The following is a 110,156-nucleotide window of genomic DNA, read 5'->3' as shown; positions in this document are numbered from 1 at the left end:
CGAAAAAGAAACCGCCCACGAAGAAGACCGTGCCAACGTGGCCGCCGTGTTCGTCAACCGCCTCAACCAAGGCATGCGTCTACAAACCGACCCCACCGTGATTTACGGCATGGGCAGCGCCTACAACGGCCGCATCCGCCGCGCCGACCTCCAGCGCGACACCACCTACAACACCTACACCCGCGACGGTCTGCCCCCCACCCCCATCGCTCTGCCCGGCGAAGCCGCCCTCCAAGCTGCTGCCCACCCCAGCGGCGCCGACTACCTCTACTTCGTCTCCCGCATGGATAACACCGGCAAAAGCGAATTCAGCCGTACCTTAGACGAACACAATGCCAACGTCCGCCGCTATATTTTGAAAAGACCGTAACATGACCGCCCTGCTCGACCTCCTCCCCCTCATCGCCTTTTTCATCGCCTCCAAAAAATTCGGCCTCTTGGCCGGCGCAGCCGCCGTATTGGCCGCCACCCTGATCGTGTACGGCATCCACCTTATGCGGCAAAAATGGCGGCTCACCAAACAACAATGGGTGGTGCTCGTGCTCACCATCCTCTTCTGCGGCGCCACCATCCTCCTGCGCGACGACCTCTACCTGCGCTGGAAAACCCCCATCATCAATCTTAGCTTCGCCTTAGCCCTGGCCATAAGCGCCCTCATCGGCAAGCCACTGATGCAGCCCGTAGCCAAAGACGTATTCCGCTTCAGCCCGCAAGGCTGGCAGCGCCTCACCTACGCCTGGGCCGCCTTCTTCCTCCTGCTCGCCGCCCTGCACTACTGGTTCGGCCTCTACCACTACGACGCCTCCGAGCAGGCCAAAAACCTGTTTATCCACTTCAAAAGCTACGGCCAGCTCATCCTGATGGGCATCTTCCTCGCCGCCCAAGCCTTCGTATTGCGCAAACACCTGAAAACCGAAGCCCAAGCCCCCGCCGAAAGCGAGCCTCCCGAGCAGCCAAGCAAACCCTAAAACCAAAAGGCTGCCTGAAACCCCGCATATTTTTCAGGTAGCCTCTATCCAGCCAAAGGCTACCTGAAAAGCCAAGACACCCTGTCCGCCATTGGAAAACTCATGCCCCAATCCCTTCTCCGAAAAGTTGATACGCTAATTTTCCCTAGTTATGGATAAAATCGGCTTATACACTTACAGCATCTTCCTGTTTGGCTTACTGTTTTTCGTTACCCCTGTTGCTCTAAAAGAAAAACTGACTGTGGGGAGGTGGTTATTTTTGCACTTGGATGACCGGAGGCAAAAAACGGCGGAAAACTTTATCAGGTGCGGATTTGAGCGAAGCTGGTGCGAGAAAAAACTTGCACCAGCTTTTGCTTTAGTTTGATAAAAAATGCGTTATCTTTTGCACCAGAATAAGTGGGGATTAAACGCTTTTAAAGCAGAATTTAAGCAATTATGGTTTTATCAGGAGGCGGGCATTTAAAGAGCACGGCCAAGCCAAACCACTTTACCAATAATAGATACATTACTGCTGGCGGCATCCCCATTTTCCAGTGGTACCGTGAACGGCTGATATTCCTGATTGGCACTGGTGATCAGCAAAGAATCAGGCAGGCGTTGAACGCGTTTGACAAAAGTCTCGTTGCCGATACGCAAGGCATACAGACCATCAGAAGCCTCGGTTTGGCTGTGATCTACCAAGATGGCATCTTTATCATTTAGCACGCCGACCATGCTGTCGCCTTTAACCATGACCACCGTCAGCGTGGAAAAATCAGATGTAATGTAGCTCTCTAGCCAATCGCGGCGGAAGGCGAGGCAGGATTTTGGCCGGTCGTTATCCACCCAAGCGCCTTGCCCAGCAGATACAGATACATCATAGAACGGGATAAAGACAAATTCATCAATATCGACAGCATTCCCATTTACATCTAATGGCTGAGTGCTGCCTATCCGGCTTATGCGCCTAGCTTCTTGAAGGCTTTTTACTATCTGATCAGTCTTCTCCAACTGTTCTTGCAGTATTCGCTGCCCTTCCTGCTCTAATTCGTCAGAAATACTTTGCTCTCCTTCTAAATAGGGAGCACCTTGCCCTGTGGCCAGCCATAACAAGTTCACTTGAGAGGCGTCAGCGATTTTGATCAGGTTGGTGGTGCTGGGCTCTGCACCCTCTTTAACCCATTTTGTGGCCGTTGGGTAGGCTACATCCACTCTTCTTGCTAGTTCGGAGACGCTACCAAGCCTCTTCACAACTATCTCCATGCGCTTCGCAAACTCAACGTTAAAGTTTTCCATACGAAGACTAACCTCAACCTATAAACAGCTATAACGTTAATCTTAGAATATTTTATTCTTTAAATCATAAATTTATAACCAAACCTAAGAAAATCTCATAAATTTTAAGTTTAACGCTATAAATTCTACTTGCTAATTTTAAGTTTAACGCTATAATACCTACATCTAGTCAATTCCCCAACTGACAAAAAATAGGTATTTAAGATGAAAAAAAATACAGCTCAAAAAGTAACACCGGAGCTTTTGGATTGGCACCGTGCAGACATCATCGCTGCGTTGAAAAAACGGGGTTGGTCAATTCGCGCACTGGCAGCACAAGCCAACGTGCATCCAACCACCCTTTATGGCGCCTTAGTCAAACCTTATCCCAAAAGCGAACGGGTCATTGCTGATGCGCTGGGCATGAAGCCAGAACAAATTTGGCCACAACGGTATGCGGCACGAAATTTCCAGCCTGTATTGCGCCGTGCGTGTAATGCATAAATGTATTGTACGGATAACAGGCTAAAAAATCACGAATTTAAATTCTCGATTGATAAATTTTTACCATGAGAACCATCAGACGACAGGCGAAAGCCACCTCTCTAGACCATGCGATTGAGCTGGCCAAACGGCATGCTAAGGAACAGCACCGTCCATCTAAAGTGATGGCCGACCTGATGGGGGTGGAGCTTAAAACCTATTACCGCTGGCTGTTGGATAACACTTTGCCACTCAATCGGATAGCCCAGTTTGAGGCGCTGACCGGCAGCCGCTTTATCAGCGAGTATTTGAGTGTGCTGCATGGCGACCGGGTGGTGATTGAAATCCCGCGTGGCCGCAAGGGCAAGGTGGCGGATATGGCACAAGTACAGAGCCAAACAGCCGAGGCTTTGGCGCTGTTGGCTAAATGGCACGAAGACGGCAGCGGTGTAGACGAGACCATTGCAGCTTTAACCAATGTGTTGGCTTTACTGGCCTATCAGCGCGAGAACGTGAAAAAGGCTGGCAATCCGGAATTGGATTTTGGGGATGAAAGCCATGAGTGAATATTTAAGTGCGGCTGAATTAGCGCAGCTCAGCATCCCCTCTCTGCCTAAAACCCCTAAAGGTATCTCCGATAAAGCTAAGCGCGAATATTGGCCGAGCCGCAGACGTGCACAACGCGGTGGCGGCGTGGAATACCAAGTGGCCGGACTACCTGAAACCATCCAAGCCGCGGTACGGGAGCGGCAGGCGGCGCAGTTACTGGCTCAATCACAGCCGGCGATGCTGCCGAGCGTGGCTAAGGCCAAGCGGCCGGTGGCGGTGCGGCGGATGGAGCAGTTGGGTTTACCGATTGACGACTATGCGATGGGCTTGAACGACAAGCAGCGCGACTGCGCCCATGCGCGGATGGCTCTGGCGGCGGAGGTATTGCGGCTGCATGAGGTAACCGGCTTTGGGATTACGGATGCGGTGCAGTTTGTGGTGCGGCAGGTGGAAAGTGGGCAGTTATCGGAATCGCTGGCTTATTTGGTGCCGGTGGCCAATGCCCGCGCCAACAACCAACGCGGCATCAGTGTGCGCACCCTGAAAGGCTGGGTAGCGGCCTACCGTGCCGCCACTTCGCCCAACGAGCGGCTGGCTGCCTTGGCACCGCGCCCGACCAAAAAAGAGACACCGGTGGTGCAGATTGCCTGGCTGGCCGACTTTATGGCGCACCACTGCCGCCCGAGCGCCCCGAAGTTGGCGCACAGCTATCAGGAATTTGCCAAAGGCTGGCTGGTTACCCAACCGGCCTACGAACTGCCGAGCTTGGATACGGTGCGGCGGGTGTGGAAAAAGCTGCCGCAGATTATGCAGCAGCGCGGGCGGATGACCGGTGCGGCCTACAAATCGCTGCTGCCCTATATCCGGCGCGACTGGCAGGCTTTACGGCCAAATGATGTGTGGATCGGCGACGGCCACAGCTTTAAAGCCAAGGTGCAGCACCCCATCCACGGGCAACCGTTTAAGCCCGAGGTGACTGTGATTATCGACGGCTGCACACGCATGGTGGTGGGGTTTAGCTTTTCGCTCGCCGAGAGCTGTGTGGCGGTGGCAGATGCGCTGCGTATCGGCATCAAGCACAACGGCGTGCCGCTGATGTACTACTCCGACAACGGCGGCGGCCAAACCGGCAAAACCATTGACCATGAAATCACCGGCTTAACCGCACGGCTGGGCATCCACCACGAAACCGGCCTGCCGGGCAACCCGCAGGGGCGCGGCATCATCGAAAGATGGTGGCAAGACAACCTGATCCGGCTGGCGGCGCAATACGAAACCTTTACCGGCTCCAGCATGGATCGGAGCACGCAAAACCTGCTCTACCGCAAGATGGACAGCGCGTTTAACGCATGGCGGCAGGGCAAGGAATTGACACCCGAACAGCAGCGCTACAAGGCCAAGCTGCCGAGCTGGCAGCAATTTATGGCGGATGTGATGCAGTGTATTGCAGATTACAACAACCGGCCACACAGCGAGCTGCCGAAAAACGCCGAGGGCGTGCACTACACCCCGCTGCAATACCGCGACCTGCGGATGCAGCAGGAAAACCTCGCCCCCGACCTGCTGGCCGAAGCGGAGCTGGACGTGCTGTTTAGGCCGCAGGAAGTGCGCAAGGCGGCACGCGGACAGATTGAGCTGTTTGGCAATGTGTATTTTTCGACCGAATTGGCCGAGCTGCACGGCGAAGACGTGCGGGTGGCCTACGACTACGACGATGCCGAGTGGGTGTATGTGTACAAGATGGACGGCAGCTTTGTGTGCAAAGCCAAGGTGGACGGCAACAAACGCGCAGCTATGCCGATTACGGTGCGCGACCAGCTGGCGGAAAAACGTGCCAAAGGTCGCATCAAACGCGCCGAAAACACCATCCGGCTGGCGAAAGAAGAAACCCGCCCGGCCATCGAGCACCAGCCCGATTTTGGCCTGCTGGTTGGCAATGGGAACTACGAACCCGTGCCGGCGAAAAAACCTCAGATTTTTATGTTTGAAAGCGACCGCGACGAATGGGAGCGGCAGCAAGCGAAGTAAAACAGGCAGCCTGCGGCAACAGGCTACCTGAAACCCTGAAACCCCTATTTAAAAGGATTTTAAAGATGAGCATCAGACAGGATTTACAAGACTATATCAGCGATAACGGCCTCTCGCAATCGGCGGTGGCGCGTGCCGTGGGCGTCACCTCGCCCGTGGTGAACCAATACCTGCACGGCAAATACCCGGGCAATGTGCAGGAAATCGAACGCAAGATTGCCGCCTATCTGCAAAAGCAGCGCGAGCGCGAAGCCGAAAGAAAGCTGGAGGTGGACTATGTGCTCACGACTACGGCCAAGCGGGTGCGCGATGTGCTGCGGTTGGCACATGTGGAAGGCGAAGCAGTGGTGCTGTTCGGACAGGCCGGCTTGGGCAAAACCAGCTCGCTGCGCGAATACTGCAAACAGGCACCCGACGCGCTGATGATTGAGACCGATCCGACCTATACCGCCAAAGTGCTACTGCAAAAGCTGGCCGCCATGCTTGGCGCAGAGGGCAAAGGCAGCCTGAACGAGCTGATGGATTCGGTGGTAGGCCGATTGCGAGACAGTGGCCGCATTATCTTGGTGGATGAAGCGGAAAACCTGCCGCTGCGGGCGCTGGAATGCCTGCGCCGCGTGCACGACAAAACCGGCTGCGGCTTGGTGTTGGCCGGGATGCCTAGGCTGCTGGTCAACCTGCGCGGCAAAAACGGCGAATTGAAACAGCTCTACAGCCGCATGGCCTTTAAGTTGGATTTGGGCGAGAGCGTGCCGGATGAAGACTTGGCGCAGATTGTGGCCCAAGCGATGCCGGATATGGATGAGGAGGCCGCCGCCGAGCTGGTGCGCACCGCCGCAGGCAACGCCCGCCGGCTAGACAAGATGCTGCGCGGTGTGGTGCGGCTTGCCCGGATTAACCGGCAGGAACCCTCCGTGGAAATGGTACGGCAGTTTGCCGAGATGTTGATTCACTAAGCAAAGAGGAGATGAAAAATGTGTGAATTTTGGACATGGTTTAACCAAGCTAATTTCGGCAGCGTGATAGGCGCGGCGCTCACTTTGGCCTTTGCCATTGCGATTGTGGGTTTCGGGGTGGGCTGGGCTATTGAGCTTGTACTCCGCGGCATCAAAGACGGGAGGAAATAATGTGGCAAGACAGCTTAAAACCGGCACTGCGGCGCTGGATGGTGGGCACACTGATTGCGCTGGCTTATGCCGCCATGACCGGCAGCTGCACCCCGCAGCCGGCAGCAAACAGGGTGCTGGTACAGACCGAGCCGGCAACCGACCGCATGGCCGCCCTGCAACAGCAGGCCGACCACGAAGCAACGCAATGGGAAGTGGCCTACAGCCGCATGAGCGACCAAGAACGGATGAGCGGCATCGTGTATGAGCCCATCACCGACAGGCTACCTGAAACCGAAAGGGTAAAACCATGATTAGGCGACCGATTAGACGGGGCTACAACTTGAGCGATGAGGAATTTAAGTTGCAATTGATGGAACGTCGGATATTGCAGCGCAAGGCGCGTCAGGCAGAACAAGCCGAACAGGCAGCAGCAAAACGGAAAAGGTATGGCGGATAAAGGCTACCTGAAAATGACCGAACCAACCTGCTACCGCTGCCGCCACTGGAAAACCAGCGAGCCGGGGAAAGACGAAGAGCCTAGGCCGACGCCGATGTTGAGGTTTGGCTTTGCGCCCTGCGCCAAAGGCGAAATCAGCCGCTATTGGTCACGCAAGGCTGTGGCTTGCAAACACTATCAAGCCATCGGCGCAGCGGCGCAAAAAAGGCGTGATGAGATGATGAAGAAGTTAGGAGCTTAGAAATGACACGGCAATTTAAATTTGGCGATAAGGTCAGGTGTTTTCCCACGCCGACATCTGTTGGCGTAGTGCTATCAGCAGTGGACGAATACGACTATGTAAACGTGATGTTTGATGACGCCCTTGAAGTGGAAGACTTCCCTGTTTCCGGGTTGGAGCTTATCCCCAACTCCGATACTGCCCGGCTCGATTGGATGATTCTGCGCGATTACCCCAGCGACATGAGCACCGAAGACAAGGCATTTACCCTGCAAGCCGAGCGCGAAAACATCGACACCTTTATCCGGCTGGATGCCGAGCAGCAAGGAGCGGCAGCATGAAAACCCGTTGCCCGTGCTGCGGCGCGGAAAACTCCCTCGATGCGCTGATTGCCCACGAACAGGCGCGGCAAAGCTTGTGGACGTTGGCCAATATCGGCGGGGCGATGACGCTGGGGTTAGTGAAATATCTCGGCCTGTTTCGCCCGAACAAGTCCGCGCTCTCTCAAGCTCGCATGGCTTCGTTGATGGCCGAACTGCTGCCGGACATCCAAGCCGGGCAGATTTACCGTAACGGCCAGTCCTACCCCGCCCCAGTGGCTGCCTGGGCTTATGCGTTTAACGAGGTGCTGTCCGCCCGCGACAGCGGCCGCCTGAAAACCCCGCTCAAATCCCACGGCTACCTGTACGAGATTATCGCCGGTTGGGCGGGCAATGTGGCATCGGTGCCGGTATCCATCAACGACGGCACCGCCACCCCGGCCATTATCGGCGGCAGCCGGCCACGGGGAAGCAAAGTGGTGGATGCCGTACAACAACTGGAGGAAATGAAAAATGAGCAAGCCACTGCCCAAGTTTGTCAGCGATGAGCTGCTGACCGGGCTGCAAAAACTGATGATGCTGCGGCTGGAAGGTGCGCCGCCCGCCGACGGCATCAAATTGACGGCCAGCGTATGGGTGGAGGCCATCGCCTCAGTGAATATCAGTTGGGCCGAACAGTTGGACAAAGGGCGAATCACCGCGGGATTTACCCGGTTATTTGCCGAAATCGAACGCTGGCCGACACCCAAAATGCTGATTAGGTGTCTGCCGCCGAGGCCGGAGCCGCCGAAGTTGGAGCACAAACGGCAACTCACACCGGAAGAAAAAGCCCGGGGACGGGAAAACCTGAAAAAACTGTATCAAATAATCGCTGAAATCTTTGAAAGGAAAAAGCAATGGTAGCGAAAAAGAAAACCCGCATTAAACAGGCCGCGCTGACGGCCGCCGTGCAGAGCCGCGTGGAAGCCTCGGCGCAAATCCGCCGCATCGGCGACTTGGCACGCGAAGTAAAACGCTTGGAAGCCGAGATGGGCGACAAGCAGGCGGCCATCGAGCAGGAATACAACGAGCTGGCCGACCCGCTGCGCGCCGAACTGGCCGAGCTCACCGGCGGTGTGCAGGCCTACTGCGAAGCCAACCGCGAAGAGCTGACCGAAGGCTACAAAACCAAGACCGTGGATTTTGTAACCGGCATCGTGAAATGGCGTGCCGACCCGCCCAGCGTGCGCGTAACCGGTGTGGCGGCGGTGTTGGCCTACCTGAAGGAAAAGACTGCGCTGGCGCGCTTTGTGCGGCTGAAAGAGGAAATCAATAAGGAGGCCATCCTCAACGAGGCCGAGCTGTTTGCCGACGGGCAGGTGCCGGGTATCAAAATCATGAGCGGGGTGGAAAAAATCGTGATCGAACCCAGCGACCCGGAATTAGCGGGGGTGTGAGATGGCTGTAATGCTGAATGAAGGCAAGTCCTGCGCCGATAAAGCAGGCAGAGAAATCAACTGCACCCTGAAAATTGATGTGTCCGACACCATCAATACTTACGGCTACCGCGCGCTGGAGTTGGCACAGCACTACTGTGCCACGGCTGAAGCCTACCGCCGAGAAGGCCGCTGGTGGTTTGCCTGGGCGGCTATATGGTTTGCCATCAGTGCCGCAATTTGGTTTGCTATGTAGGAGCTTGAAAAAATGAAGAAATATCTTTTAGTAGAAATGCCCGATTTTTCGGTTTGGCGCGTGCCCACCCAAATTATCGCCGATACCCGAACAGATTATTACGCCGAGCGCTGCGGCGAAGACCGCGAGAAGGTTAAAGCCGAAACCGAACAGCTGTTTACCGCGCATGAATACGAAATCGAAGACTGGGCAGCCAACAACATGGATTGGGACGAAGTGAAAGCCCATGCAGTGCAGGTTAAAGCCGGAGAGGTGGATTACCAAGAAGGCTGGATAAACGGCAACAAATGTGTAACCGACGATGAGGAGCAAAAAGATGTGGTTTAAGCAATGCCAAGCCTACAGGCTACCTGAAACCCCGGATGCGGCCGTTTTAGCCGCCGCATTGGACGAACACCGCTTTGCACCGCCCTGCGGGCTGGATTGGTTTACCGACGGTTTTGCCGTGCCGCAGCCGTTTGGTGACGAGCTGGTATTTGCCGCAGACAAAACTCTCGGCATCTCCCTGAAGCGCGAAGAACGGGTGCTGCCTGGTGCGGTCATCAAAACCGTCTTGGACGAAAAAATCGCCAAAATCGAAGCAGAGGAAGCCCGTAAAGTCGGCCGCAAGGAAAGGCAGGAGCTGAAAGAGCAGATTATTGACGAGCTGCTGCCGCGGGCCTTTACCCGCGCCAGCCGCACTGATGCAGTCTTAGTTGGCGGCTACTTGCTGATTAACCAAACCGGCAACAAAGCCGAAAACCTGTTGAGCCATCTGCGTGAAGCATTGGGTGGGCTGCGGGCACTGCCCACCTTTACCCGCCGCTCCGCATCCGAACTGATGACCCAATGGCTGCTGCGCGGCGAGGCCGACGGGCAGTTTGAGCTGGACGACTACGTGGCTTTGGTGGGCGCGGGCGATATGGGCGCGGAAATACGCATCAAGCGCGAAGACGTGACTGCCGAAGAGGTGGTGCAGCATGTGAAATGCGGCAAGCGCGTAGTCGAGCTTGGTTTGGTGTGGCGCGAGCGCGTGGTGTTGGTGCTGACGCAGGATTTGACCCTGAAACGCATCCGCTACCTAGACCACCTACAGGAGGATGCCCAGAGCCACGGCGACAGCGGCTCTGATTTGGCCGCCGCCTCGCAAATCATCGCCGGAAATGCGCTGGCTATGATACTGGATGAGTTGGCCGAATTGTTGGGCGGTTGGCAGGAGTAAAGACATGGCAAAAGTAATTATTACCATCGAAGACGTGGGAAATATGCTGGACATCGGATGTACCAGTGACGTACCTATGGTACGAGGCATATCTCAAAAGAATACCCCGGCACAGAATTATGCCGCCATAGCGATGATGACCATCAATGCCAACGCTCGCCTACGTGGTGAGGAAGTGCAGGGTGTTCCAGAGCTTAAGCAGTAAGCAGGCTACCTGAAAAATCGAAACCCGAGCGGCACGGTTTGCCGCAGTTTAAAACAGTTCAATAGGAGTTTAAATCATGAATAAACCGGATTTAATTAAGGCTATCGCCGAACACGGCAAGATGAGCCGCGCCGAAGCCGAAATTGCGCTGCTGGCGGTGCAGTATACCATCCGCGAGGCTTTAGCCAACGGCCGACGGGTGCCGCTAAACGGCTTCGGCGTATTTGAGGTAACCGAGACGGCGGCGCGCACCGGCCGCAATCCGAAAACCGGCGAGCCGGTGCAGGTGGCGGCCAAACGCAAGGTACGGTTTAAGCCAAGCGCGCAGCTCAAAGAGCTGGTGAATCAGTGATGCTCAATCCATGCCGCTGCATAGCGGCGGCATGAGTGGATCATTACAAGAGGCTACCTGAAAAATGCAGGCCAATCTGAACAAACTGAAAGCCAAAATCCACATTGGCAAAGCGCAACTGGGCTTGGACGACGACACCTACCGCGCCCTGCTGCACCGTGAAACGGGCAAAAGCTCCTGCGCCAAGATGACCCTGCGCGAGCTGGAAGCAGTGCTCGCGGCCATGCAGCGGCAGGGTTTTGCCGCCAGCCGCCCGATGGGGCGCCGCCCCAGCCCGCGCCGCTCGGCCTCCAAGATGATCGGCAAGGTGGAAGCGCTGCTGCTGGATAACGGCCTGACTTGGGCTTATGCGCACGGGATGGCCAAACGGATGTTTGGCGTGGACCAAGTGCATTGGCTGCCGGATGATAAATTGCACAAACTGGTGGCGGCCTTGCAGATTTATGCCAACCGCCGGAAAGGGGAAAATAATGTCGTTTGAACACTACGATGAAACGGATTTTGATGCGGTGCGCCACCTGCTGCCGGACAGCGTAATGGAGATGGTGGGGCTGATTGGCGCCGAGCCGACGCTTGCGCTGCTGCGCGCCTACGGCGGCACCACCTTCCCGGTGTCCTGCAATGTGAAGCGTGCCGGGCAGGCTACGCACGCTGCCTTGGCGGAAGTGGTGGGCGAACAGGCGGCAGACAAGCTGTGCCGCGCCTTCGGCCAACGCCAGCGGCTGTGGCTGCCGAAATGCGAACGGGCAGTGCGAGAGCTGCTGCACCGTAAAATCCGCCGCCAGTTTGACGAGCTGGTGAGCCGCGATAACATGACCGCGTTTTGGGCGGTGCAGAATTTGGCGCAATGCCACCACCTTACCGACCGCACGGTGTGGGACATCCTCAAAAAGACCGACAATGCCCCGCCGCCGGAGAGCCGGCAAATCTCGCTGCTTTAACCGTGTGAGCCGCCTCAAGCATTTTCAGGTAGCCTGCCGTTGGACAATAACCCCAGTGTAACCACTGGGGTTTTTATCATGTTTATTACCATTACAGCCGGACATTCCAACACCGACCCGGGTGCCGTGAACGGCAGCGACCGCGAGGCGGACATCGCGCAGGATATGCGCAATATCGTGGCCTCTATCCTGCGCACCGATTACGGCTTGGAGGTTAAAACCGACGGCGAGGGCAAGGGCAATATGCCGTTGCGCGAGGCGGTGAAACTGATTAAGGGCAGCCGTTTGGCGGTGGAATTTCACACCAATGCCGCCGCAAAGAAAGAGGCGACGGGCATTGAGGCGCTCTCCATTCTGAAAAACAAGGCAGCCTGCCAGCGTATATGCGCGGCGGTGGCCGCTGCCAGTGGTTGGAAACTGCGCGGCGAGGGCGGCTACAAGCCCGACAACGCCGGGCAGCACAGCCGTTTGGCCTATGCGCAGGCGGGCGGCATTATCTTAGAGCCGTTTTTTATCAGCAACGATGCCGACCTTGCGCAGTGGAAGCAGACCAAATGGCGCATCTGCCGCGCGGTGGCCGAAGCGATTGCGGCGGAGGTGGCGGCATGAGCCTGAAGAAAACATTGGTGGCTTTGGCTTTGGGCAGCCTGCCAAAGCACACCCACCCGCACCTGCCGCCACGGCGCGATGTGTGGATGGATCAGCCGCTGCCGAACTGGAAGTGCAGCGGCGTGGCAGCGGCCAAACGGGCGGCCAAGCGGCGCAGAAAGGCGAAACGATGAATAAGTTTGGCACTTGGCTGGCCGGTAACTTTACCAACCCGGCTACAGGGCAGGCCAGCCACACCAAAATCTGGACCAATATCGCCTATGCGGTCATGACCTATAAGTTTGTGATGGCTCCTGAGCCCGTGGAGTGGATGTGGTGGGCTTATGGCGGCATTGTGGGCGGTTTTGCCTTGGTGCGGCGCGGCTTATCGGTTATCCCGCAGCTGGCGGCCATCAAACAGGAAACGGAGCGCGAAAATGATGTGGATGCCCCTACTGAGTAAGCTGCTGCCCGCAGGCAGCCTGTGGAAAAAGCTGCTGCCGCTGCTGCTGGCTCTGGCTGTGGCGGCCACCTGCTACCGCGCAGGCTACCTGAACCGCGACGGCAAAGCCAAAACCGAGATGGCCGCCGTGGCCGCCGCACACCAACAGGCACAGCTGGAGGCGGAACGCGCCTACAGCGCCAAACTGGCCGAAGTAGCGGCGGAGCGGCAGAAATGGGTTGATTTTGCCCAAAGCCAATCCGTGAAGCTGGCCGAAGCCAACCGCCGCCTAGACAGTCAAACCACCCATATCAAACAGGAGATACCCCATGCGATTGCACGCGACAACAGTGCTGGCGGCTGCCATAGCGGCCTTGGCGCTGACAGCTTGCGGCTCTACCGCCAAGCCTTCGGTTACAGCGTCGATTAAAATGGTGGAGCGGCCGACCTTGCCGCCCGCTCCGGCGGAACTGCTGGCGGATTACGAACGCCCCGCGCCGCCCGCTTCGGGTAGCCCGGAAGCCCTGCTCAACCATGCCGCCGAGTACGGATTGTGGTGCGGCAAGCGTGATGCTCAGGCATCCGGCTGGCAGCAGTGGTACCGCAACGGACAGGGGGCGCATCGTGAGTAAATACCGCGAACTGGTACAGCGCCGCTTGTCGGTATGTCATGCCGGCATGGAGATGCGGCTTGCCCGTGCCCGCGAGCAGGAGCCGTTTGTACTGGCAGTGGAGCGCAAATTGTCGGTAGGCGGATGGGACTACCGTATGGGCATGACTCTGAATTTCGGCGTGGTGTTTACCGTGCTGCCATGCCGCCTCCCGTTCAAAGAGCAGTATCAAGCCGTCAAGGCCGCCCTAGCCGAATGCGGCGACGTGGAGTTTGATGTGCAGGACAAGCGACCGTGCCTGCATGTGAGCAGCCGCACCGATGAGGGCATCGATTGCTGCGTGGTATTTGACGGAGACGATGATGGCCGCTGAATTTTTAACCATCGATTATGTGTTTCAGGGCGCCATCGGCATCGTGATGACAGTGCTGTGGCGCTACATCGGCAAGGTGGACGGCAAGTTTGATTCCGTGCAAGCCGAGAATCACGCTTTGCGCGAACGCCTGCACGAGGTGGAGAAAGTCTATCAAACCAAAGCCGAAGCCCGAGAATACAAGGGTGAAGTGCTGGAGTTGTTGCGGGAAATCAAGAGCGACCTCAAAGAGGTTAGCGATAAATTAAACGAAAAGGCCGACAAAAAATGAGTAAACCCTACCAAGACCCGGTTGTGGAAATGCTGCGCGAAATCAGCGCCAAGCAGGATGTAACCATTGCCAAACAGGAAGCGATGGACAAACGGCTGGCCGAAATACAGGCCGATTGCCAGCGCATCGCCCGTACTAATGGCGGCTTGGCCGGCGCGGTATCCGGCGCGGTGAGCGGCGGCGTGGTGGCCACCGGCATTGCCTTTATCCGCGCTAAATTCGGCTTTTAATTTGGATTGATTGACTATGGCTCACCCGAAAGAAACCCGCGACCGCCTGCGCCAGCTGTATGTATCCGGCAATCAAACGCTGGAGACGGCGGCGATGATGTGCGGCACCACGCAGGCCACCGCGCGGCGCTGGCGCGAACAGGCGCGCGAGCGCGGCGACGATTGGGACAAAATGCGTGCCGCCTACACGCTGGCCGGCGGTAGCATCGAGGAGCTGGGGCGGGCAACGATGGCCGGCTTCTTGCAACAATACAGCTCGACCATGGAACTGCTGCAACAGGACGGCGACCTAGGCCCGGCGGCAAAGGTCAAGCTGTTGGCCAGTTTGGCCGATGCCTATAACAAGACCGTGGCGGCTAATGCCAGAATCCTGCCGGAAACCAGCAAGCTGGCCACCGCGCTGGAAGTGGTGGAATTGCTGGTGCAGTTTGTATCGGAAAAACACCCCAAACAGCTGGGGGCACTGGCAGAGGTGCTGGAGCCGTTTGGGGCGGAGGTGGAGAAGAGGTTTGGTTAGAAAGGTAATGTACTAAATTTGCCATCTGGATGTTTACGGGCAGAGCCAATAGTGACTAGCAAATTTAGATGATCGGTTAATTTCTCAAGTGATACATCATAGCCAGCTTGAGCAAGCAATTCCTTTATTTCTGAAGGGGTGTATTCTGCTTCAGCCAAGATTTCGGAGAGTACGATACCAAGATTCATCATCATTTCCTGTTAATTTATGATTGATTGAATAAAGGTTACTACGGTAGCAGCAGGAATCTGTTCAATTGCCTTTTCTGCTAATTTTGCTAAAAAAGCATCTCCAAATTTGCCTGATATGGTTTTTATTAATTTGTTCTTATCTTCATTCGGAAGATTAGCCTGTTCGATTTTGTCAGCCAATAGTTGCTGTATGGTGTCGCTGTGTAGTTTGACTGTAATTACCCCAAGAGAGGCAGAGAGTCCTCCATCTGGCTCAAGATAATCAATACCTTTGGGTGTAATTTCGACTAGGGCATAAATAGGAACTGTAGAGTTTATGTCTTTCGAAGAAATTAGACTATGGTCATACAGATATTTGATGTTCTGAAGAAGTTTTTCAGTAGTCACATTAATAGATGCTTCATCTGGCCAAATTTCTTTTACTAGCTCAGGAATAGAAATTGGCTCGAGGTAGCTATTCTGCAAAATTAAAAGTATCTGTTTCTGTAAATCTTTATCCATCCAACTCATTATTGTACCTCCATGAAAAATAAAGAGTTTCTAAAATCCCTCTCTGCTATCGCCGACCAACTGCGGCGCACCATCGAGGCGGAAGTGGTAGGCTTTGAATCGACCCCGGCGGCCATCGCGGAGCGCCGGGCCAAAGTATTCGACCCGCTAAGTGGCTTCGAATACTTTGTTTATACCTACTTCCCGCATTATGTGCACACGGCGGACAAATCTCAACTGCACGAGTTTTTGTTTACGAGGCTACCTGAAATCCTGCGCGAGCCGAAGGGTGTGCCGGAAGCGACAGGCGCGCCGCGCGGCGAGGGTAAATCCACGCTGGTGACCCAGCTGTTTACCCTGTATTGCATCGTAACCGCGCAGAAGCATTACTGCGTAATCGTGATGGACAGTATCGACCAAGCCTACCCGATGCTCGAGGCGATTAAGGCCGAGCTGGCTTATAACCCGCGCTTACTGACCGACTTCCCGGAGGCGGCGGGCGCAGGGCGGGTGTGGCAGGCGGGTACGATTGTGACTGCCAACGACATCAAAGTGCAGGTGGCGGGCTCGGGTAAAAAACTGCGCGGCCTGCGACACGGCCCTTACCGCCCGGATTTAACTATCTTGGACGATATCGAGAACGACGAGCAGGTGCGCAGCCCGGAGCAGCGCAAAAAGCTCAACGACTGGCTGGACAAAACCATTCTGCCTTTGGGCGGCGTGGGCATGAAATACGATGTGATTTACATCGGCACCATCCTGCACTACGACAGCGTGCTGGCGCGCACTTTAAACAACCCGTTTTGGCACCGTAAAAAATTTCAGGCTATGATCCGCTGGCCGGACAATATGGCGCTGTGGGAGCAGTGGGAAGAGCTGTACCGCAACGAGGGCGAAGCAATGGCGTTGGCGTTTTACCGCGCCCACCGCGCGGAAATGGAAGCCGGCGCGGTTACCAGTTGGGCGGCGCGCGGGGTGCTGGAGCTGATGACCATCCGCGCCCGCGTGGGGCATGCGGCGTTTGATTCAGAGTACCAAAACGACCCGGTATCCGGCGATGCCGCGCCGTTTGCCAACAGCCTGCATTTTTGGGTGCAGCGCGATAGCGAGTGGCTGTTTTTCGGCGCCTGCGACCCGAGTTTGGGCAAGGCCGGTGCCAGCCGCGACCCGTCGGCGCTGCTGGTGGGCGGATTTAACAAGCGTACCGGTGTGCTGGATGTGGTGGAGGCGCAGATTAAAAAACGCCTGCCCGACCGCATCATTGAGGACATCATCGCCCTGCAACGGCAATACCATTGCCTGCTGTGGGGCATCGAGACGGTACAGTTCCAAGAGTTTTTAAAAACAGAGCTGGTGAAACGCGGCGCGGCGGCTGGCGTACCGATTCCGGCACGCGGCATCAAGCCGGTGGCGGATAAGCTGTTAAGGATTGAGAGCCTGCAACCGCATATGGCCAACGGCCTCATCCGCTTGCATGCCAGCCAAAGCACGCTGATCCAGCAGCTGCGGCATTTTCCGATGGCCGACCATGACGACGGCCCAGATGCGCTGCATATGCTGTGGATGCTGGCACAAAGCGGCTTCGGCGCGATTGACTACACCGCCGTGCCGCGCCACAACGACAGCAACGGGGTGCTGACTTTCGGCAGCGGTGCTTGGTAACAACCCGCTGAGGCGGCTCAAACGGTTTCAGACGGCCTTACATCTGACAATAGCGGCAAGATTAACTGCATCTTGCCGCTTAATTATGTCTATCAAATCCCGTTTTACCGCCGTTTTATCCGCTATTACAGGCAACACTGAGCCTGCGCCGAAAGCACCGCGCAAGGGCGAGCAGACCGCGCAGCTGGCTAAAGCCCGCGGCACCATCGGCGAGCATCCGAGCAAGGGGCTGACGCCACAAAAGCTGCACCAGATTTTAGAAGGGGCGGAAGATGGCGACATCACGGCGCAGTCGGAATTGTTTGCCGATATGGAGGAAAAAGACGGCCACATCTTTGCCGAGATGAGCAAGCGCAAACGCGCTTTGACCGGCTTGGATTGGCGGGTATCCGCTCCGAAAAATGCCGATGAGGCCGGGCGGCAGCTGGCGGAAGAGGTGGCGGGCTGGCTCTACGGCCTGCCAGACTTTGAGGCGCTGCTGTTTGACCTGTTGGATGCGCTCGGCCACGGCTTCGCCGCGGTGGAAATCAGCTGGCAGCAGGTGGACGGCTTATGGCTGCCGGCCAAGTTTACCCACCGCCCGCAGGGTTGGTTTACCCTGAAACACAACCAGCTCAAACTGCTGGGCGTGAACGGGCAGGAGCCGCAGGACTTGTGGCCGCTGGGCTGGATTGTGCACCGCCATCAGGCGCGCAGCGGCTTCTTGGCGCGCGGCGGGCTGATGCGCTCGCTGGCGTGGCCGTATCTGTTTAAAAATTATTCGGTGCGCGACTTGGCCGAGTTTTTGGAAATTTACGGCCTGCCGGTGCGGCTCGGGAAATACCCGGCCGGCGCATCGGACAAAGAAAAAACCACCCTGCTTAACGCGCTGGTGGGCATCGGCCACAATGCGGCCGGCATCATCCCGGAAACCATGATGCTGGAACTGTTGGACGCGGCCAGCGGCAGCGGCGACACCTTTATGAGCATGGTGGACTGGTGCGAGCGCACCCAATCCAAAATCATCTTGGGCGGCACGCTGACCACGCAGGCAGACGGCAAAACCAGCACCAACGCGCTGGGGCAAATCCACAACGAGGTGCGGCATGACTTGCTGGCATCTGATGCTAAGCAGCTGGCGGCCACGCTGACCCGGCAGCTGATTGCGCCGCTGCTGTATCTCAACAAGGGCATCACCGACCCGGCCAACATCCCCTATTTTGAGTTTGACACCCGCCAGCCGGAAGACATGAAGCTGTATGCCGAGGCGCTGCCCGAATTGGTGCAGCTCGGCATGAAAATCCCGCTGGAATGGGCGCACGAAAAGCTGGCCATCCCGCAGGCGGCCGACGACCAAGACATGCTGGCCATACGTGGTGCCCAGCCGGAACTACGGCAGGCGCAGGCCAGCCGCTACCGGCAGGTAGCCTTGTCGCGGCAGGGCGAAATCATCTATCCCGACCAGCTGGCGTTGGACGACGGTATTGCAGGCTACCTGAAAAATACTGATCTGCCCGCACTGCTTGAACCGCTGATTAAGCAACTCGGCCAAGCCATCGCCGAAGGCGGCAGCTACGAGGATGCGGCGGCACGCCTGCTGGCGGCCTACCCGCAATTGGACACCGCACAGCTGCAAGAGGCGCTGGGGCGCGTGCTGTTTGTGGCGGACTTGTGGGGGCAGATCGGTGGGCGCTAATCAAGTGGATTTGGCCTATGCCTTCGGCCTGCCGCCGGAGCGTGCCATCCGTTATTTTGAGACTTTGGGCTACACGGTGCCGACCGATTGGCCGCAACGGATGCAACAAGCAGCGGCCAAGGCACAGACCATCGCCGGCATCTACCGGCAGGATGTGGTAGCCGACATCCACCGCGCACTGGGCGAATCGGCGGCCAAGGGCACGCCGTTTGCCAAATTTAGGGATGCGGTGGAGCGGCAGCTGACGGCTAAGGGGCTGCATCTGGATCAGGCAGGCGATATGGTGGATGCCGCCACCGGCGAGCTGCTGGGCAAAGGCATCACGCCGCAGCGCTTGGAGGTGATTTACCGCACCAATATGCAAAATGCGTATATGGCCGGACGTTGGCAGGAGCTGCAAGACAACCGTGCCGCCATGCCTTATCTGCAATACACCGCCGTTATGGACAACCGCACCCGCCCGCTGCACCGTGAGCTGCACGGGCAGGTGTACCACATCGACGACCCATTTTGGGATACCTTTTACCCGCCCAACGGCTTTAACTGCCGCTGCGCGGTAACCGCCTACAGCGCGGCCGATTTGACCCGGCGCGGGCTGGAAGTGGCCGACAGCGAGGGGCGGCTGGAAGAGGTGTACCGCGTGGTGAACAAAGCGGGCGACACCGAATCGACCCGCGCCATCCGTTTGGCCGACGGCCGCTCCTTTATGGCCGACCGCGGCTTTGACGGCAACGTGGGTAAGCGGCACTTGGCGCAGCTGGGGCAGTTGCAGATGCAACGGGCGGTGGATTTGCCGCCGCGGTTGGCGAGTATGTCGGTGGGCGAGGCGCTGAAACAGCCGGCCTTTTTTAAGGCGTTGTCGGATGAGTTTATCAGGCGCTTTGATTTTTTGGCCGCCGGCGGCCACGGCAGCAACCGCATAATGCATGTGGGCGTATTGCACACCGAGCTGCTGGATGCGCTGGCCGCCCACAACATCATGCCTCAGTCGGCTGTTATCAGTATGGGGGATGCGGACATTACCCATGCCTTGCGCGACAGCAAGGCGGCAAGCGGTCGGGCTTTGGATGCAGCCATTATCCGGCGTGTACCGGAGCTGCTGCTGAAGCCGGACTCGGTGTATGTGCAAACCAATGCCAAAAATCCGACATTATGGTTTATTTATGAGACCGAGCAGGGCAAATTGGTATTGTTGGTGGATAAGCCGGAGAGAAAGAGCAAAGAGATGATGAATATTGTGCGAACCGGCGGCAGGATCACGAATTGGAAAGAAGCATTGAACCAGCATACACTGGTTTGGGGGAAAGCCCCGGCAGGAATGAAGTAAAACAGGCAGGGGCGTCGGGATTCGAACCCGCATAATATGGGGAAACCATAACCTTTACCAGTTGGAAACTACCCCTGCCTATTTGTGAATTACAGTATAGCTATGATCGAAATCGAAATCAAGACGTTAGAGTTGCAGCAAAACATCAGCCGCGCAGCGCAGGGCTTGGAGCAGCGCGGCAGCCTGATGCGCCTGATTGCCGGCAGGCTGCATCAGGCGGTGGATGAAAACTTTAACAGCCAAGGCCGCCCGGCTTGGGCGGGGCTGAAGCTAGGCAGCCAGCTCTCCCGTGCCGGGGCGCTGACCAAACGCGGGCAGGTATCGCAGGCGCGGTTTGACAAGCATGTGCGCAACCACAAGATCCTGCAAAACACCGGCCGCCTGCGCAACAGCATCACCGAGGCCAGCGACAACGATAGCGCGCGGGTAGGCACCAATGTGGCCTATGCCGCCATCCACAACTTCGGCGGGCAAACTGCCGCACACATGATTTATCCGCGCCACAAAAAGGCGCTGGCATGGGCAACGGGGGCGTATCCGGTAAAAAGCGTGAAGCACCCCGGCAGCCGCATTCCGGCACGCCCGTTTATGCAGCTCACACCGCAAGACGAGCACGAGCTGGTGGAGACGGTGAGCGACTATTTGGCCTCTGTCTGCGGCCTACCGAAAGGCAGTTAAACGACACCCCGCCCAAAATCGCGCCAAACGGCGTTTAAACGGCTTGGGTATAGTTTGGTATATCCCCGTGCCCGACCCCCGCTAAAAAACGCGCTTTATAGCCTCTTTATAGCTATCACACCGCAGCCGCCCCGTCGGCTGTTTCATCCGCGCCAAAACCAAGTGAGGCGCTTCAAAGATTTTTCCCCCAATTCCGGCTGCACAATGCGGCCATGAACAAACATACCCCTCCCCCGTTTTTACTGGCTGCCTGTTCCGTCCCGGTGGACGGTACGGCGCAGCGCATCCAGCTTATTCCCGCCGGCGAGTTTCGCGCCAACGACGGCCGCCCGGCTGATGCGCCGTTTTGGCGTTTGAGCCCGCAGCGTGCCGCCGTCTTGGTGGCCGAGCTCAATGCGCGGCCGGTGCGGCTGATGGTGGACTACGAGCATCAAACCCTGTTTACCGCGCAAAACGGACAGCCCAACCCGGCATCGGGCTGGCTCTCCGGTTTTGAATGGGTCGACGGCAAGGGGCTGTATGCCGAGGTGCAGTGGACGGCCGCGGCCAAGCAGCGAATTGCCGGCGGCGAATACCGCTATATCTCGCCGGTGTTCCAGTACACGCCTGCGGGCGACATCCTTAGCCTGTTGCCGCCAGCGCTCACCAACACTCCGGCACTTGACCAACTCGACCCGGTGGCCTTGGCTGCCGCCTCCCGATTACTTAACCCCCTCCAACCCTCTCAAAAGGAAGAAGCAATGAACGAAGCACAAAAGCTGATGCTGTCGCTGCTCGGGCTGCCTGAAACCGCCAGCGAGGTGGAGCAGCTGGCCGCGATGCAGCAAATCCAAAGCAGCACCGACGGCAAAAAGCTGGCCGAAGCCTTGGCCGCCGCCAAAGAGGCAGCCAAGCCGGAAAACAAACCGGCCGAGCCGAACCCGCCCGCCGCCCCTGCCGCACCGGCAGACCAGCCGGCCAATGACGAGACCGGCGCACCCAATACCGCTGCCGCCTCGCAACAGGTGCCGCTGTCGGCACTGCAAGGCTTGCAACGACAAGTGGCCGCCCTGAGCCAGCAGCTGGCTGCGCACGAGGCGGAAAAAACCGCACAACTGATTACCGCCGCCCTCTCCGACGGCCGACTGCTGCCGGCACAAAAAGCATGGGCGGAAGGCTTGGGCAAAACCAACCCGCAGGCACTGGCCGAATTTTTGGCCACGGCGCAGCCTTTGGCTGCCCTAAGTGCCACGCAGACCGGCGGCATCCCGCCTGCTGCCGCGGAAAAAGGCCTGACTGCCGACGAGGCAAAGGTGGCGGAGATGCTGGGCATCACTGCCGAAGACTATGCAAAACAGAAATAGGAGTAATCCCCGATGATTATCACCCCGGATTTGATTAAAGCCTTGTTTACCGGCTTTAAAAAGAACTATCAGGACGGCCTGCAAATGGCTAAGAGCCAATACCCGGAAATTGCCACCGTGGTGCCGTCTTCCACCGCCTCCAACACCTACGGCTGGCTCGGACAGGCGCCGGCATTGCGCGAATGGGTGGGAGACCGTGTGTTCAACGACATGAAGGCACACGCTTACGCGATTGCCAATAAGCATTTTGAGAGCTCCATCAAAGTCAGCCGCAACGATATTGAAGACGACAACATCGGCATTTATGCGCCGCTGGTAACCGAGCTGGGTCGTGCCGCTGCCGTGTTTGCCGACGAATTGGTGTTCGGCCTGTTGAAAAAAGGCAACACCACCCTGTGTTACGACGGCCAAAACTTTTTTGACACCGACCACCCGGTGTTTGAAAAAGTGGACGGCACCGGCAACAAAACCTTGGTTAAAAACCTGTTTACCGCCACCGGCGGCACGCAGGGCACGCCGTGGTATCTGCTGGATACCAGCCGCGCCATCAAACCGATGATCTTCCAGCAACGCAAGCCGATGAAGCTCAGTGCGATGACCAAAGACGATGACGAAGGCGTGTTTATGCGCAACGAGTACCGCTACGGCGTGGACGGCCGCTGCAATGCCGGCTTCGGCTTCTGGCAGATGGCCAGCATGAGCACCGAGGAGCTGACCCCGGACAACTTTGCCAAGGTATTTAACGCGATGGCTAGTCAAAAAGGCGACGGCGGCCGCCCGCTCGACATCCGCCCGACTGTGTTGCTGGTGCCCAGCACTATGGAAGATTTGGCCAATTCGATTGTCAAACCCGACAAATACGAAAACGGCAAATTCAACCCGCACCACAACAAGGTCAAAGTCGTGGCCAGCCCGTGGCTGTTGTAACCCCTTTTGCGGCGGCTTTAACCGGTTTAAAGCCGCCGTTTTGGAGCAGATAAATGGCAAAAAACAAACCCCAAGACGATGCAGCGCAAAAGCCGCTGCAAGATACGCCGGACAATCCGCCCGAGCAGCAAGAAGCGCAAGGCGGCCAAACCGAGCAGCAGCCGGAGGCGCAGGACAACCTGCCCGAAAACCAGCCGGAACAGCAGCAAGACCCCGACACCCCGCCTGAAGCCACGCAGCCTGAAACCGCGCCGGTTGAACAGCAGCCGGAACAGGATGCCGTTGTGCAGCCCACCGCCGATGCAGGCAGGCTACCTGAAAAACCAACCGAACCGCCTGCCGCCGATGCAGTGGCCGTGCGCTCACGCACCGAGCGCTTTTTCCGCTGCGGCTTGGAATTTGTGCGCCATGAATGGCGTACGGTACAGCGCAGCGAATTGAGCGATGCAGATTGGCAGCGCCTGTTGGCCGAGCCGCATCTTGAAATCCGCCCGGCCGATGCGCCGGACGATAACGGGGACGTGCCGCAATGATTAGCTATGCCACGCTCGACGAACTGTGCCTGCGCTACGGCGACAACACCGTGTTGCAGCTCACCGACTTAGAGCGACGCGGCCAAATCAATGCCGACATTGCGCAGCAGGCGCTATTGGACGCTACCGCCGAAATCGACGGCTACCTGAACCGTTATACGCGGCCGTTTCCGCAGATCCCGCGGTTATTGACGGTGTACTGCTGCGACATCGCCATCTACCGCTTGGCCACCGGTATGCGCCAAGGCAACGATGACATGGACACCCGCTACAAAAACGCCATCGACTACCTCAAGCAGGTGGCGCGCGGCACGGCCACCATCAGCGGGCTGCCTGAAAACGGCCAGCTCGGCACCGGCGACACCGTGATGTTTAACAAGCCGCAGCAAAAGGTATTCGGCCGTGATCGCCCTTATTGAGGCTGCCATCGTGCAGCGCCTGCGCCAAGGCTTGGGCAAGCTGGTTACCGGCGTGCACAGCTACGGCGGCGAGCTGGACGACGAGGGGCTGTATCAGGTGGTGCAGCAGTTGCCGGCCGCTTGGGTGACTTTTGCCGGCATCGACAAAACCGAAGCCGTGAAAACCAGCCGCACCAAGCACAAGGCCGAAGCCAAGTTTGTGGTGATGGTGGCCGCCCGCTCCCTACGGAGCGAGGAAGCCAGCCGCGCCGGCGGTATCGGCCACTGGGAAATTGGCAGCTACCAGCTGATTTACGCGGTGCGCCGCCTGCTGGCCAATCAGGATTTGGGTTTGGCCATCGACAAGCTGCAACCACGCGCGGTACGCACCCTGTTTAACGGCAGGATGGAGCGGCAGGAAGCCATGAGCGTGTATGCCTGCGAATTTGCCACCCATTGGATCGAGGAGGCGTTGGACAACGGCCGCTGGCCTGCGTACCGCCGCCCCCTGCGCCGGCAGCCCGCCATCCCCGCCGCACCGACCAAATCTTTGTGACCTATCAGGCGGCCACCAGCCCGCCATACCCCGAACTGAAAGGCGCGAACCTGCATGTGCACGCGCCGCCCGACAACCCCACCCCCGCCATCGAGGCGGAAGTTAAAACAGGAGAGACACCATGAGTATCTTGGTAAAAGCCGCCGCCGGCCTGAAAGTGCCGAAGGAAGGCGAGCCGCACCGCTATATCGACGAGCATCAGGCCGTCGCCGTGGAGGAGAGCGCCTACTATCTGCGCTGCCTCGAGTGCGGCGACTTGGTGCGCGAATCCGAGGCCGAATCCGAGCCTGATCCCAAACCCGCCAAAGGAGGCAAATAATGGCCAGCGCCAACATCAGTTTTGACAAAATCCCGGCATCTACGCGCAAACCCGGCGTGTACGCCGAATGGAACCTCAAACGCGCCATGCGCAACCTGCCCACCAATCGGCAGCGCGTGCTGTTGATTGCCCAGCACACCACCGACTTGGGCGCAGTATCCGCCCTGACGGATGTGTATTCCGCCGCCGAAGTGGCCGAGCGCTACGGTGCGGGCAGTCAGGCACATTTGATGGCCGATGCCGCCATTAAAGCCTATGCCAATGCCGCCCTGAGCATCATCACGCTGGCCGACAACAGCGCCGGCGTGGCCGCCGCAGGCAAAATCACCATTACCGGCAACGCCACCACGCAGGGTGTGCTGCGCGTGGGCATCGGCAATGCCGATGTGCTGATGGTGGCCGTGGCCGCCGGCGACAGCGCCGATACCGTCGGCAAAGCCGTCAAGGCTGCAATTGCCGCCCAGCCCGGCCTGCCCGTATCTGCCGCCGAAGCCGCCGGCGTGGTGACCATCACTGCGAAAAACAAAGGCACCGAGGGCAATGCCATCCGCCTGTTGGCGGCCTGTACCGCCGCCGGTATCAGCACCACGGTAACCGCGATGGCGGGCGGCGACGCCAACCCCGATATCCAGCCCGCACTCACCGCCGTGATTGCCGACGGCCACGACATCATCGCCTGTGGCATCAGCGACGAGGCCAACCTGCTCAAACTGCGCGCCCACCTTGAAAAAGTCGGCGCGCCCACAGAAAAACGCTGGGCGATTGGTGTGTACGGCCACAGCGGCACATTGGCCACCGCCACCACCTTGGCCGGCAAACTCAACAACGGCTTTATGCTCTGCGCTTGGTATCGCGGCACGCCCAGCCTGCCGTGCGAACTGGCGGCAGCTTTTGCCTCCGTGATGGCGAGTGAAGAAGATCCCGCCCGCCCGTTGAACACGCTGGCCTTGGAAGGCATCGGCCTGTGCGACAGCAAAGACAAAACCATGCGTACCGAGCAGGAAAACGCGCTCTACAACGGCGTGGCACCGGTGGAAACCAGCCCGGACGGCAGCCGGGCGCAGATTGTGCGGGCGATTACCACCTACACCAAAACCGCCAACGGCACCACCGACGAGAGCCTGCTGGACGTAACCACCGTGCGCACCCTGATTTACGTGAGCAAAGCCTGCATCCAGCGCGTGGCCTTGCGCTTCCCGCGCGAAAAACTCTCCGACAAGACCCCGGCGCGGGTGCGCAGCGAGCTTATCGACGTGCTGATGCGCTGCGAGGAGCTGGAGATTTTGGAGCAGGTGGAAGCCAACCTGCCCAACCTCATCGTGGAGAGGGACAAGCAAAACGTGAACATGCTGGACGTGCGCATCCCGTCCGACGTAGTGAACGGCCTGCACGTGGTCGGCATGGTGGTAGACCTCTATTTATAGGAGCATAAAACATGAGTACCGAATACATCGGCAGCGTAACCCTCTATCTCGACGCCGCGGAGGTGGAAATCACCAAAATCGACGTCAAAGACAGCACCGGCCGCAAGCCCGTGAAAACCATGAACCGCAGCCGCCGCACCAAAGGCTTCACCCGCGGCGTGGGCCAATACGACATCACCGCCACCGCCGTGATGCCTACCGACGGCACCGCCATCAACTGGGGCAGCATCGAGGACGCCAAAATCTCACTGGTGCCCGACGTGCCCGGCGCGAAACCCACCAGCTATCTCGGCTTTTGCGTGACCGAGGTGGGCGAAAGCTACACGGTGGACAACGAGATGGTGATCGACATCACCGGCTTTGCCATCCGCAAGGTGTTGGAGTAAAGGCTACCTGAAAATGGTAAAATCAAGCCCTGTCATGAATCGGCAGGGCTTTATTTATGGAGAAGGGAAAATGAGAAAACTATTGTACGGCGTGCTTATCGCCCTCGGGCTGGCTGCCTGCGGAAAGCAGGAGCAGCAGGCGCCGGCGGTGTCTGAACCGGCTTCGGAAGCACAGGTGCAAAGCAGCTATTGCCCGCCGCCGTTGGGCATGACGGCTGAAACTTTATTGGAAAACATAGATGCCGGGCTGAAAAGTACAGGCGCATCAGCACGGGTAATCAACAAAGAGATTGTCCAAAACGAATGTGGCCATGATGTAATGATGGTAACCGATTTTGGTGGGGTTATTATTAAGATTGACGATAACCAAAATGTCTTATCTTTGGCTGCTGGGTATGAAATGACCGGCAATACTGTGAAAGATGTTGCTCACGCTTTGCCGGCAATACAGGTGATGACCTCGCCGTATGGCCGTGCCAAATTAGGTGAGCTGGCCATTGGGCAAGATTTGCTGAAAGCACTGCCTGAAGTTTTGAATGCCGCCGCCAGACAACAAGGCGAAGCCACTCAAGATATTATTCGTGATGGCTACAAATACAGCATCACGGTAGAAAACCGGAATGTGGCTTTTGTAGTGAGGAAAGCAGAATAGCGACCCCTCTGAAACGTCTCAACTACTTCCCCCTAAGCCTTTAAACGACAATTAAACCTACTCTTTATCTTGGTTTAATCAACGTTTAAAGGCTTTTCTTATGTCTGATAAAAAACCCTCTAATTCCATTGGTGCCGACCTGCTCCCCGCTGCCGTTACCGATTACAACCTTGTGGTGGCCGATGACCGCAAAACAGTTTCAGGTAGCCTGAAATACGGCATCGAATATGCAGGCAGCCTGCATTATGACTTTGTGATGCACCTACCTACTGTGCGTGAAGACATGGATATCGACCCGCAGTTGGACGGGCAGGCACGGATGCTGGAGAGCTACACCCTAGCCATCGACCGCTTGGGCGACATTCCCGCCGAACAGATTGATGCCGACCTGTTGGCCGACGGTTTGGCTGCCGGCGATTTCGATGCGCTGTATTTCGCGCAGGAATTGCTGGCAAAAAAGCGGCTGCGCCCGAACTCGACCGCTACCGATTAGCGGTGTTGCTGCTCGGACGCTTCGGACTGTCGGAAGAGCGGGTGGGTGAGATGACACTGCCCGAACTCAACAGTTTTGTGCGGCAGGCGCGCCAGCTTTTATCCACCTATCAACCCGTGCCGGTGCCCATCCCCGTTCCATCTGCACCGCCTCCATCCCCCTCTAAGCCCAAACCGTCCGGTAAGGGTGCCACCACCTACATCAGCAAAAGGCAGAAAAAATGAGCAGTAACACCTTAGAACTGGTTGCCAAGTTTAAGGACAATGCCAGCCAAGGCCTGCGCCGGCTGCTGACTGAAAGCCAGCGCGCGGCCACCGGGCAGGCGCGTGTGTGGGCGCAGGCCGGGCGGCAGCGGCAGCAGGCCATCAGTGCCTACCATCGGCTCGGCATCCGCTCCGAGCAGCAAATCCGCCGCGAAATGCAGCTCACGCAGGCGGCCTATAACCGTTTGGCACGCTCCGGCACGCTGTCGCAGCGCGAGCTGGCGCGGGCGGCGGAAGCCAACCGCCGCAACCTGCAACGGTTGAACAACGAGTTGCGCAGTGGCGCCGGTGCAGCCGGCAGCTGGCGGCAACGCTTGGGCGGCGCCATGACTACAGTGGCTGCTGCCGGTGTGGGTGCTTATACCGTGCTCAAACCGAGCATGGACAACCAAAAACAGCTTGAGGCCAATATCAGCCAAGTAGCGTGGCAGGCTTTTGGCGAAGACAACAGCAAAACGTCTGATTGGATTGCTACCACGGGTAAGCAGCAAATCCGCGACTTGGTAACCGAGCTTGTAGCCAAGAACGGCGGCAATGCCGATGCCGCGCTCAACCTGATCAACAGCCAAATGGCCAACGGCATGAGCTTCGAGCAGGTGCAGAAAGGGGCAACCGCCACCTATCGCGCCATGATTGCCTCCGCCGAAGGTGCTGGGCAATACGACCCGGAGAGTGTGGCCAAACTGATGAAAGTGCTGCACGACTTCGGATTTCAGGGCGAAGAGCTGGCTACCGCGTTTGAACACGCCATGAAATCGGGGATGCAGGGCAACTTTGAAATCGCCGATATGGTCACTGAGCTGCCCGCCTTACTACCTGCTGCCAAAAACTCCGGCTTGAACGGCATCCAAGGCTTCGATTACCTACTGTCCATCCTGCAATCTGCCTCCAATAAATCCGGCTCCAACAGTGAAGCCGCCAACAACGTGCGCAACCTGTTGGAAAAAACCTTATCGGCCGACACGGTAAGACGCCTGTCGCGTATAGATAACCCAAATGACCCGAGCAAGGGTATTGATTGGGCTAATTCGGTTTTACAAGGCAAGGCCAACGGCGAAAACGCGGTACAGGTATTATCGCGCTTGGCTAACGCCATGCTGGAGCGCGACCAGCAATACCAACAACTTAAAGCCAAGGCCGATGCCGGCGACCAAACCGCCGCCGAACAGATGAATATCATGCGCGGTTTCGTGCTGTCGCGGATTTTGCCGGATATTCAGGCCAAAGCCGGTTTGTTGGCCGCCTCAGATGTACAGCAAGTGCAAGAATATATCCAAGGATTGGCCGGGATTGACCCGAAAACCAATAGCTTGGTAGACAGGAAAATCGGTGTAATGAGCCGGGATGACATGTTTCGGCAAGAGCAAAACCGTTCACTGGCGCTGCTTGGGCGCAAAGATGCACTCGATACCCTAAACTCTGCTGAAACTAAATGGACGGAAGCCACTACCCGCTACCCCAAAGCCACTTTGGCCGCACAAGCCGCCGGCGGTGCAGGGCTGGGCGCCGGCATTTTATCGTTGTTTCGCAGTGGCGGCTCAGGCTGGGCAGGCAACCTACTGTCTAAAGCAGGGGGTGGTGCACTTGGTTTCGGGCGCGGGGCGTTAAGCTGGGGTACCGGCGTGCTGACTGCTGCACCGCGTTTCAATTTTGCCACCGGCCTGCTGCTGCATTCGCCGGAGCTGAATGCAGGCGAAGGATCTGCACTGGAGAGGATGCGGCAATTAAATCAGCAATATCATGGGCAGGCGTTGCCACGTTCGGCGCTGATTAACTATAGCGATGCATCCCGTTCTACCAACCAATCTCCACTCAACAGCCCAGAGTTACAAAAAAGCGCGGAGCAAATCCAGCAGTCATCGCAAACCTATCAGCAATCCAGCGAGCAATATGCGCAAGCGGTCAATCACAACCAGCAGGCCGCCGCCCAGTTTTTGGAGGCATCGCGCCTGATGGGCACGGCAGCGGGGCAGTTGGCGGCAGCGGCGCGGCAACCGGTGCCGGTAACCGTGTCGGTGTCGGGCGGCAACATCACCGCCGCCGTATCGCAAGCCGCCGAGCGCGATAACAGAAGGAATTAACAGATGAGTTGGCAAGATACCCTGCTTGATGCCAGTTACAAGGGCGTGGCCTTCGAGGCCACCGGCGACACCCTGCGCGGCGTGCACGCGCTGGCCGAGCACAGCTACCCTTTTGTGGACGGCTCGGATATTGAGGACACGGGCTGCGAAGCCTTGGAATTTAACCTCACCGCCGTTTTGTATGGCGACGACTACGAGGCGCGGCTGCAACGCCTGCTCAATGTGCTGCGCGAACACGGCAGCGGCGAGCTGGTGCACCCGATTTACGGCAGCGTGCCGGACACGGTGGTGGCCGATTTCGAGGTGCGGCACAGCGAAGACAGCCCGGACTATGCCGAAATCAATATCAGCTTCAAGCAGAGCGTGGCCGCCGCGCCGTTTTTCGGGCGCGAGCTGGCACTGGCTTTGGCCGACGAGGCGGATTGGGTGGCCGACTTGGCCGCTTTTCAGGGCTTTGCCGTACTGGAAAAGGCCTTGGGCAAAATCCGCGCCCAGCAGCACAGGTGGAACAATTTTCACGCGGCCGTGCTCAATGTGGTGGGGCGGCTGTACGGCCAAGTGAACGGGGTGTTTTCAGGCAGCCTGAACCTGCTCAACAGCCCGCGCGTGCTGCTGACCGAACTCAAAGGCGTGTTTGGCGCGCTGGCCGGGATGCACCGCACGGCGGAAAGCAGCCTGTCCGGCTGGCGCGATTTGGCTGGCGGTACCAAAACGGCCGCTGCCGTGCCGTGGCAATACCGGCAGGGTTTGGATAACGGCGCCACGCCCGCCCGCTCGCAGGCTGCCTTGCCGGATGTGGCCGCGCTCACGGCAGCGATTGCCATTGTGGGCAGCACCGCACTGGCCAAAGAGCTGGCGGATATTTTTGCCGCCGAACAAGACGAGCCCGAACTTACGCCGGCGGAAATCAGCCGCCTGCTGGCCGATGTGCGCGCCCAGCTCAACAGCGCGTTGGCCGCCAACCGCTTGGCGGTGATGATGCTGGCCGCTTCTGCCGAGCAGGCCGAACAGTTGGCCGCCTTGCTGCTCTCGCTGTATCAGGACAACCCGCCCGACCCCGAGCAGCTCTACCGCCAACTGGAACAGCGCCGCCTGTTGCCGCAGCAGCCCTATTTAGAGGGCAGCGCCGAATTGGCCGACAGCGTGCGCACGTTGGCGCATACCCTGCAAAAGCAGGCACAAGCCTTGATTAACCTGCGCCCGCCCTTGGTGCAAAAGGTAGTGCCAACCGATAGCAGCCTGCACCTGCTGGCTTTCCGCTGGTACGGCGACCACCGCCGTCAAGCCGAGCTGCTGCGCCTCAATCCCGGCATCGTGCATCCCAACTTTATCGCCCGCGGAACCGTATTAAATGCCTACGCCCAATAACACCGTGAGCCTCTTAATTGCAGGCAAAACCCACAGCCAGTGGACAGACTACGACATCGACAGCGACCTCCTCACCCCGGCCGATGATTTTCAGGTCACGCTCGGGCGGCCGGTGGACGCCAAACCGGATGCGGTGCAGCCGGGCGATACCGTGGAGGTGCGGGTGGGCGAGGATACCGTATTGAGCGGGCGCATTGACCGTGTGAGCACCACCACCGCCAAAGGGCAAAAAACGCTCACCATTTCCGGCCGCGACGATGCCGGCATCCTATTGGATTGCTCCTGCCCGATTTTTAACGCGCAGGATATGGATTTAAAGCAGATTATCGACACCATCGTCAAACCCTTGGGCATCAGCAAAATCCGCATCGATGCGGCGCAAACCGCGCGCACCAACAAAGTGCAAATCGAGCCGGGCAGCCGCGCTTGGGACGCCTTGGCGCAGTATGCCGAGGCCAACGGGCTGTGGCCGTGGCTGGAGCCGGACGGCACGCTGGTGATCGGCGGGCCCGACTACACCACCAAGCCGGTGGCCGATTTGATTGTGCGCGTGTCCGGACAGGGCAACAACGTGGAGCAGTTGCAGGTGGAGCGCGATTTTTCGCAGCGTTTCAGCGAGATTACCGTGCTGGGGCAGAGCCACAGCGGCAAGCACAACCTGCGTGCCACGGTAAAAGATGGCACGGTCAAGGTGCACCGCCCGCTGATTATCGTGGAGGCGGATGTGGATAACCAAGCCGCCGCCGAGCGCAAGGCCAAGAAGCGGCTGGGCGACAGCAAATTGGACGGCCTCACCATCACCGCCACCGTGCAAGGCCACCGCAACGACGACGGCGTGCTGTGGCAGCCGGGCCAGCGCCTGCAACTGTTGAGCGAGCCGGACGGGCTGGACGGTATCTATTTTTTAATGGCGCGCAAATTTGTGGGCGGGCGCGGCAAGCCCACGCAAACCATCCTCACCCTCAAAGAGGACAAGGCGTGGATTCCCGAGGCCAAACCGCCGAAAAACAACAAAGGCCAAGGCGGCAAAGGCCGCCGCAGGGGCAGCCGCAAACGCCGCAGCGGTGGACGGAAAGGCCGTCAGGCAAGACAGACGATGGCTTTTGAATAAGGATAAAAGGACGATAAATGGACGCTAAACAAGTAGACGGCCGCATCAAGCGGATGCTGGGCGGTATCCGGCAGGCATTCCGCGGCAAAATCGCCCGCACCGATGCCGCCGCCGGCGTGCAACGCGCGCAGATTGAGGGACTGGACGGCGAAACGGTGCAGGCGCTGGAACACGCCGAGCAGTTCGGCTTTACGGCGCACCCGCCTGCCGGCAGCGACTGCATTGTATTGCCCTTGGGTGGACAGACCAGCCACGGCATCGTCGTCAATACCTGCAACGGCGCCTACCGCATCACCAACCTGCAAGAGGGTGAGACTGCGGTGTACAACGCCGACGGCGCCAAAATCGTGCTTAAAAAAGGCCGCATCATCGATATCGACTGCCAAGTGCTCAACATCAAAGCGCCGGGCGGGGTCAATATCGACGCACCCAATGTGGATTGCACCGCCGAAGTTACCGCCGCCGGGCAAATCAACGGCAACGGCGGCATGGCTATAAAAGGGGGTAACGGCGCAACGTTTAGTGGTGATGTGCGCCAAACCGGCGGCGACTACACCACCGACCAAGATGTGGTGGCCTCGGGCAAATCCCTCACCGGCCACAAACACCCCGGCGACAGCGGCGGCACCACTGGCGCACCCCTCTGAAGCTCCTCAAGCAGTTCCCCCAGCGTCCATAACCCATAATGTGGTTATGGACGCTTTACTTAACCCCGCCACCGGCGACTACCTTTTAAACCAATCCGCGCAAGGGATCGAAAACGAAGTCTATGTGCGGCTGGTTACTCCGCTTGGCAGCTACTGGGCCGAACCCGCGCTGGGCAGCCGCCTGCACGAATTGCGCCGGCAGAAAGACCTGCCGCGCATCGCCGTGCTGGCCAAGCAGTATGCCGAGCAGGCCTTGCAGCCGATTTTAGATGCCCGCCGCGCCCGCCGCATCAATGTGGCCGCCTCTTTGGCACGGCGCGGCTGGCTGCGGCTGGATATTGGCGGTGAAGACATGAGCGGCCGGAATCTATCCTTAATCCACGAGGTGCGGCTGGCATGAAAACTAAAAACTTTGAGCAACTGCGCAGCGACTACCTGCGCGATTTGAGCAACCAGCAGCCTGCCGCCCACACCCACCCCGGTAGCGACAATTACGCCCGCGCCACCGCTTTGGCCGCACTGGCCGAGGGGCAATACCAGCATCAAGAGTGGATTTTGCGGCAGGTGTTTGCCGATACGGCGGACACCGCCTATTTGGAGCGCCATTGCGCCATGTACCGCATTTGGCGCAAGAGTGCCGCCGCTGCGGCGGGCAGTATCCGCATCAGCGGCGCGCCCAATACCGTGCTGCCTGCCGGGCTGGTGGCTCAAGTTGGCGACACCGCCTACCAGACTTCTGCCGCCGGCCAAACCGACGGCAGCGGGCAGGCTGTGTTGGCCTGCCACTGCCTGAGCGCTGGTGCCGCCGGCAATCAGCCGGACAATACCCCAGCCAAACTGCAAAGCCCGCCTGCCGGCATTGAGGCAGATGCCGTGCTCACCAGTATGGTGGGCGGCACCGATATCGAGAGCGATGCTGCGCTGTTAGATAGGCTGCTGTCGCGTTTGCGCCAGCCGCCCGCCGGCGGCAATGCCTACGACTATTACCGCTGGGCAATGGCCGTGCCGGGGGTGGAGGCGGCATTTGTGTATCCGCTGCGGCGCGGTTTGGGCACGGTGGACGTGGCCATCCTCACCGCTTCCGGCCTGCCGTCGCCCGATGTGGTGCGTGCCGTGCAGCAGTATATCGACGAGCGCCGCCCGGTTACCGCCAAAAACGTGCAGGTGATGGCACCGCAACGTGTGCCGCTCAATGTATCGGTGCGCGTATCGCTGGCCGACGGCTACACCCTGCCTGCGGTCAAGGATGCCGCCGCCCGTGCCTTGTCGGCCTATTTCGCGACCATCAAGCCGGGCGACACCGTCTATAAAAGCCATATCGAGGCGCTGATTAGCGATACCCCTGGTGTGCGCGACCGCGTGCTCGACAGCCCGGCCGCCAACCAAAACGCCACCATCACCCCGCACATCCAATGGCTCGCCTTGGGCACGTTTGAGATGACCCTGTTATGACCTACGCCGACCTGCTCCCCCTCTACTATCCGCCCGTCAGCTACGACGTGCGAGCCACCCGGCAGGCCGCCGAGCGGCAGGCGGAAGCCGCCATATTCGACGGCGTGCAGACACAGTCGGCACAGGTGCTGGCTGCCGCCTATGCCCCCACTGCCGGCGGCGACATCACACGCTGGGAGCGCCTCCTCGGCATCAACCCGCCGCAGCCCGACAACTACGCCCGCCGAGTGGCCGACGTGCTGGCCAAACTCAATGAGACTGGCGGCCTGAGCATCCCGTATTTCATCCGGCTGGCCGCCGCCGCAGGCTACACCATCACCATCAGCGAGCCGCAGCCCTTCCGCGCCGGTGTAAACCGCGCCGGCGACCGCCTCGCCCGCGAAGACATCATGTGGGTGTGGTGGGTGGATGTGGCCGCCCAATCGCAAACCGTGTGGCGCTTTCGAGCAGGCAGCGGCACCGCCGGCAGCCGCTTGAGCCAATACAGCGATGCCGTGATCGAGAGCCTGTTCAACCGCCTCAAACCCGCCCACACCGCCATCCGATTTACCTACCGCTAAAGGACGATTTATGCACCCCATCGAAACCCCCGATAAGACCTTCCACGACGGCGACGGCGTGTCCGAATTGGGCACCATCCTGCCCGCGTGGTGGCTCAACCAAGTGCAATCCGAGCTGCTGGCCGTGCTGACTGCGGCCGGTATCCAGCCGGATAAAGCCAAGCCAAACCAAGTGGTCGAGGCTTTGCGCAAAATCATCGACGAGCAGGCCGGCGGCAAAGGCTTACCCGTAGGCGCGGTAATGGGCTTCCCCCGCGCCGTTACCAACCAAGAAGGGTTTTTAAAGGCCGACGGTAGCACCTTTGCCCAGGCTACCTATCCAGACCTGTATCGCGTATTGGGTGGCAACAAGCTGCCCAACCTCACGCGCTCCGACATCGGTATGACCGCCTATTTCCCATTTGGCGACATCCCGGACGGCTGGATTAAGTACGACGAAATTGCCACTAGGGTTACTCAGACCGCCTATCCCGAGCTGTACCGCAAGCTGGTGGCGCAATACGGCAGCATTGCCAACGTCAAGCCGGTAGATGATTACTTTATCCGCAACGTGGGCAGCAGCGGTCAAATCGGCCAGCAATACCCGTGGACGGTAGGCGACCACCATCACATGATTGCCTTCGCCGCCTACGGTAACGACGACCTCAATTTGCGCCCGCTGCCCTATGAAAATTACTACCCCGGGCAGGTCAAAGTTGGTGACCAGAAATTTATCAGTTTGGGGCAGCTTTCCGGCACCGAGGGTAGCAACCAATCAAGCGACAAATACGGGCAGGACCACGTTAATGCTTTGAATGGTAGCTACTCGCAAAAACACGCTACTTTGCTGACATGGGATAGGGCATACACCGACAAATTCACGCCGCAGCCCTATTATCAGGACAACACCCCGAAATACATCGGCATGGTGCTGTGCATCAAAGCCAAAGATAGCTTGGATGACATCGTGTTTTGGATTAAGGCTTACGGCAAAGTAACCAATGCCGGAGCACTGGATGCCTCCACGCTGGCCGCACAGTTGCAAGATAAGGCCGACAAAAACCATACCCACCGCGCTGCTGACATCAGCGACTTGGGCGAAGTGGTTAAGCAGCAGATGGCCGCCGCCATGCCGCACCAAGCCGGCACCAATGGCTACACCAAACTGCCCAACGGCCTGATGCGGCAATGGGGGCATGTTAGTACCGGCTGGACGGGAGAGGGCCCGAAAAAAGTTGTATTCCCGGTGGCCTTTCCGAGCGAGTGCTTTAACGTGCAAATTACCGCCCACACCGGCGGGAGGCAAGGTGCCGTCAATGCCGACTTTACCTTGGGCGTAGACAATCTGACCGCTGCCGGATTTGACATAGTAGTTAATGCTATGCCGCTCAACGGCTCATCGGCGGCAGACTTTAAAGGCGTGTATTGGATAGCCATCGGCAAATAACGGGAGATAACTCATGACACTGTATTACTCACAATCCACCGGCGGTTTTTACGACAGCGACATCCACAGCAGGCTACCTGAAGATGCGGTAGAGATTAGCGCCGAGCAGCACGCTGCCCTGCTGGCCGGGCAATCTACCGGACAAGTGATTATGCCGGGCAAAGACGGTCAGCCCGTGCTGGCCGAGCAGCCGCCCTGCCCATCCAGCACTTGGGACGGCGAGCAGTGGCACATCGACCCAGAGTGCGCCGCCCAGCTCAAAGCTGAGCAGCAGGATGAAATGTGGGAGCGCATCAAGGCCAAGCGCTACGACAACCTGCGGCACGGGGTGTACGTTAAATCCGTGGGCAAGTGGTTTTATACCAATGATGAGAGCCGCACCCAATACATCCTGCTGCGCACCATGAAAACGCTGCCACCGGATCTGAAGTGGAAAACGATGGAAAACGATTTTGTCCTCATGACCCGCGAGCTGCTGGATGAAATGACTACGCAGATGATAGTGGATGAACAGGCTGATTTTGCCAATGCCGAACGCCATAAAGCCGCCATGCTTAAAGCAGAACACCCGCTGGAATACGACTACAGCGGCGGCTGGACAGCCAACTACGAACAGCCCGCTGCCGAGCTTGAGGAGGCGTAATCATGAAACCACGATACTACCTAGCCCTCTATAAAGGTCATCGCGACGGCTCCGGCTGGCGCGTATGGTGCGCTCGTGCGACCGACTGGCTCACCCGTGCCCTTACGCGCGGCCAATACAGCCATGCCGAGATTGCCTACGGCCCAGCTGAAGGCGGCGGGTACGACTGCATTTCTTCTTCCGTGCGCGACGGCGGCGTGCGCGCCAAAACCATGCCGCTGTCCGCCGATAAGTGGGATCTCATCCCGCTGCCCGACAGCATCAATGAGCACGGCCAGATCGACCGCCTATACCGCAACACAGTGAGCCAGCCCTACGACTGGTTTGGCGCCGTCGGCGTGGTATTCAAAACCCGCCAGCGGGGTGATAAGTGGTTTTGCTCCGAGTGGTGCGCTGCTGCATTAGGGCTGCCCGACAGCTGGCGCTGGTCGCCCAACGACCTTGCCGCCATCGTGCCCGCTCTAAAAAGGCAAGCATGAAAAACCCCGCCACACGAGCGGGGAGGAAAGAACTAAGACGGCGACACGGCGGATGCGGACACACCCGCCGCGACAGCCAAGCAGAGATAGCCTGCATTGACCCAAGGCCGCCACCCTCGAGGGCGCGCGGATTGTATCACGCAATGTAGGATAAATAATGCAATACCGATGCAAAAGCTGCGGCAAATTACTGGCCGTTGGCAGCGGCACCGTGCAAATCAAGTGCCAACGCTGCAAAACAGTAAACCAATTCAGTTCTTTAACAACCCAGAGCGCCCAGAGTGCCGAAACTGCGAACCCCACGCAGAAAGGCACTTATGTACCGCAAAGCCCCGCTACCGTTCACCGGCCAAAAACGTAACTTTTTAAAGCTGTTTAAACAGGTATTAAATGAGCACATCCCCGGCGATGGGGAGGATTGGACAATCTTAGACGCCTTCGGCGGCTCCGGCCTCTTATCGCATGCCGCCAAACAATGCAAACCGGCCGCCCGCGCTATTTATAACGACTACGACGGCTACAGCGAGCGCCTGCAACACATCCCCGACATCAACCGTTTGCGCCGCCTGCTTGCCGGGCTGCTGGCACCTGTTCCGCGTAGCAAACTGGTGCCGCCAGCAATTAAGGCTGCCATCGTGGCCGCCATCCGCAGCTTCAGCGGCTATATCGACCTTGACTGTCTGGTGTCGTGGCTGTTATTCAGCGGCAACACCGCCGCCGATTTGGACGAGCTATGCCGCAAAACCATGTACAATTGCATCAGCCTCAGCGACTACCCTGAGGCACAAGACTACCTGCAAGGCGTGGAGATAGTCAGCCAATCCTACCGTGAGCTGCTACCGCAGCATATTAGCAACCCGTGCACGTTATTGGTACTCGACCCACCCTACGTATGTACCCAGCAGGGCAACTACCGTAAGGCAGCCTACTTCGGCATGGTCGAGTTCCTGCGCCTGATGGCAATGGTAAGGCCGCCCTTCATATTCTTTTCGAGCACGCGTAGCGAGCTGCCCGCCTATCTCGACCTTGTAGCCGAGCTGCGCCTGCCCGGTTGGGAGCGTTTTGCAGGTAGCCAAACCCTGACAGTGAGTAGCACCATCAACCGCAATTCGAGCTACGATGACCACCTGATTTATAAGTTCTGACGACAAGCGGCATACTACTTATTAAAGGCATAAGACAATCCCCGTTTAACAGACCATTAAACGGGGATAAATTTGTGCAAAAGCTGATACAATTTCCTACGCTGCGGCGGTGCAAAAGCTAATGCCAATTCAGGCAAAAGCTGCCGCCGCCTTACACTGACCACACCCCAATATTCAACCCTGCAAGGCGATATGGTTTTAAAATCCAGCTATAACGGCATCAGGGGCTCTGGCCATACATTACTCATCTACAACAATAAAAATGAACTGCTTGCCCAAGCCAGCTGTTTGGGCATCAAAGAGCAGCTATGCGGCAGATCACAAGTCAGCCAACTACATAACTCTTCTATAAACTTCGTCAGCTACTTGGAAAATAAAAACGGTATTCCCGGCAGAACCTACGGCAGTATCAGCGAAATCACCGATAGCCAAGGGCATACCGTTCTCAAAAACAGTACACAAAACATCCAGAGCTCGTTTCGCGGTACACGCAACAGTTACTACTATCTAAAAACCAGCGTGCTTGTTATGTTTATCCTACTGTCTGTGTTTATCTTGAAAATTTTAAGTAAACTAAGCCCGTAAAATTTAAACCACAGACCAATACTTAAACAAAAAGGCTACCTGAAAAAATCATCCGCATACTTTCAGGTAGCCTCCTCCCAGCAACAGGCCACCTAAAAGTAAAGCCTCAACAGAGTTAAAAATGACTGCCCATTTCATCACCCTCGACGGCATTGACGGCGCCGGCAAAACCACCCAGTTGGCCGTGATCCGCGAATGGTTTGCCAAACAAGAGCGCCCTGTCTTATTCACCCGCGAGCCCGGCGGCACGCCCTTGGGCGAAGCCTTGCGCCGCCTGCTGCTCAACCCGAAAACTCAAGCCGGGCTGCGTGCCGAAACCCTGCTCATGTTTGCCGCCCGCGCCCAGCATATCGAAAGTGTTATCCTGCCCGCTCTGGAGCGCGGCGTGTCCGTGGTGTCCGACCGCTTCACCGATGCCACCTTCGCCTACCAAGGCGGCGGCCGCGGCCTGCCAGAAGCTGATATTGCCCAGCTCGAACAATGGGTGCAGGGTAGCCTGCGCCCCAGCCTCACCATCCTGCTCGACGTGCCGTTGGAAATTTCCTTGGCACGCATCGAACGCAGCCGCCACAAAGACCGCTTCGAGCAGGAAAAATCCGATTTCTTCACCCGTGTGCGACAAAGCTACCTAGAGCGCGCCGCCGCCGCACCCGAGCGCTATGCGGTTATCAACAGCAACTGCAGCAAAGCCGTGGTGCGCCGCGATATTGAGGCCGCACTGGAAAAGCTGTTCGCCTGATGTTTTGAACGCACTGCGTAAAAGTGCGATAATTTGCGCCGTTTTCGCTTGCCGGGTAATTTTCAGGTAGCCTCATTACTCTATCTAAACCAATCATTTAGGAAACACTATGCCCTCCCAACTTGCCAACGCCATCCGCTTCCTCTCCGCCGATGCCATCCAGAAAGCCAACTCTGGCCACCCCGGCGCGCCTATGGGTATGGCGGAAATGGCTGAAGTATTGTGGACAAAATTCCTGCACCACAACCCTGCCAACCCCAAATTCTACAACCGCGACCGCTTCATCCTCTCCAACGGCCACGCGTCCATGCTGTTGTACAGCCTGCTGCACCTGACCGGCTACAACCTGAGCATCGAAGACCTAAAAAACTTCCGCCAGCTGCACAGCAAAACCCCCGGCCACCCCGAATACGGCTACACCGACGGCGTGGAAACCACGACCGGCCCGTTGGGACAAGGCATTGCCAACGCAGTGGGCATGGCATTGGCGGAAAAAATCCTTGCCGCCGAGTTCAATAAAGACGGTTTGAACATTGTCGATCACTACACTTATGTCTTCTTGGGCGACGGCTGCCTGATGGAAGGCGTATCGCACGAAGCCTGTTCGCTCGCCGGTACTTTAGGCTTGGGCAAACTGATTGTTTTGTATGATGACAACAATATTTCCATCGACGGCAAAGTGGACGGCTGGTTTACCGAAAACATCCCGCAACGCTTTGAAAGCTACGGCTGGCACGTCGTTCCCAACGTAAACGGCCACGATACCGCCGCCATCGAAGCCGCTATCGAAGCCGTACGCGCCGAAACCGGCAAACCGTCCATCATCTGCTGCAAAACCTTAATCGGCAAAGGCAGTGCCAACAAAGAAGGCAGCCATAAAACCCACGGCGCACCTTTGGGCGCGGACGAAATCGAAGCCACGCGCAAACATTTGGGCTGGGCTTACCCTGCCTTTGAAATCCCGCAAGAAATCTACGACGCATGGAGCGCGAAAGAACAAGGCGCGAAACTGGAAGCGGAATGGAACGAACTGTTCGCGCAATACCAAGCCAAATACCCTGCCGAAGCCGCAGAATTCGTGCGCCGCATGGAACACAGGCTACCTGAAAAATTCGATGCCTATATTCAAACCGCCTTGCAAGACGTGTGCGCCAAAGCCGAAACCATCGCCACCCGCAAAGCCAGCCAAAACAGCATCGAAATCCTCGCCAAAGAGCTGCCCGAACTGGTGGGCGGTTCTGCCGACCTGACCCCGTCCAACCTGACCGACTGGTCTAACAGCGTCTCCGTTACCCGCGAGCACGGCGGCAACTACCTCCACTACGGCGTGCGCGAGTTCGGCATGGGCGCAATCATGAACGGCCTTGCCCTGCACGGCGGTATTAAACCGTTTGGCGCGACTTTCCTGATGTTCAGCGAATACGAGCGCAACGCCTTGCGTATGGCGGCACTGATGAAAATCAACCCTGTCTTCGTCTTCACCCATGATTCCATCGGACTCGGCGAAGACGGCCCGACCCACCAACCCGTCGAGCAAACCGCCACCCTGCGCCTGATTCCGAACATGGACGTATGGCGTCCGTGCGACACCGCCGAATCGCTGGTGGCATGGGCGGAAGCGGCAAAAGCCGGAGACCATCCGTCCTGCCTGATTTTCAGCCGTCAAAACCTGAAATTCCAAGCGCGCAACGAACAACAGCTGCACGACATCAAACGCGGCGGCTACGTCATCAGCGAAGCCCAAGGCAACGCCCAAGCCGTCATTATTGCCACAGGTTCCGAAGTCGGGCTGGCTCTGGAAGCGCAAAAAGCCCTCGCCGCGCAAAACATCGCTGTGCGTGTCGTCTCCATGCCGTCCACCAACGTGTTCGACCGCCAAGATGCCGCCTATAAAGCCGCCGTCCTGCCCGAAGACCTACCGCGCATTGCCGTAGAAGCCGGACACGCCGACGGCTGGTACAAATACGTCGGCCTGAACGGCGCAGTGGTCGGCATCAATCGCTTCGGCGAATCCGCTCCTGCCAATGTGCTATTTAAAGAATTCGGCTTTACCGTGGAAAATGTTGTCAATGCCGTGAAATCGGTACTGTAAACGCCCGCTATTAATCAGGCTATCTGAAATTTTCAGGTAGCCTTTCTCTCTCTTGTCCGCATATAACCCTATCAAACAATTAGCCGGCATCTGCTGCTCTTTTTGCTCAAAATATCTCTTCTACTTTCCCCGTCTCTACCATATATCCTCATATCCATATGTAAGTTTACGTTAAATATAAATTAACGCACAACAAGCATTTCCTGATTAATGATTTTTCATACCATGATATTATTTTGTTATATATAATTAATTCAATATATTATCAAAATATTTCAAATAATCATGCATAATTTCTTTTCTGTTATTTTTTAGTAAATTGTAAATAATTATTTACATTTGCTAATTTCCTATTGACATAATCGGAATATCGAAAAAAAATGCAACCTCATTCCAACCGAAGGTAAAGATTATGTCTCTCTCAACTCACGACCCTTATGCCAACTACAGGGAACTCACCCTGCGCGGCATGATATTGGGTGCATTGATCACTGTTGTGTTCACCGCTTCCAATATTTATTTGGGGCTGAAAGTTGGTCTCACTTTCGCCTCTTCTATTCCAGCTGCTGTGATTTCTATGGCAATTTTGAAGTTCGCCAAAGGCAGCAATATCCTTGAAAACAACATGGTGCAAACCCAGGCTTCTGCCGCGGGTACGCTCTCTTCCGTGATCTTCATCCTGCCCGGCCTCTTGATGAGCGGCTATTGGACAGGTTTCCCGTTTTGGCAAACCACTCTGCTGTGTATGGCCGGCGGTATTTTGGGGGTAATTTTCACCATCCCGCTGCGCTATGCCATGGTGGTGAAAAGCGATTTGCCCTATCCCGAAGGCGTGGCTGCGGCTGAGATTTTGAAAGTCGGCAGTGGCGACGGCGTGGTGGGCGAAGAAAATGCCGACACCGCGCAAAAGGCTGACAGTGGTATCGGCGAAATCGTTACCGGTGGCGTGATTTCCGGCATTTTCAGTTTCGCCAGCAACGGCCTGCGCGTAGTGGCCGACAGCGCCAGCCTGTGGTTCAAAGCCGGCGCATCTATTTTCCAAATCCCGATGGGCTTCTCATTGGCATTGCTCGGTGCTGGCTATTTGGTTGGTTTGGCCAGCGGTATTGCCATGCTGGTGGGCATTGCGATTGCCTGGGGCATCGCCATCCCCTATTTCTCTGCTACCAATCCGCAGCCAGCCGATATGGAAATGGTCGCTTTCGCCATGCAGCTGTGGAAAGAAAAAGTGCGCTTTATCGGCGCGGGCACCATCGGTATTGCTGCCATCTGGACACTGATTACCCTGCTCAAACCCACCCTCGAAGGCATGAAAATGTCATTCCGTGCCATCAGAGGCGGCGAGGGCGCTGCACTGGAACGCGTTGAGCAAGACTTGTCGCCCAAAGCCATGATTGCCTACGCACTGGGTATGATGCTGCTATTGGGCTTTTCCTTCTACCACTTCGTGGCTGATGCCAACCTGCCCACCGGCACGGCTTGGCTGCTGGTAGTGGTCTGCACCCTGCTGGCCTTCGTTATCGGTTTCCTGGTGGCAGCCGCCTGCGGCTATATGGCCGGCTTGGTAGGCTCTTCTTCCAGCCCGATTTCCGGCATCGGCATCATCTCCGTGGTGGCCATTTCACTGGTGTTGCTGGGTGTCGGTAGTGCCAACAACCTGTTTGCCGATGAAGGTACACGCAATTTCCTGGTGGCGCTCACCCTATTCTGCGGCTCCGCCGTAGTAGCCGTGGCCTCCATCTCCAACGATAACCTGCAAGACCTGAAAACCGGCTACCTGATTAAAGCCACCCCGTGGCGGCAGGAAGTGGCGCTGATTATCGGCTGTGTGGTGGGTGCATTTGTGGTATCTTCTGTGCTTGAGCTGCTTTACGCTGCCTACGGTTTCACCGGCGCCATGCCGCGCCCGGATATGGATCCGAGCCAAGCTCTGGCTGCCCCGCAGGCCACGCTGATGACCACTATCGCCAAAGCCATCTTCTCGCACTCGCTGCAATGGAACTACATCCTCACCGGTATCGGTATTGGTGTGGTACTCATCATCATCAACGAAATATTCAAACGCAGCGGCTCCAAACTGATGCTGCCCACCTTGGCCGTGGGCATGGGCATCTACCTGCCGCCGGCCATCAATATGCCGATTGCCATCGGTGCCATCATGGCTGCCTTCCTGAAACGCCATATCGGCAAAGATGAGGCCAAACAGAAAGATGCCGAACGCGTAGGCACCCTGTTTGCCGCCGGCCTGATTGTGGGCGAGAGCTTGATCGGCGTGATTATGGCTCTGATTATTGCCCTGTCTGTTACCAGCGGCGGCTCAGACTCCCCACTGGCGCTGAACCTCGAAAACTGGGACACCACAGGCGAATTCCTCGGCTTGGCCTTCTTCATTGGCGGTATGCTTATTTTCATCCGCCGCATTTTGAAAGTCAGCAAATAAGCCACAACAAAACAGCTAGAGAAGCAGCCGCCCGACACATTCAATCGGGCGGCTTTTTTTGCCGCAGCATTTTTCAGGTAGCCTCTTCCAACACAAACAGAGGCTACCTGAAAAATATATCTTCCCATTTTCAGGTAGCCCTTTGCCAACTAAAGGCAATAGCCAACACACAGAAAAATCGATACATGTGCAGGGTGGGCTTTAGCCACCCTGCAGAAAATGGTAGCCCGCAGATCGGGCATTGATGCCCGACATGCCCCACTTTTCAGGTAGCCTTCAAGCAGCGGGATAGATGTTTACAATATCTTGTTTTTTGTTACAATCCGATCATCGGCAATACTCTTATTCCCCTTTCCAAACAGGAGCGGCAAGATGAAGCAATCAATGATGAACACGGCAGCGGGTGCGTTGGCGGCAGTGCTATTGGGCAGTGCGGGCTTGGCACATGCCAACCCCTATCCGGTTGGCTCGCAGCAATGGCACAACTACAATGGCGCCATGCAATCGGAAGCAGATCGGATACAACGCGAGCGCAATGCCGTACGGCAACAGCCGATCAACCGCGGCCCCACCGCCGCCGAAATACGCGCCTGGCAGCAGCGTGAGGCGGAGGTACAAGCACGTATCGCCCGTTTCCGCGCCACGCCGTATTGGATGGCTTTGGCATGGGACTTTAACAATAGAGGGGTAAGCTGGCCGGGCGGATACCTTTCTAAAGAAAGAGCAGTTGAAGAAGCACTGAAGCAATGCGTTTCTTCTAATTGCCAAGTGTTTGCCACCTTCAGCAATACTTGCGCAGTATTGGTGAAAGCCACAGATAATCCTCGTTCAATCAACGATCTGTTCCTTGCCACCAACGACAATGACGTAATAGCGGCCAAACAGGCCATGAACGCATGTCAGGCGGTACATGGTGTGAGAAACGACCGATGCTTTTATACCGGCACCCGAACAGGCAAAGGAGCGAATGGTACAGCCTTCTGCGTAGGCTACGACCACGGTATTTACAATCAGCGCTAAAACAGCTGCTTGAGGCTGAAAAGGCTACCTGAAATATTTTCAGGTAGCCTTTTCCATTACTTTGTCGCTCCTTCCGCCAACCGCGCTTCCTCTTCCTGCTGCAACTCCTCGCGCACGCGCTGGCGGAAACGACCTGCCGCGAAATGATAAAACGGCTGCGGGCAAAACTGGCGGGCAATCACCGAAGCCGCAATCGACGACACCAACATCCAAAACAGCAGCGACTGGCTGCCCGTCATTTCCATCACCACCACGCTGGCCGTGAGCGGCGCCTGCGTGGCCGCTGCTAAAAACGCAGCCATGCACAGCAAGGCCAAAATCGCCGCCGGTGCTTCCGCGCCGGCAACTTGGGCAATGTGCACGCCCAAGAGCGCACCGATGGCCAGCGAAGGCGTGAAAATCCCGCCCGGAATGCCCGCCCAATAGGAAAACACCGTGGCTGCCCACTTCGCTCCGGCCAGGCCGTAGGCCAAATCCGTCTGCCCGTGCAGCGCGGCTGCCGCCACATCATAGCCCGTGCCGTAGGTTTTCCCGTTAAACAGCACGCCCAAGGCGGCCAGCATCAAGCCGAACACGCCCGCCAGCCAAATCGGGTGCCGGCGCATCCAGTTGCGCCATTTCGGCAGCGCCAGCCAGGTTGCACCCTTGCTTAAAAAACGCGCAAACAGCCCGCCTGCCACGCCGCACACCGCAGCACAAAGCAAGGCCCAGCGCAACATATGCTCTGCCGTTTGCCCGGCGTTAAAGCCTTGAAAATAGGTGCTGTTGCCCTCAATCGCCACCAAAAAAAAGCCCGAAGCCAGCACGCCGATAAAAATCTGCCGCTCCCAATGCAGCGACACCGAACGCCCCAGCTCTTCAATCGCAAAAATCACCCCGGCCAGCGGCGCATTGAATGCCGCCGCCAAACCGCCAGCCGCGCCTGCCGCCAGCAATTCCTTGTCCTGCAAGCGTTTGAATGCCAAATTGTAGCGTTTGCACCAAGAGCCCCATGCCAGCATTACCGCCGCCCCCACCTGCACCGAAGGCCCCTCGCGCCCAATGGAAGCCCCGGCCAACATGCCAAAAAACGTAAGCGGGATTTTCAAAGCCGTGCGCCCCAAAGCCACCAAGCGGTTGCTTCCTTTCACTTTCGGCATCGAAAGCGTGGCCAACACCTGCGGAATCCCGCTGCCCGCCGTATAAGGCGCATAACGGCGCGTGAACCACACAATCAGCATCATCGCTGCCGGCAACACCGCAAACGCTGCCATCGGATACTGCTGCGACCACTTGGCGTTCAGATGCAGCGCATAATCCGCCAATTTGGCAAAACCCAGCGACACCAACGACACCAAGGCTGCCCCCATCAACAGCAAAATCACCGCCGCCGTTTTGCGCGACAGGCGCTGCGTTTGTTTGATTTTGTGCGACAGCGCCCTGCCGATACCGCTGCTCAGCTTAAAACCCAATCGTTTCATATTGATTTATCCGTTGCGGCTGAAAAATTTGCTTGTCGGCACAAGCCATTCCCAAACGCAGTAGTACGTTAAATGAACAAAACATTTCTTTGCACATTATAGCAAACAGCGATGAAGCGGTAAGCCGTTGGTACATTTATGCTGCTTATCCGTTGCAAACTGCCTGCTATTCTGTCAGCTAAAAATCTTTACACTTCAAATCCATCAAACCCAAACACCCGCCCCGGGTACAAAATATCTTGCCTTTTAGGTACGCTTCCTATATTATCCGCCGTTCCGAACACGGAGTAGTGGCTGAGAGGCTGAAGGCACACCCCTGCTAAGGGTGCATATGGGCTAAAACCTGTATCGAGGGTTCGAATCCCTCCTACTCCGCCAGTATTAAAACTCCCCAACCGGCAAGGTTGGGGAGTTTGCTTTGCCTGTTTGGTGTGTGAAGCTTCAGGTAGCCTGTTTGTTCAACCTAATTGGGTTTTGAAACCTATTGAACAGAACGTCGAACACTTAGTGGGTATGGTGCCGATATCAGCGAATAGCTATCTACTCTGTGTATAAGGAATATCGGCATAGTTCTGCCGAGCTGCGCCATGAAGGCTACTTGAAAATCAAATCGCCCAATCCGCTGCTTCCTGCCAAACCCATCAAAAAAAGGCCACCTGAAACCTGCCGCCGCTACATCTCGCCGTAATTCGGTCCTCCGCCGCCTTCAGGGCAGCTCCAGGTGATGTTGGCGGCGGGGTCTTTGATGTCGCAAGTTTTGCAGTGGATACAGTCGGCAGCATGGATTTGCAGGCGCGGTTCACCGTTTTCCTGCACAATTTCATACACGCCGGCGGGGCAGTAGCGCGTTTCGGTGGCAGCGAAGCGGCGGTAACCCACCTCGATAGCAGTCTGTTCGCTGGCGAGCTTCAGGTGCGGCGGCTGGTTTTCTTCGTGATGGGTGTTGGCCAGATACACGCTGCTGGCGCGGTCGAACGACACTTGGCCGTCCGGTTTGGGATATTCAATGGGGCGGCACACGGCGGCCGGCTTCAAGCTGGCGCGGTCGCTGCCGTGATGGCCGATGGTCCACGGAGCGCGGCCGCGGAACAGATACACATCCAGCGCGTTGAGCCCCATAGCCGGCCAGAAGCCCCATTTAAAGGCGGGGCGGATATTACGGGCGCGGTAGAGCTCGTCGTGCAACCAGGATTGGCGGAAGGCTTCGGCATAGGCCGCGGCTTCGGCGCCCTCTTCCGCCGCACTGTTTTGCAGCACGCCAAACACGGCTTCGGCAGCCAGCATGGCCGATTTCATGGCGGTGTGTGCACCTTTGATGCTGGGCACGTTGAGGAAACCCGCCGCATCGCCCACCAGCACGCCGCCGGGGAAAGTGAGCTTGGGCAGGCTCTGCAAACCGCCCTCGGTGAGAGAGCGCGCGCCATAGGCAATGCGCCGCCCGCCTTCAAACACGGGGCGGATAGCGGGATGGGTTTTAAACCGTTGAAACTCTTCAAACGGCGAGAGGTAGGGGTTTTGATAGTCCAGCCCCACCACGAAGCCGACGGCCACTTTATTATCGGCCAAGTGGTAGAGGAAGGAGCCGCCATAGGTGCGGGCATCCAGCGGCCAGCCCACGGTGTGCATCACGTTGCCGGGCTGCGACTGTTCGGGCCGCACTTCCCAAATTTCCTTCACGCCCAGGCCGTAGGTTTGTGGCTGGCTGTGGCGGTCTAATTGGAACTTGGCAATCAGCTGTTCGGACAGCGAACCGCGGCAGCCTTCGGCAAACACCGTCTGCCGCCCCCACAGCTCCATGCCGGGCTGGTAGGCATCGGTGGGCTGGCCGTCTTTGCCAATGCCCATATCGCCGGTGGCAATGCCTTTCACGCTGCCGTTTGCCCGGTACAGCACTTCGGCAGCAGCAAAGCCGGGGTAAATCTCCACACCCAAACCTTCAGCCTGCTCCGCCAACCAGCGGCACAACACGCCCAAGCTGATGATGTAGTTGCCCTGATTGTGGAAACTGGGCGGCAGGGGCAGCCGCAGCGCGGATTGGCGCGTGAGGAAAAGCAGCCGCTCGCCTTTTACCGGCTGCTTGAGCGGCGCACCGCGCTCGCGCCAATCGGGCAGCAACTCGTTCAGCACCTTGGGAGTGAACACCGCGCCAGACAAAATATGCGCGCCCACTTCTGAGCCTTTTTCCACCACGCACACGCTGATGTCGCTGCCTGCCTCGGCCGAGAGCTGCTTGAGCCGTATCGCCGCCGACAGCCCGGCCACGCCCGCGCCCACGATCACCACGTCATACTGCATACTCTCGCGCGTTGTTTGTTCTGTCATATCTGCCAAACTTTCCTGATTACGAGCCGTTTTTCCACCCGTTTCCATACTAAAAACCGAAAGTTGGATTTTACCACTTTGGCGATGTTCCTGCCCCGCTTCTGAGGCTACCTGAAAACCAAAAAAGGCTACCTGAAACCTTTCAGGTAGCCTTTGTTCCCAATCGGCTGCTTACTCCTGCCCGCTGCCGTGGTCTTCCGGCAGCCGCATGATCGACACAATCAAGCCGCCCCAGATCACCACCAGCGCCACCACCATCATCACAATCGCAATCGTGCTCATTGTTCGTCTCCTTCGGTTTCAACAGGGGTTTCTTGCAGTTTGTCTTCGTGTTTCCACGGCAGGAGGGAAAGTAGGAAGGCAAACACCACCACCCCGATGGCCGTGCCCCAGCCGTAGATATTCACAAACCAAGCCGGGTAGCCGCCATAGCCTTCGGTGAGCAGCGAGCGCGTGTCGATGAAGAGCATGGTGCCCAACACCAGGGGTGTTACCGCGCCCACAAACAGCAACCAGGTTTTGCCCACTTTCAGCGAAGAAGTTTTGTTGATATGGCGGGAGAGCACGCCCAGATGGCGGCTCAGCACCACGCACAACACATACAGGAAGCCGGCGGCCACGATGCCGTAGGTATTCACAAATTTATCCAACACATCCAACACCGGCAGGCCGGTGGTGGTGCCGAATAGCAGCACGGAAGCCGTCATCATCGGCACGCCCACCACCAAGGTGGCGGCCACACGGCCGGTTTTCAGTTTGTCCTGCACCGCCGCAATCACCACTTCCAACACGGAAATCAGCGAAGTAAGCCCGGCGAACACCAGCGAGCCGAAAAACAGCAAACCGATCAGCGCGCCGGCCGGCGCCTGGTTGATGATGGTGGGAAACGCGATAAAGGCCAAGCCGATGCCGCCGGCAGCCACATCGCCCACCTGCTGCCCGTTGACCGTGGCAATAAAGCCCAGCGCGGCAAACACACCGATACCAGCCAGCAATTCGAAGCTGCTGTTGGCAAACGCCACCACCATGCCGGTGCCGGTTAAGTCTGAATCACGCTTCATGTAGGAAGAATAAGTAATCATGATGCCGAAGCACACCGAGAGCGAGAAGAAAATCTGCCCATAGGCCGCCACCCACACTTCCGAGCTGGCCAGATTGCTCCAATCCGGGGTAAACAACACGTCCAAACCCTTGGCCCCGCCCGGCAAAAACAGCGCAATCCCCACCAAGAGCACAAACATCACCACCAACAGCGGCATAAAGAAAGTGGACGCGCGCGCCACGCCTTTTTGCACGCCGAAGGCCAAAATCAGCAGCGTGGCCAGCCATACCAGCACCAGCGGCACGGTTACCTGCGCCACAAACTGCATCTGCACCGACACATCCGAAGCCATCTGCAAATAGTCTTTCAAGAAGAAATCGGCAGGATTCGCGCCCCAGGCCGCATTGAGCGAATAATAGGTGTAGCTGGCCGCCCAACCCAAAATCACCGCGTAGTAAAGCCCGATGAGCACATTTACCAACACATTCCACCAGCCGATGGTTTCAAACCGGCGGTCGAGGCGGCGGAACGCCAAAGGCGGCGAGCCGCGGTAGCGGTGGCCCACCGCATAATCGAGAAACAAAAGCGGGATGCCCGCTGTAAGCAGCGCCACCAAATACGGCAGGATAAACGCCCCGCCGCCGTTTTTATACGCCACATAGGGAAAGCGCCAGATATTGCCCAAACCCACCGCCGAGCCGATGGCGGCAAACATAAATGCCCGCCGGCTGGAGAAGGTTTCGCGCTTGGGATTTTGCGGATTAGACACGTTCGAATACCTCTTGAAATGTGAATGGCGGCCATTTGCCAAAGCTCAGCGGCCGCCGCAACTCAACAACGATTTTGCAAGCAATCGTAAAGAATCGCCCTCGTCCGGTCAAGCACCGCATTGCCAAATATCAGCAATTTTATTTATTCCAACTAAAATTTAAAGCAATAAAACACCACATATACGCCACAAAACAAGGCTACCTGAAAACCAAATGCCAAGCATCGGCAGGAATATAGCTTTAATTGGCCAAGCGGGTTTTACTGCGCAGAAACCCGCCGCACTCGTTTTCAGGTAGCCTCAAGTCGTGTTTTTCTTCAGAGAACCTAAATAAATCGCCGCCAAAGTCAGCACCGCACCGATCCACTGCCAACCGTTAATCGGCTTGCTCAGCAGAAAATAATCAATCAGCAGCGCCGCTACCGGCTCGGAAAGCAGCAGCCCGGTGAGCGAGAGCGACAGCAGCGGAATCGCATAAGCAATCAAGCCCCAGGCAAAGCACTGCATCACCACACCATACACCAGCACCAGCCCCACATCGCGCCAGCTGGCCGGATACAGCGCCCCGCTGTCGAGCAATAGCGCCGGCACCACCAATGCCAACGCCCCGCCCGCACTGAGCACCATCATCATCGGAAACAACGCCACCCGCTCCACCTCATGCGTTTTGCGCACAAACACCATCGACAGCGCCAACATCGCCCCCGAAGCCGTCCCGCTCACAAAACCCCACACCGCCCGGCCGTTGTGTCCGAACTCCGGGCTGCCGATGAGCACCACCCCAGCCACCGCCAACAGCAGGCTCGCCAGCTGCAACTTGCCCAAGCGCTCACCGTAAAAAACCACACCGATGGCCGACAAAAAGAAAATCTGCAAGCTGTTGAGCAGCGTAGAAATGCCCGGCCCTACCGCATGGATGCTCTCATGCCACAACGCCAAATCGACAGCCAGAAATACCCCCGCCAACGCAGCAAAGTGCAACGCCCGCCGGCTCTGCGGCAGCTTCTGCCCGAAATGGCGCATCAGCAGCCAAAACACCGCCGCCGCCACTGCCAGCCGCCAAAACGCCACTGCATATGAGCCCACCTGCACAAATTTCACAATCAGGCTGCCCAGCCCGAATACCACGCAGCCCAACACCAACAACGGCACGGCATAAGAAATAGTTTGTTGTTTCATCTGATTTTTCCAAAGACAAAGGCTACCTGAAAACTTAGCTTCGGTTTTCAGGTAGCCTTTATGGCAACCACCCGGCGCGCCTACACGATCCGCGCTTTGAGCAAATCGTGCATATTCAACGCACCCAATAGCTTGCCTGCCTCATCGCACACCGGCAAGCCGTTTACGCGGTTTTGCTGCATGGTTTTCAGCGCCTCGGTAGCCAGGCGGTTTGGCGTGATGGTTTTCGGATGCGCCCCCATCACAGCTTGGGCGGTGAGGCCGGAGAGATCGCGCTGCTGCTGGAACAGGCGGCGCAAATCGCCGTCGGTAAAAATGCCTTTCAGGTAGCCTGCCTCGTCGGCCACGGCCACCATGCCCAGTCCTTTTTCACTCATGCACACAATCAGGTCGGCAAAAGGCGTATCCAGGCGTACCACGGGCAGTTCGTCGCCTGAGTGCATCACATCGGCCACTTGCAGCAGCAGGCGTTTGCCCAGGCTGCCGGCAGGGTGGCTCAGCGCGAAATCGTCGGGCGTGAAGGCACGGGCACGCAACAGCGCCACGGCCAGAGCGTCGCCCAAAGCCAATGCGGCGGTGGTGCTGCTGGTTGGCGCGAGGCCGAGCGGGCAGGCTTCCTGCGGCACGGCCACGGTGAGGTGGATGTCGGCATGGCGCGCCAGCGTGGATTCGGGGCGGCCGGTCATGCCGATCAGCGTGATGTTTTTGCGCTTGAGCGCAGGCAGGATCACGGCGATTTCGTCGCTCTCGCCGGAGTTGGAAATGGCCAGCACCACGTCGCCGTCCACAATCATGCCCAAATCACCGTGCGCGGCTTCGGCCGGATGCACAAAAAAGGCGGGCGTGCCGGTAGAGGCCAGTGTGGCGGCGATTTTGCGCCCGATATGTCCGCTCTTGCCGATGCCGCTTACCACCACGCGGCCTTCGCAGGCCAGCACGGCTTCGCAGGCGCGGGAAAAACTGCCGTCCAACGAGTCGGACAAGGCACGCAGTGCATCGGCTTCTATCGCCAGCACTTCGCGGGCGTGGGCGAGATATCGTTGTTCACTCATCATTCTTCTTTCTTCATTCCGGCTTGCAGCGGCCGCCGGAATCGGGTAATTTCCAAAATTTACAAATTCAGCAGAGGCTCAAAATATGGCTATTTTGCAGGAAGTCAAACAGCTCGGCCAGCAAATTTGGCTCGACAACCTTTCCCGTTCGCTCGTGCGTTCCGGCGCACTGGCTAAGCTGCAGCAAAGCGGCGTGAGCGGGGTTACCTCCAATCCGGCCATCTTCCGCCAAGCGCTGGCCGGCGACGCATTATACACAGCCGAAATAGCCCAATTAAAGCAGCAGCCGCTTTCCGCTAAGGCGCGCTACGAAACCTTGGCCGTGACCGACGTGCAGGCCGCCTGTGATGTGTTTGCTGCGCAGTTTGCTGCAGAAGGCAACAGCGGGCTGGTGAGCCTCGAATGCGACCCCGCACTCTCGCACGACACTGAAGGCACTATTGCCGAAGCGCGCCGCCTGTGGAATTTGATCGGCCGCCCCAACGCCATGATTAAAATTCCCGCCACCGATTCCGGCCTCGCCGCCCTGCCCGCCTTGGTGGCCGACGGCATCAACATCAACCTCACCCTGCTGTTTTCCCGCGCCCAAACCGTGCGTGCCTACCAAGCCTATCAACAAGGCTTGGCGCAACGCGCTGGCCAGGCCGCGCCGCAACTGGTGGCCAGCTTTTTTATCTCCCGCATCGACACCGCACTCGATCCCCAGCTGCCGCCGCAGCTGCAAGGCAAAACCGCGCTGGCTCTGGCGCAGGCCGCCTATCGGGATTGGCAGCAATTCTTCGGCCAGCCAAGCAATGCCACTCCCACCGCCCGCCTGCTCTGGGCCAGCACCGGCGTGAAAAACCCCGCCTACCCCGACACCCTGTATGTGGACAACCTGATCGCCCCGCACACCGTCAACACCCTGCCCGATGCCGTGCTGCACGCCTTTACCGACCACGGCCGCGCCGCCGATGCCCTTTCCCGCCCCGCCGTGCCCGCGCAGCCGATTCTGGACGAAGTCGCCGCCCTCAGTATCGACCTCGAAGCCTTGGCCGCCAAGCTCCAGCAAGACGGCCTAGCCCAGTTTGAGCAGGCCTTTTCCCAAATGCTTGCCCCGCTGGCCGATTAGGCTAAAGGCTACCTGAAACCGCTATGCCATTTTTCAGGTAGCCTCCTACCTCTGTATAGGCGTATATTCACACACGAGATTTCCTTTAACTGTAACTAGGAGCAAAACATGAGTATCGTCATCCGTAAAGCCGTAGAAAGCGATGCCCCGCAGCTGTGGGAGCTGATGAAAGGCTTGGCCGTATTCGAAGAATATATCAACGACTTCGCTATTACCCCAGAAGTGGTGGTGAACAGCGGCTTCCGCAAAAATCCGCCCGATTTCTACAGCTTTGTGGCCACTGACGGCGACAAGCTGGTCGGCATGATTGTGTACTACTTCCTACCCTACACCCTGCATAACCGCCCTGCTGTATATATCAAAGAGCTGTATGTAGACGAAGCCTATCGCGGGCAGAACATCGGTGAAAAATTGATGCTCGTGCTAAAAGAGGAAGCCCAAAAGCACAACTGCGTGCAAATCAAATGGACGGTTGCCCCGTGGAACGAAGGCGGCCAGCGCTTCTATGCCCGCCTTGGCGCCAAGCAAGATAACGAATGGCTCAATTATGTGTGGAGCCTGTGATACCGCTTCCATCATACAAAACCGGTCTATATGGCCGGTTTGGTTTTTCAGGTAGCCTCCATTCCCAACAAAAGCTACCTGAAAACCATCCGCCCCTCCTCCCGCTCCCCGCTGTTCAACACGCTACCTGAAAATGCTAAAATCGCGCTTTGTCATCCCAACCAGATAAACAAGGAAAACAATATGGCCGGCCATAGCAAATGGGCGAATATCCAACACAAAAAAGCCCGCGTTGATGCCCAACGCGGCAAAATCTTCACCAAACTGATCAAAGAAATCACCGTAGCCGCCCGCCTCGGCGGCGGCGGCCCCGCCTCCAACCCCCGCCTGCGCCTGGCCATGGACAAAGCCTGGGACGCCAACATGCCCAAAGACAACGTCCAACGCGCCATCGACAAAGGCACCGGCAACCTCGAAGGCGTGGAATACATCGAACTGCGCTACGAAGGCTACGGCATCGGCGGCGCCGCCCTGATGGTGGACTGCCTCACCGACAACAAAACCCGCACCGTGGCCGACGTGCGTCACGCCTTCAGCAAACACGGCGGCAACCTCGGCACCGACGGCTGCGTCGCTTTCAACTTCAAACACCAAGGCTACCTCCTGTTCGGCCCCGACACCGAAGAAGACGCCCTGATGGAAGCCGCCCTCGAAGCCGGTGCCGAAGACGTCGTTGCCCACGACGACGGCTCGTTTGAAGTGATCACCGCCCCCAACGACTGGGCCGGCATCAAAGCCGCGCTCGAAACCGCCGGCTTCAAAGCCGAAGACGGCGACGTAACCATGCGCGCCCAAAACGAAACCGTGCTCACCGGCGAAGATGCCACCAAAATGCAGCGCCTGATCGACGCCCTGGAAGCACTGGACGACGTACAAGACGTGTACACCTCCGCCGTGCTGGAGCTGGAGTAAATAGGCAAAGGCTACCTGAAAGCTGGGAATAATTGCTTTCAGGTAGCCTCATATATGCATCATGCTACCTGTAAGGGCATTACTACGCCAATACTCCACGCCATGCATCCGAGCAAAGTAAATCACCAACAACTGCGACATCTCACTGATCTACCCAACGTCGGCTACGCTGTAGCCCAAGATTTGCAACTGCTCGGTATCTGCACTCCGGCAGAGCTCATCGGCCAAAACGCCTACGATTTATACGAGCGCCTATGTAGCCACACCGGCAGCTGGCACAACCCCTGTATGATCGATGTTTTCCTTTCCATCATCGACTTCATGCACGGTGACCAACCCAAACCTTGGTGGCACTACACTGCCGAGCGCAAGGCATTATTGAGCCAAGGAAAATAAGGCAGCAAACCCACTCATGATTTCCAGCTAACCATCAAGGAGCGCACCATGAGCGATAAAATCGAAGAACGTTGCGGCAAACTTATACTCGTGTGCTCAGCTGATGGCATAAAAATCCGTACACCGGCCGATGCCGACGACTTAATCGGCCACGCCTTTCTCGGCGTGGAATTGGTTGCTCTGCCCGTAGAGCGGCTGGATGACAGCTTTTTCTCCCTACAAACCCGGCTAGCCGGCCACATCATGCAAAAATTTGCCACCTACCGGCTACAACTGGCCATCATCGGCGACATCAGCCGGCATTTGGCCAACAGCCCCAGCCTGCAAGCCTTGGTGCAGGAAAGCAATGCAGGCCGGCATATCTGGTTTCTGCCCGATATGACTGCGCTTGATGACCGTCTGCAAGCCATCAGATAAAGCCTAAACCTGCCTCCACCAAAAAACCAAACCAGCAAAATTTGGACTGCTCAGGAATCAGCCTTAGCTACACCCACACATCAGCCTCTTTCATTGCAACCATGCTTTCAGGTAGCCTCAACAGCTGCCCTACCGATTTTGCACATAGCCTCCAAAGAGCACTCCCCATGACCCAGCTAAAAGACCCCGCCCTCCTGCGCACCCAGTGCTACATCAACGGCCAATGGCTTGATGCCGACAGCGGCCGTACCATCGCCGTCTCCAACCCTGCCACCGGCGAAATCGTCGGCAGCGTGCCGGATATGGGCGCGGCGGAAGCCGAGCGTGCCGTGGCCGCTGCCCAGGTCGCGCTGCCCACCTGGCGGGCACTCACTGCCAAACAGCGCAGCCAAATCCTGCGCCGCTGGTTTGATCTGATGATGGAAGCGCAAGAAGAACTCGCCACCCTGCTCACGCTGGAGCAAGGCAAGCCGCTGGCCGAAGCGCGCGGCGAAATTGCCTATGGCGCGTCCTACATTGAGTGGTATGCCGAAGAGGCCAAACGCGTGTATGGCGACACCATCCCCGGCCCCGCGCCCGATAAGCGTATTTTGGTGCTCAAGCAGCCTATCGGCGTGTGTGCTGCGATTACACCGTGGAACTTCCCCAACGCTATGATCACGCGCAAAGCCGCGCCTGCGCTGGCTGCCGGCTGCACCTTCATCATCCGCCCCGCTTCGCAAACGCCGTTTTCCGCGCTGGCCATCGCCGCCCTGGCCGAGCGCGCCGGCATTCCGGCGGGTGTGTTCAATGTGATCACCGGCTCGTCGCGCGAAATCGGCCGTGTGCTCACCGAAAGCGATGCGGTGAAAAAATTCAGTTTCACCGGCTCCACCGCCGTCGGCCGCCAGTTGCAGGCGCAATGTGCTTCCACCATCAAAAAAACCTCGATGGAGCTGGGCGGTAACGCGCCGTTTATCGTGTTCGACGATGCCGACATCGATGCCGCAGTCTCCGGCGCGATTGCCTGCAAATTCCGCAACGCAGGCCAAACCTGCGTGTGCGCCAACCGCATCTATGTGCAAAGCGGCGTGTATGACGAATTTGTGCGCAAATTCGCCCAAGCAGCAGGCTACCTGAAAGTGGGCAACGGCTTGGAAAACGGCACGGAATGCGGCCCGCTGATTGATGAGGCCGCGCTGGCCAAAGTGGAAGAACACCTGGCCGATACACTCGCCCACGGCGGCGAAGTAGTTGCCGGCGGCGCACGCCACCCGGCAGGCGAACTGTTCTTCCAGCCCACCGTTATCCGCCACGCCCATGCCGGCATGAAAGTGGCGCGCGAAGAAACCTTCGGCCCGCTCGCCCCCGTGTTCCGTTTCGAGAGCGAAGCAGACGTGTTGCAACAGGTCAACGCCACAGAATACGGCCTAGCCGCCTATTGCTACACCCGCAGCCTCGGCACGGCCACGCGCATGATGGAAGGCTTGGAATACGGCATGGTCGGCATCAACACCGGCGTGATTTCCAACGAAGCCGCCCCCTTCGGCGGCGTGAAGCAGTCGGGTATCGGCCGCGAAGGCGGCAAATACGGGCTGGACGAATATTTGGCAACCAAATACGTGATGCTGTCGGTTTAAGCAGCAGGCTACCTGAAAGCATCCGCTTCAACGCAGTGAAACGATAATCGGCGGAGCCAAAGCTCAGTTTCTGCAAAACGAAAACATGGCACAAATTTTCAGGTAGCCTTTGTGCCAGTCCTTTATAATGTGCATATTTGCACACGGCGGGTTAAAGCAAAATCCGGCGCACAGCCATACCACAACCCCGGCCGTAAGCATCATCCCACCCCAATAACGAATTAAGATTTTCAGGTAGCCCCAAAGAGGCTACCTGAAAACGGAAAGCACACCAATGAAATTTATCGACGAAGCCAAAATCGAAGTTGCTGCCGGGCGTGGCGGCAACGGCGCAGTCAGCTTCCGCCGCGAAAAATACGTTCCGCGCGGCGGCCCCGACGGCGGCGACGGCGGGCGCGGTGGCAGCGTGTTTGCCGTGGCCAGCGAAAACGTAAACACCTTGGTGGAATACCGTTTCGTGAAACGCTATCAAGCGCAAAACGGCGAAAAAGGCCACGGCTCCGACCGCTACGGTGCCGGCGCCGACGATATCGAGCTGCAAATGCCGGTAGGCACGCTCATCCGAGATGCCGACACCGGCGAAATCGTGGCCGACCTCACGCGGCACGGCCAGCGCGTTTGCTTGGCGCGTGGCGGCAAAGGCGGCTTGGGTAATATCCATTTCAAATCTTCGGTAAACCGTGCGCCCAAACAGGCCACGCCCGGCGAACCCGGCGAAGTGCGCCGCCTGCTGTTGGAGCTGAAAGTACTGGCTGACGTCGGCCTGTTAGGTATACCCAATGCCGGCAAATCCACCCTTATCCGCGCCGTGTCTGCCGCCCGCCCCAAAGTGGCCGACTACCCCTTCACCACGCTGCACCCCAACCTGGGCGTGGTGCGCGTGGACGAAGACCAAAGCTTTGTGATGGCCGACATCCCCGGCCTGATTGAAGGTGCAGCCGAAGGCGCCGGGCTGGGACACCGCTTTTTGAAACACCTTTCGCGTACCGGCCTCCTTCTGCACGTGGTAGACTTAGCCCCGTTCGACGAAGCCGTCAGCCCCGCCGCCGAAGCGCTGGCCATCATCAACGAGCTGAAAAAATACGATGACGAACTGTTCGACAAACCTCGCTGGTTAGTACTGAACAAACTGGACATGCTCACGCCGGAAGAGGCTGCCGAACGCAAAACCGAATTCCTCGAAGCCGTCGGCTGGGACTATCCTGCCCCCGACGAGCCTGGCTTCAATTGGCAAACCCCGCGCCTGTTTGAAATCAGCGCACTCGCCCATCAGGGCACGCAGGAATTGGTTCGGCAAATCGGGCAGTATTTGGCCGAGAAGAAACAACTGGCCGCAGCAGAGGCTGAAACTGATACTCCTCTGGAAACACCTATTACTACTGATATGTCGATTTTTAAAGCAGAATTAAGTTAATAAAATCAACTCATTTAAGGAGATATTTCTATGGACATTGGAAAACTCGTTAGCTGGCTCATCGTCGGGGCTATCGCCTACGGCGGCTACAATTACCTAAGCACCGGCGATATAACTATCACGCCCCCACCGCAGCAAACTGTCCTAAAACTGGCTAATGAGGCCAACCGCAACCTGCCTAAAGGCAGCCATTTAGCCACGGGCAAATCCTGCATCCGTACCGGTGGCGGTAAAGTTAAACGTGGAATTTATACATGTGAAATCAAAGTATTTACCGGCCTATCTTCCTACGAAGACGCCAAAAACAGTTACAACATTCTCGTTACCAAACGCGATGGCCGTTGGCAGCTTACCCGTTAGTTCGTCACAATGCCAAACCATCGAGAAAGGATTTAAGATGCAAACAAGATCCGCCCTCCCCCTTATCCTCCTGCTGGCCGCCTGTGCCCCGCAAGAGAATACTGCGCCAGCCTCCACCCCGGCGGCTGCTTCCACCGTTGCTGCCTCACAGCCTGCTGCTGAGCCTGCCGCATCAGCCGCTTCCACTGCTGCACAACCCGCCGCCCGATGGAGTGGCCGCTACTACGGTGTGCTGCCATGTGCCTCTTGCGAAGGTATCGAAACCACCTTGGTATTAAAAGAAGACGGCAGCTACCAACTCACCGAAACCTATAAGCAGCGCCAGCCGTTTACCGAAGAAACTGCCGGCCGCTTCACTTGGCGCAAGCCGCAAGAAGTACTCCAACTCGACAAAGCCGGCGGCGAGCGGCTCTACCAAATCGGCCACGGCCAGATTTGGGCGCTGGATGCAGACGGCAAACAAGTGGAAGGCGAACTGGCCAACCTCTACATCCTGAAGCAGACCGCAAGTCAGCCTTAACCCGAAAAGAAATCCGGCCTTGGCCAGGCCAAACAATTTCAGGTAGCCTTTATGCCTGCCCGCGCATAATAAAGGCTACCTGAAATTTTCACTACACCAAACCAAACACCACACGCCATGCCCCAAATCACCACCCACAGCACCCGCTTCCCCCTGCAGGAAGGCGAAACCCTACTCGAAGCCTTGGAGCGCACCGGCCACGAAATCGAATACCAATGCCGCAGCGGCTATTGCGGCTCCTGCCGCGTCAAACTCCTATCTGGCAGTGTCGAATACCAAGAAAGCCCGCTGGCCATGCTTCTGCCCAACGAAATTCTCACCTGCTGCTGCACGGTGAAAGAAGACATCCGCATCGACTGCCGACAACAGCAAAGCGAACCGGATTTATTCGACCGCAATCTGTTTGCCGAAAACAGCAACTAACCGGCAATTCCTCTACGGCAAAGGCTACCTGAAAGTTTTTCAGGTAGCCTTTTGCTGCAAATAAACACAGAAATACTTGAGGCGCAAATGTTCAACGATAGCAAGCCAAATTGGCTTGCAATACAAGGCGGCAAGCCGCAGTGAAGTACGGTAGCAGGCCAACATTGCAGCGAAAGTTAAGTTGATCTGCAATGCAGCCCAATCACTTCGCACAGCCCTAACCATAGGCTACCTGAAAAACCCAAACCAAACCCGCCGCCTGTCCACTCGGAAACAGGCGGCGGGTTGTGGTATCGAGCTTGCCGTTTAAAATGGAATATCGTCATCGATATCGTCAATCGGTGCCGAAGCAGGTGCTGCGGCTTGGCGGCGGGGCGGAGCAGGCGGCTCGGCAGCGTAGGCCGGTTCATTATAGCTTTGGGCGGGTTGCTGGCGCGGGCTGCCGGGGGCGGCTGCGTATTGGTCGCCGCCTTCGTAGGGGCTGCTGCCGCTGTTGCGGCCGTCGAGCATTTTCATTTCGTTGGCCACAATGTCGTAGGCGGTGCGCTCGATACCGTCTTTACCGGTGTATTTGCGGCTTTGGATACGGCCTTCGATATACACTTTGCTGCCTTTTTTCAGATATTGGCCGGCAATTTCTGCCAAGCGGCCAAACATACTGATATTGTGCCATTCGGTGCGCTCCTGGCGTTGACCGTTGCGGTCTTTCCAGTTTTCGCTGGTAGCGATAGAAAAATTGGCCACGGCATCGCCGCTGGGTAGGTAGCGCACTTCGGGATCGCGCCCCAAGTTGCCGATAAGTATCACTTTATTCAACATGATTTCCTCCTAAAATAATCTGTTTGGCGGCGGCTTCATCAAAACCCTGCTGCCGCGCCTTGATGTAAACGGTTGAACGGTCGGCGCTGAGGCTGGCCGCCTCCACTCCTTCAAACTGCTGCAAAACGGCCAAGAGCGCTCTTCGCAGCTCTGCCATACAGAGGGCGCCAGATTGCGCACGCCGATGGATTGCGCCATGTTGTACATGTGGCTATGTCTCTCAAATCCATCGGCGCCACTTTTGATACGATAGACAGCAGGCTGACTCCCAAAATATTGAAGCCAACAAAATACACCACCAGCGATACGCCAATGGCCAAGAGCAAAGCCTGGTCGGCATAAATTCCGCACAAAACCGCTGCAATCAGCATGATACTGGCTACAAACACCTGCTTGAGCCTGTTGCACGTTTCGCCCACCACAATCGACAGACTGGCAAAAATTTCCATTATCACCGCCTGCAGAACGAAAATACCGAAATTGAGCTGCATCAGGCGTTTGTTGCGTAACGCCTCGCTGATGCGGAAGTCTTCATTCTCATATCTTCATGAAAACGACCCCGCTACGGATTGGACATAATCTACACACCACACTACAGCCAACATACACAATACACCGGTGGATGCAAACAGGCCGAAAATGTTGACGTAGCGGGTGAACAACGGCAAAACCATTATGCTAGCAGCAAAAGTGAAATCGATAAATGAACCCCATTGGAGCCATGGCACGGGTACGCACTTCTTCGCACGTTAAATCCGCCAAAAGCCCGGCAACCGCCACAATCACTAAACGCTGTACGCAGGCGTACTACTAGGCAGCTCCTTGGCAGGCAACACCAAAAACATACTCAGCATACGCAGCACATATACGCCGGAAAGCTATGTGCTGGCGCACCCCATTCTTTGGACAATAAGGCGGTGCAGGAGATTCAGGGCATGGTGTTCAAATGGAAGTAGTTAGGGAAAAATTCTAGTAATTATACCCGAAGCCTTGCGCCATCGGGAGCTTTTCGGCAAGGGTAGATGTTTGATTAGACTTTCAGGTAGCCTGTTCCACTAAGACCATTGCCAGCGGTTCTGCCACGCGCCGATCACCGCGTCGGGATAACGCCGGCTACCTAGGCTGCCGTTGTAGCGCGCCAATGCCCGCTCCATATTGCCGTTTTCCAGATTGCTGTAGTGGCGCAAGATGGTGCAGCCGTAGCGCAGGTTGGTGCGGATATCGAATAAGTTGTGTTCCGGCTTGCCGATGTAGCGCTGCCAAAACGGCATCACCTGCATCAGCCCGCGTGCGCCCACGCTGCTGATGGCATACTGCCGAAACGCGCTTTCCACCGTAATCAGTCCCAGAATCAACTGCGTATCCAGCCCGGCACGGGTGGTTTCGTATTGGATGTTGATGAGCAGGCGGCGGCGTTCCAGCGGGTCGGACACAAAACGCGCCAGCCGCAGCGACATATCATTGAGCCAGCGCGGCGCGTTATACGGGTTTTCAAACACCAGGCGCGGCGGATTCACATTATTCACCGAATGGCGCATCAACGAAGTAACATCGTCCGACAGCGTCTCCTCACGCTGCGCCCCGGCACGGGCGGCTTGAGGCAGGCAGGCAACGGTAGAAACGGCAGCCAGCGAAGCGAGCAGGCGGCGGCGCTCGGGCTGTTCGGGGGCAAATGGATACGGCATGGCTAAAGTGCACCGATTAAGATGATAATGGCCCCTATTATAGTGGAGTTTCACCACACGGCGCAGATTGAGCCTGCCTGGTGTGCCAAAGCAGGCTATTTACAGTTCGAAAAACGAAACTACATTTCAGCTTCGCAGAAGCTGACGCTTTCAGGTAGCCTTACCCAATATAGCTGAAGTTATTACTTCTTCCCCAATGCGGTACGCAGACAGCATGAATAAGTCGGCACAGCACGCCCATGCGCTCAGAAGAAATGACGTGCTTTGGCTATATTCTGCAATAAACCTTTAGAATTTCCGCATATGGTTGTATGATGTGTTTCCCGAATGATGCGCACGGAGCGCAATCATTAATTAACATCCAAACCAATCTAGGAGAACCGACAATGAACATGAAAAAATGGCTAGCCACTGCCCTGGCCTGCTCCGCCATCGCCCTCAGCGGCTGCGGCAATTCCGGCGGCTCCCAGCAAGCCTCGCAACCTGTCGATGCCAATGCCTCCGGCGCTTCCACTCCCGGCAGCGAAAAAGTATTGCGCGTGGCCACCAATGCCGAATTCGCCCCCTTCGAATCTAAAAACCCCGACGACAGCCTGAGCGGCTTCGATATCGACCTCATCAACGCCATAGCCAAAGAAGCCGGCTACCGCGTGGAATTTAAAGACCAATCTTGGGACAGCCTCTTCAACAGCCTGCGCAACGGCGATGCCGACGTAGTAGTAGCTGCCGTAACCATCACTCCCGAACGCCAACAAAGCATGCTCTTCACCGACCCCTACTTTGAAATCACCCAAGTAGTGGCCGTGCCCGAAGGCAAACAGGTCGCTTCTGTGGAAGATTTGAAAAACCTCAACCGCGTAGGCGTGGTAACCGGCAACACCGGCGATTTGGCCGCTTCCAAACTCTTGGGCGCCACCAATCCTAAAGTAACCCGCTTCGAAAGCCTGCCCCTCTTGCTGAAAGAATTGCAAAACGGCGGCGTGGACGCAGCCGTGAGCGACAGCTCCGTGGTGATGGAATTCATCAAACACAACGGCGACAAAGGCTTCACTATGATTAAAGTGCCTGATTTCGAAGCTGAACACTACGGCATCGCCCTGCGCCAAGACGACACCGAACTGCGCGACACCCTCAACAAAGCCTTGGCCGCCATCAAAGCCAGCGGCGAATACGACCGCATCCACCAGCAATACTTCGGTACCGCCGCTGCCAAATAAGCTGGTTCTGCCAATCTTGCACCAAAACTGCCTGCAATTGTTTGTAGGCAGTTTTTTATAGGAGAAAAGGCTACCTGAAAATGCTTTCCGGCACTTTCAGATAGCCTTCATCTATATCGCTAGATGCCCATATTTCTTTTTATTACATGAGCACTTTAATCTGCGTTTATTCTTGATAATCAGTAAATCCTAACCGATTGCCCGACAGATCGACAATTTTCACCATCCATCTGGTACGGATGCGGAATGGCTCGCTTAGGAAACGGATATTTCTACCCTATAATGCGGCATATCTTGCCTGCATATCTTGCCTGCACATCTTCCACTTCAATCCACACAGTAAGAGTCATACCGGGGAACTTTTTCCGTTCTTTGAGGATGATGGCAGCTTCTTCATCGCCTACCCGAAAAGCAACCATGCCGTTTTTAGAAAAAATCGAATTTAACGGGCAAATCCAACACATCTTGGTAAAAGCGGCAGCTCGTAGCAAGATCACTTACAGGAAAAAATTATCATACTTCATTATTTTCCTCCTTATCAAAAAGTTGTTATTACAGCCGTTCTTCCACAATTACGCCGTTAAGATCGTCTGAAACAACACTGTTTAGTAGTCAATTTTCAGGGTTTCTTCAGCCACGCCGGCTACGGCTGGGGAGCGGGTGATGGCGAGTTTTTCTTCGGCACTGAAGCCGATGGTCTCGCCGTCTTGCAGGGTAATGTTTTGCGAGATGAGGTAGTCGCTGATATTGCACAGAAAGGTATGTAGGTCAGTGGGCTCGTGCGTGTTGTTGAGAATTTCGAGCTCCATTTTATTGAATTGCTCCAGACCGATGATGTAGGCATTGCTGCCTTCTTCGCTGCCAGAGAGGCCGATAAATATCCAGGCGAGAATGGGCAGGCCGCCTTCGTGCAGAATGCTGCATACGTCACGATAGAAATCGGGGCGAAGACGGCGGTGCCTGAGGTATAGATGCCGATGTTGTTTTCGTCGGCAAGGGCAACACTGGCAAGTTTGCTATAGAGGCTCATCACGTCAATTGGGGCGGCGTCGCTAATGGGCATCACGACAAGCAGGATGTGCGTCTTCTTCCACGGCTTCCGGCCAGTAGTAGTTGAAGACGGCGTTTTGCTCGGCTTCACCATCGGCCAGCAAGACGGGCATGAGTAAGAGGGCGCAGAGGAGGCTGTTTATATTGAAGTGAGGTTACCGTCTTCGTTGGTGATGTCTTCGCCTTCGTCTAGGCTGATGCCCCATTCGTGTTACAGGGTGTGCAGGAGGCAGGCAGAGTCGAAGCGTTTTTCTTTTAGGAGGACGAAGCCTTGAGCGTGGCTCATGGTGAGCCTTTCTGGAGTAAAAAAAAGGGGGGGTGAAATGAACAGTATAAGGGATGTGTCGGTGGGGCTACCTGAAATTCTTGAATTATTGGAAGCTGATGCTTGCGGCAGGCTGCCTGAAAAATCGAAAACAGCTTTTCAGGTAGCCTTTTCACGAATGCCCACCGCCTCCAGCCTATATAGTAGGCATGGCAACTCTGCCCTAGCTTTCTGCCATATGGTAGAAAGGCTACCTGAAATATGTTAGCCTCTTTTCAGGCAGCCTATTCGGGCGGGCTTATACGATGGTTTGTTTACCATAGCTTTCGATGATTTCCTTTATCCGCAGGACGGTTTCTTTGGGCGGGGGATGCACGCCTTTGAGCTTGTATTCGTCGCCGCACAGCTCCCATTTGTGGGCGCCTAGTTCGTGGTAGGGAAGGATTTCCACAGTGTCGGCGTTGGGCATATCGGCAATAAATTCGCCGAGCAAGTGGGCGGAACGGTCGTCGTCGGTGTAGCCGGGTACGACGACATAGCGGATGCGGGTGGGCTGATTTCGTTCGGCAAGATGGCGGGCAAACCGCAAAACTTTGGTGTTGGGGATGCCAACCAACACTTTGTGGATTTCGGGATCTATTTGCTTTAAATCTAGCATGACGAGGTTGGTATTGTCCAACAGCTCTTCCAGGGCACTGTCGTAGTGCAGGGCGTAGCCATTGGTGTCGAGGCAGGTGTGGATGTCGTGCTCGCGGCAGGCTACAAACCAGTCGCGGATGAATTGGTATTGCAGCAGGGGTTCGCCACCGGTGGCGGTTACGCCGCCACCGGTGGCGCGAAAGTAGTGTTTGTAGGAGAGCACTTGCTGCATGAGCTGGGGCACAGTGAAGTGCAGCTCTTTTTCACTGTGCCTGTCCCAAGTGTCGCGGTTGTGACAGTAGAGACAGCGCATAAGGCAGCCCTGCATGAAGAGGACGAAACGCAGGCCGGGGCCGTCTACGGCACCACCGGTTTCTATAGAGTGGATGTAGCCGATACCTTTGTAGGAGCGGCTGCGAGTGTCGGGCTGTTTTTTCGGTGGAGCACCGGGACTGATGGGGATGGATTCTGGCATGGTGGTTGGTGTGCGTTGGGTTTCAGGTAGCCTTTATGGCTTGTGGTGTTTTGAAAGCCCATCCTACCCTACTTGGGCTATACTTGGGCTATAGATTCTCAGGTAGCCTTTACAACAGGAATCAGGCTACCTGAAAACGGGAGGAAACAAAAGTGCCGGAATGAGTTCCGGCACTGATTCCTGCTAGCTGGGCATGATTACATCCGGCTGGTGAAGGTGCGGGTGATCACGTCTTGCTGCTGCTCTTTGGTGAGCGAGTTGAAACGCACGGCATAGCCGGACACGCGGATAGTGAGCTGCGGATATTTTTCCGGGTGTTCCATCGCATCCACCAACATTTCGCGGTTGAGCACGTTCACGTTGAGATGCTGGCCGCCTTCCACACCAACTTCGTGGTGGAAGTAGCCGTCCATCATACCGGCCAGGTTGCGTTCGCGGGAGCTTTCGTCTTTGCCCAACGCACCGGGGATGATGGAGAAGGTGTAGGAAATACCGTCTTTGGCAAACTCAAACGGCAGTTTGGCCACGGAAGTCAGCGAAGCCACGGCGCCGCTTACATCACGGCCGTGCATGGGGTTAGCACCCGGGCCGAACGGAGCACCTGCGCGGCGACCATCCGGAGTATTACCAGTTTTTTTGCCATATACCACGTTAGATGTGATGGTCAGCACAGACTGGGTTGGGATGGCGTTGCGGTAGGTCGGATGAGTAGCCACTTTCTTCATGAAACGCTCTACCAGGTCGCAGGCGATGCTGTCCACACGGTCGTCGTTATTACCGAACTGCGGGTATTCTCCTTCGATTTCGAAGTCCACGGCAATGCCGTTTTCGTCGCGGATCGGTTTCACTTTAGCGTATTTGATGGCAGACAAAGAGTCGGCAGCCACAGACAGGCCGGCAATACCGCAAGCCATGGTGCGGCGCACGTCGCGGTCGTGCAAAGCCATCAAGGCGGCTTCGTAGCTGTATTTGTCGTGCATGTAGTGGATGCAATTCAGAGCGGTAACATATTGAGTGGCCAACCAGTCCATGAATTTATCCATGCGATCGAACACAGTGTCGTAGTCGAGCACTGCGTCTTTAATCGGCTCGGTTTTCGGACCGACTTGGTCTTTAGATTTTTCGTCCACGCCGCCATTAATTGCATACAGCAGGGTTTTGGCCAAGTTGGCTCGCGCACCGAAGAACTGCATATGCTTACCGACCACCATAGGGCTCACGCAGCAGGCAATGGCGTAATCGTCACTGTTGAAGTCGGGGCGCATCAGGTCGTCGTTTTCGTATTGGATAGACGAAGTATCGATAGACACTTTGGCACAGAACTCTTTGAAACCTTGCGGCAGTTTTTCAGACCACAATACGGTGATGTTCGGCTCGGGAGATGGGCCCATGTTGTACAGAGTGTGCAGCACGCGGAAGTTGGTGCGGGTTACCAATGTGCGGCCATCCAAGCCCATACCACCGATGGATTCGGTGGCCCAAATCGGGTCGCCGGAAAAGAGCTGGTCGTATTCGGGCGTGCGCAGGAAACGAACCATACGCAGTTTCATCACCAAATGGTCGATGAATTCTTGTGCTTGGCTTTCGGTGATAATGCCGTTTTTCAGGTCGCGCTCGATATAAATATCCAAGAAGGAAGACACACGACCAAACGACATGGCTGCGCCGTTTTGCGACTTCACGGCGGCGAGGTAGGCGAAGTAAGTCCATTGGATGGCTTCTTGCGCGTTTTTGGCTGGGCCGGAAATATCGAAACCGTAAGAGGCAGCCATTTCCTTCATCTGCTTCAGTGCAATATGCTGCTCGTTGATTTCTTCGCGCAGGCGAATAACGCTTTCCAAGTTTTTGCCAGATTCCAAATCGGCTTGTAAAGAATGATACTGCTCGGTTTTGTCTTGCATCAGGCGGTCGATACCGTAAAGGGCCACACGGCGGTAGTCGCCGATAATGCGGCCACGGCCGTAGGCATCGGGCAAACCAGTTAAAACGCCTGATTTCCGACAGCGGCGGATATCGGGCGTGTACACATCAAACACGCCTTGGTTGTGGGTTTTACGATATTTAGTGAAGATTTCTTCCACTTCGGGATTTAGCTCCACGCCGTAAATCTTACAGGAATCTTTCACCATCTTCAGACCGCCGAAAGGCATGATGGAGCGCTTCAGCGGCTCATCGGTTTGCAGGCCGACAATGGTTTCCAAGTCTTTGTCGATATAGCCGGGCGCGTGGCTGGTGATGCCGGAAACAACTTGCGCGTCAATTTTATACGGAGCGTGGGTTTTATTTTCCACCTTGATGCCTTCCATCACTTCCGCCCACAGCTTGGTAGTGGCATTGGTGGCCGGCGCTAAAAAGCTACCATCGCCTTCATAAGGCGTGTAGTTTTTTTGGATGAAATCGCGTACATCAATGCTATTTTCCCAATCACCGCTAACAAAGCCTGTCCAAGCAGCCGGACGCTCTATTGCTGAAGCCATAATAACCTCCTGTTTAATTAAATAAATAAAACAACGTTACAAATTAGAATTCACCATTTAAAGAATGGCATTCTTCATGCCGTTTTGGGCAGAAAACTCTAACCAATAGTGCTTCTCTTAACCTAAATCAACCTTAATATCTTTTATTATTACTTATCAACACACTAAAATCAAGAAATTTTTCAGGTAATCTCATTTCCCAGCCAGGGGCTACCTTTGCTTCCGATGTGGTTAAATTATCCACCTATTCAGTCTCATCCTCAAGCAAACAAATAACCGTCTCCAAATAGGGAGCCCGCCTTGTTTCATGTTCGATTGGAACAGCTATTAATCCTACTTAAACCAATTTTCCAGTAAATATAACTCCCCCAAGCCACCTGAACATACCCTTCATAAATCCTTTCACGACTACCTCCGCCCCTGAAAGCTGTTTTTTCGTGCCTGCGGCATCGCCATCTTTATTGCCAGCTCCTACCTCCTGCCCGCGCCCTACTGGGACACCCCCATCAGTTTCCCGATGGCCTTAGCACCTACTTTTTCCGCTCCCACCAACTCACGCACACTGGCACGCCGGCAGTGGAAATACCTGCCGCTGGCATTGTTTGGTGTGGTTTTCCGTCGATGGCATCTACTGGCTGTATTGATCGTGGCGCGACCTGGTAGCATTCAAAATGATGCGCAGCGGCAACGCCCCCGCATCCGCCTGCCTGTAGCCTATGCGCCATGATTTGGCTGCACGACGGCACACTGCGCGACATAGTTGCGCTTGAAGAAATAAAGCACATAGGCCACCTGAAATCTACCTGGCAAAAGCCCCGCAAAAGCGGGGCCGGGATTGGTGCCGGTAAAGGGAGTCGAACCCCCGACCTTCGCATTACGAATGCGCTGCTCTACCAACTGAGCTATACCGGCCAAGTTCGGCAATTAGGCGCGTTTGCGGAACTCACCGGTACGGGAATCGATTTCCACTTTATCACCGTTTTCAATATAGGCCATCACTTGGATCTCGGTACCACCCACGAGGCGTGCGGGTTTCATCACTTTGCCGGAAGTGTCGCCTTTAACGGCGGGCTCGGTGTATTCCACTTCGCGCACGATGATGGTGGGCAGCTCCACGGAAATCGGGTTGCCTTCGTAGAAGGTTACTTCACACACGTCTTCCATGCCGTCTACGATGAATTTCATGTTGTCACCGATGTTTTCACCTTCGATTTCGTATTGGTTGAACTCTTCGTCCATGAATACATACATCGGGTCGGCGAAATAGCTGTAAGTGCATTGTTTGCGGTCGAGCTGGATAACGTCGAACTTGTCATCGGCTTTCACGATGGTTTCGCTGTTTGCGCCGGTGAGCAGGTTTTTCAGCTTCATGCTCACTTTGGCAGAGGAGCGGCCGCCTTTGATGTATTCGGTTTTCTGTACCACCATCGGCTCGCTGCCCACCATGAATACGTTGCCGGCGCGCAATTCTTGTGCGGTTTTCATAATTATATCTCTTTCAGTCGAATCAGGGAAAAACGGAAAAACATGGTATTTTAGCGCAAACGGTTTTGCCTGTCCAAAGTAAAGGCTACCTGAAATTTTCAGGTAGCCTTTCGCGCTACTTATTCGTAATAACGCCCCAAGTCCAACAAATCGCCCAACAGCGACCAATCCTCTGCCACCGCTGTCTTCCTCCCCCAAACTGTCTTCCAGCCCCCTGCGCGCCGTATTCCAAAAGGGTGAGCGGGTCGGAGTTGTACCGGCTATAGCCGGTTTCGGAGGTGATACCGTAGTGGCGCAATTCGTTTTGCAACTCTTGGCCACGCATGCGGTGCAACTCGGCTACCTGAAAAATAATCACGGCGCAGGAGTATTGCCACGGATCGCTTGTTTTCAGCTGCTCATCGGGCATCTGACGGATGAGCAGCCATTGTTCGTTAAACGGCGCAGACGAAGCAGTAAAGGCTTCTTGCAGTAGGCTGAGGCAGAGGGGGGGGTGTGCAAACGGCATCCTGTTGGCTTTGCAACAGGCCATGGAGCGCCAGGAGATAGTCTTCGAGATTACGGTTGGCGAATGATTGGCGGAGGTTTTCGATCTGAATAGAAAATTCGCTGTGGTTCATAGAATGGGCATAGGTTGTAGCGCTAAAACAAAGCGGCAACAGGCATTCGACCATCGCCGCCCTGCCCGATTGAAAACCAACTACTCAACTGCGCTGCTGTTCCGGCGGCAGCTGTTCGCTGGTGCGGCCGAAACGGCGTTCGCGCACGCGGAAGGAAGAAATGGCACGATCGAACTCGGCAGCATCGAAATCTGGCCACAGCGCGTCGGTGAAATAAAATTCGGCATAGGCCATTTGCCAGAGCATGAAGTTGCTGATGCGGGTTTCGCCGCCGGTGCGGATAAACAGGTCGGGCTCGGGGGCTTCGGCCAAGGAAAGGCGCTGAGAGAGGTCGTCTTCGGTGATTTCGCTTTTGCCTTCGGCAATCAGCTGGTTGGCAGCTTGCAGGATATCCCAGCGGCCGCCGTAGTCGGCAGCCACGGTGAGCGTGAGGTCGGTGTTGTTGGCAGTAAGCCGTTCTGCGGCTTCGATGCCGTCCACAATCGCGGCGGGAAAGCGGCCGCGGTTGCCAATTACTTTGAGCCGCAGGTTGTTTTGATGCATTTTGGCCACCTTCCCGTCTAGCGCCTGCAAAAACAGTTTCATCAAAAAGGAAACTTCGTCTTCGGGGCGGCGCCAGTTTTCGGTGGAAAAGGCGAATACGGTGAGGTATTCCACGCCGAGCTCGGCGCAGCGGGCGGCTAGGTTTTCCAGGGCGGTGAGGCCGCGTTTGTGCCCCATCACGCGCGGCAGCAGGCGTTTTTTCGCCCAGCGGCCGTTGCCGTCCATAATCACGCAGACATGGCGCGGGATGTTGGTGCGTTCGGGGATGGTTTGGGTGCTGCTGCTCATATGCTTTCCTCGGGCTGGGCGGGTTTCAGGTAGCCTGAGGCGGCACGGGCAAATATATCAGCCCGTGCCGCCGTATCGCTCGGATGGTTTACACCACCATCAAATCTTCTTCTTTATGCTCCAGCAGCTTATCTACTTCGGCGATGTATTTGTCGGTGAGCTTCTGGATCTGCTCTTCGCCGCGGTGGGCATCGTCTTCCGACACTTCTTTGTCTTTCAGCAGTTTTTTGATGTGGTCGTTGGCATCTCGGCGCACATTGCGGATAGACACGCGGCCGTCTTCGGCTTCGCCGCGCACTACTTTAATCAGGTCTTTGCGGCGCTCTTCGGTGAGCATCGGCATCGGCACGCGGATGAGGTCGCCCATAGAAGCGGGATTCAGGCCGAGGTTGGAATCGCGGATGGCTTTTTCCACGGCGGCGGCCATATTGCTCTCATAAGGCTTCACGCTGATGGTGCGCGCATCGAGCAGGGTTACGTTGGCCACCTGGCTCACCGGCACCATGCTGCCGTAGTATTCCACTTCCACCTGGTCGAGCAAGCCGGTGTGGGCGCGGCCGGTGCGCACTTTGGCTAAGTTTTCGCGCAGTACTTCCACCGAACGCTGCATCTTGGTTTCGGCTGAGGTTTGGATTTCTTTGATCATAAGGTTTCCTTAATTGAGATATTTTCAGGTAGCCTTCCGGCCGCCACGGCAATAGTGCATAACGGGCGGGATACTACCTTGCTTTGCCCGCTGCGGCAAGGTTTTCCGGCTGTCGGGCGCGCCGCCACCATAAACCGCGCATCCGCCAGCTCTCCGGCCTGATAATACTGCATCTGCATCCGGCTTAACACCTCGCCGCACAAACGGACAAACCCCGCCCACAACAACACCAAACCGCTATACAAAACTACACAAACCACTTTCCTATCAAGCCAGCATTTGCTAAATTCCACAGCAGCAAATTATGCCATATTCCCAGCCTCACTATATAAAAGGCTACCTGAACCCACGAGGATCACCCCATGCGCCGCCTCATCCTGCTCTCCGCCCTCCTCCTCACTGCCTGCCCTCTGCCCTATTACCCCGTGCGCCCCATCCCGCCCAATGCACCCAAACTCCACACAAAAGCCCCGAGCAGCACTGCTTTTGCTCGCGAAAAACAATCTGAATCCAAGCTCCCCGATGGCAACACCATGCGTATCGGCAGCGAATGCATCACCGTCCACAACCGCACCCTCACCCTTCGCTCCTGCCGCAACGCGCCCAATCAATATTTCGAACGTATCGTCCGCAACGGCACCATCCGCCAAAATAGCCAATGCCTCACCCAAACCGGCAGCAGCATCACCCTCGAACCCTGCACTGGCAACCGCAATCAAGAATGGTATAGCGATGGCAAGCGCCTGTGCAGCCGCAGCGCCAATGCCCAATGCTGGAGCGTCGGCCAGCACGGCGTGCGCCTGCAAACCCGCAACGATTCGCCCGAACAGGAAGTGCTACGCTAAAACAACAGCAAATGCCCACGTTCACCTTTTATAGCCAATCTTTCAAACATATCAGAACATAATAATTGTAAAAATAAAATACTCAGCACTACAATGGCTGCCAATCAAACAGTAATTCTTTTCCCCAACTCTGTTTAATAAGGAGCCATCATGAGCATCAACATCGGTATCAACGAAACCCAACGCCAAACCATCGCCCAAGGCCTGTCTAAGGTGCTGGCCGACACCTATACTCTCTATCTGAAAACCCACAACTACCACTGGAACGTGGAAGGCCCGATGTTCCACAGCCTGCACACCATGTTTGAAGAGCAATACAACGAGCTGGCGCTGGCCGTGGACGAAATTGCCGAACGCATCCGCGCACTGGGCTTCAAAGCGCCCGGTTCCTACAGCGAATTTGCCAAACTCACTTCCATTCCAGACGGCCAAAGCAGTAACGATGCCCCTGCCATGATCCGCGAACTGGTGGAAGGCCAGGAAACCGTGATCCGCACCTGCCGCGAGCTGTTCCCCGCTGTGGACCAAGCCAACGATGAGCCCACTGCTGACCTACTCACCACCCGCATGCAAACCCACGAAAAAACTGCCTGGATGCTGCGCGTGTTGCTGCAAAAATAAGCAGGCTTGCCCAACACACCAACGCCCGTTGTTGCAACGGGCGTTTTTTCTGCGGCACGAAAGACTAGCCGAAACAAGATTGCCAAAGAGAGCTGAGCTTCTGTGGAGGCCAAATTTGGGTTGGGCGGATTTTATAGTAAGCCAAATTGACTTTCGCTACAGCGTTGGTTTGCCTTGCTGTACTTCCGTACTGCTTGCGGCTCACCGCCTTGTATCGAAAGTTAAGTTGGCTTGCTATATATTAGTGCTTTTCAGGTAACCTCACCTCTATAGCAGGCTACCTGAAACCCAAAACATCAGGCCGCCTCCCAATGGGAAGCGGCCTATAATCTTGCCAATTCAATCAAATATGCACCAAAGTGCCTTCGTCTTCGCCCAGCACCACCCGTTTGAGCGCGCCTTCTTTGGCGATGCCGAACACCACGATATTCAGTTTGCGCTCGCGGCACAGCGCCAAGGCAGTAGCATCCATCACTTTCAGGTTTTTCACGATGGCTTCGTCAAACGTGATGTCTTGATAGCGCGTGGCCGAAGCGTCTTTTTTCGGGTCGGCGGTATACACGCCGTCCACATTGGTGGCCTTGAGCATGATGTCACAGTTCATTTCTGCACCACGCAGCGCGGCGGCGGTGTCGGTGGTGAAGAAGGGGTTGCCCGTGCCAGCGGCAAAAATCATCACTTTACCTTCTTCCAGATATTGGATGGCTTTGGGGCGGGCATAGGTTTCGACAATCTGCTGCATGGAAAGCGCCGATTGTACGCGCGCAGACTGGCCAAGGCTTTCAAACGCATCTTTCAAAGCCAACGCGTTCATCACGGTGGCAAGCATGCCCATGTAATCGGCAGTGGCACGGTCCATATCGCTGGCTTGTGCGGCCACACCACGAAACAGGTTGCCGCCGCCCACCACCACGCCCACTTCCACGCCCATTTTAGCTATTTCCACAATCTGTCCGACAATACCCATAATCGTGGCACGATTGATGCCAAAGGCATCGTTACCCATCAATGCCTCGCCGGAAAGTTTCAATAAAACACGCTTGTAGCGGATAGTCATGGCAGCCTCTCTTCATGGTTGGAAAATTCAAACGGCAGGCATTATACGCGCTTTCGACTGCGTCGGCTGGCTGATTGTAGCAGTTTATTAAATCAAGACTACCTGAGAATATCGGTTTTCAGGTAGCCTCTTTACCACGGTATCTATTAACTCTGCTTAAAAATCGTCTTCATGAATAAAATCGTATCTATCTTCAATTAAGGCAAGCAGATATTCATCGAAACTGTCGGCAATCACTTCCAGCTCGTCGGGATCGTGCAGGTAGCGGACGATTTGCCCACCCTTGCCGGATACCGATGGGGTGAGATCGATAAACAGCTGCGAGGTGCCTCCGTTGTTCATGCAATCGGAGAAGTGTAGCCAGCAGGCATTGGCTGCATCGCGGGTGATACGGTCATCCACGGCCACGTCTTCAGCAGGGTAGACTCGGTTGATGTAGTCGGACAAATATTGTGGACTTTTGCTTTCCAGCATCTGCCGGGCGGAGAGCAGATAGTAGGGATATTCCATAATATCAGAGCCGAGCAGGAATAAGCTGACTGTTTCGCCTTGGTATTCGCGCCAGTAGGTGCCGTCGGCGAAAGAGAGCAGCTCAAGCAGGGAGGCAGGAGTTTGCGGATAGGTGGCTTGCAAAGCATGGACATCTTCAGGGGCGATACTGCGCTTGATGTCGACAAAGTGTGCCTACTCGTCTGTATCGCCGCATTTGACGTAGGCTTGCTGCAAACCGGCAAGATAGTTTTGGGTAATGGTTATGATGTTTCCTTTCAACTCTGGTTAGAGGCTACCTGAAAAATCTTCCTACCTTTTCAGGTAGCCTTTACTGCCACGCCGTCGAAATAACGCAACACGGTATCCGGTAGCCAATCTAAATCAGCCGTGCCGGGAAAGCCGGCGTGACCGCCATATTCGGGCTGCAACAGGGTAACGGCTGGCGACACATCGCCCGCCTGCGGCAGTGATTCGGCAGGAATGAAGGGGTCGTTCAGCGCATTTAAAATCAGGGTAGGTACGGCGATTTGGCACAACAGGGGTTTGGCGCTGGATCGGCGGTAGTAGTCGGTGGCATCGGCAAAGCCGTGTAAGGGGGCGGTGAAGCTGTTGTCGAAATCGGTGAGGTTGGCGGCAGCTTGTACGGCAGCGGCGTCAATCTGCGGAAAACGGGCGGCGCAAGCAGCGGCTTTAGGCAACAGCGAACGCAGGAAATAAGGGGCATACAGCATTTTGCTCAAGCCCTGTTCCAGCCGATGCGAGGCGGCGGTTAAATCCAACGGCGCACTCACCACGGCAGCAGCCTGCGGAATAGCATGGCTGCCTTGTTCGGCCAGATATTTGGCCAATGCGTTACCGCCTAAGGAAATACCGACGGCGCAGATGCGCGGGTAGCGCGAGTGCATTAATTGCAACATGTGCGCGACTTCGGCGCTGTCACCGGAGTGATAAAACACGGGCGCACAGTTTTCCACTTCGCCGCAGCTACGGAAATGCGCCACCACACCGTGCCAGCCGTGCCGTTGCGCGGCAAACATCAGGGCGCGGGCATAATGGCTGGCGCTGCTGCCTTCCAGCCCGTGAAACAACATCAATAGCGGGGCATCGGGGCGTTTGCCATCCACAAAATCGTAGGCCACTTCGGTAGCGCCCAGGCTGTCTGGCAAAAGCTCACGCCGATAGGCCGGGCTACCAATGCGCACCAGTTTCGGCCAAATGCTCTGCAAATGCCCGCCGCGCAGCCAAAACGGCGGCCGGTAGGCAGGCAATTGGGGGGAATTGTTTCGGTTCATGTGTGGCAATCCATTGAAAATATTTAATCGGCAGTACGCGCTTGGCTATCGACCGCTTCACATCAGGCAACAAATTAGCCCACTAATAGGCTAATTTATAAAGAAATTTATTTAAAGCCATTAGATTACTTGCCCACAAAATGTGACACTTACCGACACTGCCGTAGGTAAAAAGCGGCATAATCGTTGTCAAACCTTACTCCGATATAGTAGAGTGTTTCCACAGCTACCGGCAACGGTAGCCATTTTTCACAGGAGAACCTAACTATGCAACGCAAATTAACTATTCTGATGCTGGCCTTGCTGCCGATTGCGTCCGCATGGGCCGACGGTGTAAAAATCGGCAACGACTCTTCCGGCCTGCCGTCTGAATTGGTGCAAAACTTGGCGCAAACATCCAAATCCATGGGCGTGAAAGAGCCAATGAATATCAGCACCCGCAACGAAGGCGGTGCACGCTATGCCGTGGTATCCGGCACTTCCGGCACCACTTGCCGCATCAAACTGTCCAACGGCAACCCGCCCACCATCTTGGGCTTGTCCTGCCGATAATCCAAACCGGCAAATATTTAAAGAACAGCCCGAATATCGGGCTGTTTTTGCTTCCTGATGCTTGAGGCTACCTGAAAACCCTATGGTTGGTTTTTCAGGTAGCCTTTGCTGTCGAATTGACTACTGTTTCAAACGTTCGATTTTCGCGCCCACTTTGCCCAGCTTCTCTTCAATATGCTCGTAGCCGCGATCCAAGTGATAGATGCGCTCCACGATGGTGTCGCCATCGGCCACCAGGCCGGCAATCACCAGGCTGGCCGAAGCGCGTAGGTCGGTAGCCATCACTGCGGCGCCGGAAAGTTGCTCCACACCTTTTACCAGCGCGGTGTTGCCCTCGGCGCTGATATGTGCACCCATACGGTTGAGCTCGGGCACATGCATAAAGCGGTTTTCAAAAATGGTTTCCACCATCTGGCTGCTGCCCTCGGCTACCGCATTCATCGCCATAAACTGCGCCTGCATATCGGTGGGAAAGCCCGGATGTGGCACGGTGCGCACATCCACCGCTTTCGGACGCTGCGTCATTTTAATGTCGATCCAGTTTTCGCCGGTTTGGATTTCCGCACCGGCTTCCACCAGCTTGTCCAACACCGCCTCCATGGTTTTCGGTGCGGCGTTTTGCAGGCGTACCTGCCCGCCGGTCATGGCTACGGCGCAGAGGAAAGTGCCGGCTTCGATGCGGTCGGGCACCACGCTGTGGGTGCAGCTATGCAACTTCTCCACGCCTTCAATGGTCATGGAAGGCGTGCCGATACCGCTGATTTTCGCGCCCATCTTCACCAGGCATTCGGCCAAATCCACCACTTCCGGCTCCACCGCGCAGTTTTCCAGCACAGTGGTGCCTTCGGCCAGCGTGGCCGCCATCAGCAGGTTTTCCGTGCCGCCCACGGTAACCATATCCATCACCACACGCGCGCCTTTGAGCCTGCCGCGTGCCTTCACATAACCGTGCTCGATCACAATTTCCGCACCCATGGTTTCCAGCCCCTTCAAATGCTGATCCACCGGCCGCGAGCCGATGGCGCAGCCGCCGGGCAGGCTCACTTCCGCCTCGCCGAAACGCGCCAGCGTGGGGCCTAGCACCAAAATGGAAGCGCGCATGGTTTTTACCAATTCATACGGCGCGCAAGTGTTGTTTACCGTGCCGCCGTTGATTTTGAATTCGCTCACACCGTCGCTTTCCACCTCTGCGCCCATGCCTTGCAAGAGTTTGTGCGTGGTTTTCACGTCGGCCAGCATCGGCACGTTGGTCAAATGCAAAATATCTTCAGTTAAAAGCCCAGCACACATCAGCGGCAGGGCAGCATTTTTCGCACCAGAAATCACGATTTCACCGTGCAACGGGCCATTGCCGGTAATTTTCAGTTTGTCCATGTTTCAGTTGAATTTCTTTAATCTTTAAGGTTGAAGCAGCAGCCCTTGGCAACAAAGGCTACCTGAAAACGCGGGATTATAAACGTTTTGCCTTAGCCGTAGGCAGCCTTTGCCCAACTTTTCCCGCAACGCTTTTCAGGTAGCCTCCCGCCCCACCCGAGGCTACCTGAAAACATTCAATCAACACCAACGCCCCATTTTTCTACGCTATAGTAAGCTCATTTAACTTCCGCTACAGCCTTGACTCAACTTGTATCAAAAGGACGCCAATTTGCTATACAATCAGCCCATCCCCGTCCCGAACAAAGGCCGTGCCATGCCTGACCAATCCCTCGCCCCCCACCGCCAGGCCATCGATGCCATCGACGCCGAAATCCTCACTCTGCTTAACCAGCGCGCCGCCCACGCCCGTGCCATCGGCGAGCTCAAAGGCACCGGCACCGTCTACCGCCCCGAGCGTGAATCCCAAGTGTTGCAGCGCATTCGAAGCCTGAACCAAACCGCCGCCGGCATCCTGTCCGACGAAGCTGTTGCCCGCCTGTTCCGAGAAATCATGAGCGAATGCCTCGCCGTAGAACGCCCGCTCACCATCGCCTACCTCGGCCCCGAAGCCACATTTACCCAGCAAGCCGCCGTGAAGCACTTCGGCCACGCCGCCCACACCCAGCCCTGCCCCTCCATCGACGAATGCTTCTGCCTCGTGGAAACCCGCCAGGCCGACTACGCCGTTGCCCCTGTGGAAAACTCCACCGAAGGCCCGGTCGGGCGCACCCTCGACCTCATGGTTTCCACCCCCCTGCGTGCCTGCGGCGAAGTGCTCCTGCGTATCCAGCACCATTTATTGCAGCAACCCGGCGGCAGCCCTCAGCCGGAAAAAGTGTATGCCCACACCCAAGCGCTGGCCCAATGCCACGAGTGGCTCAACCGCCACCTGCCCCATGCCACCCGCATTTCCGTGGCCAGCAACGCCGAAGCCGCCCGCCTCGCCGCTGCCGAGCCGCAAGCCGCCGCCATTGCCGGCCAGGCCGCCGCCGAGCATTACAATCTGGCCAAACTCGCCGCCAACATCGAAGACGAGCCTAACAATACTACCCGTTTCCTCATCTTCGGCCACAACAGCACCCAGCCCTCCGGCCGCGACAAAACCTCCCTCATCGTCTCCGCCCCCAACCGCCCCGGCACCGCGCACCGCCTGCTCCAACCCTTCTCCGAGCACGGCATCTCCATGACCAAGCTCGAAAGCCGCCCCAGCCGCGCCGGTCTGTGGGACTACATCTTCTTTATCGACATCGAAGGCCACACCGACAGTCCCCAAATCCAGCCCGCCCTCGAAGCCCTTGCCGAATGCGCCGCCTTCGTAAAAATCATCGGCGCCTATCCGCAAGCCGTGCTGTGAAACCCTGAAATATTTTTCAGGTAGCCTCTTTAGAATGCAGCAAAAGACTATCTGAAACAAGCTTTTCGAAGGAAGTCGAGTTTCTGAGAAATTATTTAAAGAAGCTAAAACTAGTTTTTACAAAGCTAAAAAACATCCAACTTTGAGATACAATTCTCCTTTCCCAACCACTCTAATAGAGCAACACCATGCGTACCTTACCCATAGCAGCCGCAGCCATCCTACTCGCCGCCGCCGGCACCCATGCCAGAGTGGCATTCTTCCACAGTGTAGATGGCCAAATCACCTGCCGATACGGTGGCTACGCCCCCCAACTCACCTGCGAAATTCCCCCGCCTACCAAACCCATTCCTGTAGAACGCGAACCTCAAGACTGCCCCTTCGGAACTTGGAACGGCCAATGGAGCGGCAATATCTCCCTATTTGCAAAAGGCCCCGCCCACCTCAACTGCAACCACCACAACTACGCCAAATTCCAAGCAGGCAGCTATGCCCTCCCCGACAACCAGCCCTTCAAACTCTTTAACCAACCCGGCTGGCAATGTACTGCCCAATCCGGCAGTCTAAGTTGCACCAATACCGAAGGCCACGGCTTCCAAATCAGTCCAGACAGCCTGTACCGCTTCTAACTATCTGTTTACCAATCACTTTTCCAACCACTCTCTATATAAGGAGTAACATCATGCGTACCCTCCCCCTTACCGCCGCAGCCATCCTGCTCGCCGCTGGCACTGCCCATGCCGACATCAAACTCTTCCGCAGCCCCAGCGGCAACATCAACTGCATGTACGACCACTCCCCCGGCGTAGTGGAATGCCAGATTCCCCAGCCCGACCGCCCCATCCGGCCCAAACCGCGTGATTGTGAACTCGATTGGGGCGGCAATTTCTCCATCGCCCGCACCGGTCGTACCCAAATGGGCTGCGTCGGCGACAGCCTCGCTAGCCCCGACAGCCGCGTGCTGCCCTACGGCCAAACCCTGCGCGGTGACGGCTGGCAGTGCACCAGTCGCACCAGTGGCATGACCTGCACCAACAGCCAAAACCACGGCTTTGAAATCAGCCGCCGCCGCCAACGCCTGTTCTAATTTCTGATACACACAAAAGGCTACCTGAAAGTTCCAGGTAGCCTTTTATTATATTGAGGCACAACTATTTTCATACAAGACAACAAACCATGAACATACAGCCTTACGCAAAACGTGCCGACGTCGTAGCATGCCTATTTCGACACGACTATATACTCAGGCAACCGCCATCTCTGCCCTAAAGGCTACCTGAAAGCTCCAATTTATTTTCAGGTAGCCTTATATATTTCATGCCGTCGGGGCTAGTCCTGACAGTATCTTTCCCATCCTGGCCATTGGCAGCTGCGCTATAATAGCCACCCCGCAACCACCCGCAGGCCGCCCGCTATGCAACCATTTCCCTCCATCATCCGCCCCCTCAAATTCTACGCTGTAGTGCCCGATGCCGATTGGGTGGCGCGTATGGCCGATGCCGGCGCAGACACCGTGCAGCTGCGCAGCAAAACCCTCACCGGCGAAGCCCTGCGCCGGGAAATCCGCCGCGCCATCGCCACCACCAGCGGCTCGCATAGCCAACTTTTCATCAACGACCACTGGCAGCTCGCCCTTGAAGAAGGCGCCTATGGCGTGCACCTCGGCCAGGAAGACATGGACAGCGCCGACTTTGCCGCCCTTGCCCGTGCCGGCATCCGCTTGGGGCTGAGCACCCACGACGAAGCCGAAATGGCGCGTGCCTTGGCCGTGCAGCCCAGCTACGTGGCCTGCGGCGCCGTATTCGCCACCAACACCAAAGCCATGCCCACCGAACCGCAGGGGCTGGACAAACTGCGCCGCTACGTGCAACAAGCCGGCAATACCCCCACCGTGGCCATCGGCGGCATCACGCTGGAAAACGCGCCCGCCGTGCTCGCCACCGGCGTGTCCTCGCTGGCCGTGGTCAGCGCCGTCACCCACGCCCCCGACCCCGCCGCCGCCGTGCGCGCCTTCCAAAAATTGTGGCCGGAATAAGGCCGCGCACCATGCGGCCATCTGCAAGCGCAAGCTGCCGCGTAAATTAAACCCCAATATCCAAAAGGCTACCTGAAACCACATCCGCTTTTTCAGGTAGCCTGCATCACGAAAGTAAACCATATGTCCAACCGCCGCCTGATCTACGGCTTCCACGCCGTCAACGCCCGCCTGTGGCAAAACTCCAAAAGCCTCACCGAGCTCTACGCCCTGTCCGGCCGTCACGATGCCCGTATGCAGCAGGCCTTGGAAAAAGCCGCGCAGGAAAATATTCCCGTCCACTTCGTGGAAGCCGCCCGCCTCGATAACCTGTGCCGTCACGCCCGCCACCAAGGCATCGCCGGCTTTATCGACGCTTCACACAACCACGTCCACCTCGACGACGTGCTCGACAACCTCACCGAGCCGCCCCTGCTGCTCATCCTCGACGGCATCACCGACCCGCACAACCTCGGCGCCTGCCTGCGCGTGGCCGACGCCATGGGCGTGCACGCCGTGATTGCGCCGAAAAACCGCAGCGTCGGCCTGAATGCCACCGTGAGCAAAGTGGCCTGCGGCGCCGCCGAAACCGTGCCCTACATCGCCGTCACCAACCTTGCCCGCACCCTGCGCGAACTCAAAGAGCGCGACATCTGGATAGTGGGCACCGACATGGGCGGCGAAGCCGATCTGTTCCACTACGACATCCCCGCCGCCGTGGCCTGGGTGATGGGCAATGAAGGCGAAGGCATGCGTCGCCTTACCCGCGAACACTGCGACGCGCTGGTGTCCATCCCCATGCTCGGCACAGTGGAAAGCCTCAACGTATCCGTGAGCACCGGCATGGTGCTGGCCGAAACCCGCCGCCAGCGCGTGCTGAAAGCAGACTAGCCCCAGCGGCTGCAAATTTTCAGGTAGCCAGTTAGACAAGCAAGCCGTGGGATGAACGCTCGCTGCCTATACATTTTTATTTCTAAGGCTACCTGAAACCACGCGGGCATTTATGCCTGCTTCTATTGTTCTTCTCATTTTCAGGTAGGTAGCCCCACCCTATCCCCCAAGGAGCGTCCATGTCCTTCCACAGCCACGAACACAACCATTCCCACGTCCACAGCACCAACACCCATATCCTGCGCGTATCGTTAGCCGTGATTGCCGGCTTTATGCTGGTGGAAGCAGCGGCAGGCTGGCTCAGCGGCAGCTTGGCACTCCTCTCAGACGCGGGACATATGTTTTCCGATGCCGCCTCGCTCGCCCTGGCGCTTTTTGCCTTCAAATGGGCGGAGAAGGCCGCCAACTCGCAGAAAAGCTACGGCTATCAGCGCGTAGAAATCCTTGCCGCCACGCTCAATGGGCTTACGCTGGTGGTGATGGCGGCGTGGATTGTGGTCGAAGCCGTTATCCGCGCCTTCAAGCCCGTGCCCGTAGCAGGCGGCGCGATGCTGATGGTGGCTGCATTCGGGCTGTTGGTAAACCTGTTTATCGCGTGGTATATGCTGCGCGGCGAGAAAGACAACCTGAACATGCGCGGCGCATTTTTGCATGTGGTGGGCGATTTGCTCGGCTCCGTTGCAGCAGTGGCGGCCGGCCTGCTGATACAGTTTTACGGCTGGAACTGGGCAGATTTAGCGGCCAGCACGGCGGTGGCTCTGCTCATCGGCAAAAGCGGCTGGAGTGTGCTCTCAGGTAGCCTGCACATCCTGATGGAAGGCACGCCCCAAGGCACGGATTTGGTAAAAATTGCCGAAGACATACAGAAAATCAACGGTATATTGGGCGTACACGATTTGCACACCTGGACGATTACCAGCAAAAAACACGCCATGTCCTGCCACATCATCGTGCGTGGCGACCTAACCGTGGCACAAGCCGCCACTTTGGCGCAACAAGTGCAGGCAACGGTGCAAACTCACGGCATCGGGCACATCACCGTGCAGACCGAACCCGCCAATACCGGCGCAGCATGCTGCCAAGCGTGCGAACAGCCTACGCATGAGCATAATTAACAGCCGATATGGTTTTGGCACTTATAGTGTGACTCCTAACAGCCGACAAACCGAAGATAGCTTGAGTGGCAGCAAGAAGAGCCAACACCACATCATTCCTATTTTAACCTCTCGTTTTAGCCTCTCGTTGCAACTGCGCTTTCAGGTAGGCTTGTTCTTTAGCAATACTCCTTATCGTTCCAACGCCAACACCAGCAACTCGCCGGCAATCATAGCTATCCGATATAGCGGACTAAATCAACTTTCGATACCAGGCGGCAAACCGCAGACAATATAAAACTACAATAAAACAAACCAAGGCCGTAGCGAAAATTGAGTTACTTTGCTATACAATACCGGCTCCCCCGCTTAATAACATAGGATTCCCCCATGAACAGCCTATTGCACCGCAGCCTCGGCATTTCCCTGCTCACCTTCACCCTCTCCGCCTGCGGCCTCCTCGGCGGCGGCGGCTCGCAAACCCCGTCCCGCCAGCCGCTCACCGCCACCCGTAAGCCCCAAGTCGTCATCGGCTTGGCCTTGGGCGGCGGCGCATCCAAAGGCTTCGCCCATATCGGCGTGATTAAAGTATTAGAAGAAAACAATATTCCCATAAAAATCGTTACCGGAACCAGCGCCGGCGCCCTGGTGGGCAGCCTCTATGCCTCCGGTATGAACGCCCCCCGCCTGCAGCGCGAAGCCGAAAACCTGCAACGCGCCGATTTGGTGGACTTAACCCTTTCCACTAGCGGATTTATCCGTGGCGAAAAACTGCAAAACTACATCAACCGCCAAGTGGGCAATCGCCCCATCCAAAACCTGCCGCGCAAATTCGCCGCCGTGGCCACCGAATTCGACTCCGGCCGCAGCGTGGTATTTCGCAGCGGTAACACCGGCCAGGCCGTGCGCGCCTCCGCCAGCATCCCCAACGTGTTCCAGCCCGCAGTAATCAACGGCAAACGCTATGTGGATGGTGGCCTCACCGCCCCCGTACCCGTATCCGCCGCCCGCCAGATGGGTGCCAACGTGGTGATTGCGGTGGACATTTCCGCCAAACCCGCCCGCCTATCCCAAAGCGGCTTCTTCTCCTACCTCGACCAAAGCCTCAACATTATGAGCACCCCCGCCCTCAACAGCGAGCTGGCCAAGGCCGACGTGGTGATCAAACCACAGGTGCAGCATCTCGGCGCCGTGGGCGGCTTCGATGAAAAAGCCCACGCCATCAAACTCGGCGAAGACGCCGCCCGCGTCGCCCTACCGCAAATCCGCGCCGTATTGCAGCGCTATCAAGTACACTGACAAGTGTGCAGAAGGCTACCTGAAAATTTTAGCTTCACAGACACTTATTGCGCTGTATTTCAACTTCGTTGAAGTTTAACTTTAGCTCCGCATAAACTCAGCTTCCTTCGGAAACTTCGTTTTCAGGTAGCCTTTCCCGCCCAATCCGTTATAATCCCGCCCGTACCGCAGCAGGCCAGACAGTCGCCGCGCCTTTGGGTGGGGAGGAAAGTCCGGGCTGCACAGAGCAGGATGCCGGCTAACGGCCGGGCGCCGCGAGGCGACGGAAAGTGGAACAGAAAGCATAACCGCCGATGGCTGCGGCAACGCAGCACAGGTAAGGGTGAAATGGTGCGGTAAGAGCGCACCGTGCGGCTGGTAACAGCCCGTAGCAGGCCAAACCCCATCCGCAGCAAGACCAAACAGAATGCAACGACGCTGCTCGCCGAGCATTCGGGTAGGTTGCTTGAGCCGCTTGGTAACAATCGGCCTAGAGGAATGACTGTCCAACGACAGAACCCGGCTTACCGGCCAGCTGCGGTACACATTATCTCTAACCGTTTCGATCAAACCGATACAGCCTTAGTTTACCCTGCCTCAGCCTAATCGGAATGATTTAATATCGAAACCGTACCAGTCTATAAAATATCAAAACAATTGCAGGCAGAAGTGCTTTCACACTTCCGCCCGCATCATCACAAGGGTTTAAGCTTATTGAATCAAGCTACCGGCCACACCGCCCAACGCGGCACCACCCAAGGTTGAGCCGGTATCACCGCCGATCACGTTGCCTGCCACCCCACCCACTGCGGCACCGATGGCGGCGTTGCGCTGTCTGGTGGTCATACCAGTGCAAGCGCTCAGGGAGGCGGCCAGCAGCATAACAGTGAAAATAGAAGTAACGGTAGATTTTCTCATGGTATATACCCTTTCTGTCAGTATCAGAGAGGCACGGCGAATTTAACCGCCCTACCTGCCTGTGAGAGTATCGTACTTTTCTGTGATTGCATCAAAAGGCAGGTAAATGTCTGTTTACTCCGTTGCACACATCATTCACTGATATTTTGTGCCATCATCTTCATGGGCGGGATGCTGTTTGAGTCGCTGGTTTTATCGGTACTGTACACCAAAAAAGTTAACCGCGAGGCGCAGCGCGAAACGGAACGGGTGCCGTCTGCGCAGGCAGTGAAGGTGATGCCTTGGGTGGTCAGGCTGCTGTTTCCTTCCGGCCTGGTGATGATGCACCGCTACCTGCAAATCCTGCACAACCCGATTGTGTTTCTGGCCAAAGAGATGTTTTACATTGCGTGGTAAAGAAGGCTGCCTGAAAGTGCTACTGCAACGAAGTTAAAAAACCAAACAAAACATCCTGCTCCATTATACTTCTTCATTGTTGCACGATTCTTACAACCCGCCCACCATCCTGTGCACCAAGCGAAAACAGAATTGCCAAACTGGCGAATATGGTTTAGAATTACACCGTTTTTCAGTTATTTATACAAGATAAATGAGAAATGGCCCCGAGGCCATTTTTTTGTTTTCCAACTAGGGAATTCATGGATATTCAAGCCGTTTTAGAAAAAACCCTGCCCGGCCTGGGCTACGAACTGGTGGATTTCGAACTCACCGCGCAAGGCGATTTGCGCGTGTTTATCGACAAACCAGAAGGAATCACTGTGGAAGACTGCGCCACCGTCAGCAACCATTTGAGCCGCCTCTTCATAGTGGAAGACGTGGACTACAAACGGCTGGAAATCTCCAGCCCCGGCCTCGACCGACCGCTGAAAAAGGCGGCCGACTTCATCCGTTTTTCAGGTAGCCTCGTCAAGCTAAAAACCCGTTTGCCGGTTGAGGGGCAGAAAAACTTCATCGGCCGCATCGAAAACTTTGAAAATGACGTGCTGACTATTGCCTTCGACGGCAAAACTGCTGTCATCGAATTATCCAATATCGACCAGGCGCGCCTGAAGCCCGAATTCTAATTTGCCTATTTATCAATTAATAATGGAGAGTTCATTCCCATGAGCCGCGAAATGTTGCAACTGGCCGAAGCATTGGCCAGCGAAAAAAACGTTGAATCCGAAGTGGTATTCGAAGCATTGGAGTTCGCCCTGTCGGTGGCTGCCAAGAAAAAGGACGACCGCGAACACATGGACGTGCGCGTGAGCATCGACCGCAATACCGGTGAATACCATACTTTCCGCCGCTGGTTAATTGTGGCCGATGAAGACTACACCTACCCCGACACGCAGAAAACCATCGAGGAAATCCAAGAAGAATTCCTCGATTCCACGCTACAAATTGGCGAGTATTACGAAGAAGAGCTGGAAAACGTGGCCTTTGGCCGCCAAGCCGCACAAACTGCCAAGCAAATCATCCTGCAACGCATCCGTGATGCCGAGCGTGAGCAAATTCTGCAAAAATTCCTTGCCCGCCGTGAAGACGTGGTAATGGGCACAGTAAAACGCGTTGAGCGCCACGGCATCATTGTGGAAGTCGGCCGTTTGGACGCACTGATTCCGCGCGACCAGTGTATCCCACGTGAAAACTTCCGCAGCGGCGATCGCATCCGTGCCCTCTTCCTGCGCGTGGACGAACAAGGCAACAGCGGGCGCAAACAAGTTATCCTCAGCCGCACCTCGCGCGAATTTTTGGTAAAACTGTTTGAGCAGGAAGTGCCGGAAATTGAAGATGGCCTGTTGGAAATAAAAGAAGTCGCCCGCGACCCCGGCCAGCGCGCTAAAATCGCCGTCAAATCCAATGATACGCGTATCGACCCACAAGGTACCTGCATCGGTGTGCGCGGCTCGCGTGTGAATGCCGTATCCAACGAATTGGCCGGCGAGCGTGTGGACGTGGTGCTGTGGTCGCCCGAAACCGCCCAATTTGTGATTAACGCGCTCTCCCCCGCCGAAGTCAGCCGCATTTTGATTGATGAAGATAACCATTCGGTAGACGTTATCGTAGCCGACGACCAGCTCGCGCCCGCCATCGGACGCAGCGGCCAAAACGTGCGCCTCGCCGCCGATCTCACCGGCTGGCAGCTCAACATTATGACTGTACAGGAAGCCGAAGAGCGCCACGAAGCTGAAGATGCACAAATCCGCAACCTGTTCATGCAGCACTTGAACGTGGACGAGCAAACCGCTGACCTGCTGATTGAAGAAGGCTTCGCCGCCTTAGAAGAAGTGGCCTATGTGCCCACTGCCGAACTGGTGGAAATCGGCTTCGACGAAGCCACCGTGGAGACCCTGCACAACCGCGCCCGCGATGCCATTCTTACCCTGGCCATCATGTCGGAAGAAAAACTGGACGAAATAGAAGAAGAGCTAAAAAACCTAAACGGCATCGATCTAGACATGCTGCGCGATCTGGCACAGGCCGGCATTACCACCCGCGACAGCCTGGCTGAGCTTTCCACCGACGAATTGATTGAAATCACCGGCGTGAGCGAAGAAGATGCCAAAACCGTTATTTTGGCCGCCCGTGAACATTGGTTTGCCGAAACACAGAAATAAGGAGGCCAGAAACTTATGAGTAATACCGTACAACAATTTGCTGCTGAACTGAAAAAAACCGTACCCACACTCTTAGAGCAGCTCAAAGCCGCCGGCGTGGAGAAAAACAATGGTGCCGACAGCATCAGCCCGGCAGACAAACAAGCCCTACTGGCGTACCTACGCAAGCAGAATGACAGCGGCACTGTATCCATCAGCGTGAGCCGCACCCGCACCGAACGCAGCATCGTGGCTGGCGTACAGGTAGAAACCCGCCGCCGCCGCCGTGTAGCCGTGCCGCCAATTGAATCAGCTGCCGAGCTTGTTGTACTGCCCGCTGCCGAGCCGGCCACTCCGGTTAAAACTATGGCCACTATTGTTGAAACTGCCATCGAGCCCACTGCCACAGAGATTCAAATAGCCTCCAAAAACCTTGAAGCTGACACTGTACTTGCTGCCAAAGAAAAACCAGCCAAGGCGAAAACCGAAGCTGCTGCCGAAGTCAAACCAAAACGCAGCCGCAACCCCAAAAAAGAAAAAACACCCAAACCACTGCCGCAGCCTGTGGAAGTGGTCAGTGCCGCCGAACAGGTCATGCGTAACGAAGAAGCCCGCCGTGCCGAAGCCTTGCGTGCGCACCAGCAAGCCCTATTGAAAGAAAAACAGGAGCGCCAAGCTCGCCGAGAAGCTGCCAAACTGCAAGCGCAGCAGGAAGCCAAGCTGGCCAAAGAGCAGCAGTCTGCCCCGCGCAGTGCTGCGCCAAGCGAAAAAACCTCTCTCTCCTCTGGTAGCGCCGCCCCTGGAAGTAGCCGCCCGAAAAAAGGCGAACGCCACCAGCGCGACGACGATATGCCGCGCGGCCATTCCGCCAAAAGCAAAGGCAAAGAACGCAATAACCGTGGCGATGAAGAACGTGTGCGCAGCGGTAAAAAAAGCAAAAAACAGCTCAAGCTGGAACCTAATCAGCACGCCTTCCAAGCCCCAACCGAGCCGGTGGTGCATGAAGTGCTCGTACCCGAAACCATTACAGTGGCCGATTTGGCACACAAAATGGCGGTTAAGGGCGTGGAAGTGGTGAAAGCCCTGATGAAGATGGGCATGATGGTTACCATCAACCAATCGCTCGACCAAGAAACCGCGCTGATTGTGGTGGAAGAAATGGGTCATATCGGCAAACCCGCCGCTGCAGACGATCCCGAAGCCTTCTTGGATGACACCGAAACCACCGTTCAAGCTGAAGTCCTGCCGCGCCCGCCGGTGGTAACCGTAATGGGCCACGTGGACCACGGTAAAACCTCACTGCTTGACTACATCCGCCGTGCCAAAGTGGTACAAGGCGAAGCCGGCGGCATTACCCAGCACATCGGCGCCTACCACGTACAAACCCCGCGCGGCGTCATCACCTTTCTCGATACCCCCGGTCACGAAGCCTTTACCGCCATGCGTGCACGCGGCGCACAGGCCACTGATATCGTGATTCTGGTGGTGGCCGCCGACGACGGCGTGATGCCGCAAACCATCGAAGCCATCGCCCATGCCAAAGCGGCCGGCGTGCCGATGGTGGTGGCGGTGAACAAAATCGATAAGGAAGCCGCCAATCCCGAACGTATCCGCCAAGAGCTAACCGCCCACGAAGTAATCCCCGATTCTTGGGGCGGCAATGTGCAGTTTATCGATGTTTCCGCCAAACAAGGTATCAATATCGATGCACTTTTGGAAGCCGTGCTGCTGGAAGCCGAAGTGCTCGAACTGAAAGCCCCGGTAGACGCACCCGCCAAAGGCATCATCGTGGAAGCCCGCCTTGATAAAGGCCGCGGTGCGGTGGCTACCCTGCTGGTGCAAAGCGGCACGCTGAAAAAAGGCGATATGCTCCTAGCCGGCACTGCATTCGGTAAAGTACGCGCCATGGTGGACGAAAACGGCAGACAAGTACAGGAAGCCGGTCCCTCCATTCCGGTGGAAATCCTCGGTCTCTCCGACGTACCCAATGCCGGCGAAGATGCCATGGTATTGGCCGACGAGAAAAAAGCACGTGAAATCGCCCTATTCCGCCAAGGCAAATACCGCGACGTGCGGCTGGCCAAACAGCAAGCTGCCAAGCTGGAGAATCTGTTTGCCAACGCCGACGACGGCCAGGCAGCACAGCATTTGTCGGTAATCATCAAAGCCGATGTACAGGGTTCGTACGAAGCACTTTCAGGTAGCCTCAAAAAGCTGTCGAACGACGAGGTGAAAGTGGAAGTGTTGCACAGCGGCGTAGGTGGCATTACCGAAAGCGATGTAAACTTGGCCATTGCCTCCGGCGCATTCATCATCGGCTTCAACGTGCGCGCCGACGGCTCTGCCCGCAAGCTGGCCGAAAACGAAGACATCGAAATCCGCTACTACAATATCATTTACGATGCCATCGACGATGTGAAAGCAGCCATGAGCGGTATGCTCGCCCCCGAGCAGAAAGAGCAACAGACCGGCACGGTGGAAATCCGCCAGGTCATCAATATTTCCAAAGTGGGCAACATTGCCGGCTGCATAGTTACCGATGGCATCATCAAGCGCGACAGCCGCGTACGCCTCATCCGCGACCATGTGGTAATCCACACTGGCGAGCTCGAATCGCTAAAACGCTTCAAAGACGATGTGAAAGAAGTGCGTATGGGCTTCGAATGTGGCCTGATGCTGAAGAACTACAACGATATCCAAGAAAGCGATATGCTGGAGGCCTTCGATATTGTGGAAGTAGCCCGCACCCTGTAAACAGGCACAAGACGAAACAAGAGGCTGCCCGAACCCGTTTCAGGTAGCCTCTCGCTACATTTTCCGCACTGCAGGCTATATTGAGAGCGTTGTGAAGCAGTGAACTGTTTGGCAAATAAGAAAATGCAGCCAAACCCCACCATTCGGTTATGGTTTTTTAGCAGTTTGGTTATATATGTAAAGAAATAAATGCTTAGGCCTATACCCAGTCGGCGATGGTTATCGTATCATATCGCTTGTTTACACCGTGTTTGCCCACCATACCCACCGCTGCCCTGATGAGTACGCGAAAATGAACGACAAACAAATATATGCCTTTGAAACTTTTACCCTAATCCGCGAAATACGCCAACACGAAAACGACGAACCGATCATCGTAGCCACCCTTGTCATGCCCGACAACTTCGTGCTCACCAGGCGGCTGCCTCTGCGCCCTGTCGATCGCGAAAATGACCTCAATATTATCCGCTTTTTGGAAAAGTCCTTCGACCTGAAGCCCTATTTCAAAACCCGCACTTTTGAAGAACAGCTGGGTGAATTCGACCAACTGCGCATCCAACACCGTAAAAAACAATACGACTCGTTGATGGATGCCCTGCTCGACCGCACCAGCGAACTGAAATAATCCCTGATCAAGAAAGACCATATGGCCAAAATCCACCGCGGCTATGCCCGCCAAGACCGCGTGCGCGAACAAATCCTGCGCGAGCTGGCCGAGCTCGTCCGCACCGGCCTCAAAGACCCGCGCGCCGGTTTCATTACCATCAACGAAGTCGAGCTTGCCCGCGACTACAGCCACGCCACCGTGTATTACACCGTGCTTGACGATGCCACGCGCGAGATTACCGCCGAAGCGCTCGAACATGCCAAGGGTCATCTGCGCAGCGAGCTTTCCCGCCGCATCAAGCTGTTTAAAACGCCCGAGTTGCACTTCAAATACGACCAATCTCTTGAACGCGGCATGAGCATCTCCCAGCTGATCGAGCAGGTTGCCGCCGAAGAGCCGGTGCAAGATTAGTCTGCCTGGGAATATGCCCTGTTGATTGAACAGGGCTTTTCTTCATACCGCCACAGCAAAAATATTTTCAGGTAGCCTCTCACCCACACAACAACTCAGATAATCCACACTATGAATCCCCACTTGCAAAACGTCTTCTCCCAACTCAACAGCCTGATTCTCGGCAAAGAAACCGTTCTCCAGCACCTAATGGCCTGCATCCTGGCCGACGGCCACGTTTTGCTCGAAGACGTGCCCGGCGTGGGCAAAACTACTCTCGCTCATGGCTTAGCCGCCGTGCTCGGCCTCGACTACCGCCGCGTACAGTTCACCAACGACATGCTGCCTGCCGATCTCTTGGGCATCAACGTCTTCCAACCTGCCGACGGCCAATTCAAATTCCATCCCGGCCCCATTTTCCACCACTTCCTGCTGGCCGACGAAATCAACCGTGCTTCGCCCAAAATGCAGTCTGCACTTTTGGAAGCCATGGAGGAAAAACAGGTTTCCGTAGACGGCAAAACCTACCGCCTGCCCAAACCCTTCTTCGTGATCGCCACCCAAAACCCCATCGAACAGCTCGGCACCTTCCCCCTGCCCGAATCCCAGCTCGACCGCTTCATGATGCGCCTCTCCCTGGGCTATCCCTCTGCAGAAGCCGAACGCCGGCTCTACGCCCAAGGCGACCGCCGCCAACTGCTGCCCGCGCTCAAAGCCGTATGCAACGCCGAAATCCTGCTCCAATGGCAAGCACAGGCCGCCCAAGTAAAATGCTCGCAGCAGGCTGCCGATTATGTTTACCGGCTGGTGCAATCCACCCGCCAGCCCGGCCTGTTCGTTACCGGCCTCAGCCCGCGCGCCGGCCTTGCCGTGGTTAAAGCCGCCAAAGCCTGGGCCTTCCTGGCCGGCCGCGATTATGTGCTGCCGGAAGACATCAAAGCCGTATGGATAGCTGTGGCTGGGCATCGCCTGCAAACCTTGCAACCCCAATCCATCACCCAGCTACTGGAACAAATGCTGCTTCAGGTAGCCGTATCGTGAGCGCCAACCAATACAGCCCGCGCCTACGCGACCTGCGCCTGCGGCCCACCCGGCTCGGCATCAGCCTGGCCGCCATGATTGCCCTGTTGTGGCTCGTCGGGCTCAACTATCAGGTAAACCTCGCCTATATCGTCGCCTTCTGGCTCGCCGGCTTCCTGTTTGTCGGTACCCTGCTCAATTGCCTCCAACTGCTCGGCCTGCGCCTCGACCTCACCCTGCCCGAAGAACTCTTCCAAGGGCAGCCTGCCGATATCCAACTTTTCCCCGCCCCCTCAATCAAAGCCCGCTATCGCCAGCTTTGGTTTGCCCCTGAAAACCGCCGCAACACCGAGCCCGAATACCGCACTGCCCTCTTTACCGCCAAGCAGCCCCAACCCTTCATCTGGCCCGTGCTGCCCGCACGGCGCGGCCGCCTGATCCTGCCGCCACTGCGCTGCGCCAGCGTGTGGCCGTTTGCCGTGAGCAGCGTGGAATGCGTATGGCACTGGCCCGACAACGGCCTCGTCTATCCCGCCCCCCAACTGCACACCGCCCCGCCCGGCAGCACGCCGGCCGAAGAAGGCGAGCCGCGCCGCAAGCTCGGCGGCAATGAAGACCTCGCCTTCCTGCAAGACCACCAACCCGGCACTTCCCTGCAACACATCGCCTGGAAAAGCTACGCCAAAAGCGGCCGCCTGCTCGACAAACACTTCGAAGAACCCGCCTTCCATGCCGCTGATCACATCATCAGCTATGCCGACTATCCCGCCGGTACCAGCGCCGACCACCTCGCCGGCCTCCTGTGCTACCGCGTGCTCGAAGCCCACGGCCGCGGCCAGCGCTACACATTAATTCTGCCCGGCCAAACCATCCCCCCGCAAAACGGCCAGCGCGAAAAATGCCTGGCCGCGCTGGCGGTGATGTAAGCACTTGTATACGACAATAAAAAAGGCTACCTGAAATTTTAGCTTCGCAGAAACTTTTCTGCGCTGCGTTTTCAGGTAGCCTTTTTCAAACCCGCTTCACATCCGTCCGGTGCTGCCGAAACCGCCTTCACCGCGTGAGCTCTGGGCAAATTCTTCCACCACTTTAAACTGCGGCTGCACCACAGGCACGATCACCATTTGCGCCACGCGTGCCATCGGCTCGATGATGAAGGCTTCGCTGCTGCGGTTCCACAACGAGATTTTAAGCTCGCCCTGGTAATCGGAATCGATGAGGCCAACCAGGTTGCCCAACACGATGCCGTTCTTGTGACCCAGCCCGGAGCGCGGCAGCAACATGGCGGCGTAGGCAGGATCGGCTAGGTGAATGGCAATGCCGGTAGGTACGAGGAATGTGCCGCCAGACGGTAACTCTACGGCTTCGTCCAAACAGGCGCGCAAATCGAGGCCGGCGGCGCCGGGGGTGGCGTAGTGCGGCAGGTAGTCTTGCATTTTGGGGTTGAGGATTTTAAGTTCGACTGTAGGTTGCATGGCTGTCTCTATAAATGTTTGAATTATAATGATAATAAATTTTCAGGTAGCCATTATGCCATGCGGCAGGCTACCTGAAAATATGGCTGTTGCGCTACTTACGGCATCAGCATACCACCATTGACGTGCAGAGTTTGACCAGTAATATAGCGTGCCTGCTCGGAAGCAAGGAACAAGACGGCAGCAGCCACATCGTCAACCTCACCGAACTTACCTAGTGCCGTCTGCGCAGTAAAAGCAGCACGAACTTCCTCTGGTAGCGATTGAGTCATAACAGTATCAATAAAGCCCGGAGCAACGCAGTTAACAGTGATACCACGGCTGCCCACTTCACGTGCTAGTGATTTGGAAAACCCCATTAAGCCAGCTTTGGCAGCGGCGTAATTGCTCTGACCAGCGTTGCCCATCGCGCCCACCACGGAGGTGATACTGATGATGCGGCCGCTGCGCTGTTTCATCATACCGCGCAACACGGCTTTGCTGGCGCGGAACACAGATTTGAGATTGACCTGCATGATGTCATCCCACTCCTCTTCTTTCATGCGCATCAACAAACTATCGCGCGTAATACCGGCATTGTTTACTAAAATATCTAATCTACCAAATTCTTTTTCGATACCAGCAATCAAATTTTCGATACTATTTTCTTCATTGATTTCCAGCACACGACCATGTCCCTGCCAAGGTTCCAACTGCCGGCCAACAGCAACTGCGCTTTCTTCGGTAATAGCGGTACCAATCACCGTAGCACCAGCTTGCGCCAGCGTGGAAGCAATGGCAGCACCGATACCACGTGAAGCTCCAGTAACCAATGCAATTTTTTGAGATAGATTTTGGGTAAGCATATTGGGATTCCTTGTGTTAAGAGTTAGATATAGCAGATTAGATTAATTTTCGCTACGATTGGCTCGCCTGCCGTACTACTGTACTGTTTATGACTCGTCACCTTGTATCAAACAGTGTATTAATCCGCTATAGGTTTTCAGATAATGGTTCAATTCAGTAGCAACCAAAAGCTACCTGAAAGCTTAATGGGCGGCGATAAATGTGTCCATCGCTTCCTGCGAAACGAGCGCGGCGCACACCGCGGCTTTGTCGATGCGTTTGGCCAGGCCGGCCAGCACTTTGCCGGGACCGCATTCGGCGGATTCGACGATGCCTTCGCGCACGAGGAGCGCCACAGTTTCCGTCCAGCGCACCGGGCTGTAAAGCTGGCGCACCAGCGCGTCTTTGATTTGCGCGGAGTCGGTGTAGGAAGCCACGTCCACGTTGTTGACCACACGGATTTGCGGCGCATTCAGCACCACATTTTGCAGGGCAGCGGCCAGTTTTTCGGCGGCAGGCTTCATCAGGCTGCAGTGAGAAGGCACAGACACAGGCAGCGGCAGCGCACGTTTGGCACCGGCTTCTTTGGCCGCAGCCATGGCGCGTTCCACCGCAGCGGCATCACCGGCAATCACCACTTGGCCGGGCGAATTGAAGTTCACCGCCTCAGCCACCTGCCCTTGCGCGGCAGCGGCGCAGATTTGGCGCACGGCATCGTCTTCCAGCCCCAAAATGGCAGCCATCGCGCCCTGCCCCTGCGGCACGGCCGACTGCATCAGCTCGGCACGCAGGCGCACCAGGCGCACGGCATCGGCAAAATCCAGGCTGCCGGCAGCCACTAGTGCGCTGTATTCGCCCAAGCTGTGCCCGGCCACGGCGGCGGGGATTTTGCCGCCCGCTTCGAGGTAGGCGCGGTAGGTGGCCACACCGGCGGCGAGCATCAAGGGCTGGGTGTTGACGGTTTGGCCGATGAGCGCGGCATCTTCGCCGTTCATCATCGCCCACAAATCCTCGCCCAGCGCGGCGGAGGCCTGCTCAAAGGTTTGGCGGACAACAGCGCTGCCGTCGAAACCGGCCATCATATTCAGGCTCTGCGAGCCCTGGCCGGGGAAGAAAAAGGCAAAAGACATGGGGTTTCCTTCTGTATTAAGAGTGTTGCTTTGGAAGCGTACAGGCTACCTGAAAGCGGTATTCAGATTTTTCAGGTAGCCTTTTAGCTTGGCCAATCGGGCTTAAAGTGTTTTGAAACAGCTGGGCAGTATGGCAAGGTTAACCGAATTCTGCCACAAACAGGCTACCTGAAAATGTTGATTTCAAAATTTCAGGTAGCCTTATATCTAACAAGCCTAATCAGCGCCCGTGGTAGTTCGGAGCTTCTTTGGTAATCTGCACATCGTGCACGTGCGATTCGCTCATGCCGGCGGCGGTGATTTCCACAAACTCGGCCTTTTCGTGCATTTCGGCAATATTGGCGCAGCCCAAATAGCCCATGCTGGAGCGCAAGCCGCCCACCAGCTGGTGGATAATGTTCACAATCGGCCCTTTATACGGCACGCGGCCTTCGATGCCCTCGGGCACGTATTTGTCGGCGCTATCTTGTTTGTCTTGGAAATAGCGGTCGGACGAGCCTTGGCTCATCGCGCCCAGCGAACCCATGCCGCGATAGGATTTGTAGGAGCGGCCTTGATAGAGCTCGATTTCGCCCGGTGCTTCGTCTGTGCCGGCAAACATGCCGCCCAGCATCACGGTGGAGGCGCCGGCAGCCAAGGCTTTGGCCACGTCGCCGGAGAAGCGGATGCCGCCGTCGGCAATCAGCGGCACGCCGGTGCCTTTGAGCGCCTCGGCCACGTTGTGAATCGCCGTCAGCTGCGGCACGCCCACGCCGGCCACGATGCGGGTGGTGCAAATCGAGCCCGGGCCGATGCCCACTTTCACTGCATCTGCCCCGGCAGCCACCAAATCGCGTGCCGCCTGTGCAGTGGCAATATTACCGCCAATTACCTGCACTTGCGGGAAGTATGCCTTCACCCAACGCACCCGATCCAAAACACCTTGGCTGTGGCCGTGTGCGGTGTCCACCACAATCACGTCCACCCCGGCAGCCACCAGGGCGGCTACGCGTTCGTCGGTTTCCGGGCCCACGCCCACCGCAGCACCTACGCGCAAGCGGCCGTCTTGGTCTTTATTGGCATAGGGGAATTCGGTGGTTTTCAAAATATCGCGCACCGTGATCAGGCCTTTGAGCTCGTCTTGGGCGTTCACAACCAAAACGCGCTCGACCTTATGCTGATGCATCAGTTCGCGCGCGTCTTCAATGCTGGTGCCCTCAGGCACGGTAACCAATTCGGCCCGGGGCGTCATAATGGCAGACACCGGTTGGTCGAGGCGGGTTTCAAAGCGTAAATCACGGTTGGTAACCAAGCCCACCAGTTTGCCGTCCTGCACCACCGGCAGGCCGGACATCTGCCGCTTGCGTTGTGCACGCATTTCCAACAGCTGGCCAACCAACATTTCCGGCACAATCGTAATCGGATCTTTCACCACGCCGCTTTCGTGCCGTTTCACCTTGGCCACTGCTTCGGCTTGGCGTTTAATGCTCATATTCTTATGAATAATGCCGATGCCGCCCTCTTGTGCCATAGAAATGGCCAATCGCGCCTCGGTAACGGTGTCCATGGCGGCGGAAATCAAGGGCATGTTGAGGGAAATATTGCGGGTAAGGCGGGTTTGCAGCGAGACGTGCTTGGGCAGCACTTGGGAATGAGCGGGAACAAGCAATACATCATCAAAGGTGTAGGCTTTTTCAACGATTCGCATGATTAAAACCTTCTTGTCGGTTGCTAATAATGCGGCCGTATTGTAGCAAATTTGCCGGCATTTAGTAAGCAAAACAGCACAAACCGGCCTCAGGCATGACAGCAGGCCACCAGTTGAAGTACAATGGAAACCGATTGTGTAACTATGACTCAACGGGAAGACCGCTCAAATGAATAAAAAATTAACCTTGCTGGCCGCCTGCGCCGCAACCATGTTGTTTTCAGGTAGCCTGATGGCAGAGGACGTGTACCAATGGAATGGCCGCAGCCCCACCTATTCCGATGTGCCGAAAAACCTCATTCCCGCCACCAGCAACATTGTGAATGTGCGCACCCAAACCTCGCGTCCCGCCGCTGCCCCTGCCGGCCACCAACAAAACCAGCTACCACAGGTGCAGAACAACAACGGTGAAATCTCCGCTGCCGATTTACAGGCCATGGCCAACCAAAAACAGCTTGAAGAAAACAAAGCTATTGAAGATGCCAACCGCAAAGTGCGCGAAGAAAATGAGGCCGCCCGTGCCAGCGCCTGCAGCACTGCCAAAATCAACCTGCAACACGCGCAAACTGCCCGCATCCAAAACCGCGAGCAGCTTGTTCAGCAATATCAGAGCAACGTAAATCAATTCTGCAACTAACGGCGCTCCAGCCGGTTTGATTCAGCCGGCCGTCCGGTCTTGCCGTTTCACTTTCCAGCAAACCTTCGGCCATGTCTGATTTCGACCCGCATGCCATTATCAGCAACCTGCCCAACCTGCCCGGCGTTTACCGCTTTTCGAATAAGGATGGGCAGGTTTTGTACGTTGGCAAAGCCGTCAACCTCAAACGTCGCGTGGGCAGCTATTTTCAAAAAAATGACTTATCCCCGCGCATTGCCCTGATGGTACGGCAGATTACTCATATCGAAATCACGGTAACCCGCTCCGAAACCGAAGCGCTGATTCTCGAAAACAACTTCATCAAGGCTTTGTCGCCCAAATACAATATCCTGTTTCGCGACGACAAGTCCTACCCCTACCTCATGCTCACTGGGCATGACTACCCACAGATGGCCTACTACCGCGGCAGCCTGAAGAAAACCAACCAATACTTCGGCCCCTACCCCAATAGCTATGCCGTGCGCGACAGCATTCAGATTTTGCAGAAAGTTTTCCTGCTGCGCACCTGCGAAGACAGCGTATTCGAACACCGCGACCGCCCCTGCCTGCTCTACCAAATCAAACGCTGTTCCGCTCCCTGTGTCGGCCACATTTCACAGGAAGACTACCGCACCAGCGTGGAAGAAGCCGCCACCTTCCTCAACGGCAAAGCCGACCGCCTGCTGCAAAACCTCACCGCCAAAATGCAGCAGGCCGCCGAAACGCTCGACTTCGAACACGCTGCCCGCTACCGCGACCAAATCCAAGCCCTGGGCAAAATCCAGAGCCAGCAATTTATCGACAGCAACAACCCTAACGCCGCCTACAACATCGATATCCTCGCCCTCGCCACCGAACAAGACGGCATCTGTATCCACTGGGTCAGCATCCGCAATGGTCGGCGCGTAGGCGAAAAAAGCTTTTTCCCCGACAGCCGCCACTTTGCCCCCGAAGAAGCCGCCGCCTATGGTGAAGCTTTCGTTGCCCAGCATTATCTCGGCCGCGACAAGCCCGACATCATCATCAGCAACTTCAGGCTACCTGAAAACCTGCAAACCGCCCTAATCGAAGAGCACGGCAAACAAATCCGCTTTATTGCCAAAACCAGCGGCGAGCGGCGCGTGTGGCTGCAAATGGCCGAACAAAACGCCCTGCTCGCCCTGCGCCAGAAACAGCAGCAAAACCAAAACCAAGGACAACGCGTCCAAGCCCTGGCCGAACTGCTGCAGCTGCCCACCGCCGAGCTCAACCGCATCGAATGCTTCGACATCAGCCACACCCAAGGCGAAGCCACCGTCGCTTCCTGCGTGGTATATGAAAACCAAAGTATGCGCCCCGACCAATACCGCCGCTACAACATCAAAACCGCCAAAGCCGGCGACGACTATGCCGCCATGCACGAAGTGCTCACCCGCCGCTACGGCAAACTGGCCGAAGGCAACGAAGAAGACGGCAAATGGCCCGACCTGGTGCTGATCGACGGCGGCAAAGGCCAGGTGGCCATGGCGCAGCAAGTATGGCAGGATTTAGGCATCCGCCTGCCCATGGTCGGCATTGCCAAAGGCCCCGAGCGCAAAGCCGGCCTCGAAGAGCTGATTATTCCGCACTTGGGCACCATCACCCAGCTCCCGCCGCACCACCCCGCCCTGCACCTTTTGCAAACTGTGCGCGACGAGTCCCACCGCTTTGCCATCACCGGCCACCGCCGCAAACGTGGCAAAGCCCGCGTTACCTCCTCGCTGGCCGAAATCCCCGGCGTGGGCGACAAGCGCCGCCGCAACCTGCTCACCCGCTTCGGCGGCCTGCGCGGTATCCAAGCCGCCAGTATCGACGACTTGGCCCAAACCGAAGGCATCAGCCGCACCTTGGCTGAAAAAATCTACGAAGCCCTACACTGAAAGACCGCAATATGCCCTGGAACATCCCCATCCTGCTTACCTGGTCGCGCATCCTCATGATTCCGCTATTTACCGCCCTTTTCTACCTGCCCGCCTCCTGGCGCGTGGGTATCCAAACCGTCAACACCTGCGCCGCCGCATTATTCGTGCTCGCTGCCGTGACCGACTGGTTCGATGGCTACCTCGCCCGCAAATGGAAGCAAACCTCCGACTTCGGCGCCTTCCTCGACCCCGTGGCCGACAAACTCATGGTGGCTGTCGCCCTCATCCTCCTCGTCCGCCTCGACCGCACCTGGGCCATCTGCGCTATCATTATCATCGGCCGCGAAATCACCATCTCCGCCCTACGCGAATGGATGGCGCAGCTGGGCAAACGCAACAGCGTGGCCGTGGCCACCGTTGGCAAATTCAAAACCGCCGCCCAAATGGCCGCCATCACCCTGCTGCTGCTGCAAAGCTGGCCCGCCCTCGGCCTCGACTTCATCTGGCTGGGCAACACCCTCATGTTCGTCGCCTGCGTGCTCACCCTGTGGTCGATGTTCTACTACCTCAAAATGGCTTCCAGAGAATTCAAACAGCCCCGCCCGCCCAAAACTATCTGATAGCGCAAACTTCAACGAGGTAAAAACAAACACAGCAAAACAGAACGCGCAGATAATATTTAAATATTTTTAAACATTCGAGAAGCGTATCATCTTGTTACCCCACCCACCGATGCTCTCAATATCATCAATCTTCCCTTGTTTTGCATCGGCAAAACATGAAGGTTGGATTTTTATGATTTTCAGGTAACCTGTACCAACATCTACCAACGCTTGCTGCTTGCTCCTGATTGGGCGCTATTTGCTGCTGCGCAGCCTACTGCCGCATGAATTACCTCTGCCGAACAAGTGCGCCCGCTGTTCGCCGTCATGCCCGCAAGCCTAACCCAGCGGCTGCAATCCTTGCTATACTTCGCCCACCACCCGCGCATCGCCGAGGTATTGAGCCAAGCCGGCGCGGCACGCATCCGCCTGCTCAGTTCGGCTGCAGAGTTGGAAAACGCTTTAATTGCCGAACGGCAACACCTAACTCAGGCTACCTGAAAATTGAAATTCCAATGTGCGCAAACGCCACACCGGCTTTCAGGTAGCCTCACAACCGATTGAATATTATGAAAGGAATAGCATGAGCCAACCGGAAAACGAATCCGTACCCGCCGTACAGCCTCCCGCTCCCGCCCCGGCCAGCCCTGTCGCGCCGGTGGTTGTTAAATCCGGCGGCAAAGGCTTAGGCGCGTTTGCCCTCGTGCTGGCCGTGCTCGGCCTCGGTGCCAGCGGCTTTTTGTTTGTGCAGGGGCAAAACCTGCTCAAACGCCAGGAAATCCAGTTCGATCAAAAAATCAATCAGGCTGCCTTGGGCGAATCGCAAAATGCCGCCCTCTTGGCCGATGCCGGCCGCAAGCTGCAAGACAATGAAGCTATAATCAAGCAGCTGCAAAGCGATATGCAAACCCAGCAGGCTGAAGTTGCCGCCAACAACCGCGCCCTGCAAGAGCTGCTGAAAACCCGTAGCGACTGGGTGGTGGACGAAGCCGAGGCCGCGCTCAATCTGGCCGGTCAGCAGCTGGTGATTGCCGACAATGTGCCTGCCGCCGTGGCTGTGCTCGAAGGACTGGATGCCCGTTTGGCGCGTTTCGAGCAGCCGCAGCTGCTGCCTTTGAAGCAGGCCGTTAGTGCCGACTTGGCCAAACTGCGCCAGCGCCCCTTCACCGACACCGCCAATGCCGCGCTGCGCTTGAGCCGCCTGGAAGCCGCCGTAGGCGCACTGCCGCTCTTGGCCGATTCCAGCCTGCGCCCGCCGCAAGCCGCCGCACCTGCTGCCACCTCGCCAAATGATCCGTGGTGGCGCCAAGCCTGGAACCGCACTCTCGGCGGTCTCAAAGGCATGGTGGAAATCCGCCGCCTCAATAGCACCGATGCGCTCCTGATGTCGCCCGAACAGGCATTTTATGTGCGCGAAAACCTGCGCCTACACCTGCTCTCTGCCCGCGTGGCTCTGATGCAGCGTCAAAACGATATTTACCAAAACGACCTGGCCGCCTCGGAAAACGCCGTGCGCCAATACTTTGACGCTGCTACCCCCGCGGCCCAATCCTGGCTGCGCGAAATCGCCCAGCTCAAAGCCATCCAGCCGGGTAGCGGCAACGTGGGCGACAGCCTTTCTGCCAGCCTGAAAGCCATCGCCGACTACCGCCAGCAGCGCCAAGGCGAAATCCTCGGCCAGCCTGAAGCCGCTTCTGAAGCTGCCGCTTCGCAGCCTGCCGCGCCCGTTTCCGTGCCCGCGCCGGCCAGCCAACCCACACCGGCAGCCTCCGCCCCCGCGCTTCCAGCGCCGGCTCAGGCTTCCGCCGCTCACAAGGGGATTGAATCATGAAAGGCCTGATTTGGATTATCGTGCTGTTTGCCGCCGCAGTCGGCCTCACCATTGCCGCGCAGCATTACAGTGGCAACGTGTATATCGTTATCGATCAAACCCAAACCCAGATTGCGGTAAACCTGCATTTATTTGTGGGCGCCATGCTCGTGTTCGTGGTGCTGCTCTACCTGCTGCTGCGCCTGATTAACGGCATCATCAACATTCCCGGCCGCGTGCGCCGCTTCGGCCGCAGCCGCCAGGCGCATCATGCCGAAACTGCGCTCAACAAAGCCGGCCTCGCCTACTTTGAAGGCAAATTCCAACACGCCGAGCAAGAAGCCGCCAAAGTGCTGGAAAACAAAGAAGCCGGTCACAACCGCACCCTCGCCCTGATGCTCGCCGTGCATAGCGCCGACCAAATGGGCGACGATGCTAAGCGTGAAGGCTACCTGAAAGAAATCGCCCAGCTGCCGCATAAAGCCCAGCTCTCGCGCCACCTGCTCGAAGCCGAATCCGCGCTCAACCGGCAGGATTATCCCGCCGCCGAGGCCGCCCTGGCCGCTGCTGCCGCCATCAACCCCAAGCTCACCCGCCTGGTACGCCTGCAGCTGCGCTATATGTTCGAGCAAAACAACCCCTTGGAAGTGCTCGACCGCGTGGCCAAGCTGGAAAAAGCTTCCGCCCTCAACGCCGCCGAAGCCGCCCAATACCGCGAATGGGCTTGGCGCGAACTCCTCGCCCTCGCCGCCGACTATCCCGCCCTTAAAGCCTGCCTCGGCCGCATTCCCAAAGAAATACAGGAAGGCGAACTCTGCGCCCCGATCGCCGAAAAAATGCTGCAAATCGGCCAGTATCCCCGTGTGGTGAAATGGGTAAAAGCCCACTATCCCAAGCATCGTAATGCCCAGCTCCTGCCGCCCATGATTGAAGCCGCCCGCTACCTGAGCCCGCGCGAACAGCAGAAAATCATGGACACCATGGAAGGCTGGCTGCACGACGCACCGCAAGACGCCTCCTTGCTGCTGCACCTCGGCCAAATGGCCTACGCCAAACAACTATGGGGCAAAGCCCAAGGCTACCTCGAAGCCAGTCTGCAAGCCCAAGCCACTCCCCAAGCACGCTTGGTGCTGGCCAAAGTGTTCGACGAAATGGACAAACCCGAGCAGGCTGAGCAGCAACGCCAACTGGTGCTGACCGAAATCACCCCAGAAGACGACGAAAACGCCGCCGAATAAGGGCATACGGAAAAAGGCTACCTGAAAACAAGCTTTGCCAATTTCTGCTCAGCTTGTTTTCAGGTAGCCTTTATTCAAGCCGATAATAACTAAAACCATGATTTTTCATACAAAGTAGCAAACCGCAGGCAATACCAGCAATATGTCAAGGCAAATCGGCGCGATTGGAAAGAGAAGTGCTTTGGTAGCAACACATGCCTCCAATAACGGCAATAGTGTAACAACACGGCCACTCCCGCCAATAAGGCTGCCTGAAAATCCATCCCCGTTTTGCGCTAAAATGACCGCTTTCCATTCTTCCACAAGGCCGCCCGTCATGCCCCAGCAAACCGCACACTACCTCAAAGACTACCGCGCCCCCGAATATCTGGTGCCGCACATCCGCCTGAATTTCGACGTGTATGACGACCATACCGCCGTTACCGCCGAACTTTCCATCCAGCCCCAGCCCGATGCCGGCGGCACATTGGTGCTGCAAGGCTCGGCCGAGCTGGTTTCCCTCGAGCTCAACGGCCAAAGGCTACCTGAAACCGCCTACACTTTAGAAAACAACACCCTATCCATCCCGAACGTCCCCGCCCAACCCTTCAAGCTGAGCGTAGCCACCCGCCTTTATCCGCACCAAAACAAATCCCTGATGGGGCTTTACGCGAGCGGCGGCAACCTCTACACCCAATGCGAACCGGAAGGCTTCCGCAAAATCACCTACCACCCCGACCGCCCTGACGTGATGGGCATCTACACCACCCGCATCAGCGCCGACCACGCCCGCTTCCCCGTGCTGCTTTCCAACGGCAACCGCACCGGCCACGGCACGCTGCCTGACAACCGCCACTGGGTCGAATGGCACGACCCCTTCGCCAAACCCAGCTACCTGTTCGCCCTCGTGGCCGGCGACTTGGTGTGCACCCGTGACAGCTTCACCACCCGAAGCGGCCGCCAAGTGGCGCTCGAATTCTTCACCCGTGCCGAAGATGCCGGCAAAGTGCGCTTCGGCATCGAATCGCTCAAACACGCCATGCGTTGGGACGAAACCCGTTTCGGCCTCGAATACGATTTGGATATTTTCATGGTGGTGGCCGTGGGCGACTTCAACATGGGCGCGATGGAAAACAAAGGCTTGAACATTTTCAACACCGCCTGCGTACTAGCCGACAGCCGCACCGCCACCGATGCCGATTTCGAGCGCGTGGAAGGCGTAATCGCCCACGAATACTTCCACAACTGGACCGGTAACCGCGTTACCTGCCGCGACTGGTTCCAGCTCTCGCTCAAAGAAGGCCTCACCGTATTCCGCGACCAAGAATTCTCCGCCGACCGCGCCAGCCGCGAAGTCCGCCGGATTGAAAACGTATCCTTCCTGCGCGCCCACCAATTCCCCGAAGACGCCGGCCCCACCGCCCATCCCGTGCGCCCCGCCAGCTATGTGGAAATGAACAATTTCTACACCCTCACCGTGTATGAAAAAGGCGCCGAAGTGGTGCGCATGTATCACACCTTCCTCGGCGAAGAGGGCTTCCAAAAAGGCATGAAGCTTTATTTCCAGCGCCACGACGGCCAAGCCGTTACCTGCGACGACTTCCGCGCCGCCATGGCCGATGCCAACAGCTTCGATTTCGAGCAATTCGCCCTGTGGTACAGCCAGGCCGGCACGCCGGTGCTGGAGGTTTCAGGTAGCCTGCAAGCCGACAACCGCTTTGTGCTGAACATCCGCCAAAGCATATCGCCCACTCCCGATATGGCCGCCAAACAGCCGATGATGATTCCGCTCAAAATCGCCCTGTTCAGCGCCGACGAAGACACCTTCGGCCAGCCCATCCCCTTCAGGCTACCTGAAAGCGTACAGGAGCAAACCGAAGCCGTGCTCACCCTGCGCCAAGCCGAAGAAACCGTTGCCCTGCAATTTGAAGGCAACCATCAACAAGTCGTTCCCTCGCTGCTGCGCGGCTTCTCCGCCCCAGTAAACCTGTACTACGCCTATAGCGAACACGAACTCTCCGTGCTGCTCGCCTGCGACAGCGACCCCTTCGCCCGCTGGGAAGCCGCGCAAACCCTCTACCGCCGCGCCATCGCTGCCAACGAAGCCGCCCTGCTTTCAGGTAGCCCCCTGCCTGAGCACCGCGCCCTGCTGCAAGCCATCGACTACGTTTTGCGTGCCGACATCAGCGCCGCCTTCCAATCCGCCCTGCTCGCCATTCCCAACGAAGCCGAACTCTGGGCCGGCCGCCAAAACGTCAATCCGCTCATCGTCCACCGCGCCCGAGAAGCCCTGCTCGATTTGATTGCCGCACACTTCGCCGACCAATTTGCTGCACTCAACGCTGAGGCCCGCCGCATGGAAGAAGAGCAATCCGGCCTGGCCGAGCCCTACGAATACCATCCGCAACAAGCAGGCTGGCGCGCCCTGCGCAACGCCTGCCGCGCCTTCATCCTGCGCGCCCGCCCCGGACACATCGAACAAGTGGCCGCCAACTACAATCAAATGGCACGCAACATGACCCACGAATGGGGCATCCTCAGCGCCATCAACCACAACGAGCGCCCCGAGCGCAACCGCCTTCTCGAACAATTCGCCGCCAAATTCCACAGCGACGACCTTGTGATGTGCAAATACTTCAGCTTGATTGCTGCCAGCCACCGCGCCGACACACCCGCGCAAGTGGCCGCCGCGCTCGAACACCCCGCCTTCAGCCTAGAAAACCCCAACAAAACTCGCTCCCTGCTCGGCAGCTTCAGCCGCAACGTGCCGCACTTCCACACAGCAGACGGCAGCGGCTACGCCTTCCTCGCCGACCAAATCGGGCGCATCGATCGCTTCAACCCCCAAATCGCCGCCCGCCTCGCCCAAGCCTTCAACATCTGCGCCCAGCTCGAACCGCAGCGCCGCAGCCTGATGCGCGCCGAGCTGCAAAAACTCGCCGTAAACCCCGCCCTCTCCAAAGACAGCGGTGAAATCATCGGCAAGATTTTGCAGGCTTCTGCATAGGAGGGAGACAACAAAAGGCTACCTGAAAACACCGTGTAGCAAAGTTTCTGCGAAGCTAAAATTTCAGGTAGCCTTTGAACACAAATGCGCGGATAGCAGACGCCCAGCCTATAACAAACCCACTCCACTTCTGCTACAGCATGGCTACACTTGCCATATCGCTGCACAGCCGGCGGTTTACTGTCCGTATTGAAGTATTAATCCTCTATAAACAAAAGGCTACCTGAAAATTTCAGGTAGCCTTTTAACTCAAGCGCCTAGACAACAGGGATCCTCCCTACCGGCAGCATGGTCTGCACTGGCTCACGCGCAATGCCAAGCGCCGAGGATATAGGGCTGTTTCGCGCCGGTGGCGGCGTGGGGGTTGCCCGGCTCGCGGCACACGCGGCAGGCGGCGAGCCAGGCGAAGGCGGCGGCTTCCACCCATTGCGGCGGCAGGTTCAGCTCGTCGGTGGTGGCGGTACAGATGCCGAGCGGGGCGAGCCTGCCGGAGAGCTCGGCCATCAGCACGGGGTTGAACACGCCGCCGCCGCAGGCAAACACTTCGCGCACGCCTGGGGCATGGGCGGCAATGGCGTCGGCGATGCTTTGTGCGGTGAGGGCGTTGAGGGTGCGCACGATATCAGCGGGGGCGTAGCTGCTTTCCGGCGGCTGTATGCTGATTTCGCTGTTTTTCAGGTAGCCTTGCAGCCAATCGAGGGAAAACAAATCGCGGCCGGTGCTTTTCGGCGGGGTGCAGTGGAAATAAGGGTGTGCCAGCAGGGTTTGCAGCAGTTTGGGGATAACGCGGCCGCTGCGGGCAAGGGCACCGTCTCGGTCGCAGGCTTGGCCGAAATGGTGCTGCATATAGGCATCGGCCAACATATTGCCGGGGCCGGTGTCGAAGCCGCTGGCATCGGCATGCGGTTGCAACACGCTGATGTTGGCAATGCCGCCGATATTGAGCACCACGCGGCCATACTCCGGGCTGCCGAACACGGCCTGATGGAAGGCGGGCACGAGCGGCGCGCCTTGGCCGCCGCCGGCCATATCGCGGCGGCGGAAGT

General features: G+C 56.8%; 128 protein-coding genes, 2 tRNA genes and 1 other RNA gene (2 of these 131 cut by a window edge). 99 read left to right on the top strand and 32 right to left on the bottom strand.

Annotation, left to right across the window (positions count from 1 at the left end; translation table 11 throughout):
• A protein-coding gene (gene mltG, locus EZJ17_RS03925; protein WP_151086215.1) for an endolytic transglycosylase MltG crosses the window boundary here: on the top strand, nt 1-370 show its final stretch. 626 nt of this gene lie to the left of the window's left edge; the window shows 370 of its 996 coding nt (coding positions 627-996); its start codon lies off the left edge, out of view; the stop codon is at nt 368-370.
• Nucleotide 371: 1 nt separating this feature from the next.
• A complete protein-coding gene (locus EZJ17_RS03920) occupies nt 372-968 on the top strand; it encodes an inner membrane-spanning protein YciB (protein ID WP_067439416.1) in 597 nt (198 codons plus the stop codon).
• 462 nt (nt 969-1,430) lie between these two features.
• Here EZJ17_RS03920 and EZJ17_RS03910 read toward each other — a convergent pair whose 3' ends face one another.
• Nucleotides 1,431-2,246: a S24 family peptidase gene (locus EZJ17_RS03910; RefSeq protein WP_067527399.1), complete on the bottom strand. Its 816-nt coding sequence runs from the start codon at nt 2,244-2,246 to the stop codon at nt 1,431-1,433.
• 204 nt (nt 2,247-2,450) lie between these two features.
• Between EZJ17_RS03910 and EZJ17_RS03905 the strand changes: the two genes are divergently transcribed.
• From EZJ17_RS03905 to EZJ17_RS03785, 26 genes are all read left to right on the top strand, one after another.
• A complete protein-coding gene (locus EZJ17_RS03905; protein ID WP_067527397.1) occupies nt 2,451-2,729 on the top strand; it encodes a helix-turn-helix domain-containing protein in 279 nt (92 codons plus the stop codon).
• A gap of 65 nt (nt 2,730-2,794) precedes the next feature.
• Complete coding sequence (locus tag EZJ17_RS03900; RefSeq protein WP_067527395.1) at nt 2,795-3,274, top strand: hypothetical protein; 480 nt, start codon at nt 2,795-2,797, stop codon at nt 3,272-3,274.
• Nucleotides 3,267-5,285, top strand: a complete 2,019-nt coding sequence (locus EZJ17_RS03895) for a Mu transposase C-terminal domain-containing protein (protein ID WP_167508170.1) — start codon at nt 3,267-3,269, stop codon at nt 5,283-5,285. Before EZJ17_RS03900 ends, EZJ17_RS03895 begins: the two co-directional genes overlap by 8 nt.
• Before the next feature lie 65 nt (nt 5,286-5,350).
• Nucleotides 5,351-6,241 (top strand): AAA family ATPase, encoded by an 891-nt coding sequence (locus EZJ17_RS03890; RefSeq protein WP_064105028.1) that lies wholly within the window; start codon nt 5,351-5,353, stop codon nt 6,239-6,241.
• An 18-nt stretch (nt 6,242-6,259) separates the two neighbouring features.
• A complete protein-coding gene (locus EZJ17_RS10270; RefSeq protein WP_153716906.1) occupies nt 6,260-6,412 on the top strand; it encodes a hypothetical protein in 153 nt (50 codons plus the stop codon).
• On the top strand, nt 6,412-6,705 hold the full coding sequence (locus EZJ17_RS03885) for a hypothetical protein (protein WP_151086211.1): 294 nt from the start codon (nt 6,412-6,414) through the stop codon (nt 6,703-6,705). The genes EZJ17_RS10270 and EZJ17_RS03885 overlap by 1 nt, the downstream gene beginning before the upstream one ends.
• Nucleotides 6,706-6,864: 159 nt before the next feature.
• Nucleotides 6,865-7,092 (top strand): hypothetical protein, encoded by a 228-nt coding sequence (locus EZJ17_RS03880; protein WP_151086208.1) that lies wholly within the window; start codon nt 6,865-6,867, stop codon nt 7,090-7,092.
• A gap of 2 nt (nt 7,093-7,094) precedes the next feature.
• Nucleotides 7,095-7,412, top strand: coding sequence for a hypothetical protein (locus EZJ17_RS03875; RefSeq protein WP_151086205.1), 318 nt, complete (start codon nt 7,095-7,097; stop codon nt 7,410-7,412).
• A complete protein-coding gene (locus EZJ17_RS03870) occupies nt 7,409-7,939 on the top strand; it encodes a hypothetical protein (protein WP_151086203.1) in 531 nt (176 codons plus the stop codon). The genes EZJ17_RS03875 and EZJ17_RS03870 overlap by 4 nt, the downstream gene beginning before the upstream one ends.
• Nucleotides 7,905-8,294, top strand: a complete 390-nt coding sequence (locus EZJ17_RS03865) for a hypothetical protein (RefSeq protein ID WP_151086200.1) — start codon at nt 7,905-7,907, stop codon at nt 8,292-8,294. The genes EZJ17_RS03870 and EZJ17_RS03865 overlap by 35 nt, the downstream gene beginning before the upstream one ends.
• The gene (locus tag EZJ17_RS03860; RefSeq protein WP_064105034.1) at nt 8,288-8,827 is read left to right on the top strand and encodes a host-nuclease inhibitor Gam family protein; all 540 of its coding nucleotides are present in this window, start codon (nt 8,288-8,290) and stop codon (nt 8,825-8,827) included. Before EZJ17_RS03865 ends, EZJ17_RS03860 begins: the two co-directional genes overlap by 7 nt.
• A gap of 1 nt (nt 8,828) precedes the next feature.
• A complete protein-coding gene (locus EZJ17_RS03855) occupies nt 8,829-9,062 on the top strand; it encodes a hypothetical protein (RefSeq protein WP_151086198.1) in 234 nt (77 codons plus the stop codon).
• 12 nt (nt 9,063-9,074) lie between these two features.
• Nucleotides 9,075-9,389 (top strand): hypothetical protein, encoded by a 315-nt coding sequence (locus tag EZJ17_RS03850; protein ID WP_151086195.1) that lies wholly within the window; start codon nt 9,075-9,077, stop codon nt 9,387-9,389.
• Nucleotides 9,379-10,263 (top strand): recombination-associated protein RdgC, encoded by an 885-nt coding sequence (locus EZJ17_RS03845; protein WP_151086193.1) that lies wholly within the window; start codon nt 9,379-9,381, stop codon nt 10,261-10,263. Before EZJ17_RS03850 ends, EZJ17_RS03845 begins: the two co-directional genes overlap by 11 nt.
• Nucleotides 10,264-10,267: 4 nt before the next feature.
• Nucleotides 10,268-10,468, top strand: a complete 201-nt coding sequence (locus tag EZJ17_RS03840; RefSeq protein ID WP_151086190.1) for a hypothetical protein — start codon at nt 10,268-10,270, stop codon at nt 10,466-10,468.
• Nucleotides 10,469-10,544: 76 nt separating this feature from the next.
• Complete coding sequence (locus EZJ17_RS03835) at nt 10,545-10,820, top strand: HU family DNA-binding protein (protein WP_151086188.1); 276 nt, start codon at nt 10,545-10,547, stop codon at nt 10,818-10,820.
• Nucleotides 10,821-10,884: 64 nt separating this feature from the next.
• Nucleotides 10,885-11,301: a gp16 family protein gene (locus EZJ17_RS03830; RefSeq protein ID WP_151086186.1), complete on the top strand. Its 417-nt coding sequence runs from the start codon at nt 10,885-10,887 to the stop codon at nt 11,299-11,301.
• Nucleotides 11,291-11,761 (top strand): Mor transcription activator family protein, encoded by a 471-nt coding sequence (locus tag EZJ17_RS03825; RefSeq protein ID WP_067525833.1) that lies wholly within the window; start codon nt 11,291-11,293, stop codon nt 11,759-11,761. The genes EZJ17_RS03830 and EZJ17_RS03825 overlap by 11 nt, the downstream gene beginning before the upstream one ends.
• Nucleotides 11,762-11,839: 78 nt before the next feature.
• Nucleotides 11,840-12,370 (top strand): N-acetylmuramoyl-L-alanine amidase, encoded by a 531-nt coding sequence (locus EZJ17_RS03820; RefSeq protein WP_151086182.1) that lies wholly within the window; start codon nt 11,840-11,842, stop codon nt 12,368-12,370.
• Nucleotides 12,371-12,452: 82 nt separating this feature from the next.
• Nucleotides 12,453-12,812: a hypothetical protein gene (locus tag EZJ17_RS03815; protein ID WP_240746212.1), complete on the top strand. Its 360-nt coding sequence runs from the start codon at nt 12,453-12,455 to the stop codon at nt 12,810-12,812.
• The gene (locus EZJ17_RS03810) at nt 12,787-13,221 is read left to right on the top strand and encodes a hypothetical protein (RefSeq protein ID WP_151086179.1); all 435 of its coding nucleotides are present in this window, start codon (nt 12,787-12,789) and stop codon (nt 13,219-13,221) included. Before EZJ17_RS03815 ends, EZJ17_RS03810 begins: the two co-directional genes overlap by 26 nt.
• A gap of 1 nt (nt 13,222) precedes the next feature.
• Complete coding sequence (locus EZJ17_RS03805; protein WP_167508169.1) at nt 13,223-13,423, top strand: hypothetical protein; 201 nt, start codon at nt 13,223-13,225, stop codon at nt 13,421-13,423.
• On the top strand, nt 13,416-13,775 hold the full coding sequence (locus EZJ17_RS03800; protein WP_151086177.1) for a hypothetical protein: 360 nt from the start codon (nt 13,416-13,418) through the stop codon (nt 13,773-13,775). Before EZJ17_RS03805 ends, EZJ17_RS03800 begins: the two co-directional genes overlap by 8 nt.
• A complete protein-coding gene (locus tag EZJ17_RS03795) occupies nt 13,762-14,046 on the top strand; it encodes a hypothetical protein (protein ID WP_151086175.1) in 285 nt (94 codons plus the stop codon). Before EZJ17_RS03800 ends, EZJ17_RS03795 begins: the two co-directional genes overlap by 14 nt.
• Entirely contained in the window at nt 14,043-14,276 is a 234-nt protein-coding gene (locus EZJ17_RS03790) for a hypothetical protein (RefSeq protein ID WP_151086172.1), read from the top strand. The genes EZJ17_RS03795 and EZJ17_RS03790 overlap by 4 nt, the downstream gene beginning before the upstream one ends.
• Before the next feature lie 16 nt (nt 14,277-14,292).
• Nucleotides 14,293-14,793, top strand: coding sequence for a DUF1804 family protein (locus EZJ17_RS03785; RefSeq protein ID WP_151086170.1), 501 nt, complete (start codon nt 14,293-14,295; stop codon nt 14,791-14,793).
• Here EZJ17_RS03785 and EZJ17_RS03780 read toward each other — a convergent pair.
• On the bottom strand, nt 14,790-14,987 hold the full coding sequence (locus EZJ17_RS03780; RefSeq protein WP_151086168.1) for a hypothetical protein: 198 nt from the start codon (nt 14,985-14,987) through the stop codon (nt 14,790-14,792). The genes EZJ17_RS03785 and EZJ17_RS03780 overlap by 4 nt on opposite strands.
• 6 nt (nt 14,988-14,993) lie before the next feature.
• Nucleotides 14,994-15,494 (bottom strand): hypothetical protein, encoded by a 501-nt coding sequence (locus tag EZJ17_RS03775; protein WP_151086166.1) that lies wholly within the window; start codon nt 15,492-15,494, stop codon nt 14,994-14,996.
• A 12-nt stretch (nt 15,495-15,506) separates the two neighbouring features.
• Here EZJ17_RS03775 and terL point away from each other — a divergent pair, with 12 nt between their 5' ends.
• From terL to EZJ17_RS03610, 33 genes are all read left to right on the top strand, one after another.
• On the top strand, nt 15,507-17,135 hold the full coding sequence (gene terL / locus EZJ17_RS03770; RefSeq protein ID WP_167508166.1) for a phage terminase large subunit: 1,629 nt from the start codon (nt 15,507-15,509) through the stop codon (nt 17,133-17,135).
• Nucleotides 17,136-17,226: 91 nt separating this feature from the next.
• Complete coding sequence (locus EZJ17_RS03765; protein ID WP_428840653.1) at nt 17,227-18,810, top strand: DUF935 domain-containing protein; 1,584 nt, start codon at nt 17,227-17,229, stop codon at nt 18,808-18,810.
• Nucleotides 18,800-20,137, top strand: coding sequence for a phage head morphogenesis protein (locus EZJ17_RS03760; RefSeq protein ID WP_151086161.1), 1,338 nt, complete (start codon nt 18,800-18,802; stop codon nt 20,135-20,137). The genes EZJ17_RS03765 and EZJ17_RS03760 overlap by 11 nt, the downstream gene beginning before the upstream one ends.
• Before the next feature lie 102 nt (nt 20,138-20,239).
• Nucleotides 20,240-20,815: a phage virion morphogenesis protein gene (locus tag EZJ17_RS03755; RefSeq protein ID WP_064089155.1), complete on the top strand. Its 576-nt coding sequence runs from the start codon at nt 20,240-20,242 to the stop codon at nt 20,813-20,815.
• 212 nt (nt 20,816-21,027) lie between these two features.
• The gene (locus tag EZJ17_RS03750) at nt 21,028-22,158 is read left to right on the top strand and encodes a phage protease (RefSeq protein ID WP_151086159.1); all 1,131 of its coding nucleotides are present in this window, start codon (nt 21,028-21,030) and stop codon (nt 22,156-22,158) included.
• Nucleotides 22,159-22,170: 12 nt separating this feature from the next.
• Nucleotides 22,171-23,085: a Mu-like prophage major head subunit gpT family protein gene (locus EZJ17_RS03745; RefSeq protein WP_064089153.1), complete on the top strand. Its 915-nt coding sequence runs from the start codon at nt 22,171-22,173 to the stop codon at nt 23,083-23,085.
• Between the two features lie 53 nt (nt 23,086-23,138).
• Nucleotides 23,139-23,618, top strand: coding sequence for a hypothetical protein (locus EZJ17_RS03740; RefSeq protein ID WP_151086157.1), 480 nt, complete (start codon nt 23,139-23,141; stop codon nt 23,616-23,618).
• Nucleotides 23,615-24,037 carry a gp436 family protein gene (locus EZJ17_RS03735; protein WP_231112895.1) on the top strand — a complete coding sequence of 141 codons (423 nt, stop codon included), beginning with the start codon at nt 23,615-23,617 and terminating at the stop codon, nt 24,035-24,037. The genes EZJ17_RS03740 and EZJ17_RS03735 overlap by 4 nt, the downstream gene beginning before the upstream one ends.
• Nucleotides 24,021-24,572, top strand: a complete 552-nt coding sequence (locus EZJ17_RS03730; RefSeq protein ID WP_151086154.1) for a DUF1834 family protein — start codon at nt 24,021-24,023, stop codon at nt 24,570-24,572. Before EZJ17_RS03735 ends, EZJ17_RS03730 begins: the two co-directional genes overlap by 17 nt.
• Complete coding sequence (locus tag EZJ17_RS10770) at nt 24,569-24,697, top strand: hypothetical protein (protein WP_282958259.1); 129 nt, start codon at nt 24,569-24,571, stop codon at nt 24,695-24,697. The genes EZJ17_RS03730 and EZJ17_RS10770 overlap by 4 nt, the downstream gene beginning before the upstream one ends.
• On the top strand, nt 24,694-24,891 hold the full coding sequence (locus EZJ17_RS03725) for a DUF2635 domain-containing protein (protein ID WP_064105057.1): 198 nt from the start codon (nt 24,694-24,696) through the stop codon (nt 24,889-24,891). Before EZJ17_RS10770 ends, EZJ17_RS03725 begins: the two co-directional genes overlap by 4 nt.
• Nucleotides 24,891-26,315 carry a phage tail sheath subtilisin-like domain-containing protein gene (locus EZJ17_RS03720; protein WP_151086152.1) on the top strand — a complete coding sequence of 475 codons (1,425 nt, stop codon included), beginning with the start codon at nt 24,891-24,893 and terminating at the stop codon, nt 26,313-26,315. The genes EZJ17_RS03725 and EZJ17_RS03720 overlap by 1 nt, the downstream gene beginning before the upstream one ends.
• Before the next feature lie 11 nt (nt 26,316-26,326).
• The gene (locus EZJ17_RS03715; protein ID WP_049249282.1) at nt 26,327-26,701 is read left to right on the top strand and encodes a phage tail protein; all 375 of its coding nucleotides are present in this window, start codon (nt 26,327-26,329) and stop codon (nt 26,699-26,701) included.
• 13 nt (nt 26,702-26,714) lie between these two features.
• Nucleotides 26,715-27,353 carry a hypothetical protein gene (locus EZJ17_RS03710; protein ID WP_151086149.1) on the top strand — a complete coding sequence of 213 codons (639 nt, stop codon included), beginning with the start codon at nt 26,715-26,717 and terminating at the stop codon, nt 27,351-27,353.
• A 100-nt stretch (nt 27,354-27,453) separates the two neighbouring features.
• Nucleotides 27,454-27,846 carry a hypothetical protein gene (locus tag EZJ17_RS03705; RefSeq protein WP_151086147.1) on the top strand — a complete coding sequence of 131 codons (393 nt, stop codon included), beginning with the start codon at nt 27,454-27,456 and terminating at the stop codon, nt 27,844-27,846.
• Nucleotides 27,847-27,851: 5 nt separating this feature from the next.
• On the top strand, nt 27,852-28,070 hold the full coding sequence (locus EZJ17_RS03700; protein ID WP_151086145.1) for a hypothetical protein: 219 nt from the start codon (nt 27,852-27,854) through the stop codon (nt 28,068-28,070).
• Entirely contained in the window at nt 28,067-30,190 is a 2,124-nt protein-coding gene (locus EZJ17_RS03695; RefSeq protein WP_240746211.1) for a phage tail tape measure protein, read from the top strand. The genes EZJ17_RS03700 and EZJ17_RS03695 overlap by 4 nt, the downstream gene beginning before the upstream one ends.
• A 3-nt stretch (nt 30,191-30,193) precedes the next feature.
• Nucleotides 30,194-31,558, top strand: a complete 1,365-nt coding sequence (locus EZJ17_RS03685; RefSeq protein ID WP_151086143.1) for a DNA circularization protein — start codon at nt 30,194-30,196, stop codon at nt 31,556-31,558.
• Nucleotides 31,542-32,669, top strand: coding sequence for a phage baseplate assembly protein (locus EZJ17_RS03680; RefSeq protein ID WP_067527328.1), 1,128 nt, complete (start codon nt 31,542-31,544; stop codon nt 32,667-32,669). Before EZJ17_RS03685 ends, EZJ17_RS03680 begins: the two co-directional genes overlap by 17 nt.
• A gap of 17 nt (nt 32,670-32,686) precedes the next feature.
• A complete protein-coding gene (locus EZJ17_RS03675; RefSeq protein ID WP_151086141.1) occupies nt 32,687-33,316 on the top strand; it encodes a phage baseplate assembly protein V in 630 nt (209 codons plus the stop codon).
• A 46-nt stretch (nt 33,317-33,362) separates the two neighbouring features.
• Nucleotides 33,363-33,716 (top strand): phage GP46 family protein, encoded by a 354-nt coding sequence (locus EZJ17_RS03670; RefSeq protein ID WP_151086138.1) that lies wholly within the window; start codon nt 33,363-33,365, stop codon nt 33,714-33,716.
• Complete coding sequence (locus tag EZJ17_RS03665) at nt 33,713-34,768, top strand: baseplate J/gp47 family protein (RefSeq protein ID WP_151086136.1); 1,056 nt, start codon at nt 33,713-33,715, stop codon at nt 34,766-34,768. Before EZJ17_RS03670 ends, EZJ17_RS03665 begins: the two co-directional genes overlap by 4 nt.
• Entirely contained in the window at nt 34,765-35,328 is a 564-nt protein-coding gene (locus EZJ17_RS03660) for a YmfQ family protein (protein WP_067529768.1), read from the top strand. The genes EZJ17_RS03665 and EZJ17_RS03660 overlap by 4 nt, the downstream gene beginning before the upstream one ends.
• Nucleotides 35,329-35,338: 10 nt before the next feature.
• Nucleotides 35,339-36,754, top strand: coding sequence for a gp53-like domain-containing protein (locus tag EZJ17_RS10515; protein WP_240746210.1), 1,416 nt, complete (start codon nt 35,339-35,341; stop codon nt 36,752-36,754).
• Between the two features lie 13 nt (nt 36,755-36,767).
• Nucleotides 36,768-37,397 carry a DUF4376 domain-containing protein gene (locus tag EZJ17_RS03650; RefSeq protein WP_151086134.1) on the top strand — a complete coding sequence of 210 codons (630 nt, stop codon included), beginning with the start codon at nt 36,768-36,770 and terminating at the stop codon, nt 37,395-37,397.
• Nucleotides 37,398-37,399: 2 nt separating this feature from the next.
• Nucleotides 37,400-37,876, top strand: a complete 477-nt coding sequence (locus tag EZJ17_RS03645; protein WP_067527973.1) for a cytoplasmic protein — start codon at nt 37,400-37,402, stop codon at nt 37,874-37,876.
• A gap of 157 nt (nt 37,877-38,033) precedes the next feature.
• Entirely contained in the window at nt 38,034-38,237 is a 204-nt protein-coding gene (locus tag EZJ17_RS03640) for a zinc finger domain-containing protein (protein WP_082881522.1), read from the top strand.
• Nucleotides 38,194-39,021: a DNA adenine methylase gene (locus EZJ17_RS03635; protein WP_151086132.1), complete on the top strand. Its 828-nt coding sequence runs from the start codon at nt 38,194-38,196 to the stop codon at nt 39,019-39,021. The genes EZJ17_RS03640 and EZJ17_RS03635 overlap by 44 nt, the downstream gene beginning before the upstream one ends.
• 192 nt (nt 39,022-39,213) lie before the next feature.
• Nucleotides 39,214-39,606, top strand: coding sequence for a hypothetical protein (locus tag EZJ17_RS03630; RefSeq protein WP_151086130.1), 393 nt, complete (start codon nt 39,214-39,216; stop codon nt 39,604-39,606).
• Between the two features lie 121 nt (nt 39,607-39,727).
• On the top strand, nt 39,728-40,345 hold the full coding sequence (gene tmk, locus EZJ17_RS03625) for a dTMP kinase (protein ID WP_067439422.1): 618 nt from the start codon (nt 39,728-39,730) through the stop codon (nt 40,343-40,345).
• Between the two features lie 109 nt (nt 40,346-40,454).
• Nucleotides 40,455-42,437 (top strand): transketolase, encoded by a 1,983-nt coding sequence (tkt, locus tag EZJ17_RS03620; protein ID WP_067444645.1) that lies wholly within the window; start codon nt 40,455-40,457, stop codon nt 42,435-42,437.
• 412 nt (nt 42,438-42,849) lie between these two features.
• Entirely contained in the window at nt 42,850-44,877 is a 2,028-nt protein-coding gene (locus tag EZJ17_RS03615; RefSeq protein ID WP_067444643.1) for an OPT family oligopeptide transporter, read from the top strand.
• 372 nt (nt 44,878-45,249) lie between these two features.
• Nucleotides 45,250-45,897 carry a DUF4189 domain-containing protein gene (locus EZJ17_RS03610; RefSeq protein ID WP_151086128.1) on the top strand — a complete coding sequence of 216 codons (648 nt, stop codon included), beginning with the start codon at nt 45,250-45,252 and terminating at the stop codon, nt 45,895-45,897.
• Nucleotides 45,898-45,953: 56 nt separating this feature from the next.
• Here EZJ17_RS03610 and EZJ17_RS03605 read toward each other — a convergent pair whose 3' ends face one another.
• Entirely contained in the window at nt 45,954-47,357 is a 1,404-nt protein-coding gene (locus tag EZJ17_RS03605) for a chloride channel protein (RefSeq protein ID WP_067444638.1), read from the bottom strand.
• Between the two features lie 284 nt (nt 47,358-47,641).
• Between EZJ17_RS03605 and EZJ17_RS03600 the strand changes: the two genes are divergently transcribed.
• Nucleotides 47,642-47,735: transfer RNA gene (locus EZJ17_RS03600), tRNA-Ser, on the top strand.
• A gap of 294 nt (nt 47,736-48,029) precedes the next feature.
• On the opposite strand, the gene EZJ17_RS03595 is transcribed toward EZJ17_RS03600, so the two are convergent.
• The 5 genes from EZJ17_RS03595 to EZJ17_RS03575 form a co-directional block, all read right to left on the bottom strand.
• A complete protein-coding gene (locus tag EZJ17_RS03595) occupies nt 48,030-49,679 on the bottom strand; it encodes an electron transfer flavoprotein-ubiquinone oxidoreductase (protein ID WP_067444635.1) in 1,650 nt (549 codons plus the stop codon).
• Nucleotides 49,680-49,850: 171 nt separating this feature from the next.
• The gene (locus tag EZJ17_RS03590) at nt 49,851-49,961 is read right to left on the bottom strand and encodes a methionine/alanine import family NSS transporter small subunit (RefSeq protein WP_035580098.1); all 111 of its coding nucleotides are present in this window, start codon (nt 49,959-49,961) and stop codon (nt 49,851-49,853) included.
• A complete protein-coding gene (locus EZJ17_RS03585; protein ID WP_205748064.1) occupies nt 49,958-51,490 on the bottom strand; it encodes a sodium-dependent transporter in 1,533 nt (510 codons plus the stop codon). Before EZJ17_RS03585 ends, EZJ17_RS03590 begins: the two co-directional genes overlap by 4 nt.
• A 300-nt stretch (nt 51,491-51,790) precedes the next feature.
• The gene (locus tag EZJ17_RS03580) at nt 51,791-52,669 is read right to left on the bottom strand and encodes a DMT family transporter (protein WP_067439444.1); all 879 of its coding nucleotides are present in this window, start codon (nt 52,667-52,669) and stop codon (nt 51,791-51,793) included.
• A gap of 80 nt (nt 52,670-52,749) precedes the next feature.
• Nucleotides 52,750-53,724: a KpsF/GutQ family sugar-phosphate isomerase gene (locus EZJ17_RS03575; RefSeq protein WP_067439447.1), complete on the bottom strand. Its 975-nt coding sequence runs from the start codon at nt 53,722-53,724 to the stop codon at nt 52,750-52,752.
• Nucleotides 53,725-53,806: 82 nt separating this feature from the next.
• Here EZJ17_RS03575 and tal point away from each other — a divergent pair, with 82 nt between their 5' ends.
• The 10 genes from tal (at nt 53,807) to yfaE (ending at nt 61,457) form a co-directional block, all read left to right on the top strand.
• Nucleotides 53,807-54,832 carry a transaldolase gene (tal, locus tag EZJ17_RS03570; protein ID WP_067444631.1) on the top strand — a complete coding sequence of 342 codons (1,026 nt, stop codon included), beginning with the start codon at nt 53,807-53,809 and terminating at the stop codon, nt 54,830-54,832.
• Nucleotides 54,833-54,940: 108 nt separating this feature from the next.
• The gene (locus EZJ17_RS03565) at nt 54,941-55,396 is read left to right on the top strand and encodes a GNAT family N-acetyltransferase (RefSeq protein WP_067439453.1); all 456 of its coding nucleotides are present in this window, start codon (nt 54,941-54,943) and stop codon (nt 55,394-55,396) included.
• Nucleotides 55,397-55,579: 183 nt separating this feature from the next.
• Nucleotides 55,580-56,308 carry a YebC/PmpR family DNA-binding transcriptional regulator gene (locus EZJ17_RS03560; protein ID WP_067439726.1) on the top strand — a complete coding sequence of 243 codons (729 nt, stop codon included), beginning with the start codon at nt 55,580-55,582 and terminating at the stop codon, nt 56,306-56,308.
• Nucleotides 56,309-56,410: 102 nt separating this feature from the next.
• Nucleotides 56,411-56,704 (top strand): helix-hairpin-helix domain-containing protein, encoded by a 294-nt coding sequence (locus EZJ17_RS03555; RefSeq protein WP_067439456.1) that lies wholly within the window; start codon nt 56,411-56,413, stop codon nt 56,702-56,704.
• Nucleotides 56,705-56,752: 48 nt separating this feature from the next.
• Nucleotides 56,753-57,121, top strand: a complete 369-nt coding sequence (locus EZJ17_RS03550) for a DUF4180 domain-containing protein (RefSeq protein WP_067439459.1) — start codon at nt 56,753-56,755, stop codon at nt 57,119-57,121.
• 167 nt (nt 57,122-57,288) lie between these two features.
• Entirely contained in the window at nt 57,289-58,740 is a 1,452-nt protein-coding gene (locus EZJ17_RS03545; protein WP_067439462.1) for an NAD-dependent succinate-semialdehyde dehydrogenase, read from the top strand.
• A 274-nt stretch (nt 58,741-59,014) separates the two neighbouring features.
• Nucleotides 59,015-60,154: a GTPase ObgE gene (gene obgE / locus EZJ17_RS03540; RefSeq protein WP_067439465.1), complete on the top strand. Its 1,140-nt coding sequence runs from the start codon at nt 59,015-59,017 to the stop codon at nt 60,152-60,154.
• Nucleotides 60,155-60,184: 30 nt separating this feature from the next.
• Nucleotides 60,185-60,514, top strand: a complete 330-nt coding sequence (locus EZJ17_RS03535; protein WP_067439468.1) for a hypothetical protein — start codon at nt 60,185-60,187, stop codon at nt 60,512-60,514.
• Between the two features lie 37 nt (nt 60,515-60,551).
• Nucleotides 60,552-61,034: a copper resistance protein NlpE gene (locus EZJ17_RS03530; protein WP_067439471.1), complete on the top strand. Its 483-nt coding sequence runs from the start codon at nt 60,552-60,554 to the stop codon at nt 61,032-61,034.
• A 117-nt stretch (nt 61,035-61,151) separates the two neighbouring features.
• Complete coding sequence (gene yfaE / locus EZJ17_RS03525) at nt 61,152-61,457, top strand: class I ribonucleotide reductase maintenance protein YfaE (protein WP_151086123.1); 306 nt, start codon at nt 61,152-61,154, stop codon at nt 61,455-61,457.
• A gap of 306 nt (nt 61,458-61,763) precedes the next feature.
• Here yfaE and EZJ17_RS03520 read toward each other — a convergent pair whose 3' ends face one another.
• From EZJ17_RS03520 to EZJ17_RS03510, 4 genes are all read right to left on the bottom strand, one after another.
• Nucleotides 61,764-62,279 carry a single-stranded DNA-binding protein gene (locus tag EZJ17_RS03520; RefSeq protein WP_067439477.1) on the bottom strand — a complete coding sequence of 172 codons (516 nt, stop codon included), beginning with the start codon at nt 62,277-62,279 and terminating at the stop codon, nt 61,764-61,766.
• Complete coding sequence (locus EZJ17_RS10265; protein ID WP_156496488.1) at nt 62,266-62,409, bottom strand: hypothetical protein; 144 nt, start codon at nt 62,407-62,409, stop codon at nt 62,266-62,268. Before EZJ17_RS10265 ends, EZJ17_RS03520 begins: the two co-directional genes overlap by 14 nt.
• On the bottom strand, nt 62,387-62,767 hold the full coding sequence (locus tag EZJ17_RS03515; protein WP_067439480.1) for an MFS transporter: 381 nt from the start codon (nt 62,765-62,767) through the stop codon (nt 62,387-62,389). Before EZJ17_RS03515 ends, EZJ17_RS10265 begins: the two co-directional genes overlap by 23 nt.
• A gap of 564 nt (nt 62,768-63,331) precedes the next feature.
• Nucleotides 63,332-63,961, bottom strand: a complete 630-nt coding sequence (locus EZJ17_RS03510; RefSeq protein ID WP_067439483.1) for a lytic transglycosylase domain-containing protein — start codon at nt 63,959-63,961, stop codon at nt 63,332-63,334.
• A gap of 386 nt (nt 63,962-64,347) precedes the next feature.
• Here EZJ17_RS03510 and EZJ17_RS03505 point away from each other — a divergent pair, with 386 nt between their 5' ends.
• Nucleotides 64,348-65,178 carry a basic amino acid ABC transporter substrate-binding protein gene (locus EZJ17_RS03505; protein WP_067439486.1) on the top strand — a complete coding sequence of 277 codons (831 nt, stop codon included), beginning with the start codon at nt 64,348-64,350 and terminating at the stop codon, nt 65,176-65,178.
• 605 nt (nt 65,179-65,783) lie between these two features.
• On the opposite strand, the gene EZJ17_RS10410 is transcribed toward EZJ17_RS03505, so the two are convergent.
• From EZJ17_RS10410 to EZJ17_RS03450, 9 genes are all read right to left on the bottom strand, one after another.
• On the bottom strand, nt 65,784-65,987 hold the full coding sequence (locus EZJ17_RS10410; RefSeq protein ID WP_067439489.1) for a DUF4261 domain-containing protein: 204 nt from the start codon (nt 65,985-65,987) through the stop codon (nt 65,784-65,786).
• 804 nt (nt 65,988-66,791) lie between these two features.
• On the bottom strand, nt 66,792-67,607 hold the full coding sequence (gene pflA, locus EZJ17_RS03490; protein ID WP_067439492.1) for a pyruvate formate-lyase-activating protein: 816 nt from the start codon (nt 67,605-67,607) through the stop codon (nt 66,792-66,794).
• Nucleotides 67,608-67,804: 197 nt separating this feature from the next.
• Nucleotides 67,805-70,084, bottom strand: coding sequence for a formate C-acetyltransferase (pflB, locus tag EZJ17_RS03485; protein WP_151086118.1), 2,280 nt, complete (start codon nt 70,082-70,084; stop codon nt 67,805-67,807).
• Between the two features lie 836 nt (nt 70,085-70,920).
• Nucleotides 70,921-70,996, bottom strand: a tRNA-Thr gene (locus EZJ17_RS03475).
• A gap of 12 nt (nt 70,997-71,008) precedes the next feature.
• Nucleotides 71,009-71,569 (bottom strand): elongation factor P, encoded by a 561-nt coding sequence (efp, locus tag EZJ17_RS03470; protein WP_067439498.1) that lies wholly within the window; start codon nt 71,567-71,569, stop codon nt 71,009-71,011.
• Between the two features lie 115 nt (nt 71,570-71,684).
• A complete protein-coding gene (locus tag EZJ17_RS03465; RefSeq protein WP_197481041.1) occupies nt 71,685-72,077 on the bottom strand; it encodes a hypothetical protein in 393 nt (130 codons plus the stop codon).
• A gap of 196 nt (nt 72,078-72,273) precedes the next feature.
• Complete coding sequence (gene uppS / locus EZJ17_RS03460) at nt 72,274-73,020, bottom strand: polyprenyl diphosphate synthase (RefSeq protein ID WP_067439501.1); 747 nt, start codon at nt 73,018-73,020, stop codon at nt 72,274-72,276.
• An 88-nt stretch (nt 73,021-73,108) separates the two neighbouring features.
• The gene (frr, locus tag EZJ17_RS03455) at nt 73,109-73,666 is read right to left on the bottom strand and encodes a ribosome recycling factor (RefSeq protein WP_067439504.1); all 558 of its coding nucleotides are present in this window, start codon (nt 73,664-73,666) and stop codon (nt 73,109-73,111) included.
• Nucleotides 73,663-73,926 (bottom strand): hypothetical protein, encoded by a 264-nt coding sequence (locus EZJ17_RS03450; protein ID WP_151086116.1) that lies wholly within the window; start codon nt 73,924-73,926, stop codon nt 73,663-73,665. Before EZJ17_RS03450 ends, frr begins: the two co-directional genes overlap by 4 nt.
• A 102-nt stretch (nt 73,927-74,028) precedes the next feature.
• Here EZJ17_RS03450 and EZJ17_RS03445 point away from each other — a divergent pair, with 102 nt between their 5' ends.
• Nucleotides 74,029-74,511, top strand: coding sequence for an RICIN domain-containing protein (locus tag EZJ17_RS03445; protein ID WP_067439511.1), 483 nt, complete (start codon nt 74,029-74,031; stop codon nt 74,509-74,511).
• 150 nt (nt 74,512-74,661) lie between these two features.
• A complete protein-coding gene (locus tag EZJ17_RS03440) occupies nt 74,662-75,132 on the top strand; it encodes a Dps family protein (RefSeq protein ID WP_067439514.1) in 471 nt (156 codons plus the stop codon).
• A 343-nt stretch (nt 75,133-75,475) separates the two neighbouring features.
• Here EZJ17_RS03440 and pyrH read toward each other — a convergent pair whose 3' ends face one another.
• From pyrH to EZJ17_RS03425, 3 genes are all read right to left on the bottom strand, one after another.
• Nucleotides 75,476-76,189 (bottom strand): UMP kinase, encoded by a 714-nt coding sequence (gene pyrH, locus EZJ17_RS03435; protein ID WP_067439517.1) that lies wholly within the window; start codon nt 76,187-76,189, stop codon nt 75,476-75,478.
• A gap of 156 nt (nt 76,190-76,345) precedes the next feature.
• Complete coding sequence (locus EZJ17_RS03430; protein WP_255361756.1) at nt 76,346-76,846, bottom strand: SMI1/KNR4 family protein; 501 nt, start codon at nt 76,844-76,846, stop codon at nt 76,346-76,348.
• A 152-nt stretch (nt 76,847-76,998) separates the two neighbouring features.
• Entirely contained in the window at nt 76,999-77,973 is a 975-nt protein-coding gene (locus EZJ17_RS03425; protein WP_067439520.1) for a YheT family hydrolase, read from the bottom strand.
• 267 nt (nt 77,974-78,240) lie between these two features.
• Here EZJ17_RS03425 and EZJ17_RS03420 point away from each other — a divergent pair, with 267 nt between their 5' ends.
• Entirely contained in the window at nt 78,241-78,525 is a 285-nt protein-coding gene (locus EZJ17_RS03420) for a hypothetical protein (RefSeq protein WP_067439523.1), read from the top strand.
• Nucleotides 78,526-78,645: 120 nt separating this feature from the next.
• On the opposite strand, the gene murA is transcribed toward EZJ17_RS03420, so the two are convergent.
• Nucleotides 78,646-79,899: a UDP-N-acetylglucosamine 1-carboxyvinyltransferase gene (murA, locus tag EZJ17_RS03415; RefSeq protein WP_151086114.1), complete on the bottom strand. Its 1,254-nt coding sequence runs from the start codon at nt 79,897-79,899 to the stop codon at nt 78,646-78,648.
• Between the two features lie 316 nt (nt 79,900-80,215).
• Between murA and pheA the strand changes: the two genes are divergently transcribed.
• The 8 genes from pheA (at nt 80,216) to rnpB (ending at nt 87,115) form a co-directional block, all read left to right on the top strand.
• A complete protein-coding gene (gene pheA, locus EZJ17_RS03410) occupies nt 80,216-81,295 on the top strand; it encodes a prephenate dehydratase (protein ID WP_067445043.1) in 1,080 nt (359 codons plus the stop codon).
• A 188-nt stretch (nt 81,296-81,483) separates the two neighbouring features.
• Complete coding sequence (locus EZJ17_RS03405) at nt 81,484-81,924, top strand: hypothetical protein (RefSeq protein ID WP_067525701.1); 441 nt, start codon at nt 81,484-81,486, stop codon at nt 81,922-81,924.
• Between the two features lie 53 nt (nt 81,925-81,977).
• A complete protein-coding gene (locus tag EZJ17_RS03400) occupies nt 81,978-82,382 on the top strand; it encodes a DUF6636 domain-containing protein (protein WP_082888189.1) in 405 nt (134 codons plus the stop codon).
• A gap of 327 nt (nt 82,383-82,709) precedes the next feature.
• Nucleotides 82,710-83,330, top strand: a complete 621-nt coding sequence (gene thiE, locus EZJ17_RS03395) for a thiamine phosphate synthase (protein ID WP_067444612.1) — start codon at nt 82,710-82,712, stop codon at nt 83,328-83,330.
• Nucleotides 83,331-83,453: 123 nt separating this feature from the next.
• Nucleotides 83,454-84,200, top strand: a complete 747-nt coding sequence (gene rlmB, locus EZJ17_RS03390) for a 23S rRNA (guanosine(2251)-2'-O)-methyltransferase RlmB (RefSeq protein WP_067444609.1) — start codon at nt 83,454-83,456, stop codon at nt 84,198-84,200.
• 179 nt (nt 84,201-84,379) lie between these two features.
• Nucleotides 84,380-85,315 carry a cation diffusion facilitator family transporter gene (locus EZJ17_RS03385; protein WP_067444607.1) on the top strand — a complete coding sequence of 312 codons (936 nt, stop codon included), beginning with the start codon at nt 84,380-84,382 and terminating at the stop codon, nt 85,313-85,315.
• Nucleotides 85,316-85,684: 369 nt separating this feature from the next.
• Nucleotides 85,685-86,593, top strand: a complete 909-nt coding sequence (locus tag EZJ17_RS03380) for a patatin-like phospholipase family protein (RefSeq protein WP_082888188.1) — start codon at nt 85,685-85,687, stop codon at nt 86,591-86,593.
• Between the two features lie 167 nt (nt 86,594-86,760).
• An RNA gene (gene rnpB / locus EZJ17_RS03375) (RNase P RNA component class A) lies at nt 86,761-87,115 on the top strand.
• Nucleotides 87,116-87,283: 168 nt separating this feature from the next.
• Here rnpB and EZJ17_RS03370 read toward each other — a convergent pair.
• The gene (locus tag EZJ17_RS03370) at nt 87,284-87,490 is read right to left on the bottom strand and encodes a YMGG-like glycine zipper-containing protein (protein ID WP_067439543.1); all 207 of its coding nucleotides are present in this window, start codon (nt 87,488-87,490) and stop codon (nt 87,284-87,286) included.
• Between the two features lie 162 nt (nt 87,491-87,652).
• Between EZJ17_RS03370 and EZJ17_RS03365 the strand changes: the two genes are divergently transcribed.
• From EZJ17_RS03365 to EZJ17_RS03330, 8 genes are all read left to right on the top strand, one after another.
• Nucleotides 87,653-87,886, top strand: coding sequence for a hypothetical protein (locus EZJ17_RS03365; protein ID WP_067439548.1), 234 nt, complete (start codon nt 87,653-87,655; stop codon nt 87,884-87,886).
• Between the two features lie 242 nt (nt 87,887-88,128).
• On the top strand, nt 88,129-88,554 hold the full coding sequence (rimP, locus tag EZJ17_RS03360) for a ribosome maturation factor RimP (RefSeq protein WP_067439550.1): 426 nt from the start codon (nt 88,129-88,131) through the stop codon (nt 88,552-88,554).
• A 39-nt stretch (nt 88,555-88,593) separates the two neighbouring features.
• Nucleotides 88,594-90,090, top strand: a complete 1,497-nt coding sequence (gene nusA, locus EZJ17_RS03355; RefSeq protein WP_067439553.1) for a transcription termination factor NusA — start codon at nt 88,594-88,596, stop codon at nt 90,088-90,090.
• A 15-nt stretch (nt 90,091-90,105) separates the two neighbouring features.
• Nucleotides 90,106-92,823, top strand: a complete 2,718-nt coding sequence (gene infB, locus EZJ17_RS03350) for a translation initiation factor IF-2 (RefSeq protein WP_067439556.1) — start codon at nt 90,106-90,108, stop codon at nt 92,821-92,823.
• A 292-nt stretch (nt 92,824-93,115) separates the two neighbouring features.
• Nucleotides 93,116-93,448, top strand: coding sequence for a hypothetical protein (locus EZJ17_RS03345; protein ID WP_067439559.1), 333 nt, complete (start codon nt 93,116-93,118; stop codon nt 93,446-93,448).
• A gap of 21 nt (nt 93,449-93,469) precedes the next feature.
• Nucleotides 93,470-93,841 carry a 30S ribosome-binding factor RbfA gene (rbfA, locus tag EZJ17_RS03340; protein WP_067439562.1) on the top strand — a complete coding sequence of 124 codons (372 nt, stop codon included), beginning with the start codon at nt 93,470-93,472 and terminating at the stop codon, nt 93,839-93,841.
• A 111-nt stretch (nt 93,842-93,952) separates the two neighbouring features.
• Nucleotides 93,953-94,861: an AAA family ATPase gene (locus EZJ17_RS03335; protein WP_067439568.1), complete on the top strand. Its 909-nt coding sequence runs from the start codon at nt 93,953-93,955 to the stop codon at nt 94,859-94,861.
• The gene (locus tag EZJ17_RS03330; RefSeq protein ID WP_067444604.1) at nt 94,858-95,766 is read left to right on the top strand and encodes a DUF58 domain-containing protein; all 909 of its coding nucleotides are present in this window, start codon (nt 94,858-94,860) and stop codon (nt 95,764-95,766) included. The genes EZJ17_RS03335 and EZJ17_RS03330 overlap by 4 nt, the downstream gene beginning before the upstream one ends.
• Before the next feature lie 96 nt (nt 95,767-95,862).
• On the opposite strand, the gene dut is transcribed toward EZJ17_RS03330, so the two are convergent.
• From dut to guaB, 4 genes are all read right to left on the bottom strand, one after another.
• Nucleotides 95,863-96,315 carry a dUTP diphosphatase gene (gene dut, locus EZJ17_RS03325; RefSeq protein WP_067444602.1) on the bottom strand — a complete coding sequence of 151 codons (453 nt, stop codon included), beginning with the start codon at nt 96,313-96,315 and terminating at the stop codon, nt 95,863-95,865.
• 98 nt (nt 96,316-96,413) lie between these two features.
• Complete coding sequence (gene fabG / locus EZJ17_RS03320) at nt 96,414-97,160, bottom strand: 3-oxoacyl-ACP reductase FabG (protein ID WP_067439577.1); 747 nt, start codon at nt 97,158-97,160, stop codon at nt 96,414-96,416.
• Between the two features lie 183 nt (nt 97,161-97,343).
• Nucleotides 97,344-98,270, bottom strand: a complete 927-nt coding sequence (gene fabD, locus EZJ17_RS03315) for an ACP S-malonyltransferase (RefSeq protein ID WP_067439580.1) — start codon at nt 98,268-98,270, stop codon at nt 97,344-97,346.
• A gap of 220 nt (nt 98,271-98,490) precedes the next feature.
• Nucleotides 98,491-99,957 (bottom strand): IMP dehydrogenase, encoded by a 1,467-nt coding sequence (guaB, locus tag EZJ17_RS03310; protein WP_151086112.1) that lies wholly within the window; start codon nt 99,955-99,957, stop codon nt 98,491-98,493.
• A gap of 169 nt (nt 99,958-100,126) precedes the next feature.
• Here guaB and EZJ17_RS03305 point away from each other — a divergent pair, with 169 nt between their 5' ends.
• The 7 genes from EZJ17_RS03305 (at nt 100,127) to pepN (ending at nt 109,110) form a co-directional block, all read left to right on the top strand.
• On the top strand, nt 100,127-100,594 hold the full coding sequence (locus tag EZJ17_RS03305; RefSeq protein ID WP_067439586.1) for a hypothetical protein: 468 nt from the start codon (nt 100,127-100,129) through the stop codon (nt 100,592-100,594).
• A gap of 71 nt (nt 100,595-100,665) precedes the next feature.
• Complete coding sequence (gene uvrC / locus EZJ17_RS03300) at nt 100,666-102,492, top strand: excinuclease ABC subunit UvrC (protein ID WP_067444598.1); 1,827 nt, start codon at nt 100,666-100,668, stop codon at nt 102,490-102,492.
• A gap of 11 nt (nt 102,493-102,503) precedes the next feature.
• Nucleotides 102,504-103,094 carry a CDP-diacylglycerol--glycerol-3-phosphate 3-phosphatidyltransferase gene (gene pgsA / locus EZJ17_RS03295; protein WP_067439592.1) on the top strand — a complete coding sequence of 197 codons (591 nt, stop codon included), beginning with the start codon at nt 102,504-102,506 and terminating at the stop codon, nt 103,092-103,094.
• Nucleotides 103,095-103,403: 309 nt separating this feature from the next.
• Entirely contained in the window at nt 103,404-103,577 is a 174-nt protein-coding gene (locus EZJ17_RS10260; protein WP_156496426.1) for a hypothetical protein, read from the top strand.
• Between the two features lie 82 nt (nt 103,578-103,659).
• Complete coding sequence (locus EZJ17_RS03290; protein WP_067439600.1) at nt 103,660-104,907, top strand: uroporphyrinogen-III C-methyltransferase; 1,248 nt, start codon at nt 103,660-103,662, stop codon at nt 104,905-104,907.
• Nucleotides 104,904-106,124 (top strand): heme biosynthesis HemY N-terminal domain-containing protein, encoded by a 1,221-nt coding sequence (locus tag EZJ17_RS03285; RefSeq protein WP_151086110.1) that lies wholly within the window; start codon nt 104,904-104,906, stop codon nt 106,122-106,124. The genes EZJ17_RS03290 and EZJ17_RS03285 overlap by 4 nt, the downstream gene beginning before the upstream one ends.
• Nucleotides 106,125-106,440: 316 nt before the next feature.
• Nucleotides 106,441-109,110, top strand: a complete 2,670-nt coding sequence (pepN, locus tag EZJ17_RS03280; protein ID WP_067439608.1) for an aminopeptidase N — start codon at nt 106,441-106,443, stop codon at nt 109,108-109,110.
• 303 nt (nt 109,111-109,413) lie between these two features.
• On the opposite strand, the gene EZJ17_RS03275 is transcribed toward pepN, so the two are convergent.
• Nucleotides 109,414-110,156, bottom strand: partial view of an anhydro-N-acetylmuramic acid kinase gene (locus EZJ17_RS03275; protein WP_067439611.1) — the 3' portion only. 388 nt of this gene lie beyond the right edge of the window; the window shows 743 of its 1,131 coding nt (coding positions 389-1,131); its start codon lies off the right edge, out of view; the stop codon is at nt 109,414-109,416.

Source organism: Eikenella exigua, from assembly GCF_008805035.1.
GTDB classification, from domain to species: Bacteria; Pseudomonadota; Gammaproteobacteria; order Burkholderiales; family Neisseriaceae; genus Eikenella; species Eikenella exigua.
This window is presented reverse-complemented; position numbering and strand designations above follow the sequence as displayed.

Excerpts from the sequence above, each read along its gene's own strand:
- EZJ17_RS03305 (WP_067439586.1), top strand. The coding sequence starts at position 100,127 with ATGAATAAAAAATTAACCTTGCTGGCCGCCTGCGCCGCAACCATGTTG.
- EZJ17_RS03795 (WP_151086175.1), top strand. The coding sequence starts at position 13,762 with ATGATGGCCGCTGAATTTTTAACCATCGATTATGTGTTTCAGGGCGCC.
- EZJ17_RS03630 (WP_151086130.1), top strand. The coding sequence starts at position 39,214 with ATGGTTTTAAAATCCAGCTATAACGGCATCAGGGGCTCTGGCCATACA.
- efp (WP_067439498.1), bottom strand. The coding sequence starts at position 71,569 with ATGAAAACCGCACAAGAATTGCGCGCCGGCAACGTATTCATGGTGGGC.
- EZJ17_RS03710 (WP_151086149.1), top strand. The coding sequence starts at position 26,715 with ATGGTAAAATCAAGCCCTGTCATGAATCGGCAGGGCTTTATTTATGGA.
- EZJ17_RS03805 (WP_167508169.1), top strand. The coding sequence starts at position 13,223 with ATGGTGGAGCGGCCGACCTTGCCGCCCGCTCCGGCGGAACTGCTGGCG.
- obgE (WP_067439465.1), top strand. The coding sequence starts at position 59,015 with ATGAAATTTATCGACGAAGCCAAAATCGAAGTTGCTGCCGGGCGTGGC.
- pepN (WP_067439608.1), top strand. The coding sequence starts at position 106,441 with ATGCCCCAGCAAACCGCACACTACCTCAAAGACTACCGCGCCCCCGAA.
- EZJ17_RS03875 (WP_151086205.1), top strand. The coding sequence starts at position 7,095 with ATGACACGGCAATTTAAATTTGGCGATAAGGTCAGGTGTTTTCCCACG.
- terL (WP_167508166.1), top strand. The coding sequence starts at position 15,507 with ATGAAAAATAAAGAGTTTCTAAAATCCCTCTCTGCTATCGCCGACCAA.
- EZJ17_RS03565 (WP_067439453.1), top strand. The coding sequence starts at position 54,941 with ATGAGTATCGTCATCCGTAAAGCCGTAGAAAGCGATGCCCCGCAGCTG.
- EZJ17_RS03530 (WP_067439471.1), top strand. The coding sequence starts at position 60,552 with ATGCAAACAAGATCCGCCCTCCCCCTTATCCTCCTGCTGGCCGCCTGT.
- EZJ17_RS03695 (WP_240746211.1), top strand. The coding sequence starts at position 28,067 with ATGAGCAGTAACACCTTAGAACTGGTTGCCAAGTTTAAGGACAATGCC.
- EZJ17_RS03830 (WP_151086186.1), top strand. The coding sequence starts at position 10,885 with ATGCAGGCCAATCTGAACAAACTGAAAGCCAAAATCCACATTGGCAAA.
- EZJ17_RS03780 (WP_151086168.1), bottom strand. The coding sequence starts at position 14,987 with ATGATGATGAATCTTGGTATCGTACTCTCCGAAATCTTGGCTGAAGCA.
- EZJ17_RS03345 (WP_067439559.1), top strand. The coding sequence starts at position 93,116 with ATGAACGACAAACAAATATATGCCTTTGAAACTTTTACCCTAATCCGC.
- uvrC (WP_067444598.1), top strand. The coding sequence starts at position 100,666 with ATGTCTGATTTCGACCCGCATGCCATTATCAGCAACCTGCCCAACCTG.
- EZJ17_RS03635 (WP_151086132.1), top strand. The coding sequence starts at position 38,194 with ATGTACCGCAAAGCCCCGCTACCGTTCACCGGCCAAAAACGTAACTTT.
- EZJ17_RS03575 (WP_067439447.1), bottom strand. The coding sequence starts at position 53,724 with ATGATGAGTGAACAACGATATCTCGCCCACGCCCGCGAAGTGCTGGCG.
- EZJ17_RS03820 (WP_151086182.1), top strand. The coding sequence starts at position 11,840 with ATGTTTATTACCATTACAGCCGGACATTCCAACACCGACCCGGGTGCC.
- EZJ17_RS03615 (WP_067444643.1), top strand. The coding sequence starts at position 42,850 with ATGTCTCTCTCAACTCACGACCCTTATGCCAACTACAGGGAACTCACC.
- EZJ17_RS03290 (WP_067439600.1), top strand. The coding sequence starts at position 103,660 with ATGAGCCAACCGGAAAACGAATCCGTACCCGCCGTACAGCCTCCCGCT.
- EZJ17_RS03680 (WP_067527328.1), top strand. The coding sequence starts at position 31,542 with ATGCCTACGCCCAATAACACCGTGAGCCTCTTAATTGCAGGCAAAACC.
- infB (WP_067439556.1), top strand. The coding sequence starts at position 90,106 with ATGAGTAATACCGTACAACAATTTGCTGCTGAACTGAAAAAAACCGTA.
- EZJ17_RS03755 (WP_064089155.1), top strand. The coding sequence starts at position 20,240 with ATGATCGAAATCGAAATCAAGACGTTAGAGTTGCAGCAAAACATCAGC.
- EZJ17_RS03510 (WP_067439483.1), bottom strand. The coding sequence starts at position 63,961 with ATGCCGTATCCATTTGCCCCCGAACAGCCCGAGCGCCGCCGCCTGCTC.
- fabD (WP_067439580.1), bottom strand. The coding sequence starts at position 98,270 with ATGTCTTTTGCCTTTTTCTTCCCCGGCCAGGGCTCGCAGAGCCTGAAT.
- EZJ17_RS03900 (WP_067527395.1), top strand. The coding sequence starts at position 2,795 with ATGAGAACCATCAGACGACAGGCGAAAGCCACCTCTCTAGACCATGCG.
- yfaE (WP_151086123.1), top strand. The coding sequence starts at position 61,152 with ATGCCCCAAATCACCACCCACAGCACCCGCTTCCCCCTGCAGGAAGGC.
- EZJ17_RS03555 (WP_067439456.1), top strand. The coding sequence starts at position 56,411 with ATGCATCCGAGCAAAGTAAATCACCAACAACTGCGACATCTCACTGAT.
- EZJ17_RS03810 (WP_151086179.1), top strand. The coding sequence starts at position 12,787 with ATGATGTGGATGCCCCTACTGAGTAAGCTGCTGCCCGCAGGCAGCCTG.
- EZJ17_RS03550 (WP_067439459.1), top strand. The coding sequence starts at position 56,753 with ATGAGCGATAAAATCGAAGAACGTTGCGGCAAACTTATACTCGTGTGC.
- EZJ17_RS03285 (WP_151086110.1), top strand. The coding sequence starts at position 104,904 with ATGAAAGGCCTGATTTGGATTATCGTGCTGTTTGCCGCCGCAGTCGGC.
- EZJ17_RS03535 (WP_067439468.1), top strand. The coding sequence starts at position 60,185 with ATGGACATTGGAAAACTCGTTAGCTGGCTCATCGTCGGGGCTATCGCC.
- EZJ17_RS03545 (WP_067439462.1), top strand. The coding sequence starts at position 57,289 with ATGACCCAGCTAAAAGACCCCGCCCTCCTGCGCACCCAGTGCTACATC.
- EZJ17_RS03775 (WP_151086166.1), bottom strand. The coding sequence starts at position 15,494 with ATGAGTTGGATGGATAAAGATTTACAGAAACAGATACTTTTAATTTTG.
- EZJ17_RS03790 (WP_151086172.1), top strand. The coding sequence starts at position 14,043 with ATGAGTAAACCCTACCAAGACCCGGTTGTGGAAATGCTGCGCGAAATC.
- EZJ17_RS10260 (WP_156496426.1), top strand. The coding sequence starts at position 103,404 with ATGCCCGCAAGCCTAACCCAGCGGCTGCAATCCTTGCTATACTTCGCC.
- EZJ17_RS03675 (WP_151086141.1), top strand. The coding sequence starts at position 32,687 with ATGGACGCTAAACAAGTAGACGGCCGCATCAAGCGGATGCTGGGCGGT.
- EZJ17_RS03740 (WP_151086157.1), top strand. The coding sequence starts at position 23,139 with ATGGCAAAAAACAAACCCCAAGACGATGCAGCGCAAAAGCCGCTGCAA.
- EZJ17_RS03825 (WP_067525833.1), top strand. The coding sequence starts at position 11,291 with ATGTCGTTTGAACACTACGATGAAACGGATTTTGATGCGGTGCGCCAC.
- pyrH (WP_067439517.1), bottom strand. The coding sequence starts at position 76,189 with ATGACTATCCGCTACAAGCGTGTTTTATTGAAACTTTCCGGCGAGGCA.
- fabG (WP_067439577.1), bottom strand. The coding sequence starts at position 97,160 with ATGCTTACCCAAAATCTATCTCAAAAAATTGCATTGGTTACTGGAGCT.
- EZJ17_RS03370 (WP_067439543.1), bottom strand. The coding sequence starts at position 87,490 with ATGAGAAAATCTACCGTTACTTCTATTTTCACTGTTATGCTGCTGGCC.
- EZJ17_RS03745 (WP_064089153.1), top strand. The coding sequence starts at position 22,171 with ATGATTATCACCCCGGATTTGATTAAAGCCTTGTTTACCGGCTTTAAA.
- EZJ17_RS03595 (WP_067444635.1), bottom strand. The coding sequence starts at position 49,679 with ATGACAGAACAAACAACGCGCGAGAGTATGCAGTATGACGTGGTGATC.
- EZJ17_RS03910 (WP_067527399.1), bottom strand. The coding sequence starts at position 2,246 with ATGGAAAACTTTAACGTTGAGTTTGCGAAGCGCATGGAGATAGTTGTG.
- tal (WP_067444631.1), top strand. The coding sequence starts at position 53,807 with ATGGCTATTTTGCAGGAAGTCAAACAGCTCGGCCAGCAAATTTGGCTC.
- dut (WP_067444602.1), bottom strand. The coding sequence starts at position 96,315 with ATGCAACCTACAGTCGAACTTAAAATCCTCAACCCCAAAATGCAAGAC.
- guaB (WP_151086112.1), bottom strand. The coding sequence starts at position 99,957 with ATGCGAATCGTTGAAAAAGCCTACACCTTTGATGATGTATTGCTTGTT.
- EZJ17_RS03905 (WP_067527397.1), top strand. The coding sequence starts at position 2,451 with ATGAAAAAAAATACAGCTCAAAAAGTAACACCGGAGCTTTTGGATTGG.
- EZJ17_RS10270 (WP_153716906.1), top strand. The coding sequence starts at position 6,260 with ATGTGTGAATTTTGGACATGGTTTAACCAAGCTAATTTCGGCAGCGTG.
- rimP (WP_067439550.1), top strand. The coding sequence starts at position 88,129 with ATGGATATTCAAGCCGTTTTAGAAAAAACCCTGCCCGGCCTGGGCTAC.
- EZJ17_RS03670 (WP_151086138.1), top strand. The coding sequence starts at position 33,363 with ATGGACGCTTTACTTAACCCCGCCACCGGCGACTACCTTTTAAACCAA.
- thiE (WP_067444612.1), top strand. The coding sequence starts at position 82,710 with ATGCAACCATTTCCCTCCATCATCCGCCCCCTCAAATTCTACGCTGTA.
- EZJ17_RS10515 (WP_240746210.1), top strand. The coding sequence starts at position 35,339 with ATGCACCCCATCGAAACCCCCGATAAGACCTTCCACGACGGCGACGGC.
- EZJ17_RS03420 (WP_067439523.1), top strand. The coding sequence starts at position 78,241 with ATGCAACGCAAATTAACTATTCTGATGCTGGCCTTGCTGCCGATTGCG.
- pheA (WP_067445043.1), top strand. The coding sequence starts at position 80,216 with ATGCCTGACCAATCCCTCGCCCCCCACCGCCAGGCCATCGATGCCATC.
- EZJ17_RS03840 (WP_151086190.1), top strand. The coding sequence starts at position 10,268 with ATGGCAAAAGTAATTATTACCATCGAAGACGTGGGAAATATGCTGGAC.
- EZJ17_RS03645 (WP_067527973.1), top strand. The coding sequence starts at position 37,400 with ATGAAACCACGATACTACCTAGCCCTCTATAAAGGTCATCGCGACGGC.
- EZJ17_RS03865 (WP_151086200.1), top strand. The coding sequence starts at position 7,905 with ATGAGCAAGCCACTGCCCAAGTTTGTCAGCGATGAGCTGCTGACCGGG.
- EZJ17_RS03920 (WP_067439416.1), top strand. The coding sequence starts at position 372 with ATGACCGCCCTGCTCGACCTCCTCCCCCTCATCGCCTTTTTCATCGCC.
- EZJ17_RS03895 (WP_167508170.1), top strand. The coding sequence starts at position 3,267 with ATGAGTGAATATTTAAGTGCGGCTGAATTAGCGCAGCTCAGCATCCCC.
- EZJ17_RS03850 (WP_151086195.1), top strand. The coding sequence starts at position 9,075 with ATGAAGAAATATCTTTTAGTAGAAATGCCCGATTTTTCGGTTTGGCGC.
- EZJ17_RS03665 (WP_151086136.1), top strand. The coding sequence starts at position 33,713 with ATGAAAACTAAAAACTTTGAGCAACTGCGCAGCGACTACCTGCGCGAT.
- rlmB (WP_067444609.1), top strand. The coding sequence starts at position 83,454 with ATGTCCAACCGCCGCCTGATCTACGGCTTCCACGCCGTCAACGCCCGC.
- EZJ17_RS03860 (WP_064105034.1), top strand. The coding sequence starts at position 8,288 with ATGGTAGCGAAAAAGAAAACCCGCATTAAACAGGCCGCGCTGACGGCC.
- pflA (WP_067439492.1), bottom strand. The coding sequence starts at position 67,607 with ATGCCAGAATCCATCCCCATCAGTCCCGGTGCTCCACCGAAAAAACAG.
- rbfA (WP_067439562.1), top strand. The coding sequence starts at position 93,470 with ATGGCCAAAATCCACCGCGGCTATGCCCGCCAAGACCGCGTGCGCGAA.
- EZJ17_RS03735 (WP_231112895.1), top strand. The coding sequence starts at position 23,615 with ATGATTAGCTATGCCACGCTCGACGAACTGTGCCTGCGCTACGGCGAC.
- pgsA (WP_067439592.1), top strand. The coding sequence starts at position 102,504 with ATGCCCTGGAACATCCCCATCCTGCTTACCTGGTCGCGCATCCTCATG.
- EZJ17_RS03880 (WP_151086208.1), top strand. The coding sequence starts at position 6,865 with ATGACCGAACCAACCTGCTACCGCTGCCGCCACTGGAAAACCAGCGAG.
- EZJ17_RS03335 (WP_067439568.1), top strand. The coding sequence starts at position 93,953 with ATGAATCCCCACTTGCAAAACGTCTTCTCCCAACTCAACAGCCTGATT.
- EZJ17_RS03870 (WP_151086203.1), top strand. The coding sequence starts at position 7,409 with ATGAAAACCCGTTGCCCGTGCTGCGGCGCGGAAAACTCCCTCGATGCG.
- nusA (WP_067439553.1), top strand. The coding sequence starts at position 88,594 with ATGAGCCGCGAAATGTTGCAACTGGCCGAAGCATTGGCCAGCGAAAAA.
- EZJ17_RS03885 (WP_151086211.1), top strand. The coding sequence starts at position 6,412 with ATGTGGCAAGACAGCTTAAAACCGGCACTGCGGCGCTGGATGGTGGGC.
- EZJ17_RS03640 (WP_082881522.1), top strand. The coding sequence starts at position 38,034 with ATGCAATACCGATGCAAAAGCTGCGGCAAATTACTGGCCGTTGGCAGC.
- EZJ17_RS03580 (WP_067439444.1), bottom strand. The coding sequence starts at position 52,669 with ATGAAACAACAAACTATTTCTTATGCCGTGCCGTTGTTGGTGTTGGGC.
- EZJ17_RS03750 (WP_151086159.1), top strand. The coding sequence starts at position 21,028 with ATGAACAAACATACCCCTCCCCCGTTTTTACTGGCTGCCTGTTCCGTC.
- EZJ17_RS03445 (WP_067439511.1), top strand. The coding sequence starts at position 74,029 with ATGCGCCGCCTCATCCTGCTCTCCGCCCTCCTCCTCACTGCCTGCCCT.
- EZJ17_RS03590 (WP_035580098.1), bottom strand. The coding sequence starts at position 49,961 with ATGAGCACGATTGCGATTGTGATGATGGTGGTGGCGCTGGTGGTGATC.
- EZJ17_RS03660 (WP_067529768.1), top strand. The coding sequence starts at position 34,765 with ATGACCTACGCCGACCTGCTCCCCCTCTACTATCCGCCCGTCAGCTAC.
- EZJ17_RS10410 (WP_067439489.1), bottom strand. The coding sequence starts at position 65,987 with ATGGAGCTCGAAATTCTCAACAACACGCACGAGCCCACTGACCTACAT.
- EZJ17_RS03440 (WP_067439514.1), top strand. The coding sequence starts at position 74,662 with ATGAGCATCAACATCGGTATCAACGAAACCCAACGCCAAACCATCGCC.
- EZJ17_RS03385 (WP_067444607.1), top strand. The coding sequence starts at position 84,380 with ATGTCCTTCCACAGCCACGAACACAACCATTCCCACGTCCACAGCACC.
- EZJ17_RS03835 (WP_151086188.1), top strand. The coding sequence starts at position 10,545 with ATGAATAAACCGGATTTAATTAAGGCTATCGCCGAACACGGCAAGATG.
- EZJ17_RS03890 (WP_064105028.1), top strand. The coding sequence starts at position 5,351 with ATGAGCATCAGACAGGATTTACAAGACTATATCAGCGATAACGGCCTC.
- EZJ17_RS03465 (WP_197481041.1), bottom strand. The coding sequence starts at position 72,077 with ATGCCGTTTGCACACCCCCCCCTCTGCCTCAGCCTACTGCAAGAAGCC.
- EZJ17_RS03560 (WP_067439726.1), top strand. The coding sequence starts at position 55,580 with ATGGCCGGCCATAGCAAATGGGCGAATATCCAACACAAAAAAGCCCGC.
- EZJ17_RS03515 (WP_067439480.1), bottom strand. The coding sequence starts at position 62,767 with ATGCAGCTCAATTTCGGTATTTTCGTTCTGCAGGCGGTGATAATGGAA.
- EZJ17_RS03855 (WP_151086198.1), top strand. The coding sequence starts at position 8,829 with ATGGCTGTAATGCTGAATGAAGGCAAGTCCTGCGCCGATAAAGCAGGC.
- EZJ17_RS03405 (WP_067525701.1), top strand. The coding sequence starts at position 81,484 with ATGCGTACCTTACCCATAGCAGCCGCAGCCATCCTACTCGCCGCCGCC.
- EZJ17_RS03425 (WP_067439520.1), bottom strand. The coding sequence starts at position 77,973 with ATGAACCGAAACAATTCCCCCCAATTGCCTGCCTACCGGCCGCCGTTT.
- EZJ17_RS03845 (WP_151086193.1), top strand. The coding sequence starts at position 9,379 with ATGTGGTTTAAGCAATGCCAAGCCTACAGGCTACCTGAAACCCCGGAT.
- EZJ17_RS03400 (WP_082888189.1), top strand. The coding sequence starts at position 81,978 with ATGCGTACCCTCCCCCTTACCGCCGCAGCCATCCTGCTCGCCGCTGGC.
- tkt (WP_067444645.1), top strand. The coding sequence starts at position 40,455 with ATGCCCTCCCAACTTGCCAACGCCATCCGCTTCCTCTCCGCCGATGCC.
- EZJ17_RS03705 (WP_151086147.1), top strand. The coding sequence starts at position 27,454 with ATGTCTGATAAAAAACCCTCTAATTCCATTGGTGCCGACCTGCTCCCC.
- EZJ17_RS03610 (WP_151086128.1), top strand. The coding sequence starts at position 45,250 with ATGAAGCAATCAATGATGAACACGGCAGCGGGTGCGTTGGCGGCAGTG.
- EZJ17_RS03685 (WP_151086143.1), top strand. The coding sequence starts at position 30,194 with ATGAGTTGGCAAGATACCCTGCTTGATGCCAGTTACAAGGGCGTGGCC.
- EZJ17_RS03365 (WP_067439548.1), top strand. The coding sequence starts at position 87,653 with ATGGGCGGGATGCTGTTTGAGTCGCTGGTTTTATCGGTACTGTACACC.
- uppS (WP_067439501.1), bottom strand. The coding sequence starts at position 73,020 with ATGAGCAGCAGCACCCAAACCATCCCCGAACGCACCAACATCCCGCGC.
- EZJ17_RS03650 (WP_151086134.1), top strand. The coding sequence starts at position 36,768 with ATGACACTGTATTACTCACAATCCACCGGCGGTTTTTACGACAGCGAC.
- EZJ17_RS03605 (WP_067444638.1), bottom strand. The coding sequence starts at position 47,357 with ATGAAACGATTGGGTTTTAAGCTGAGCAGCGGTATCGGCAGGGCGCTG.
- EZJ17_RS03505 (WP_067439486.1), top strand. The coding sequence starts at position 64,348 with ATGAACATGAAAAAATGGCTAGCCACTGCCCTGGCCTGCTCCGCCATC.
- EZJ17_RS03380 (WP_082888188.1), top strand. The coding sequence starts at position 85,685 with ATGAACAGCCTATTGCACCGCAGCCTCGGCATTTCCCTGCTCACCTTC.
- frr (WP_067439504.1), bottom strand. The coding sequence starts at position 73,666 with ATGATCAAAGAAATCCAAACCTCAGCCGAAACCAAGATGCAGCGTTCG.
- EZJ17_RS03725 (WP_064105057.1), top strand. The coding sequence starts at position 24,694 with ATGAGTATCTTGGTAAAAGCCGCCGCCGGCCTGAAAGTGCCGAAGGAA.
- EZJ17_RS03715 (WP_049249282.1), top strand. The coding sequence starts at position 26,327 with ATGAGTACCGAATACATCGGCAGCGTAACCCTCTATCTCGACGCCGCG.
- EZJ17_RS03720 (WP_151086152.1), top strand. The coding sequence starts at position 24,891 with ATGGCCAGCGCCAACATCAGTTTTGACAAAATCCCGGCATCTACGCGC.
- tmk (WP_067439422.1), top strand. The coding sequence starts at position 39,728 with ATGACTGCCCATTTCATCACCCTCGACGGCATTGACGGCGCCGGCAAA.
- EZJ17_RS03785 (WP_151086170.1), top strand. The coding sequence starts at position 14,293 with ATGGCTCACCCGAAAGAAACCCGCGACCGCCTGCGCCAGCTGTATGTA.
- pflB (WP_151086118.1), bottom strand. The coding sequence starts at position 70,084 with ATGGCTTCAGCAATAGAGCGTCCGGCTGCTTGGACAGGCTTTGTTAGC.
- murA (WP_151086114.1), bottom strand. The coding sequence starts at position 79,899 with ATGGACAAACTGAAAATTACCGGCAATGGCCCGTTGCACGGTGAAATC.